This window comes from Lewinella sp. JB7 (assembly GCF_024297185.1).
Classification (GTDB): domain Bacteria; phylum Bacteroidota; class Bacteroidia; order Chitinophagales; family Saprospiraceae; genus Neolewinella.
On record NZ_JANCTD010000002.1, the window covers coordinates 288,358 to 403,700 of the forward strand.

Consider the following 115,343-nt stretch of genomic DNA (forward strand, 5'->3'; position numbering starts at 1 on the left):
CTACGACAACCGCTACCTGGCCTCCGTATCCGTGCGGCGCGACGGCGACTCCCGCTTCGGAGCCAATAACCGTTTCGAAACCTTCCCGGCGATCTCGCTCGGCTGGAACGTCCACAACGAAGCCTTCTATAATTCCGAATTCCTGACGGACCTGAAGCTGCGGTTCAGCGCGGGCTCCCTGGGTACGACCTCCTTCCTGGGCTCCTACAGCTCCCTAAGCCTGCTCAATCCCCAGGCAACGGTACTGGGCACCGGCTTCCTCATTCCGTCCGACGTGGCGAACCCCGACCTGACGTGGCAAACCAACACGGAAACCAACTACGGCATCAACCTGGGCTTCCTGGGTAGCCGCTTCACCCTGGGCGTCGATTACTACACCTCCGACATCGAGGACATCCTGATCAATCAGAGCGTATCCGAAGTGCTGGGAACCACCTCCATCGTCCTGAATTCCGGCGACGTTACCAGCTCCGGCCTGGAAGTGGAGCTTGGCGCCGCGGTGATCAACAACGAGCGGTTCCGCTGGAACATCAGCGCCAACCTGTCGACCGTCAATACGGAGATCACGGATCTGGGCGGTCTGGACGAGCTGCCCCAGGTCATCTACGGACAATCCGGCCGCGGTCCCGTCTTCCGCAACTACGTTGGCGGAGAGATCGGCGAGATGTGGGGACTGGAAACCATCGGACTGGTCGAACCGGAGTACATCGAAGACCCCACCCGGGCCATCGGCATTAACAGCTCCGAGTACTACGTGGTAGACCAGAACGGCGACGGCGTCATTGACCGGACCCGCACGGTGGCCGAAGGCGGTGACCTGGTCAAGATCGGCCAGAACACCCCCGACTTCTACTACGGCCTCAACAGCCAGATGTCTTACGGAGACTTCGACCTGTCGCTCCAGTTCCAGGGCGCCCAGGGCGGTGAAGTTTTCAACATCGACGAGATTTACTGGCGCTCGGAATTCGGTGGTCGCGTACGGGAAAGCTTCGATGCCAACAACGACGGCATCGCCGACCACAACGGCCTGCACTACACCCAGTCGCGTAACCAGTTGGATGCCCAGATTCAGGATGCCTCCTACCTGGCCCTGAGAAATGCTACCCTGGGATACACGCTTAATCCGGACTGGCTCGGCCGGGTCGGCCTGGGTTCCCTCCGGGTCTACGTAGCGTCCACCAACCTGCTTTACGTGATGGGCGACGACTACACCTCCCTCAACCCGGAAGGAGTAGAAACCACGCAGAGCGATTATTTGGGACCCACTACCTACGGAGTACAGGTCGGGGCAAGCCCGGTCGTCCGGAGCTTCACTCTGGGCGTCAATCTCAAATTCTAGGCACCCGATTGCCAATCCATAAATAAGAACTTATGAAAGCGATATATATCATTCTGGCTTCCTGTCTGTTCCTGACGGCCTGCGAAGACCTCGATCAGTTCCCGCCGAACATCGCGAGCTCGGGATCGCTGACGGACTTTGACGGCGTACTCAATGCCGCCTACTACTACCAGCACGGGTCCGTAACCCCCATGGCCGTTATGGGCGATTTCCGGGCCGACAACGCCATCATGCTCGAACCCCCCTACACGGAGTTTGATGAATTCGGGCCCAACCTGACGGCGATGGAGGATCAGTTTTTCGGTCCATTCTACACGGCACTATATAAGTCGATCCTGAGTGCCAATAACGTGATCGAAAATTCGGACAATGCCCGGGAGGTCGGTGAGGCCAAGTTCCTGCGGGCGCTGTCTTACTTCAAACTGGTCCGGGTCTTCGGCGACGTGCCGGTTAATCTCGAAGCTTCGCCGGATGTGACGGACGAATCCATCCTCGTCCGCCAACCGGTAGATGCTATCTACGATAACGTGATCATTCCCGACCTTCAGGATGCCATCGCGGCCCTGGGTACCAACATCGTCAACGGCCGTGCTTCCAAGTACGCCGCCCAGGGCATGCTCGGCAAGGTGTACGTGCAGCGGGGCGATTTCGCCAGCGCCGAACCGCACCTGGCCGCCGTCGTGAACGGGGCCGCCGAAGCGGGTATCACCCTGGAAGCTAATTACGGTGACATCTTCGGCGTGGACAATGACCTCAACTCCGAGATCATCTTCGCCACCCAGATATCCGGCTCGGTATCCGACGAATACGGCTTCTCCGAGTTCTGGTCCTGGTACGGCGGTCTGGACACGAAGTCCCTCGAACCCCTGGACCCCGACCTGATCGCGGCCTTCGACGCCAGCCCCGGCGACCTGCGCAGGGACGTTAACATCGATACGGCGCGGATGGCCTCGCCCAAGTACCCCCAGACGGGCGGCCCCGATCACGACTGGATCGAACTGCGCCTGGCGGATGTCATCCTGCTCTACGCGGAAACCCTGAACGAACTGGGCACGGACCCCGAAACCGTCCTCGACCTCCTCGACCCCATCCGCCAGCGTGCCGGACTAGATCCCCTCGACCATACGGTGCTGAACACCCAGGCCCTCGTCCGGGAAGCCATTCAGGACGAGCGGAGACTGGAACTCGCTTTTGAAGGTCAGCGGTGGTTCGATCTCGTCAGAACCGGTACGGTCGACGAGGAAATGGGTCAGTCCATTAACAGCGATTACTACCTGTTCCCCATCCCCGTTTCCGAGGTGCTGGCGAGCTTCAACGTAATCACCCAGAACCCTGGGTATTGACCATGATTGTAGTTTACAGAAGTTTGGATTTTACCAGAGGAGTAACGGTCGTTGCTCCTCTGTTTTTTTGTCCCGCGCGCTAGTTCACGATCTCTCCGCGCCAACTTAACCAGTCAGCCCGCCTTCCTCCGGCACGAAGTCCCCGGTTTTAGCACCATCCATTGATTGCTCCTTCACGGGATTTCGTCGCTCCTGCGTACCCGCCCAGAAGATGTCGCGGCGCGGACGCGGGAGCCATCCAAGTCAGAAAACCAGACTTTCAAAACGGGACCGGGCAACCCCGCGGTACCGGGCTCCATCCCTACGGGGAGAATTGCCAGACCTTCAACTATCCGAATTACCCGGATTGAATTGCTACTATACGGAACATGTGTACTTAACCTGCGATCGACGCGTACGCTCCGCTTCCGGTAAACGGAACCTACAGCCTCACAGCGGAAGCTATTCCCGATCGTGCATACCCTGAATACACATGTACAGTAGTGTTATGTCCACGCCTTTCCTGTTCTTTTTCCTTTGCTGCCTGGTCCTGGTGAGTTGCACCGAGGACGAGGAATTGTCTCTGCTCGAAGTACCCGAAGCGGATGAATCTCCGATTACCGGAGTCACCAACGGCGACCGCAACGCCACCAATTTATCCCCGGATATTGTGCGGGAATGGACCGACGTGCTGCTGCAAAACGAACGCCACGCTGTCGGTCTGCGGCCCAACGGCAGTGCCCGCGCCCTGGCCTACATCTACCTGGCCGCTTACGAAACCGCCCTGCCGGCCCTGCGGGGCTTCACCTCCAACACCCGCCGACTGGACGGACTGAACCTGGAGCGCGACTTTCGGGGCGCTGACAACGCGTCCGTCGCGCTGGCCCTCAACGCCTGTTTCGCCGACGTGATCAACCACTTCCTGATCAACGTGCCCGCCGAGCTTCAGGACGATGTGGACGACTTCGAACTCGCCATGCGGGACGAACTGACGCGGGGACTATCCGATCGGGCCATCGCCGAAGCGGAGGACTGGGGCGCCTACGTGGCCCGGCAGGTGATCGAGTACAGTCAGACCGACCGGGAAGCGGAGGAGCAGATCCTCGATCCCCAACCCCGTTCGTACGAACCTCCCGTCGGGGAGGGTTTCTGGACCTATTCCGCCGATCCGGAGCGGGCGCTGTTCCCCTACTGGGAGCGGGTACGCACCTTCGTGATCCCGGCCGAGGAAACCACTACCCTGCCCCCCCTGGCGTACAGCACCGTAGCCGGCAGTCCCTTCCGCGAGCAGATGGAGGAAGTGTACGCCGTGAACAACGCCGCCCGGGGGCGGGACGACGAGCAACTCTGGATCGCCGAATTCTGGAGCGACGACGTGGAGCGCTTGATGATCAGTCCGCCCGCCCGACAAATTTCAATCGCCAATCAGCTAGCCGATCAGTACTCCCTGAGTCTGGGCGAATCGCTGGCGCTCTTCCTGCGGGTGGGCTTCGCGATGAACGATGCCGCCGTGGCGACCTGGAAGTACAAGTACGCCCACATGGTCATGCGACCGAGCGTGTACCTGCAAGACCTGATCGATCCCGAATTCCGGACCAACCTCTTCCGGCTGATCTTCTGGCCCGACCCCGGCTTTCCCGGCTACCCCTCCGGGCATTCCTGCTTTGCCTCGGCGGCGGGCGGCGTGTTCCGTGAAACTTTCGGGAACCAGACCAACTTCACCGATCGTACCCACGAAGGCCGGACGGAGTTTCGCGGCGCGCCCCGGACCTACTCCACCTTCGACCAGTTGGCCGAGGAGAACGCATACTCCCGCATCCCCCTGGGCGTCCACGTACGCATGGACTGCGACGAGGGGCTGCGTCTGGGCTACGAGATTGCGGGAGCCGTGAATGATCTGACATTGCGGGAGGAGGATTTCTGAGAGCAGGGCACCTGGCTGAAGTTTTGCGGCGTGATCGCCGAACCCGCCCTATCGATTCGGTAACTTGGGTAGGAGATGCAGTAATCCGTATACAGGCTTCCGGAAGTGGTGCAACTAACTTTGGCGGAAACCCGGATTGATCCTTCAAATTTAGCGTCATGGCCAAATTCACCCTTCATGTCAACGGTAACGAACAGACCGTCGACGTCGACCCCGCGACCCCGGTGCTGTGGGTGCTGCGGGAGCACCTTGACCTGCCGGGCACTAAATACGGCTGCGGAATCGGTCAGTGCGGCGCCTGCACCGTTCACGTGGAGGGGGCGGCCATGCGCAGCTGCAGTTTGCCCGTCTCCTCGATCGGCGACCGGCCGATCACGACGATTGAGGGGCTTTCGGAACACGGCACTCACCCCGTGCAGCAGGCCTGGCTGGACCACGACGTTCCCCAGTGCGGATACTGTCAGGCCGGACAGATCATGAGCGCGTCCGCCTTACTGAGTCACACGCCGGATCCTTCCGACGCGGACATCGATGCCGCCCTGCAGGGCAACCTCTGCCGCTGCGGTACCTACCTGCGTATTCGCTCGGCCGTCAAATCCGCCGCCCGGTCGGCTAACTCCTGAATCCTTTGCCCATGTCTACTATACTTACCCACCGCGGTCGTCGCTCCTTTCTGAAGTCTACCGCCCTCGCGGGCGGGGGGATGTTGCTCGGATTTAACTGGTTAACCTCCTGCTCTTCTACCGAACCGGCACCACCGGGCCTGACTATGCCCGACGAATGGTTCGACATCAATGCCTACCTAAAAATCGGGGACAACGGAGTAGTGACGATCATGTCGCCCAATCCCGAATTCGGTCAGAACATAAAAACTTCCATGCCGATGATCGTCGCCGAGGAACTCGACGTCGACTGGAACAATGTCATCGTGGAACAGGCGCCCTTCGATACGACCAAGTACACCCGTCAATTCGCCGGCGGAAGCGCCTCCATCCGCAGTTCCTACGACGGCCTTCGGCTGGCCGGGGCCACCGCCCGTCACATGCTCCGTCAGGCGGCCGCGGATGCCTGGCAACTTCCCCTGGCCGAAATTACCACGGCGGCGGGCATGGTTCACCATGCGGCCAGCGGTCAGTCGGCCAGCTACGGCACGCTGGCTTCCGCCGCCGCCGGGGTCAGCGTGCCCGAAGAGGTAGAACTGAAAAACGTCCGCGATTTCGGCATCATCGGCACCTCACGTAAGAACGTGGAGGCTAAGAACATCATCACCGGTAAACCGCTGTTCGGGATAGACTACCGACGTGACGGCATGCTGATTGCCATGATTGCCCATCCCCCCGCCTTCGGCATGAAACTCAAATCGTTCGACGGGGCGGCGGCGGAGAAGATGCCCGGTATAAATAAGGTGTTCAGCATTGAGACCTTTCCGCGCGGTTTTGAGAAGGGGTTATTCGACACGGTCTCATTCACCGAACTGGTGGCCGTTGTTGGGGAGACGACCTGGCAGGTGATGCAAGCCAAGCAGGTACTGGAGGTGGAGTGGGAGCCCATAACCGACGTAGTGGAAACGATGAACATCTTCGGCAACATTCGCGAGAACCGCATCCCCGGCGGGCTGGAAAGCACGGAGGAGCACGAAAGACGGATGGAGCAGGAAAGCGGGTCCGGCACCCGGGTCAGCCGACGCGACGGGGATCCGGAAGCGGCCTTCGCGCGGGCGGCCCAAGTCATCGAGCGCACCTACACGGCGCCCTTCCTCGCCCACAACTGCATGGAGCCGATGAATTTCTTCGCTCACTTCACCGACGAAAAGCTGGAAATGGCCGGTCCGCTGCAGGCTCCGGAATTTACCGAAAGCACCCTCGCGGCCCGCTTCGACCTGCCGAAGGAGAAGATCGATATCCACCTGACCCGTATGGGCGGCGGGTTCGGGCGACGCGCCTACGGTCACTACCTGGTGGAAGCTGCCCTCATCTCCCAACAAGCTCAGGCGCCGATCAAACTCATCTACACCCGCGAAGACGATATGACCTGCGGCATTTACCGGCCCTCCTACCATGCGACTTACCGGGCGGCCCTCGATGAAGCCGGCAAACTGATCGGCCTGCACGTTAAAGCCGGTGGTGTTCCGGAAAGTCCGCTGTTCGCTAACCGCTTCCCGGCCGGGGCGGTAGATCATTATCTGGCCGAGGAGTGGTCCGTCGATTCCAACATCTCCATCGGAGCTTTCCGCGCCCCCCGCTCCAATTTCATGTCCGGCGCCGAGCAGGCCTTCCTCGACGAAGTAGCCGAAGCCGCCGGAAAGGACCCCATCGACTTTCGGCTGGAACTGCTCCAGCGGGCACGGGAGAATCCAGTCGGGGAGAACAACGATTACGACGCCGCCCGCTACGCCGGAGTTCTGGAGCTGGTCCGGGAAAAATCCGACTGGGACAATACGCCCGCCGGGGCCTCCCGGGGAGTGTCCGCTTACTTCTGCCACAATACCTACGTAGCCCAGGTGCTGGACCTTACCGTCACGGACGGGAAGCCTACGGTCGACCGGGTCAGTTGCGCGGTGGACTGCGGCATCGTCATCAACCCCGATGCCGCGACCAATATGGCCGAGGGGGCCATCGTCGACGGGGTGGGCAACGCGCTATACGGGCAGCTCACGTTCCGCGACGGCGTACCCGACCAGCAAAATTTTGACGACTACCGCATGATCCGCATCGGGGAGGCGCCCAGGTCGATCGACGTTCATTTCGTCCGGAACGAAGAGTCCCCGACGGGCATGGGTGAACCGCCCTTCCCTCCGGTATTCGGGGCGGTGGCTAATGCCCTGTACCGGGCTACGGGGGAACGACACTACCGGCAGCCCTTCTTGGGGGAGCGGGAGCTGCTTGGCTGATTCCGGCTCGCATGATCATGTCGGTCTCTGACCCCTAACCACTTCAGGGAGGAAACCGCCGCGATCGGGGGAACGGTGCGATCGACCGTTGCCCGATAGTCCACTATTTGTAGATAGCGTCTATGGCTAGCTCAGCCAGTTGCATTAACGGGTCCGCGACCTAGGATACCTAGGCTATAATGCTATCGAGTCATTGGCGGAAGCTTTACCTAACCCTCCCCATGTCCGAGTTTACGGGCATAAGAAGGGCCGGAATGATGCTCATTATCATTATTTTTTTCAATACGTAAACCACTCAGCTACATAGATATAGCACTTATACTGCAGTTTAATTGTAGGATATGTACCAGCCTTTTTTGGGCGAAGTCCGATAGTAGCAAGCTTTCGTAAGATCAGTCCGGGGTGGTAGGGTCGGTGGTGTCCAATATTTGTTGCGAACACAATAATCATGCTTACGAACGGCACGGATGTCTGTGCTAACTCGCCACGCGGTAACGGACCGTAGTCGACCACTATCACCTTTTCGTCTCTGCTGATCAGGTATCTCCCCGAGCCACCTGACGGGCCGACTTTAAATAATGAACCGGTGAAAAGTCTCTGCCTTGCCCGGGGTCGGACGACCCTGGTATGCCACGCTGCGTACCCGGTGAATTACTGCATTATCCTTCTAAATACAATCGCTATGAAAACACTATTACTCCGCACCTGCCTGCTAGCCACCCTCACCCTGCTAGCCTACGCGTTGGACCTGAGTGCCTATCCAGCCGCCGACACCGATCCACCGGAGTATTCCCAGTCCCGAATGCCGGCCGGCCCCTACCTGCCCGGCGCCCCGCTGCTGAAGGAATGGGCGGCAGCTACCGGCACCACCTTGCCGGCGGAGGAAGTAGCTGCCACGGTTGCCGGAGTGACGGTGAAATCGACGCGGAACGAAAGCGATTACTATATGAGGTTTCATATCAGAGATATTACAAACACGGTTCCCTGCAACTTAGGCCAGACGAAAATTTGGCTGGAGGGCTGGGGGGGTAAATACACCTATACCGGAATTCCTGGGGGAGTTAGTTATGGCAGTCTATTATATGAAATGCCGCTGTCGGATACCCTCATACGGAACGGCTTCAGCAACTTCGGATCTTACGATACTATAGTTGGTCCGGACATGAGTTTAAGCATATTCCCGCGCATCAAATATGTGTGCGTAGGTGGCTACTTTGAAGGACATGCGCTAGGTACAACGACTCGTCCTATATACGCCGACGCCGCCGACGCTAACATTACCATCGGCACCTCCCCGTTACGTGCCCCGATGGACCTGCAGGCTACGGATGCCATCGACGACGACACTATCCGCCTTACGTGGACCAAAGGGACCGACTTTCCCGATAACCTGCACCAGTATTACATCTACCGCGACGGACAACGGGTCGATACGCTATCGGGAACTGCCCGTTCGTACGTGGATGCGGTTGGATTAGGCCAAACACACACCTACGAGGTGTCTACCTCCGTAAGCGCGTACGGCGGTAAGGAGTCATCCAGAAGCCGGGACAAGGGCAGCACTTTTTCCATTGATCTCAAAGCCACGGACGGTACCAAGTATAACGCTACTAACCTGTCGTGGAACAATATATCCAGCGCTTCCGACGAGATCCGCATCGAGCGTAGCTTACCGGACAGCAGTGGACGGGAGGAGATTGCCATAGTGAGTTCCAGCGCGAAGGGCTACAACGTCACGGACGGCATCCCCGGGGTGCAGTACCTGTTTTACGTCACGCCCGTCGGCTCCGGGTTCCTGACCGATTCCGATCTGGGCTACAGCCGTCCCGATGGGAGGGTGAGCGGCCACGTGAAGTCGTCACTCGGGGCCGGAGTCGGGGGCGTAGAGATGACCTTGACTTTACTGGATTCCCTGCCCGCAGGTGGGCGGACGCTGCCGGCCGGATGTGCCGCGACTTACTGTACCACTACGGATATCGAGGGGTACTACGAATTCAAGGACGTCTATTACCACGAGTTGGCCGAGTTCACCGTCAAACCAAGTAAGGGCGGGACGGTCGTCCACGAGTTCTCTCCGGCCACCGCCTCGCGTACGCTGTCGATGAACAACAAGAACGCCGAGCGGGTAGACTTCACCGATCTGACGGTATTCACCGCCAAGGGCCGCATTACCTATCCCGCCGCCTTGAACGGACCGGCCTGTGGCGTTCCCGGGGTCACCGTGCTGATCGACAGCATCGATCAGGGCATCCGGACCAAACGCGACGGCAGTTGGTCGTACGCTATTCAGCAGGAGGGGACCTACACCTTCACCCCCAAGTTCATCCACCACCGCATTGAAACGGCCGCCGGCCTGCCTGAAGTTACGCTCGAGGTCGATGGCGACCGCCCGGGGCTGGACTTCATCGACCGGGAAACGGATACCCTGAAAGTATACGTACAGAACAGTTGCGGGGAGCCCCTGGGCAGTTCCGCGACCCTGCAGATTTACGCCGCAAACAACTGTTACGATATTACCCGCCAAACCGACAGCAATGGGGTACTCGAGATTATTTTACCGGCGCGCGAGTACAGCGTAAAGGTGACTGCCATCACCGATGCAGAGCTCAGCGGCAGCGAAATCATGGCACAGATCGGGAAAAAGGATCAAAAGATCGACCTGACGGTACGCGATACCAGCGAGGTGGTCAGAATACTGGAGGACACCGTCTACATCGAGGAGCAGACCGAAACCCTGGCCAACGGCTCCACCATCATTATCCAGGCGGCGGATACCATTCCGGCCGGCACCCGCGACACCATCCGCGCCGAGGTGCGTCCCGAACTGAGCTTCATCTACCGTTCCCCCCTGGATATATCGATTGATTACGACCTGTCGGGGGTCGACACCTACACCTGCGATCAGGAACCGATAGCGGTGATGGAGCAGGGCCTTGCCTATACCCTGACGATCGACATCAGAGAAGTCCTGGGAACGGATTGCGCCCTCGACACCGGCTACCTGAATATTTACGACTTTGTCTCCGACCGGGGCGATGAGGTAGCTCGGGTACCCATTCGCGACGGTATCGCGACGTACACCGTAGAAGCCGGCGAGCCGAACATCGCGGTAAGCGCAGATCACAACCACGAAAAGTTGCTCTACGTTATCCCGGATGTAGACCTCGTACCAAAAGAGGGGGTAGAGTTCTGGTTCCTGGTCACCGGGGCCAAGATTATCACACCGAGTTTTATTACCCGCTCGCCGGAAATACCTATGCTGGTGCTGCACGACCCCCCCGGCGACAACAGCTACGCCTACGTGGAAAAGGGGCAGTCGTTCTCAAATTTCAACACCCTGGAAGTGAAGACCGGCGGGAGCGCGGGTGCATTTGCCAACCTAGTTGGTGGGGCGTCGTTTAAAACTCCTTTTTCTTCGGCCAAATTTGGGCTATTTGCTGACATCAAGGTTGAAGCCGGAAAGGACAACCAGGATCGGAAGGGATTGACCACTACCCTAACATTTAACGAAAAATTCTCCACCTCACAACTGGACAACCTGACCGGCCACGCCGGAGACGTGTACATCGGCGCGGCGTTGAACCAGGAGTTTTCCGACGCCCAGCACCTGACTTTCGACAACTGCCAGATCGAGATCAAGGAATACCCTACGATCTCTGCCATTGATTTCGCTACAACCTTTGTATATACCGAGAACCACATCAAAAATTCCCTCCTGCCCACCCTGGGTCGCTTACGACAATCCATATTACATATCCAGGCCGACCGGGAATTGACGGAGGAAGAGATTTACGAGGCTAATCACCTGCTGCGCGACAGCATCTCGTGGGTGAACATCCTGGCGAAGAATAATATGTCCAGGGGAGAAGAGGCCATCCTGGTAGAAAACATTTCCTTTAGTGCCGGCGCCCCGATCTACCGCGAGGAAAGCTTCGATACCGTTGCTGAGGTGTCCTACGAATTCGCAGAATTCGTAAAAACCGATTTTGCCCTTGGGTTAGAGGTGGACAATGAGACTGGTTCGTGGCACAAAACAAAAATTGGCATCATGGGCAGCTTCCGCTGGTCCTCCACCAATAACACGGGCTCCACGGACGAGCGCACCCGCACGGTTGGCTACGTGCTTGACGACGGAGATATTGGAGATTTCTTTTCCGTGGACATCCTGCGGGACAAGAACTACAACGTGCCGGCCTTTAACCTAAAGGTGGGTACTACCAGCTGCCCGCAGGAGCCCGGCACCCAGGCCCGCGACCGGCCGGAGATGGTCATCTTTCCGCCGGAGCTTAACGACGTACCCCGCGACGGATTAGCGAACCTCGTGGCCCGCATCTCCAATCGGAGTGAAAGCCGGGAAACCCGGGAATACGCGGTACGGGTGGTGAGTACCACCAATCCGGATGGCGCGCTGATTCGCCTGGGAGGCCAAATTATCAACAACAGCCCCGCCCATTTCTTCATTCCCTACAACCAGACGATCGACCTCAACCTTTCGGTGGCCCGCGGACCCCTGGCCAGCAATTACCAGGATATCCAGCTGATGGTCTATCCGCCCTGCGAGTACGACCTGTGGCAGGACAACGGCAACCTAATGAACGCCGATACCTTCGGCTTCACGGTCAACTTCCAGACGGAATGCTCAGATATCGCCCTAAGGAATATCCACGACGGCTGGATCGTAAATAGCAACAGCAACGACCTGCTGCCCCTCACTCTCTCCGGCTACGACCTGGACAACGAAGAATTTGAGTACGTAGAGGTCCAGATCAAAAGAGACGGGGAAGGATACACTACCGCCATGCGCCTCGAAAAAGCGCAATTGGCAGCCATTGGGGCTAACTACGACCTGCTGCTGGATATGTCGAGATATTCCGACGGTGCCTTCCAGGTACGGGCCGCCGCCTTCTGCGGCGTCAACGGCCACACCTACTCCTCCGAAAAGCGCGGCATCATCGACCGCAAATCCCTGGCTCCCTACGGCATCCCCACACCCAACGACGGGTTCCTACGTCCGGGCCAGGAAATATCGGTGGCCTTCGATAAAAACATCGACTGCAATTTCGATCTGTATACCCCCGTCGTCACGCTCCGCCGCGCCGACACCGACGAGGTGATCGCCGTCACGACCCAGTGCGCCGACCGCCGCCTGATCCTCCAGACCACCCCCCACCTGACCGACCGCGACGATCTACAGGGGGTCCGCATCCACGCTACGGTGGACGGCCTGCGGGACCTCAACGGCAACGTGCAGAAGTACGCCACCGAGTGGAACTTCCTGGTAAATGTGAAGCCCGTCTTCTGGGACCCCGCCCCCATCTACGCTTCGGGTATGGAGGGCCGGTCGCACGTGGTGCAGGGCGTCCTGAAGAACAATTCGAACCTGAGCAAGGCCTTCAGTCTGAACGAAGACGACAACGCCCTGATCCACTACCCGGAGTGGCTCACGCCGCAACAGCAGCGGGGCACCCTGCTTCCCAACGGTAGCTACGTGCTGCACTTCGACGTTGATCCGGAACTGACCCCCGGTATCTACCGGGACAGCATCGTCGCCCTGGTCGACGACAAGCCCGTGACCACCGCCGTCACCTTCGAACTACTGGCCCAAATTATCAATTGGTCGTTCGATCCGACGGACTACGATAACGATATGACGGTGGTGGCGCAGTTCAGCCTCGACGGTACTAACAACTTGCTGTCCGCCGATTCCCGCGACCGCATCGGAGCCTTCGTTAACGGCCAGATACGCGGCATCGCCCAAATCGAGTACGTGGAGGAAACCCGGACCTACGCGGCCTTCCTGCGGGTGTACAGCAACGAGGACGGCTCCGGCAAAGGGGAGGAGGTCACCTTCCGGTTCTGGCGGGCGCTGACCGGCGCGGAGTACGGTGCCAAGGAAACGCTGCCCTTCACCAGTGACGCCCACCACGGCTCGGCCGTTGCACCCATAATTCTGCATCCGGAGGGCCGGTTCCAGGTCATCCCCCTACGGAAGGGATGGAACTGGATCTCGCTCAACGTAGCCGGAGACGATATGTCCCGCGAGCACCTGCTCCAAAGCCTGCTCAACAGTACCTCGGGCAACGACATCATGATCAAATCCACCGAACAAACGTCCGGCTACAGCGCCGGCTCGGGATGGAACGGTAACCTGCGCCAGTTGGAGCTGGGACAGGGCTATCTGTTGCACCTGTCCAATGCCCCCGACACCCTGAAGGTCGTCGGCCTACCCAGTCCCGACCCGCTCTCGGTAGCCGTCAAGTCGGGCTGGAACTGGATCGGATACCCGCGGCTGTTCCCCGAACCCGTGAGCCAGGTGCTGAGTAGTCTAAATGCCAGGAACCAGGATATCATCAAAAGTGAGACCGAATTCGCCATCTTCGAAGGAAGTGCCGGCAGTTGGGCGGGCAGTCTGCGGCAGTTCATGCCGGGGGAAGGCTACAAGCTGCGTGCTACCGGAAAGGGAACGATCCACCACCCAGCCCAGAAGTCGCTGGATTATACGGTGGAGCCTAGCCTCTATGAGTACAACATGAACGTTACCGGCACTTTCGACGCCGCCGCCCTCGGGGAGGATGCCGTCGACGACTTGCGGGTAGTCGCTCTAGTGAGCGGGACTCCCCGTGGGCTAACCGAGTTGATCTACTGTCCGAGTATCGGGGCGTACCGCGCCTTCCTGTTAGTTGCCGGAAACCTGGACGACGCCGGGCAGTCCATCGAGTTCCGCGTGACCAACGAGAAGACCGGTGCCGAGTATCTGGCCAACGGCGAGGAGACGACCTTTGCGCTGGACGATATAGTCGGCTCGGTCGCTGAGCCCTATCTCTTCTTCCTATCTACGACCGACGTGACGGACCTGGAAGCCCGCGGTTACGGACTGGGCCTGAACGTACCGAACCCCGCCAGTGACGCGACCGTAGTGCCGTTCTCGCTACCGGTGGCCGAGCGCGTGCGCCTGGAGCTGATTGACGTCAACGGTCGTTCCCTGCGCCTCATCACCGACGCCCACTATCCGGCGGGTGACCACCGGGTCGAAGCGGACCTCACCGATTTGCCGGCCGGCGTATACATGTACCGGATGACGGCCGGAAACTACGAGCGGTCCCGCCGCATGGTAGTACGGTAGAGAGCCTCCGGAAACAGTAGCTGTTTACGAGCGATGGGCGGGATTCATACTGAATCCCGCCCATCTTTTTGCCTCTCTTCAGCGTGGATTAATCTAACGGGTGACCTCCCGTTCCACCACCGTTTTAATGTGACCGAGTACCCGATCGTGAATGCGGTGAATGATGTAGTCCGACCACAATCGCCAGTAAAAATCCGGGTGGATGTCGTGGTAGTACCAGGTCGTACCCTCCAGTTCGGTACGGCCGTCGGGCAATTCGGTTAGTCGGAACTGGCCGCGTTGCGAGACGAAGTAGTCGTGCAGGTGGGGCGCGGCGACATCCCAGGGGCTGATTTCCCGCAGCGGCTCCGGTTGTTCCTCGACCGTAAAGGCCAGCAAACGTGGCTCATCCCAGACCGTGATGGGCTCCACGAAACTGCCGGTGTTAAAGGTGCAGTACCGAATGGCCCCGATGCCCTTGCCGGTAATCGTTGCCCGGATCGGGTAGCTGATGCCCGCCCGGAACAGCATCTCCCGCGGCGGGTCCAGTTCCGGGAAGGCTACGACCCGCTTCCATACGGCCTGAGGAGGAGCGTTAATAATGATCCTGGTGACCACCGGCTGCACGGTAGCGGACGTACCCGCTTCGACTAAGCCCAGAAGGGTGATCGAGGCGGCCACTAGCGCAATTGAGAGCAGGGTCCGGTCGGGCATCCGGTTGACGATCAGTTTTCCGGCGATTGTTCCAAAGTAGGCGCCGATTACCGCGATGGGCGCGACCATGGCGATACACACCGCCCCTTCAATAGCGAAGAGCAGGAGCAAAACGGTAAAGACCGCCAGGGCAGTAAACCCAACTCTGGCGGCCTCCCAACCGTGGATCTTTCTGCCGTAGCCATACAGTACGGTCGAGCACAGTCCGATCAGGAAAGGCGTCAGCACGAAGAGGGCAATGCCGTAAGTGCCAATTCCGTAAATCCCCCACAGCGTTAGCGGTCCGGCAATCAACTGCGTCAGCCCCGTGGCGAACCAGAATCGAGCTTTACGGGATTTTGACGAGAAGTCCAATACGTGGATAGTTTAGGGGTGCATCCGGAAGCCTCATTGCAATGATACAGCGGGAAAATTAGAGCTTCACCGACACCAGCCACCTATCCGATACTTTCAGGCGGTTTTCGGTCTTCACGCGATTTCCGGAAGTCCACGGCATGGTGTACTGAAAAGCTATAATTACCGGGCCGACCTCATCGGATCAGCGCAGCAAACGCGTAAACGACAGGGAGGCCAGCTTCCACTGCCCTTCTTCCCTGGTGTACACCTCCGTGACCTCGAAGGGGTTGGTTACCTTGTTCCCCCCGACGACCGCCAGCAATTCAATGTTACTCAGCACAATGGCGGTATTGTCGTTGATGATCTCCACCGATTCATCGCGGATGTCGGCGTGCTTATAGTGAATGCCGCCGCTGCGGATCACCTCGACTTCCCGGTCCTTCCCCCAGCTACCGCCCATGTGCACGAACTTCGCTTGGTCGTGGAAGAGATCGGCCAGGCGATCGGCGTCTTTATCCGCCATCCACTGCCATTTATCGCGGGAGAGTTGCAACATCTCGGCCGCCAGGGCCGAATGGCCGCTGGCATCGATAGCCCGGTACTCGACTTCCGGCACGGGTTCCTTCCATTCGGTGGGTGCGTTGCCGGTAATGGCCAGGTAGGTTACGCCCTCATCCGGGCTCGCCCCGTGCCAGTGTTCCACGCCCGGCGTGCAGCGTATGATGTCGCCCTTGCGCACTACCCGGACGGGCCGGTTGCGCTCCTGGTAATACCCCACCCCCTCGGTGATGATCAGTTGCTGACCCGCGGGGTGCAGGTGCCAGTCGAGTTTAGCGCCCGGAGCCGAGGTGGCCACCGCCAGGTGGTAGTCGAAGTTACCGGTAGTGTCGCTCGGAACGTAGAGCCAGATATCACCGGTGTGGTGGACGTTCTCGGCCTTCGTTCCGCGGGGGAAGAGGCTATTCGTCTGGGCGGTGAGTTGCAGGCCTAGGAAGCCGCACACGACGACTAAAGTAGTAGACCGTATGTTCATAATAGGGAATTTTGGTGCGCCGCGACGCATGCTTAGTCGAGATTTTTCTCCGCGAGCCAGTCGGCCAGCAGCCGGGCTACGGCGGTGTTGTTGAGGTCCGACATGGGGAAGTGAGTATTGCCGTGCAGACCGAGCTCCGGCAGCCGAATCAGCGTCACGTCACCCCCGTGGCGGTTGACGGTTTCGGCCCACCGCCGGGCCATGATGACCGCCGCCCGCCACTGGTCCTGGCCGGGATTTTCCACGGGCTCGTCGGGAATATAGTCGCCGTAATAGATGACGATGGGAATTTCCGTCAGGCGCCGAAAGGTGTCCATGGGGACTCCCCGCGCGTTGAGGCGACCGCCGACGTAATCGATGCTCTCGGGCACCTCCCCCTCCGGAAATACGAAATTGCTGCCGGGTTCGAAGGAGGCGATCGCCCGGATGTTGTCGTTTCGTAGGACGGCAAGCCATCCCTGTCCGCCGCTGTGTGAGTGGGTGACCAGAACGGCCGGGCCGATGGTATCGAAGAGCGCCGACACGGCCGCCACGTTCACGTCGATATCCAGCGGACCGGTATCGGGCGTCATTTGCCGGTAGAACTGGTCGAGGGCAACGGGAGCCTGGGAAAACTGGACGCCGGGATAGAATGTCGTCCCCTCCCCCAGTCGAAAAATCCCGAACCAGCGTTGATCGTCGGTAGCCGCCGCGTAGCTACCCGGCCGGGTGGTGCGGCCCGCCAGACCCCGACCGGGTTGGTCGAGGAGGTAGACCGGATACCGGCGTCGCAGGAAGAGTGTCTGGAAGCCTTCCCGCCCGTCGGGGGTGGTCTGCCACGTTTTCATTGACTGTCCGTAGCCGTGCCAGAAGACCAGGGGCAGGGGGCGCGGGTTCACCGGCACCTGGTAAAACACGAAGGCATGGTCGCCGTGCAGGGTCTGTCCGGCGGTAGATGCGTTCGCCGGATCGAACGCCCCGTGGGCGATCGGGTCGAAGCGGCCGGGGCTTGTCTTTACCGTCCCCCCCACCAGCATACTTCCCTGACGTTGGATGGTCAGAATATCGGCGCTTTCCGTGTTCCGCGACGGAACGCAAGACGACACTACGATCATAAGTACGGCAAACAGCGAGGTGCGGAACAAGGAGGGGGGCGTGACCATAGCAATCCTTTTGCGTGGTGAGAGTATTCTAAAAGTCCCGGAAGATCATATGCGTCGGGTACTCCATCCGAAGAGAACCAACGTGATCGTACGGCGCTTCATGAAGCCGGAACTTCTTCTCAGTGTTCGATCTCGTGGGTATCCCGCACGCTGCTAAACGACATGCCCAGCATCTTCCACTCATTCGCATGCCATTGGTAAATCTCGGTGACGGTGAACTCGTTGGAGACCGTATTCCCCCGCACTTCGGCCGTAAGGGTGATGCGGTTCCAGAGCATTACCGTATTGCCGGAGACTTCGACCACGACGTCGTGGATATCCGCTTTTGCGTAATGGATGCTGCCGGTCTCGATTATCTCCAGTTCCCGGTCCTTGCCCCAACTCCCGCTCATGTGCACGAAGCGGGCGCCGTCGCCGAAGAGTTGCGCCAGGGAATCGACCTGCTTATCCGCCATCCACTGCCACTTTTTCCGGGACAGTTCGGTGATTTCATGCTCGGTGACGGTGGTTTGTCCAACAACCAGGGTTGAAGTGAACAGCACTAAGACTATGGGAATGAAGACTTTCATATTCGATGATTTTATCTTTCAGTTAAGCAAACTTTGGCGTATCGGGCGGGAACGCGGGAGAAATGCATGGACTGTATAGCGATGTCCGGTTATTGCTATCGACTCATCCGCCGGAAGCCCCATTCTCCAGCACTTCGAGGGCTGCCTCCCCGGCGGCGGCACCGGCGGTAATGCCGATGATTTTAAGCACGTTCCTTAATTGAGCATCCGTCATTCCCAGATTACGGGCAATGCCCAGGTGGCCGCGCAGCATCGGCGTTACGCCGCCCAGGCTTGCCAGGATGCTAATGGTGACAATCTCCCGATCCCGGTAGCTCAGGACATCACGCTCGAACAGATCGGCGAACAGATGCTCCTTAAGAAACACATCCATCGCCGGCGCGAAATCCCCGTAGTCGGAGCGCCCCTCCAGGGGCCGGCCGATCAGTTCCTCCAGCACCCGCTTTCCGCGGGCGTACTTCGGCTGGTGTTCCGCAATGGCGCCGGCGTCCGGACCGGTAGGATCATCGATCCCGCGTTCCCGCCGTTCCTCCAGCGTGGCCATCAGAGTGCGGAGGCTCCGAATGCTGCGCGGAAAGCCCGCGTAAGCGTACAGGTGGGTGAGAGCCTCGCGGCATTCGTTGACGGTGAGTCCCGCGTCGAGAGCGTCGCCGAGGGCGGGCTGCAGGGCTTCCAGCTTCCCCTGGGCGGCCAGCGAGGCGATCGTCGCCAGATGGCGGTAACGCGCGGCGAGGTTCTGCATGCTGTCGTTCTCGGCCCGTTCGACCGGAATGCCCGCCCGGTACTCGGCATCGGTGACTGCTTCGCCCCACTGCACGCGACCTTGAGGATGCTCCGACGTCATAGCCATCTGTACGAACCAGCGATCGTTGGCCGCCCCGTGCCAGTGGGATACGTCAGGGGGGCACTGCACGGTCTGACCCTTCCGCAGTACCCGTACCGGCTCGCCCCGCTGCTGGTAGTAGCCGACCCCGTCGAGCACCACGAGCGTTTGCCCGGCCGGATGGGTGTGCCAGTTACTGCGGGACTTCGGTGGAAAGGTGACATTCCCTACCGCTACCGCCTGTTCGCCGTTTTCGATGGTTACGAGCCGTTCCACCCAGACGGTTCCCGTGAAGTTCTCACTTTCAAGACGTAAGCCGGCCGGGAATACCGTATTCACCGAGTCGGGAATAGTGACCTGCGCCCGCCCCGGTTGGGCGCATACGGTCAGGCAACAAAACATAAACAGGATGCGGAAGACACGGGTGAACATGATGGTCATTTACGTACAGTGCACAAGGTGCCATTAAAATAGCGCATCCCCCTACCCCGGTTACGGGTATACCGACCCCGATTACGGATGGCACTCCCAAGGGTGATTTAATCTTCCGGTTTGCACCTACCTTACTGATCGAAAAGCAAGCTCCATGGAAGATATCCTGCACTTCGACACCATCAAACAGTACAGCGCCTTCAACAACCAGGATACGCGTCACCCCCTGGTGGGCGTAATTGACCTGTCGTTGGCGAACCCCCGCCAGCTGCGGCGCATGCGGTTCAACTTCTACGTGGTATTCCTGAAGCAGGTTCACTGCGGCGATCTGCGCTACGGCTGCCACTCTTACGATTACGAAGAAGGGACGATGGTGTTCATTGCCCCCGGACAGGCCATCGGGGAACGGGGGACCGAGTTCTATCAGCCGAAGGGCCGTGCCCTCGTTTTTCATCCCGATCTGCTCCTCGGCTCCCCCCTCGGACAACGGATGAATGAGTACACCTTCTTCTCCTACGCGGCCAACGAAGCCCTCCACATGTCGACCCGCGAACGGGAGCTCATTACCGACTGTCTCGATAAGATCGACGCCGAGCTTAATCAGCTCATCGACAAGCACACCCAAAAACTGCTGATCTCCAACATCGAGTTGCTGCTCAATTACTGCATCCGCTTCTACGACCGCCAGTTCATTACCCGCGCCGGAGTTAACCACGGCATCCTTGCCCGCTTCGAGGCACTGCTCCATGATTACTTCCAGGATGCGGACCAGGACCGCGACGGTCTCCCCTCCGTAGCACACTTCGCCGAAGCGCTCTTCCTCTCCCCCAATTACTTCGGCGACCTCGTCAAGAAGGAAACCGGTAAATCGCCCCAGGAGCACATTCAGGCCCGGGTGATCCAACTAGCCAAGGAACGCCTCTTCGACTCCGACCGGACCATCTCCGAAATCGCCTACGGTCTCGGCTTCAAACACCCCCAGCACTTCAGCCGGATGTTCAAGAAGTCGATGGGTATGACCCCCATGGAGTACCGAAATAACTAGGATTGATCGAGATTAGGACGCTGCTATAGATTAGGTCAGTACGTCAACTTGAGGTTAGGCGAGCAGAATGGGGGAACATCCCGCCGACACCCGTGCGTGAAAGCTGAGCTCGCCACCACCAAAATAGTTTGCTCATTGACGAGTTGCCCCGCTCCCGCGCTCGCCGCCCAGGTCACCAGTTTTGTCGGCATCGAGCTTTCTACGACGTTCGACGGCGACCATACCGTTTTCGTGGCGCGGAGTCTCGCAGTGGCGTCGCAGGGCGGAAACCACCTTGTCGCCGACCGGTCGTCACGATAGCGGCGTCGGTAAAAACCGCGGTGATCACCTTTAGATTTTCCTGTGCGGACGCGGGAGCAACAAACAAACAAAAGAGCAGGCAGCAACACGCAGGGAGCAAGCGGGCGGGGAGCACCCCGGAAGTGGCTCAAACTACCGGCACCATTCGGCGCTACCTCCCCCCTTATTCAATAGCACCGCTCATCGGGCCGCTTTCACTTAGACTTTGGTGGGCGGCGGGGGCGGCGGCGTTTGCGTCGGGGGCTCCGGTGTCCGCTTTGGATCCGGTTTGGTGGGATCTCCCGAGCGGTCGACGGGTTTGTCCTCATTGAATTTATCGAGGATGCGACGCATTTGCTCGCCGGCCGCTTCCCGCCCCCCGAGGCCGAAGCTCAGGGCTACCGCTACGGCTACGGCGCCGAGGGTAAGTCCGAAGGCCAGGTTGACGATATCGTCCGCGATACCCATCGTACGCAGGGCAATGGCTAGGAAGAGGCCGAGGATGACGATGCGTGCCAGTCCGGCGAGGAAGGTATCGGTGCGCCCGCTACTCATGGTGCGGTAAGCCAGATTGGCCAGATAGTTGCCGAGTACCAGAATGACGAGGCCGAAGGCTATCTGCCCCGTAACCTCGAAGATCTCACCCAGGATGTAGCTTAACTGATCGAATTCGAGTTGCTCTACCCCCGTGAGGATGCCCAGGAACATGATGAAAAAGAAGGCAACGTTGGCCAGCAGGGTCGAGAGTTTCGTGGTGCCGATGATCTGGTCAAGTTCGAGGCGGTTAGCCAGTCGGTCGGTCCCCATACTTTCGAGAAGCCCCTGCAGCAAACCGGTCACGAATTTACCCCCTATGTAGAACAGGCCGATGATGATGGCCGCCGCGAAGATACGGGGAATGGCCTCCAGGAAGGAGCGCAACATGTCGTTGGCCGGCTCCGTGATGCTGTCCAGCCGCAGGGCGTCAAGTGCCGCGATCAAGATGGGAATAAATACCAGAATGAAGACCAGATTCTGCAGAATGCGGGTCAGATTGATCTCGTGCTTTAGTCCGGCCCGCTGGCTCACACCTTCCAGGAATCCGGCGGCCATACCCACCAGTCCGCTGGCGATCTTGGCAATCACGTAGCCGATAAAGCCGATAAGCACGGCGCCCACGATGTTGGGAATGAAGGCCAGGAAGTCTCCGACCATATCGTTGAGGGGACGCATGACCGAGTTGATGCCCAGCACGTCGAGTGCCGCGAGCAGGACCATGACCATAACGATGTAAAAGACCAGCTTCGCCAGCGCCCGTTCGGGATAGACCGTAGAACTGCCGGTCCCCCGGGCAACCCGGTTGTCCAGGTCCGTTTTCTTAAGCAGTTTTTCCGTCAGCTTTTGCAAGAGCTTGGCGACGAAATAGCCGATTACGAGGATGAGCAGGGCGGCAATGATGTCGGGTACCGCATTGCCCAGGCGGTCGAGCCAGAGCTCCATTCGGGTAGAGAAGTCCATACGCAGTCGAAGTGTTTGTTAGGGAAATATAATGCCAAACAAACGACAATCCGACAGCCTAGTTCACAAAACTTTGGTGGGCGTAATTTCTATCCACACAATAATCGACCCGGACCGACCAGCAATCCGGTCGGTTGCCCAACCCCCTTCGGTACTGATCGCCCGCTACTGTTCCTTCAGTACGTACGATTCCACTCCGAACATCGACCAGCGGTAACCCACCCCAAGTTCCAGCATCAGCCCCGAGGCCTCCGCCAGCTTATAGGCCTGGTAGTGAACGCTCAGGTGCAGATTGATGTGCCCGGCACTAACGGTCGGCGATCCGTAGAGATAGTCGAAACTGCCCGGGCCCAGGGCGAAAGTCCGGTTTACCCCTAGTCCGAGGGTTGCGCCCTCGTTCCGCAACCAATCGCGGTCGTGGTCGGACAGGCTCGGACTCAGATTTTGCTGAGCGAACCCGACCTCCCCCTGTACCAGGTAATCTCCCAGGTAGCGGCCATACAGTAGTCCGACGAGGAGAGTTGGCGGAGCCTCGTTCAATTCCCGATTCGTGGTAATGGGATAGGGTGCGCGTTGCTTGTTGCCGTATACCGACATAAACAGGCCGTACGCGCGGGCTTTCTGGTCCACGTAGGCCATATCGATGCGCATCCCGCCCCCGAACGCCAGGTAGCGCGAAGGCTTGCCGATGAACTGATTGACCGCCCCTCCGACCAGCATATCGAAGCGCTCGACGGACCGGTTCAATGATTCGAAGTCCTCCCGCTTCGGGCGGTAGTAGCTTGCCGACATAGGTTGGTAACTGCCCAGGGGCACGCTCGAGTAAGTCGGGTAAGTGAGTGACAGGATGTACAGGGTTTCGCGCGGCCGTCCCGCGGAAATCGCGGGGTCAAAACGGGGCAAGGTCAGCGTTCGCTGCCGCAGGCTGTCGATGATCGCCGGATTGGTTACGTTGTACGTTTCCTGTAGATGGGCGCGGCCGCTCGTGTCGACCGTCATGATCAGCTCTATGGGGCGACCGGCAAGGCTGTCGCGCTGTCCCCGGCTAAACTCAATACCGAAGTAGGTCGCCGCCATGCGGCTGGCGGAATAGGGCGCAATGGCCTCCCTATCATCTACGGGAGTGCCCTGTCCCCACAGCGCCGGTGAGATCAGAAAAATCAGGAACGACAGCAGTAGCAGTAGGATGCGATTCATATTTATTCCTAACGGCCACCCTGGCCCTGCCGCACCCGGTTAGCTGAATTTAATTTAGCAGGTATACCTTAATATTGATAGGAAAATTTTGGATGAGTAATTCGGATTAAATTCTTGGTTGATCATACCACTGCCAGCTGACGACCAGGCTGCTGGGTTAAGGTGCCGTAGATCGCCGATCATATGGAGGGAATCGTATCAAGTATGGTCATTCCGGAAGCGGGCATTACCTATTTCAGACCAACTAGCCTTAATATCGGGCAGGCGCCGGAAGGCCTCCGGACTCACCGACTTTTTATCGCAGCAACCTACGTACTATGCAAGACCTCACCATTTCCAGGGTAGAACTCTTCCGGGTTCCGCCCCGCTGGCTATTCGTGAAGCTCACTACGGCCGACGGGATCGTCGGCTGGGGCGAACCGGTGGTGGAGGGGCGAGCCGCTACCGTGGAGGCGTGCATCCGGGAAATAGAAACCCACTTGATCGGACACTCCGCCCACCGCATCGACGACTTCTGGCAGATGATTTACCGGGGCGGATTCTACCGCGGGGGACCGGTGCTCATGAGTGCACTCTCCGGCATCGATCAGGCGCTGTGGGACATTAAGGGCAAGGCGCTCGGAGTGCCCGTGTACGAGCTGCTGGGTGGGGCCGTGCGCGACAGGGTGCGCATCTACGGTTGGATTAATGAGGAAACACCGGAACAGTTGGCCGCCGCCGCCCGCCGCCGCGTGGCGGATGGCTTCACCGCCCTCAAGATGAACGCCTGTGAGAAAATGTACTGGATCGACAGTCCGGCGAAGGTGGAAGAAGCGGCCGCTAAGATGGCGGCCGTCCGGGAAGCCGTGGGTAACGAGGTGCTCATCGGGCTCGATCTGCACGGACGAGTGCACAAGGGACAAGCCAAGGCCATCATTCGGGCCCTGGAACCCTACCATCCCTACTTCTTCGAGGAGCTGGTGCTCTCCGAGAACAACGATGCCCTGAAGTCGCTGCGCAATTTCACCCACGTGCCCATCGCAACCGGCGAGCGCATGTATTCCCGGTGGGATTTTAAGCGGGTACTCGAGCAGCAGGCGGTCGATATTGTCCAGCCCGATCTGAGCCACGCCGGCGGCATTACCGAAGTAAAAAAGATCGCCACCATGGCCGAGGCTTACGACGTGGCCATCGCGCCCCACTGTCCGCTCGGACCGATCAGTCTGGCCGCGGCCCTCCAGATCGACTTCAACTGCATCAATGCCCTCATTCAGGAGACGAGCCTGGGCATCCACTACAACGTCGGCACCGATCTGGTCGATTACCTCGTCGACCCCGACGGCTTCGGTCTGCGGGACGGCCACGTACCAATAATGACCAAGCCCGGCCTAGGCATCGAGATCAATGAAGACAAGGTGCGGGAAGCCGCCACGGTGGGCCACGACTGGAAAAACCCCATCTGGCGGAATCCGGACGGATCGGTAACCGAGTGGTAGCATGATCTCTTCAACCACATCGACCGGAAAGCGCTACAACATACTGGCCCTCATCTTCGTAACCGTAGTGATCAACTACATGGATCGAAGTAATATCTCCGTGGCCGCCGCCGCCATCAGCGAAGAACTCGAACTCACCAAGGTGCAACTGGGCCTGATCTTCTCCGCCTTCGGACTTACCTACTCGCTGCTGCAGATCCCGGGTGGTATCCTGGCGGACTACGCCCGGCCGCGAATTCTGTACCCGGTCTTGCTGGTCCTGTGGTCGCTGGCCACCTTGCTGCAGGGACTGGTCAGTTCGCTCGCGGCACTGATCGGCCTCCGGGCCTCCATCGGCGTATTCGAGGCCCCTTCCTACCCCACCAATAATAAGATCGTCACGAGCTGGTTTCCGGAGCGGGAGCGGGCCTCCGCCATCGCGGTGTATACCTCCGGTCAGTTTATCGGACTGGCCTTTCTCACCCCGGTGCTGGTGACCATCCAGGCCTACTTCGGCTGGCGGGGACTCTTCATCATTTCCGGGTTGGTGGGCATCGTGTGGGCGGCAATATGGTGGTTGGCCTACCGGGACCCGCGGGAACACGAAAGCGTCAGTCAGGAAGAGCTCGACCTCATCGAAAGCGGTGGCGGTATTCTGGACGAGCGGCGCGACGAGGTGAGCAAGGAGAAGACATCATTCCAGCTCTCCGAGCTCCGGGAGGTGTTCGTCCACCGCAAGCTGTGGGGGATTTACCTTGGTCAGTTCTGTCTTGGCTCGCTGTTCATTTTCTTCCTGACGTGGTTCCCGACTTACCTGGTGGAATTTCGGGGGCTGGACTTCATTAAATCCGGTTTCCTGGCCTCCATCCCTTTCCTGGCGGCCTTCTTTGGGGTGCTGCTGGCGGGTTTTTTGTCTGACCTCCTCGTCCGGCGGGGGGTGAGCAAGGAAGCGTCGCGGAAGGGGCCGATCCTTATTGGCATGCTGTTGTCTACCTCGATCATCGGAGCGAATTATACGGACAGTACCGCATGGATCATTTTTTTCCTGGCGCTGGCCTTTTTCGGTAACGGGCTCGCTTCCATTTCGTGGGTATTCGTATCGCTCCTCGCGCCCCGCCGCCTGATCGGTCTGGCCGGCGGCGTCTTCAACTTCATTGGCGGATTGGCCGCCGTGGTGACGCCCACCGCCATCGGCTACCTCGTGCAGGACGGTGATTTCGCCCCCGCCCTCTTCTTCGTGGGGGGGATGGCTTTTCTCGGATTCTGCAGTTACCTCTTTCTGGTGGGGAAGATCGTCCGCGTTGGGGAAGAAGAACATTCATCGCTCCTATGATGGCGTAGCTCCCGCGCTACGCCGCCCAAAAAATCTGTTGCCTTATGTTGCGAAACGCACTATTCCCTTTCCTCCTTATTCTACTAATTGGCTGCAACGACCCACAAGCTTCCGACCCCTCGACCAACGCCGATGCAGCTACCGGCGGCTTTCCCTTCGTCCTGCCGGACACCCTCCCCGACCGCCCGCTGAGTGCCGCACTCGAACGAAACTATACGGCCTACCCGGCCCCGCGGCCCGAGGAAAACGAACTGTACTCCCAGTTCAAGTACACCGAGCTCAAAGGCTTCGATTACAACGGAGGCGACGGAACGATCTCGCGGCGGGATCCCTCGAAGGTAATCTTCGCGAACGGGAAGTACTACATCTGGTACACCCACCGGCACACGCCTACCCCACCCCAGGGAGCGGAGAAGTCGACCGAAACGATTCCCTCCAGCGACTGGGACATAGCCGACATCTGGTACGCCACCAGCGAGGACGGATTCACCTGGACCGAACAGGGGGTCGCCGTACCCCGACCACCGAAGCCGCAGGTAGGTTGGCGGTCCGTGGCCACCACCGATATCCTCGAGTGGGAGGGCAAGTACTATTTGTATTACCAGGGCTTCATGGAAGCGAGCGGGAAGCGGGGCGACGACTGTCCGATAGCCGTCTCCTACGCGGATTCTCCCGACGGTCCGTGGACGGCCCACGGCGAAGTGGTGATCCCGAACGGTGCCGCGGGCGAGTGGGACCAGTACTCCATCCACGACCCCTACCCCCTAGTTCACGACGGTAAGATCTACATCTACTACAAGTCCGACTTCGGCGGCGAGGGCAAAAAGCTAGTGCGCATGCACGGACTGGCCACCGCCGATAATCCCCTGGGGCCGTTCACCAAGCATCCACTGAATCCTGTACTCAATTCCGGGCACGAAACCACCCTCTTCCCCTGGAAGGAGGGCATCGCCGCGCTAATCACTAGGGACGGCAACGAGCACTACACGGTGCAGTACGCGGAAGACGGCGTCAACTTCGAGGTCGCCGCCATTACGGACCTTATGCCGACGGCGGCGGGGCCCTTCATCCCGGATGCCTTTACCGATACTAAGGATGGGCGCGGCATCACCTGGGGCATCGCCCACCTAACGAACGTGACCACCTGGGCGCAAAATCACGCGGTGCTGCTGCGCTTCGACTGCGACTTGAGCCAGGACGTGCACGACCCGGACATGAAGAACCACAGCTACTACTATAAGCCGGACTTCTACTACCAGCACGGGCTGACGGCCAAGGAACGGGATCGCATCGAGGAGGCTAATGCCGCCCTGCGCAGCCGGTAATTATCTACTGCTCCTCGGCAGCTGCTCAGGCCCCAGTCCGTTGGTAAGGTCGCCGCCGCACTCGTCCAGGAGGATGGCTTTTAGTTCGGCGACACGCCGCTCCTGCGTTCCCGCCAAATCGTGCTGCTCCGTGTAGTCGTCCGGGAGGTAATACAGCTGGTAGAGGTCTTGGGCACGCACATAGCGCAGCTTCCAGCCCTCGTATGTGACGATGGCCGGACCCATCATGGATGAAGTGACGGTGTATTCGCGGTGGGCGGATTCCCGACCGAAAAGGGTACCGGCATAGGAAACCCCATCCTTATTATCTACGGGCGGCTGGCCGATGATCTCCGCCAGCGTATTCAAAAAGTCGTAGTTGCTGACCATTTGCTCGCTGACGGAATTCGGTGCGATGTGCCCCTTCCAGTACCAGAAGAGGGGGACCCGCGTGCCGCCCTCCCAGTTGGAGCGCTTGTGGCCGGACATGCCGTCGTTACCGTCGAAAACGTCCCCGACCGCGGCCGTGGTGAAGCGTGTCTTCACCTGATCGAATCGGTTGCCGTCCAGGTCGGTTTTGCCCTTCGAAGTGCGCCCCTCGGCGGCGTAGTAAATTTCGTGGCCGTTGTCGGAGGTGAAGACGAGGATGGTATTGTCGAGTTCGCCCATCTCCTCTAGCTTTTGGTAGATGCGGCCGACGTCGTCGTCAAGCATTTTGACCATGCTGGCGTACTCCTTTTCCAGCTCCGTGAGCCCGGGGTGGTCGCGGAAATCGGGGTGCACCGCGGGCACCATAATCGGACCGTGGGGCAGCTGGGTAGGAAAGAAAACGAAGAAGGGCTTGCCGGTTTTTTGCGGGTGGTGCTCGTCAAGAAAGCCCAGCATCTTGTCCATGATGATGTGCTCGGAGTAGACGGCCTTGCCGGTCATATCCCAGCGGTCGCGGTAGGCTTCCGGGGAGTTGCTCTCCCTGGTCTTCGCACAGTCCACGTGGGTGTTGCCGGGAATCTCGACCTTCCTGCCGTTTTCGAAGAGGAAGGGCGGATAAAAGCCGTGGCAGCGCTCGTGGTCGTAGTAGCCGAAGTGATGATCCCAACCGTGGCGCTTCAGTCGGGTGGGGGTAGTTGCGAAGCCCCACTCCAGTTTGCCGAACTGGGCGGTCACGTAGCCCGCCCGATGAGCCACCTGGCCAAGAAACACCTCCCCGGCGGGCGCCGGCGCGACGGTGGCTTCCACCCGCTCCACGATCTGGTCCAGGGAGAGGGTTCGGTCCAGTTCCTTGTAGATGCCGGCCTTCGTGACCCGCTGCCAGGGCAGGTTGCGTACGTCGTGGCGGCCGGTGAGCAGACTCATGCGGGCGGGTGCGCAGTAGGTGGCCCCGTACGCCCGCTCGAAGCGCATGCCTTCCCGGGCCAGCCGGTCGATGTGCGGCGTGGTGATGATGCTTTGTCCGTAGGTACCGAGCAGACCGCGGCCGAGGTCATCGGCGTAGATGAGGATTACGTTGGGCTGTTGGGCGCGCACGAGCGACGGTGCGAGTACCAGGATCGCGGCGAGGAGGAGGTAGAGGGTCCGTGCAGTCATGTTTGTCGCTTGCGTAGCGGAGGGAAAGCGACCAAACTAATACATTGGAATCGGCGCATCCCCTGTATTCCGGGCGGGACAAGCTGAATGAGCCGCGCGACACCCTCTTTTGACACGTAAAGCGGCCCCGTGCGCCATCGTTGCAGCGACATTTAGTCCCGGGCGGGGGACGCGGGAGCAACGTAATTCAGACAGGAGCAATCGAAATCCCGACGGTAAGCATCCGTGAACGATGTAGCGCGGGCGTTCGGCCTACCTAGTACCCCGAAAATACGTAAAAGCCTACGCCGTACGCCGGCACTTCCACCGCGCCGGCCGCTACCGGTTTTCCGGTTATTTCGGGCAACTGATCATCAGCCGTAAGGGTCAGTTCTTTCCCATTGAGGTAGACGGTCTTACTTCTGAGGTCGTCGGAATTCAGGACGAAGGCGCGCGATGTAGCGGGCAAGTCCACGGTGATCGGAGCGTCGGTCGGATTGATCAGCAGCAAGGTTCTGCCGCCTGGATTGTCCCGGTGATCGTGGAGGTAAACCCCTAACCGGCCGCCGTCTACACCGGGATCGTACACCCGCGTGCCCATGAGCTGCCGCCACAGCAGGGCGGCCCAGTAGTTGGGGCGGGGCGTATGGGTCGCCTGGTCGAGCATTCCGTACTCGCTGGCGGTGAGGGTATTGTGCATGATGATCTTGACGTCCTCACGGGCCAGTAGTCCCATCTGGGTGAGGTAGCGGAAAACGTCGATGTACTCAGCTGCCCAGGGGTTGCCGCCGCAGGCCGCCTCGGCGGTTTCGGTGAGCCAGATCGGCGTTTCGGGCAGGTGGCGGTCGTGCTCTTTCTTGTAGAAGGCATAAGTACCGAGGGTTTTATGCAGCCAGTTAGCGGTCAGGGCACTGTCGACCGGCGAATGCATGGGGGGTGCCTGGGCGCACCGCAGCGAAACGCCGCCGTAGTGGTGGTAAGCGAAAATATCGAAGTCGGGTTTGGGCGCGGCCGACAGCAGGGCGTCGGTAGACAGCGGCATGTTCATCCCGGCGGGCATCAGGCCACCCTCTCCTACCGCGTCCGGTCCGGCGATCGGCACGTCGGGTAATGCTTCGTGGATGAAGTCGGTAAAGACGGCCACGTCCTGGGCGAAATCCTCAGCGGTGTAGCCCTTCGGGGCACCGGCGTATTCCGGCATATTGGGCTCGTTGAAAAACTGTACGGCCTCGATCGTGCCGCCGGCTTGTCTGGTGAAGTCGAGGAGGGAGCGCGCCTGTTCGGGCGTCCAGCGGCCGTCTTCGTCCCGCGTGCCGGGACTGATCGCGAAGGAGGTCATCAGGTCGGCCCCGGTAGCATCCGCGAAGTCGAGCACCCCGCGCCATTCCTCTCGCGTCAGCACGTTTTTGAAACCTTCGGGTGCTTTTGGCAGCTTGGCGGAATCGTTGTCCTGAAAGTACACGTAGTTGGCCCACGAACCGCTGACGCGCATAAAGGCTGGCGAGAGGGCCTCGGCCAGCGTGCGCAGGCGCCGGTTACTTAGGTCTACGGGTGCCCGGTAGCGGTAACGGTTTTTGTTCTCCCCAACCTCCCCCGCCGCCGTGATATCGGACGTCTGGCTAGTGTCCATCTGGTCGTAGGGGATCCAGAAATCTCCCCCGACGACCTCGGCCATCTCCACGTTGTAGGAGGAAAAGCGCTCGTCAATCTCGGCCACCTGCTCGCGGTCGTCGATGGTGATGGTGAGGGGCGACTGGCTCCACAGCGTTCCTGTAAAGATCAGAGGTAGTAGGTAGAGTATAGCGCGTAGTTGTATAGCCATGGTGTCGTGAAAGTATGCCGTTAAATCCTATGCTATAATACTACAAAATTGTAGAGTAGAGCCTCAATGACGTCTACGTACCTCCCCTGCTAAATGACACCTGGGTGAATGATTTCGGTGGCTGGTTTGTCGCAGCCGCAACCTACCTTACCCTATCCAAAGCTCTAACCCATGTCTGAAGACAAGAAAAAGCCCACGCCCGCCCGTCCCGGCCCCGTGAATAAGCCCAAACCCCGCAATACGCCTCCCGGCAGACCCAATTCCCCACCACCCTCCAGGCCCCAGCGACCGGCGGGGCCGAAGCGGTAGTCAGCGATCGCGTCGATCACCCTACGGCCTCCGGAAATCCCGGAATTGACCTTTGGTGCCGTTCGGTCGCGAAGGTGTGGTGAAGAAGGATATCCCCGCATAAACGGTTGCGTCGTCCCGGGAACGTTGGCCGAATAGGCGATTTATAGCTCTTACTGGAAGGATACCTAAAGGGGGTTAAAGCGTTATAGGGGTTCCCCGCTCATCTTGCTGTAGAGGCATTGCAAGCTGACCCTGCACTGCCCGCGTTTCAGGGTCGCCATAAAAGGGCTCATCCTTTGTTTATCTAAGTCGACCTCGACCATGAAAGGTGGAGGCTTTCCAAGCCGACCCTGTAATACCCGCGCTTCAGGGTCGCCCTGAAAGGGCTCATCCTTTGTCTGTTCAAGTCGATCGTGCTATGCAAAGGTGGAGGCTTTCTAAGCCGACCCTGTAATACCCCCCTAAACTCCAAGGTTGAGCCTTTTTAAGCCGACCCTGTAATACCCCCCTAAACTCCAAGGTTGAGCCTTTTTAAGCCGACCCTGTGCTGCCTGCGTTCCAGGGTCTCCCGGGAAGGGTTCATCCCTTGTCTATTCAAGTCGACCATCCAATGCAAAGGTTGAGGCTTTCCAAGCCGACCCTGTAATACCCCCCTACACTCCAAGGTTGAGCCTTTCTAAGCCGAACCTACACTACCCGCGCTTCAGGGTCGCCCTGAAAGGGCTCATCCTTTGTCTATTCAAGGCGACCGTGCATTGCAAAGGTTGAGGCTTTCTAAGCCGACGCTGTAATACCCCCCTACACTCCAAGGTTGAGACTTTTTAAGCCGACCCTGTGCTGCCTGCGTTCCAGGGTCTCCCGGGAAGGGTTCATCATTTATTTTCTAAATCGACCGTGCAATGCAAAGGTTGAGGCTTTCTAAGCCGACCCTGTAATACCCGCCTACACTCCAAGATTGAGGCTTTCTAAGCCGACCCTGTAATACCCGCGTTTCAGGGTCGCCCTAGAAGGGCTCGACCTTTATCCGTTCAAGTTGACCGTGCAATTTAAAGGTTGAGGCTTTCTAAGCCGACCCTGCACCGCCCGCCTACACTCCAAGGTTGAGGCTTTTTAAGCCGACCCTGCACCGCCCGCCTACACTCAAAGGTTGAGGCTTTCTAAGCCGACCCTGCACTACCCGCATTTCAGGGTCACCCCGGAAGGGCTCATCTTATTTGTACTAAGTCAGACTTGTATTGTTCGCGTCCCCGCCAAAACAGCAGCCGCGACGCGATTTCATAATGGGAGCAGGGTCGAAAGCACATCGTAACGAATCCAGATCCGGGGACATAGAACTACGGAACTAGGTGTATAAACTTACATTCCACATCTACGAGGTGCTCATTTTCTTCACCGCATTTGGATGGCTGCTTCATCATCCGAGTCGAAAAGCTCACTTCATCACCAGCTTTAAAACGAAGAAAATGCAACCTTCCGTAATCCCTAAGGCGTATTCCTGCGCTATTCGCCGACTGTTGTCCGGAAGCTTCCTGGCCCTCAGCGTGCTACTCCTTGGCACTGCGCCCGTTACCGCTCAACCCTGGGACTCCGGTCCGTACTATCTGCAGAACGTGCAGACGGGCATGGTCATCGACGTTAAGGGAGGGCTGAAGCAAAGGGGAACGACCGTATGGCCCTTTTCCCTGAACTACTCGGAGGCGCAGGTTTTCCATTTCGACCGCACGGGCGTCCCGGAGGGTTTCGGTGATAATGTCTCTTATTTGAAAGCCCACGTCCGCCTGGGCCCGGCCGTCTACCTTTCCGTGAAGATTCCCACGCCGGTGAATAGTCCGGTCGGCACGGCTCCAAGCCCAGGCCCGCTTGCCCCGGGAATTAACGTCCCGTCGGTGGCCCAGACTCCACAGGTAGCGACCGACGGAAGCAGTTCCGACCGTCGCAATTTGCTGAGGCCGTACTTGTTTACGGTGGAAGACAAAATTGAGTACACCACCCCGCGCTTCGGGAATCAACCAAGCCACGGAGCGGAAGCCCGACAAATTTGGCGCGTAACGCCCGTCCCGAACGAAGTCGAAACCTACTACCTCGAAAACGCCCACTTCAGCGGCCGATTCGCGGTCGAACCGCTGGACCTTCGATCCGGCGGCACCCTGGTACTTGGCGAATTTCGCGGTGACGACCTGCAGAAGTGGCGCATTCTCCGGGCGGGGGCAAATGAACCCACCAACCTACGGCTCACCAATTTTAAATACGAGGTAGAATTTTACTGGTCAACCATCAAAGTGTGGGAATGGGGCAACAGGTATCGCTTTACCGGAAGACTAAATTGGGACAGCAACAATGAGCCAGCCTCCCTGGCTAACCAGGAACTGGTGATACGGAATAACGACGGATTCACCAAAACGATCGACCTGTCGCCGGACCGCACCAGCCACGAATTCAATTTCGTCCTGGACGACGAGCCGGAGAATGAGGAGTACTGCTTCCGGGTCAGCTACTTCAGCCGGTGGTCGGTTGAAAACTGGGTACGCGGTGACGCACTATGCGAAGTTCCGGACGGATCCGGCAGTCCGCCGCCCTCGACCGGAGATGTCGTCTCCTTTGCCTCCTCCCTGGAAGCGAATATCCCCCCTACCGGCAATGTGATCTACCTGGGCAGGGTGGATCCGGGAAACAACTCCCGGCTGCTGAAGGTCCACGTTGCCGGTAATTCTTTCACACCCTACCTCGTCCAGTTCCTGCCGGAAGGAAAAACCCGGGAAGATTGCGGTACCCCCGTTGGGGTACGCATCGCGCCTGGCACCGACCTGACGGGCGACGATCTGAAAACGTTGTATGGAAATAATACACCCAAGACTCCGGTGTTCTTCGGTGCATGTAAACTTAATCGGTCCGGGGGGCAGTTGTCCACGTCACGCATTCCGATTCAGATTGACTACATCAAAGATTGACGCGATAGCGGGATATCTCGGAACACCATGCTGCCGACATTGCATAATGTACGACGGAAATCCGGCCGACAACGGCACTGACGCGTCTTGTGGATTCCTATTCCTGGCGGGCGGTCGACACGAAACAACCGTTAGGTCATCTCGAACGATTTCTCCTGACGATAGCCGGCTTATCCCACGTCCCCACCGCCGGGAAGGTAGCGGGCATTTTCGCGGATAGTGGTATGCGGATGGTGATTCTCACTCTACCGCTTGACGGCTAGGGCTTCTGACGCTTTGCCTGCATATACTCAAGGTCGAGGCTTTCTGAGCCGACCCGTAGAATCCAAAGGTTGAGGCTTTGTAAGCCGACCCTGTAATACCCGCGTTTCAGGGTCGCCCTGTAACGGCTCAACCTTTGTCTGTTCAAGTCAACCGTACAATGCAAAGGTTGAAACTTTCTAAGCCGACCCTACACTGTCCGCGCTTCTGGGTCGCCCTAAAAGGGCTTATCCTTTGTTTATTCAAGTTGACCGTGCATTTCAAAGGTTGAGGCTTTTCAAGCCGACCCTGTAATACCCGCGTTTCAGGGTCGCCCTGGAAGGGCTCAACCTTTGTCTGTTCAAGTCAACCGTACAATGCAAAGGTTGAAACTTTGTAAGCCGACCCTACACTGCCCGCGCTTCTGGGTCGCCCTAAAAGGGCTCATCCTTTGTTTATTCAAGTTGACCGTGCATTTCAAAGGTTGAGGCTTTTCAAGCCGACCCTGTAATACCCGCGTTTCAGGGTCGCCCTGTAACGGCTCATCCTTTATCCATCTAAGTCGACCTCTACCACCAAAGGTTGAGGCTTTGTAAGCCAACCCTACACTGCCCGCGCTTCTGGGTCGCCCTAAAAGGGCTCAACCTTTGTTTATTCAAGTCGACCGTGCATTTCGAAGGTTGAGGCTTTCCAAGCCGACCCTGTAATACCCGCGTTTCAGGGTCGCCCTGGAAGGGCTCAACCTTTGTTTATTCAAATCGACCGTGCAATGCAAAGGTTGAGGCTTTCTAAGCCAACCCTACACTGCCCGCGCTTCTGGGTCGCCCTGAGAAGGCTCATCCTTGGCATTCAAGCCGACTCGGCACTACCCGCGTCCCCACCTCAACCATCCATAAGGAGAACCCATACGCCAGTGGTCGGCTCTTATGGCACTTTCCCGGCGATCATCGTGCTACTCCTAATCGGTATGTCCGTGGCAACCCGATCTAGGGTGTCCAGCCCGTACTATCTCCGAAACACTTAGAAGGGCATATCCATGACGTCATTTACGAATGCTACCCAGGTGCAGCTGGACGAAACGCTTGAGGTCCAGTTTCTTTTCCTTCAACTTGTCTCGACGGATGAACTTCTTCATCACCACTAAAAAGTTTAGCCGGGGGTCAAGCTGAATGAGTATTTTTGGTAGTAGTGGGCTGCGCGAGTAGGATCCGTCAAACCACTGAGTGTAAGATGTTCGATGTTCCTTACTGGAAAGAATATAGCTCAGCGCCCGGGAGACATCAAACGGCGGGGCAAACATCCGGATGTTGGATTCTTCTATGTTGCCGCTGTAAAAGAGATCTCCGAGCGTGGCGGCCACTTCCGGAGTAGCATCTTCTAACATCTCGATGAGCGTGGGTGCAATAGCCGCATACGTGGTTTCCATAGCGGGATGAGCAGCCAGGGATTGACTAAGCGTACGGGAGAAGGTCTGTATACCTCGCTTATAGTCATCCAGCCCCCACTCCTCGAGGTGTACGGACGGTGCCTTTAGTACGGGTTCGATTCGTCCGGCATCAGTCTTCCGGTAATACAAGGTTGTCCCGTGGTCGCACTGCAAAAGCAATTCGAGAATAGGCCCGTTTCCGGCTCTGATGGACGGAAACATATAGGCGGGTACTTTTCTGTTGTCCGGGGAGGTATACGCGCTATAGTAGGTTACCGCTAAATAGTAGGAGGTCAGTTTAAAATCAGCCTTCTTACTCTTCAGAATCTTGAATATAGCATCCTGAAGCGTTCCTCTCCATCCTATATCGACGAAGCCGATACGCTGGTCCTGCAGAAGCCCCTCCTGCTCAAAGTAGGCAACGGCTGTTTCCCGGTAGTTCTTTGCTTCTGCTTCGATTTTAGCCTTCAGATCGGCATTCTCCAGCAGTTCGTTTTTGAGCCGGTCGATCAGCTTACTCGTGAGCCGGTTACCTAATCCGCTACTAGCAAGGGATTGTCTTAAATCCGCATTAAGATATTCAATCAGTACGCTCGGCTCGAAGTGTAAGCGTTTCGCGACCTTATTGAACGTAATGACATTATCCATTTCCTGGAAAATCCACTGGAAACTACTCGACGTAAGACAGAAGATTGACGCGAAATAAGTGGACTGTCGTGAAGTATATAAATAGTGAATTTCAATGTCGTAGTGAAACCGTGCGATAATTTCTTCCGCGATGATCTTCAAAAGGTGGCCGTCCCGGGCCAGGAAATAAAGCCGCTTGATTCCCTCGGCAATGGCTTGCTTTAAAGAATCGTGTACGAAGCCGTAAAACATGGGCCCCATGAAACTCGCCCCCAGGCGATAAGACGGTTTTAAATTATAGCCTTCCAGCCGTGTCTGCTTACTTGCCCCGGCAAAAAGTTGCAGGAAGTGATTCTGCTCTTCCCTGAAATAACTGGTTTCAATATTACTCAGAAAGGAGTCCTGATAAAATACGTATTTGATTCCTGCCCGCTTCGCCATTACACAGTCACTGGTAAAATTGTCACCAGTGTGGATGAGCGATGATGGCTGAATATTTTGGTCCTTACAGACATGACTGAATAGCGTGCCGTCCGATTTGCGTATCCTTAGTGTGGACGACAGGTACATTGGAATAGAACACAGACGAGCGTCGGCGTTTTCGAGCATCTTCATAATTACCGCCTCGCTGAGGTACATATCTGAAATCAGCAGGACCTTATGACCGGAGGCGATGAGGTCCATGACCCCGGAGACGTTTTGCGGTATGGGGTAGCAACTCTCTATTTCAATAGACTCCTCCATTTCCTGAAGTAGCTTAAGGTGCTCAATCGTCAACCGGGGGAAATCCGAACCTAAAGCTGTGTATATCTCCTGAAGGGTAATTTCGGGGTAGGGAGATCTCCCGTGAGCGACTTTTTGCGCGCGTATCCGGAGGTTTACAAATTCATTAATGAAGTAATCAGGAAAAGCCAATTGCGTTATACCCCTGAGTTGCTCCCTCAGTTCAACGAAAACACCCTTGTCATTCGCGAATTTGCGCGAAATCAATGTATCAAAAATATCAAAAGAGTAGGTGTTCATCATATTTCATATCTAAATAGACATTAAAAACTGCCGTGTACTGGGTACAAGAGTGACCTTTACCTAAACCGATAGCAGGAAGTAGCGGAGTTGTCGGTGTGGGATCAGACGGAAATTCTTCGTCAGGTCACCGAGACATTCGGTTGCCCGGGGGTTTGCAGCCCGGTCTTGTCCAGCCATTCTCTCCGCCCATCCAGCAACGATTTGCCGGCCCGAAGGAAGCGGTCGGATTGCGGATGGTGGTAGCTAAAAGCGGACAATTGTGCGAAAAAAACGCCATAAAGCGTGGCGGGCAAAACCACGATACGGCTACGTGCGCAAACATTCATTGGGGCGGCGGGTTGGCAAGGGGCTTGGAAGATAAAATTGCAAAAGCAATCGTGGCATGAACGTATAACTAGGGCGGATAAATTATGCGGCACCACCAACCTCTACCGATGCGTTAACGAACGAGCAAAAGATGGAGGCGCTCGGCGGGACGATCGCTTTCAACTTTTATACGTCCCTCAACACGCCGAGGTTCGTTACCCTACGGGAGGGCACGTGACCAGTTAGCACCTTTACCTCATGCTTGTACCGCAGTCAGCGTCAATAGACACTGCTCCTGCGTTCCCGCAATAAAGGCGATGGCGGCGGAGCGCGGGTGCTTGTAAAACGACCGACCAGCCAACATTATTGGATGGTAAGTTTTCCGGTACGCCAGCCGTGACTACCCCGTGGCCGTCACGCTCCTTGCCCCGAACAGCACCTTCGCTGAGCGTAAGCAGCCCGGTGATTTCTCGTTATAACATACAATGCTTATCGTGTAGGATTCGCGAAGATTGCCACCCGCCTGACGGGCATTACCGCGCCGTTGGTGCCCTCACCGCTTATCTTGGCGTTAGTCGTCAGCAACTTTTTTTCTCGTCCTATGAGTGTATTTCGTAACCCCTGGTGGTGGACCGTAGTGATTCTGTTCACCGCACACCAACTGACGCAACACCTCCCGGAGATAAACATCCCCCTGGCAAACAGCTACCTAACCCCCTTCTGCGTGGCGCCGATCCTGCTGGGGTTCTGGCAAGAGGAATGGCAGCCGGTGTACCGGTTCCCGCGACTGAGCTGGCCGGCGACGGCGGTGGCGACGGTACTGCTCGCGGTAGTTTTTGAGAAGATTTATCCACTCCACGGGGACGGCTTTCAGCGGGAAACGGTCGATTACGTCTTTTACGCGCTGGGGGGAGTGTACTTTTATTTTCTGGTGAATCGGCGCGATCGGCGGAGTTCTCCATCTGTGCCGCAGGCATGACCAGAAACCATGTAAAACCTGGTTCTTACCATAGCATTGCTTACTTATCATTCACCAACTCCCGCACGCTCCCCGGCACCTCACACGTAATCTTCGAGTTCTGATCCTCCACCGGCACCCCGTAGGTCGTCTCAAGCGGCACCACCCCGGCCCAGATGGGCAGATCGTAGTCCGCCGTCTCATCCACGGGACCGCCGGTCCGAATCTTCGCCGAGGCATCTTCTATGGTCAGCGCCAGTATACCGGTCACCTTGGCCTCCTTAGCATTGATCGGACGGCATTCGGCCCAGCGGCCGGGTATAATGGCGTCCGTAAACCGCTCAAAGACGGCCAACTTTTCCTCAGGATCCCCCACGGGTGCACACCGACCGAACACCACCACCGAACGGTAATTTACGGAGTGATGGAAGGCCGAGCGCGCCACGACGATCCCATCGACCAGCGTCACCCCCAACGAGCACGGAATGCCCCGCGCTAGAGTCTGATAGATCCGGCTCTTCTTCGAGCCATGCAGGTACAGCACGTTGCCCTCCCTCCCGTACAGCATGGGAATCTGGAATGGCTGCCCCTCCAGCTGAAAGGCTACCTGTCCTACGAAATTCGCGTCCAGGACGCTAAACACCGTTGCTGCATCATAGTGTGCCCGCTTCGGCACCCGGCGCACGGTACTGCGCTCGCTCTTGAAATTAGCTTGCTCTTCCATAGCCCGAAAATACCGGTCCGGCGGAGATTGGTGTAGCGGTTCGGGGCGGCGGCGCGCGGGTGCCGTGAAACGCTACTACAGCAGCACCCGTAACCCGCAATGAATGCCCGTGCTGTCGATCCGGTCAGTGATGCCTCAAAAAGGAAGAGCAAAGCTTTGGGGTAACCGGCCACAAAGCGAAGCTATTTTGTTTTGTTCAGCGAAAGCCTACTGCGGGAAAAGGCCTAGCTTACTGGCCGGAATTATCTTCATTACGCCAACTCCTAGGTAAGCATAGCGGTGGGGCTGCGTTGGTGATTCAGTTCTCCAATGACAATGGCAATAACGTGAAGTATATAATCCTGGCACTCTTATTTCTGATCCTGTATCCCCTACTGTCGTACGGACAAATTATAGATGTGCACCTGCATGCCTATACGGAGCAGGACTACTGGGTAGCTACCGCCCGCAATGGATTCCCGCCTGCGGCATCCGCCAGGGATTTACTGGAGAAAACCATCTGGAAGATGGACGAGCACAACATTGAATGGGCGGTAGTAAGCGGAAACCTGGAAAGTCTTAAATACTTCACGCAGGCGGACAATCGGTTTATTCCCAGTTATCAGGATTACGCCGAAAATCTAATTTCCGTAGATTCATTCGTTTCCCTGGTTAAAAAGGGTGATATACAGGTGTTCGGCGAGGTGATGGCGGTGTACCACGGGCAGACGTTAAACGACGAAAAATACTTGCCCTACCTCAAGGTTTGCGAGGAGTATAACATCCCGGTGGCCTACCATACCGGGGGCACTTTTCCGGGAGCAAACGCCACCATTTGGAAAAAATTCAGGCTGTCCTTCGGCAATCCGCTACTGATCGAGGATGTGCTGGTCAGGTATCCCAGGCTGAAGCTGAGCCTAATGCACGCTGGAAGTAACTTCTACGAAAACACCCTGCGAATGATGGACCAGTACCCCCAGCTGTACGCGGACCTGGGAGTTCTGCTTTGGCTTCACCCCATGGAAAAGGATTATGCGGTGAAGTTTCTGGAGTCGGCCAAAAAGTACGGGCTGCTCGATCGGGTGATGTTTGGTTCCGATCAAATGATCTGGCCGGATTCGATCACCGCGTCCATTAGATTTCTCGATTCCCTTTCCTTCCTGACGGAAGCGGAAAAGCGAGACATCCTCTACCACAACGCGAAAAGGTTTTTGAATAAAGGAGAATAAAGGGCCGCCCGACCCGGCAGAGGATCCGCCGGGAAATAGGCAGCCCATCACTCGTGGTCTACGGGCAGGTCACATTCGGGTTATAATCTTCGAACATGCCGGCCGGATTCACTTTCCAGAGCCATACGTGGCGCTCGTAGTCCGCGAAAGGTGGCAAGAAGGGAAGAAATTCTATCTCGCCCCCAAACTTCGGAGGGGAACTGCCTACGTGAAGATACTCGACGGCCCCGAGCTTATACGTGCCATTATTTCTAAGCTGATACACCAAAACCTCGGGTTCCAGGGGATTGTGCACGCCGTCTACTCGGTCGAATTTCACGAAGTGAATGCCCATTGCACCAACAGCGGGATCTGGATTTGATACGCAATCCTCGGTGTTGAAGAATCCATCGTCCAGGGCTGCCTGGGGATCGTGGTACTTGGCGGTAGCTTGCCTGACCTGCGCGAGCAGGTGGTTCATCTGGCCCTGGGCTGCCTTGGCTGCGAACTGCTCTACCCCGGGCTTGAGGGCGTTGGGCGTCGTCAGATCTTCCTCCACGGTGCAGGAGGTAAGCCCCAACAGTACTCCAATGAATAGTGTCAGGGTAATTCGTTTGTTGTTCAGCATAGCGTAAGAATGAGTGGTTCACCCTTAAGCTACTGGTATAATTTGGTCATTTGCAAGTTATGACATCTTTTTATTTTAAGCGTCTGCCTCGGTCCACGCAGACCACTTCCCCAGCTTTCCCGAGAAAGGAGCCAACCCCTTTGCCGGGAAAACCGGACCACGATCCCTAGCTTTAGCCTAAACAGTTTATGATGCACTTCGCAATAATGGCTTGGGTGGCTCTCTGCTCGCTGATCTTTTCCTCGTGCGCGACCAGCCTGGCCTCCCTACCCCATCAGACCGGTAATCAGATCGACGCATCCTATACCGTCCACAGGGACATCGCGTACGGAGCGGACCCCGAGCAGGTGATGGACATTTATCTTTCCAACGTGGCATCTTCCTACGGAAAGCACAATTACACCATCGTATTCCTGCACGGCGGAGCGTATTACCTGAGCGACAAGGCCAAGGAAGAAAAGTACATCGAGCCGTACCTGGGCAAGGGACTTAACGTCGTCAACCTAAATTACCGGCTCAAACGGGGCATCGCCGCCGCGACGAGCGACCTCCCCCACGCCCTCAACTTCCTCCGGAAAAATCCGGAGGCCTACCCCCTGGAGCTGAACAACGTCATCGTTACCGGATTTTCCGCCGGAGCCCAGATTGCCACCAACGTAGGGCTGGCCCAAAACAACCCCTCCTTCCCCGACCGGCCGGACCGGGGCATCCGAATCGTGGGAATCATCAATTTTTCCGGACCGGTGGACCAGCTCGATGTCATCGAGCGGATCTTCGTCGACCACGAGTATGCTTTGTTCAGCGAGGCCGGAAAAGCACTGTTCCCGGAGGACGATTACGCCACCCCCGAGGCGGTAGCTTTGTACGAACCGGTCCATTACTTCGACCGCAGTGACCCGCCCATTTTCCTCTGGCACGGGGGGATGGATGACCAGATTCCCCCGGATACCTTCCGGGCGTTTACGGACAAATTCCGGACCGGCAAGGATGCCCTGCGGTACGTTCCCGCAGGCAAACACAGTCCGACGAGCGAGGAACTAGCGGCCGCGTACGAAGAGATCTTCACCTTTCTGGACGATCTGGACCGGTAGGCGAGCACCAGCGGAAGGGAGAAATGCCGGCGATGCCTGACAGTAGTTCTGGGAATGGGATAGCGGACAAAAACTTTCTTTGCCCGCATATGCAGTTCGATCCGCAGACAATGTGGGTACTATCCTGCGGGCGTGTCCTCCGCCCCGTAGTCATTGGTCTGCCCGGTTAGGTCACTCGCACTACCGGATCCCGTTCAGATACTTTTCCAGCATGGTGTAGCCGTCCGTTGCTACCGTGTTCCGGTCGTCGGGGTCGTTCGGGTCCAAGCCGTTGGCGTTTTCCCAGTCGTCGGGAATGCCGTCGTGGTCGGTGTCGGCCGGCATGGGAGCCGTGAGAAGTTCGGGCCATCCGCCTACGTCGCGTTGGGTATCGATAATTCCGGTCGGGGCTTCGGTACTGATCTTCTCCTAATTACGGCAGTAGCTGTCCCCTTCGGATGTACCACGTACCGTGATCGTCCTCCCCACGCGCGGAGAGGTTAGCGATGCGGTAGGACAACTTCCCCGACAGGGTCGCCGGACCGGGCTTGTAGTAGTTGCCCACCACGTTGAAGGTCGAGAAGTTAAACTGGTCGTTACCGACATGACTCGCTTCTCCTCCGTAGCAGCTGTTGAAGCCCCAGTTATAGATCACGTTGTTGCGGTAATCGGTAAATCCCGAGCCGGAAGCCATGCGCGGGTTGCGGCTGGTGTGGTGTGCCAGCAGATTGTGGTGGTAGCTGCCGTGGTTCGAGCCCCAAATACCGCCGAAGCCGTGGGTGCCCTTCGCGTGGTTGGAGTCGTACATGCTCTCCGTGATCATTGACCACTGCACCGTAATGCTATCACAGTGGTAGACCGACATCGTCTCGTCGACACTCCAGCTCGCCGAAAGGTGATCGAGGATAATGTGCTTGTGGTAGCGGCCCGAGACGGCGTCGTAATCCTTGCCGGACACGTCTCCCGGACGGATGCGCAGGTAGCGCATGATGACGTGATCCGCGTCGATATTTAGAGGATAGTTTTTCAGGCATATCCCCTCCCCCGGCGCGGTCTGCCCGGCAATGGTCAGGTAGGGGTTGCGGATTACGAGCGGACTTTCCAATTCGATGTTGCCGCTCACCTGGAATATTACCGTCCGCGGACCGCTAGCCTCTACGGCCTGCCGCAGACTTCCGTCTCCGCCATCGTGGAGGTTCGTGACCAGGTAGACTGCTCCACCCCGGCCACCCAGGGCGTATTTTCCGTAGCCCTCCGCGGTGGGGAAGGCCAGTTGCTGAGCCGGTAGATTGAAGCTGATCAAATACGTGACCGAAAGGAGGACAATGGCGAGCCACTTAACTGTACTTGTCATCTTAGTGGAGATTTTCGTGCATGGTCGGTCTGATGACCGTGTTCTACTCCAAAATCGGTCCATTTACTCAAGAAAATGTAGCAGCATTCCACCGATTGTCTGCATTTTCCCAAAGTTAGCTACGGGTGAGCTATCCTAATCGGGTCTTCACTTCCTGGATCTGTTGTATTCACTTTCGCTTTTCCTCCAACAATCTCTGCATCCGCTTCACCCGCTCGGGATGCTCCTCACTCAGATTCAACCGCTGCCCGGGGTCATCGCGCAGGTTGAACAGCAACACCTCACTGTCGAAATCAGGAAACCCGCGCCTTTCGGCAAACTCCTCCGGCATGCGCGTCACGCCTCCGCTGGGGCCGTCGAGGTAGAGCCAGTCGCCGTCGCGCAGCCCCCAGCGCGGCGCGTAGGTATTGTGTACGGTGACTCGTCTTACCGGCGCGTCGGTTTCCGCTCCGGTCAGCAAAGAGCTTTGGTCGTAGCCGTCGGGGGCGGCGCCGGAGGGTAGGTCGATCCCGGCCACCGCGGCAACGGTAGGCATCAGGTCGATCTGGGATATGGTCTGTTCGCGTACCGCTCCCCCCTCGATCTCACCCGGCCAACGGACGATCATGGGTACCCGGTGACCGCCTTCCCACACGTCGCGCTTGAGGCCGCGCAGTTCGCCCATACTCAGGTGGTTGTAGCGTTCGGCCCGCGGGAAGGCGTAGTGTTCCGGACCATTGTCCGAACTGAAGATCACCAGGGTATTCTCCGCGAAGCCCGCCTCCTCGAGGGCGGTCAACACGCGGCCAATCATGTAGTCCGTCTCGTACATGAAGTCGCCGTAGCTGCCGGCCTCCGTCTTGCCTACGAACTCCTCGTTGGGAATGATGGGTGCATGGGGGGAAGGCAGGGCGAAGTACAGAAAGAAGGGTTTATCGGCGCTCTGCCGCCCGATGTACTCTACGGCCTTGTCGGTAACCGTAGGCAGCACCTCGTAGGGGTTCCAGCCCGCAACTTTGGGGCCGGGGCGAAACTCCCACTTCCCCTCCCCTACTTCGTAGCCGACGCTGTCGGGGTGCATCATCTCCGTGGGCATTTCGAGCAGCCGGTCGTTCTCGAACCACGCGTAAGGCGGGAAATTGATGGTCCCGTCACCGAAGTAATAGTCGAATCCCCGGGACAGGGGACCGCCCGCGATCCGGCCGCTGAAGTCGACATCCTCCGGCCGGTTTACCTTGACCGACTTATTAGCCGCCGCGAGCGAGGCCAGGCTATCGTTCCTGAACGTCCAGTCCCAGCCCAGGTGCCACTTGCCTATGCAGGCGGTGTTGTAGCCATGGTCCCGGAGCACCTGGGGCAGGGTTACATCGCTATCCGCGAAGAAGGGCGGTCCGAAGGAGTTTACGATGTTGTGCTGCCGCCGCCAGTGGTACTTACCCGCCAGCAGCGCGTACCGACTGGGCGAGCAGATGCCGGAGGAGCTGTGGGCATCCGTAAATCGCATCCCCTCCCGCGCGAGGCGGTCGAGGTTCGGGGTGGGAATTTTACTGTCGGGGTTCTGAATGGCGAGATCGCCGTAGCCCATGTCGTCGGCATATATGATGACGACGTTGGGGGGTTGCTCAATGGTGGATGCGTGGTCGCCGGAAAAGGCAAAGGTGGTCAGAAACAGACAAAAGAGGACGAGATGATTCATTGCTTCCAAATATAGACGTTGCACCCGCGTTCCCGCCAAAATCTACTCCGAAAGATTTACCCTAACCGGCCAGCCGGGGAACTGCTCTGCGTCCTCCCGGGTAAGATCGGCATCCCGCGCCCAGCATTCGAAGGTAACCTCCCGGGTGGTCGGGTGAAACCGTATGACGCCGAAGCCCCCGCCGTTCGATGCGTTGTCGGGATTGGCGTAGGCGTACATGGAGATGTGGTTGTCGAAGCCGTCGAGGTAGTCGCCCGTCCAGGGCAGCGGGGAGCCCGCAACGGGGTTCTCACCGGCCCGTTCGTCCTCGGGCCACCACCAGCGGGAGTAGTAATCGTTCACTGAAGCGGGCACGACGAAGGCCCAGGGGCCGTCCCGAAACTCGTCGATCCCGTGGTGGATCACCGTGGCCAGGTGTTGATCGCCGGCAATATGTACGGCATTGGCCGCCCTGATCGCGCGCAGCGCCTTGTTGCGACCGGTCTGCGGCCAGCCGTTGGAATCCAGATCGGCGTGGAGCCGTTCCCGCTTGCGTCCGTGGAGGTGAGCCCCGCCGCAGAAACCCGTGGCGGAGAGGACGGCCTTCATCTGTCCGGCCCTCCGGTCCCGTGCCCAGTCTTCGAGGAAGGCCACCTGACGATCGCCGAGCAGCTTCAGACCGGGCAGATCGATGCTCGCGGGGTCGTAATTAGGGTCGTTGATGTGGTCGGGACGGGGGCCCATCCGGGGAATTTTGCCGTTGGGGCCGGATTTGAACTTGCGGTCCTCGATGATCGCGAAGTCCACCGCTCCCAGCGGAAGGGAGGTATAGTACACGCCGATGCCCTGCTCCACCGGCGTGGGGTCGTAGGGATCGGGCAGGTGGGAAGTCTGGCAGCGTTCCACCATCTTCACGTACTCGTGGTGGTAAAAGTAGCCGCCATCGTTGCCCGCGCTTTCCCGGGCGATCTTGCCCCCTTCGCCCCAGAGATTGCCCTGGCCGATGTCGTGGTCGTCGGGAATGGAGATCATCGGGCGGTGGCGGAAGGTTTCACGAAACTGCCGGCCGAACTTAAGCCAGGCCGCGGTGTGCTCCGTGTGATCGTACGACTGGTCGCCGGCGAAGAACATCAGGTCGGGATCGACAACCCCCACGTTGCGGACGTAGGACGCCCGGTCGCCGCGATCCTGGTTGGAATTACAACTGAAGGCCGCCACGACGATGTCCTGGTCCGGAGCCGGCTCGGCGCGCACGCTTCCCGCGTACACTGCTCCCTTCCCGTGACGCAGGCGGTAGGGAACGGTTGCCTGGGCGTCCCAGTCCTCCACGCGGAATAGGGTCGACCAGCCCAGTTCGTTCACCGGCTGTCGTCCGACCTCGACCCACTTACCGTTGCGCTTGATCTCCAGCACCACCTCGCGACTCTCCCGGTGGTAAAGCGGGTACAGTTGGGCGGTCAGTTTGAGGGTATTGTCGGCAACGGTGTAGGCACCGAAGGCAATCACGGAATCCCGCGCGACTTTCAGGTCGATGATGGGGTTATCGGCCCGGTTCCACCAGTCGTTCGTAGCCAGGGTATCGAGGTTGGTGAAGGGGGCTTGCTGGTATTCCCCCTCAGTCAGATCCGGCACTTTGCGGCTGCAGGATACGATGGTCAGGAAGCTTAGTGCAACGAATAGATGTTTCAAGCTGGCGGATGTTTGTAAGTTGCGCCAATGACACGCGCCGCCGAATATAGCTGTAGCAGGGTAAACGATGTATTGGGCGGGTACGCAGGTGCCGTGACCGTGCTAATAGCGATGCTTTTTCTTTCGGCAACGGGGTGCGGAGGGGCCAGGGTCCCGACTTCCGGGACTAGCGCAGACGACCGACTCTCCCCCAATGTAGTGTTCATCCTAGTTGACGACCTCGGCTGGAGGGACCTCGGGTGCTACGGCAGCACGTTTTACGAAACGCCGAACATCGATCGGCTCGCCGCCCGCTCCACCCTGTTCACCGATGCCTACGCGGCACACCCCGTCTGCTCCCCCACCCGCGCCGCCCTGCTCACGGGTCGCCACCCAAGCCGCATCGGCATCACGGACTGGATACCGGGCCAGGATCCACGGGACAGGCCGCTGCTCGGCGTCACCGATCTCGACAGCCTACCCCTCCAGGAATTCACCCTCGCCGAGGCACTGAAGGAACATGGCTATACCACCTTTTTCGCCGGTAAGTGGCACCTGGGAGGCGAGGGAAATTTCCCCGAAGACCAGGGCTTCGACATCAACGTAGCAGGGCACCACAGGGGCAGTCCTCCGGGAGGCTATTACTCCCCCTACGCGAACCCTAAACTCGCCGACGGTCCTCCGGGAGAATATTTGACCGACCGGCTGACGGACGAATCCATTCGGTTTATGTCCGATCACCGGGAGGAACCCTTCCTGCTCTACCTCTCCTACTATACCGTGCATACGCCCATTCAGGCGAGCAGCCACCTTGCGCGCTTCGCGGAAAAAAAGACTGCCCTGCGGATCGGCGATCCGGATATGCGCGCTGAGGGGCGCGGTCGGACCGTCCTCGACCAGTACGATCCCGCCTATGCTTCCATGATATATGCCCTGGACGAGAACGTAGGCCGCCTCCTGGACAGCCTCGATACCCTGGGCCTCACCGACCGCACCCTCGTCATCTTCACCTCCGACAACGGCGGCCTGTCTACCATGGAAAATTCGCGGACGGCGCCGACCAGCGTAGCACCCCTCCGCGCCGGGAAGGGTTGGGCGTACGAAGGGGGAATCAGGGTTCCGCTCCTGGTGAGTACGCCCGGACAAGGGGTAGCCCGTCGTAGCGCCACGCCGGTGGTCAGTATGGATCTTTTCCCGTCCATCCTCCAGGAAACCGACCATCCGCTGATGCCCGAACGACATCTGGACGGTCTGAGCCTGTCACCGCTGCTGCACGGTGACCGGGACACCCTGCACGAAACATTGTTCTGGGACTACCCCCATTACCACGGCAGCGCGTGGACCCCCGGCTCCGCCCTGCGTAAGGGAAATTGGAAGCTGGTCCATTTCCACGAAACCGACCGCTACGAGCTTTATGATCTGGCCACCGATCTTGGGGAGGAGCGGGATTTGTCCGGGAGTCACGGTAGTAAACTGGCGGAGTTGAAGGAGGAAATGGCTCGCGTGAAGGGAAAGTACCGGGTCAAAACTCCGGCGAAGAACGAGCGAAAGCGGTTACCCCGCTGATGCGCCCGTTGGACGCCGTTGATGCGCGGTGTCCATAAACCGGTGGAGGTTCGTTATCCTAGCCTGTTGCGGGCCGTGGCTAAGTCGGCAGCGAGGTCAACGGAGAGGGGATCGTTGCGTAGGGGTTTGGTCCGGTATGCACCGGCCCGTCGGCATCATGAGAGTATAGGATTTAATCCACGCTCTCCCTAACCCCGAGTACGTCGGTACACTTCACCGTATTGCAATCGGAAAGATCCGGATTAAGCGGCGCCTTTGGTACTCCATGCACGGGGACAATGGGATTAACGTTTACTTTGCCCCATGCTATCGAGTATCATTTCCTACCTGGAGTCCATCGACCCCATTCTGGCGGCCCTCTACGCCTCGCTCTTCACCTGGATTCTCACCGCCCTTGGGGCCGCGCTGGTCTTCCCCTTCCGGGGCATGAACCGGACCCTGCTCGACGGAGCGCTCGGATTTACGGGAGGCGTGATGGTGGCCGCCTCCTTCTGGAGCCTACTGGCCCCGGGCATCGAAATGAGCCCCGGGGAGGGCTTCACGAAAGTGATACCCGCCGTTGTGGGCTTTGCCACCGGCGCGCTCTTCATTTTTGGCCTGGACAAGGTGCTTCCCCACCTGCACATCAACTTCAAGGAAAGCGAGAAGGAAGGGCTTAAATCTCCCTGGCACCGAACGACTTTGCTGGTGCTGGCGATTACCTTACATAACATCCCGGAGGGCTTAGCCGTAGGCGTGCTGTTCGGCGGAGTGGCGGCGGGCATGCCGGAAGCCACCATCGGCGGAGCGGTAGCGCTGGCGATCGGTATCGGCATTCAGAATTTTCCGGAGGGCCTGGCGGTGTCCATGCCGCTGCGTCGCCAGGGGGTAAGCCCCTTTAAGAGCTGGTGGTACGGGCAGTTGTCCGCCGCCGTGGAGCCGGTAGCCGCCGTGACGGGTGCGCTGGCCGTCACCTTCTTCACCCCCATTCTTCCCTACGCGCTGGCCTTTGCGGCGGGTGCCATGATCTTCGTGGTCATCGAGGAAGTTGTGCCGGAAACCCAGTTGGAGAGTAACACCGACATCGCGACGCTCGGTTTCGTCCTGGGCTTCATCGTCATGATGACGTTGGACGTCGGTTTAGGTTAGGCGGGAACGCGGGAGCAACGCAAAAAAAGCGCGCAATACCTATAGGTGTTGCGCGCAGAAGTGTTTGTGTAAATAGCGTCTCAATCTCAAAAAAATGCTCTTGGCGGATCGACGACCGGGGCATGGGCCCGCGGGGATGATCTGCACGAATAGGGTGACGTAAAGATGTCGCGGCCCCTCGATAAGTGGTGGCAATATCCAATCATTGTGTGGTAATATCCAACCATTTGCCCGACATACTGCGCATCTATGGTGATAAAAAGGAAAACCACTATCCGGTTTTACTCGTATAGTGGCTTTCCCCTCGTAGAAGAGTCGGAACTTCGATTCGGCTTAAGCGAGGAAGAGTCCGGCAATGTCCAGCACCTGTTCCTTGGTCAGGGGCTCGTCGTAGGCTTCGGTAAGCTGGTCGCGGCTGACGTCGGTCACCGTGGTCGCATTCACGCCGAGGTGAGTGACGTTGTCTTCTCCGGCGTACACGGCATCCGCAGCGGATGCACCCGTTGTGTTGTTGGCATTGGTGATCCAGCCCTTCGATCCGCGAATCCGGCGGATCTCCGAGGCGTGCCGCGCTTCCACGCTGTGGATCTGGAGGGCGGCGGTCAGGATATCGCCGTTGCTCATCAGATTAGTGGCCTGTCCTTTGTAGGCTCGCACGCCGGTATCCTCGAAGGCCTGGGCGAGGGCGAGGAAGACCTGCTCGTTCGTGAATACGTCGTTGAAGGTACCGCCGGCGGTGAAGTCGAAGTCGGGTTTCTCCACGGGATCGGCGCCGAGGCTGCTGATGGCCGAGCGGAGGAACTCGACGTGAGCGGACTCGTGCTGCCCGATCAGCGCGACCGTTTCGCGCGTGTCTCCGGTGAGAAGATCAGCGGCATCGAGACCCATGGCGTAAAATTCCGCTTCCAGGTACTCCAGCGTAAGGGCCAGATTAAGGACATCCGTAATGCCCGTACCGCTGGTTTGCGCAAAAGCCCGGTTGGGGGTCATGAAGGCGGCCAGGGGTAAGGTGGCCGCGGCGGCTTTGCCGAAGGTGCGACCGAAAGAGTTGAAGGCTTCGCGACGGCTGGTGGCTTTGGTCTGCAGTTCCGCGTCGGCGAGGGCCTCGAATTGATTGAATAGCTTTATGAGTTTCATTGTTGGTCTCGTTTGGGGGATGACTACTGCGGAAGACCGCTGGCGTCGATGGGAGTAGTGATGAATGCGGATGCCACGCTCAGAACCTGGGCGGGGGTACGGGCCAGATCGAGTCCGTTGCCGTCTACAACCTGGCTATTGGCGAAGGCGGTGGGAGAACCGGAGTTAATGCTGCGGATCGCGGCGGCGTGGCGGGCTTCGACCGAAACGATCTTACCGGCAACGACCAGGAAGTTCGGATTCTCGAGCAGACGACCGGCGCCGTTGTATGCCGATACGCCGAGATCCTCAAAGGCCTGGGCGGTGTTGAGTACGCTGGAGCGATCATTGAAGTTGATGGAAGAAAAGTCGACTTCCAGGGCCGGGATGGCCGTTGCGACGCTACTGATGGCCGCCTCGAAAAAGTCGGCGTGGGCGCGCTCGTGCGCTTCCAGATCCGCCAGGATCTGCTTTTCCTCGGCGCTTGCCGAAGCGTAATAACTGCCCTGCAGTACCGCGGCGTAGAAGGCGGCTTCGAGTTGCTCGAGTGCGAAAGCATAATTCAGGACGCCAACGTCTCCGCTTCCGAGATTAACGGCGTTTTCCATGACAATGGGATCGTCGTCGTCTTCACAACCGGTAAGAAACAGACCGGCGGCCGCCAGGCCGATACCGGAATTCCGTAGGAAGCGACGCCGACTCTGCGGATCGCGGTCGGCTACGACACGGGACGATGAAAATTTTGGTGTTTGCATAAGGCAGTTTGGTTTGTCACCATGTACGTAAGTCTGGTGGACAAAGATTGGTCGCCGGCGATCTAAGGACCCGCGCCGCAAGACCACCGACAAAGCGTCCTTTCACCGGAATTTCCCCGGTTTCGAGCGAACACGCCCGCCAATCGGTGGCAAAATCGTAGGTTGCGGCATGACACTAAAGGATAAAACCGCCATCATTACGGGGGGAGCTTCGGGACTCGGAGAAGCCACCGCCCGGCACTTTCACGCACTCGGCGCCCGTGTGGCCATCTTCGACGTGAACCGGGAAGCCGGGGTACGGATCGCCGAAGAACTCGGCGACGGGGCAATGTTTCACTTCGTTGACGTTACCAGCGCTTCCTCGGTAGAAACCGCCGTCGCTGCCGTGCTCACGAACTTCGGAGCCATCCACGTTTGCTGCAATTACGCCGGGATCGCCCCGGCCGTTAAAACGGTAGGCCGCGACGGCCCCGGGGACCTTGACCTGTTCCGCAAGGTGATCGAGATCAACCTCATCGGCACCTTCAACGTGTCGCGGGTAGCCGCTCATGCCATGAGCCAGAACGAGCCGCTGGACGATGACGGCAGTCGGGGCGTAATTATCCACACTGCTTCGGTGGCCGCCTTCGAGGGCCAGATCGGCCAGGCCGCCTACAGTGCCTCCAAGGGGGGCGTAGTGAGCCTGACGCTGACCATGGCCCGTGATTTGGCCCGCAACGGGATCCGGGTGAATGCGATCGCTCCGGGACTGATTCACACCCCGATGTTTGACGCCTTTTCACCGGAAGTTTACGACTCGCTCGCCAAACAGCCGCTGTACCCCGTTCGCCTCGGGAAGCCCGCGGAAGTGGCCCGACTCGCCCAGCACCTGGTCGAGAACAATTACATGAATGGGGAATGCGTACGGATGGATGCCGGAATTCGCATGCAGGCCCGCTAGCACATTTGCCAATTCAAGCGAAAACAACTAGGTTGCCCCCCATGCAAAAGTACAAGGCTATTATTGCCGACCATGACTATTCAGTTACGGATCAGCAACTTGCGGAGCTCGATATCTCCGGTCCCTTTAAGAATGAATTTCACTTGCTACACGGAAGTACCGGATATACGGCCACCGTGGTAGAGCACGATCTCAGTGGAAAATCACTTACCGTTGAGATAAATGGCCGACCGTTCACGGTCACCATCCGCGACACCTATGATCAGCTGGTGGAGGAACTCGGTTTCGCTACCGTAGCCAGCTCGAACAATACCGACGTACTGGCCCCCATGCCGGGTCTCATTCTCGACGTTCTGGTGCAAGAAGGGGATGAAGTTGCCGTCGGCGCGCCCCTCCTGATCCTGGAAGCCATGAAGATGGAAAACGTACTAAAGGCGGAGGGTACGGGTACCGTAAAGTCAATTCGGGTAAACAAGGGGCAAGCCGTCGAAAAGCGGCAGCTACTAATGGAAATGGAATGAAGAAGATACTCGTAGCCAACCGCGGCGAAATTGCCCTGCGCGTGATGCGGACCGCCCGTAAGATGGGCATCGCCACCGTCGCCGTCTACTCCGAAGCCGACCGCAATGCTCCCCACGTTCGCTTCGCCGACGAAGCGGTCCTGCTGGGCCCCGCCCCCTCCACCGAATCTTACCTGAACGTAGACAAGGTTCTACGGGCGGCGCGGGACACCGGAGCCGACGCGGTCCATCCGGGGTACGGCTTCCTGAGTGAGAATGCCGAGTTCGCCCGGCGAGTGGATACGGCGGGTCTCACCTTCATCGGTCCCCGGCCCCACGCAATCGAAGTGATGGGCAACAAGCTGGCCGCCAAGGAGACCGTGGGTGCCTATGGCATACCTATGGTCCCCGGTGTGGACGAAGCAGTGACCGACGTGGAGGAAGCGGCCAGCATTGCCCGCCGCATCGGCTTCCCGATCCTCATTAAGGCCGCCGCCGGAGGCGGGGGCAAGGGAATGCGGGTCGTAGAAGCGGAAGACGAACTCGACGAACAGATGAAGCGGGCCATCAGCGAGGCAGCCTCCGCTTTCGGGGATGGTTCGGTGTTCATCGAAAAGTACATCGCCGCGCCGCGCCACATTGAAATTCAGGTACTGGCCGATACCCACGGGAACTGCGTGCATCTTTTCGAACGGGACTGCAGCATACAGCGTAGGCATCAGAAGGTAGTGGAAGAGGCTCCGTCCGCCGTCATTGGACCCGCGCTCCGCCGCCAGATGGGCGAGGCCGCCGTACGCGTGGCCCAAAGCTGCGATTACGTGGGTGCCGGTACGGTAGAGTTTCTGCTCGACGCCGACCAGCAGTTCTACTTCCTGGAGATGAACACCCGTTTGCAGGTCGAACACCCGGTCACGGAAATGATCACCGGCATCGACCTGGTGGAACAGCAGATCCGGGTGGCCCGGGGAGAAGCACTCGCCTTCACCCAGGACGAACTGACCATCCAGGGACACGCCGTTGAACTGCGGGTGTACGCCGAAGATCCCCTCAATAACTTCCTTCCAAGTATCGGGACGTTAAGCACTTACGTCCGTCCAACGGAAGCAAGGGTTGACGACGGATTCGAGGAAGGCATGGAGGTGCCAATTTACTACGATCCCATGATCGCGAAGCTCATCACCCAAGGCGCGACCCGGGAAGAGGCCATCGCCCGTATGCTGCGGGCCATCGATGCCTACCGGATCGAGGGAATCGAGACTACCCTACCCTTCGGCCGCTTCGTCTTTTCCAGCGACGCGTTCCGGTCGGCCGATTTTGATACCAACTTTGTAAAGAAACACTACCAACCCGAAGCCATCGAGCGCGGCGATCGGCAGATCGAATCCGTGGCCGCGCTCTTCGCGGCATACATCTACGATCGGCGGGCACGGGAGCTAACCGCTCCCCACCCTGCATCCGTACAGTGGCAGCGTCGCCGGTAAGACCCCCCCCGAACCATGAATAAAACAGAAACGCTAAGCCGCAAGCTCGAACAAGCCCGCCTGGGCGGCGGTCAGGACCGCATCGACAAGCAACACGCCAAGGGCAAACTGACGGCCCGGGAACGGGTGCACCTGCTGCTCGATCCCGGTAGCTTCGAGGAGGTGGGCGCGTTGGTGATCCACCGCACCACGGACTTCAATATGGAACGGCAGGTCTTCTACGGCGACGGCGTCATCACGGGTTACGGTACCGTGGAGGGCCGGCTGGTGTACGTGTTCGCCCAGGACTTCACGGTCTTCGGCGGATCGCTGTCGGAAACCCACGCCGAAAAGATCTGCAAGATCATGGACATGGCCGTGAAAACCGGTGCTCCGCTGATCGGGCTAAACGACAGCGGGGGTGCCCGGATCCAGGAGGGCGTACGCTCGCTGGGTGGGTACGCGGATATCTTTTACCGCAACGTCCAGGCCTCGGGAGTGATCCCGCAGTTGTCGGCAATCATGGGGCCCTGCGCGGGCGGGGCGGTGTACTCTCCGGCGATGACCGATTTTACCATCATGGTCGAGAACACGAGCTACATGTTCGTTACCGGCCCGAACGTGGTAAAAACGGTGACGAACGAGGAAGTGAGCAGTGAGGATCTGGGTGGTGCCTCCGCCCACTCGACGAAGTCCGGCGTAACTCATTTGACGGCGGCTAACGACGTGCTGTGCCTGCAGCAACTGCGGCGGTTACTCAGCTACCTTCCGCAGAACTGTGAAGAAACCCCGGCGGCATTTCCCTACGAACTCGGTACGGAAATCCGGGAGCAACTCAATGACCTGGTGCCGGAGAACCCCAACCAGCCGTACGATATGCGCGAGGTAATCAAGGGGATTATCGACGAGGACAGTTTTCTGGAAATTCACGAACGCTACGCGGACAACATCGTGGTCGGTTTTGCGCGACTGGCCGGTCGGAGCATCGGCATCGTAGCTAATCAACCCTACAGCCTGGCGGGGGTGCTGGACGTGGAGAGCTCCAAAAAGGCGGCCCGTTTTACCCGGACCTGTGACTGCTTTAACGTACCGCTGCTGGTGCTGGTGGACGTGCCGGGATTCCTGCCCGGGACCGATCAGGAATGGAGCGGAATTATCACCAACGGTGCCAAACTGCTCTATGCCCTCAGCGAGGCCACCGTGCCCCGGGTGACGGTCATCACCCGCAAGGCCTACGGAGGTGCCTACGACGTGATGAACTCCAAGCACATTGGAGCCGACTTCAACTTCGCTTGGCCGGGCGCGGAGATCGCCGTGATGGGCGCCAAGGGAGCCAGCGAGATCATCTTCCGCAAGGAGATCGGCGCCGCTCAGGATCAGGCGGCCAAGCTGGCCGAGAAGGAGGCGGAATACGCCGAGACCTTCGCCAATCCCTACCGCGCGGCCCAGCGGGGCTTTATAGATGAGGTGATCTATCCGCAGGAAACCCGGCGGAAACTGATCCGCGCCTTCGCGACGCTGGAAAACAAAGTGGCTACCCGACCGAAGCGGAAGCACGGCAACATACCATTGTAGTCTTACCTACGTAAGCGACTACCTACGATACCCAGGTCCAGGAGGACGGCAACCACCAGACCTACCAGCTGCACGTTGCCGTCGAAGTAAACTTCCGAAATACCGTACCACAGGGTGGTGAGGGGCAGGAAGATAAAGCCCAGCAGAGGTAGCAGTATTCCGTCGAAGGCACCGCGGAACCAACCGGCGAAGAAGTACAGCAGTACGATGATGAGGCGGGGGAAGAAGAAGCCCAGCAGGAGGATTAGGAGAGGCATGGGAGGGTGAGTGGGTTAGTGAATGGGTGGAGAAGTGAAGGAGTGAATGGGTGAATTAGGGTATTAGTGGGAGATTGGATTTACTTCGCCGCCGAAACACGCCACACAATGCCGGCATCGTCGTCGCATACCAGGAGGGCTCCGTCGGGGGTCTGGGTAACGCCGACCGGTCGGCCGTAAACTTTGCCGGCCTCGGCATCGGCGATGAAACCGGTGAGGAAGTCGCGGGGCGGTTGGGGTTTGCCCTGGGCGTCGAAGGGAACAAACACCACTTTGTAACCGCTGAACTTGGAACGGTTCCAGCTTCCGTGCTGCCCGACGAAGGCTCCGTTGCGGTAGGTTTGCGGGAAGGCGTCTCCCGTGTAGAAGGCCAGGCCGAGGGATGCGGTGTGGGGGCCCAGGGGGACGTCGGGCACCAGGGCGCGTTGCACGAGCTCGGTGTGGGGGTTGTCCGCCCAGCGGGGGTCGGGAAGTTGGCCGTAGTAGCTGTAGGGCCAACCGTAGAAGGCACCTTCCCGTACGCTGGTGAGGTAGTCCGGTACGAGTTCGTCGCCCAGCTTATCGCGTTCGTTGACGGCCGTCCAGAGTTCTCCCGTGACGGGGTTCCAGTCCATTCCGACCGGGTTGCGCAGTCCGGTAGCATATTCCCGTAGTTCGCTGCCGTCCGGATTGGCTTCCAGGATCGTGGCTCGATTGGTTTCGGCTTCCATGCCATTCTCTCCGACGTTGCTTCCCGATCCGACGGAGACGTAGATTTTGCGACCGTCACGGCTTGCCAGGAGGTTCCGCGTCCAGTGGTTGTTGTAGCCCTGCGGCGGAGTAAGCAGTATTTCCTCTCCGGTGGATTGATCCAGGGCGGTCTGTCCGGGCTCGTAATCGTACCGCCAGGTGGCGTCGGTGTTGGCGATGTAAAAGTGGCCATCCAGTACCAACATCCCGAAGGGCTGGTTCAGGTCACGGGCGAAGATCTGCCGCTCTTCGGCAATACCGTCCCCGTCGCGGTCGACCAGTCGTAAAATGCGGTTGGCGCTATTGCGGGTGTTGCTCTCCACCACGAAAATGTCGCCATCAGGGGAGACGTAGGTCGATCGGGGGTGCTGTAAACCCTCCGCAAACCGCTGTACCCGGAACCCTTCCGGGGCCCGCGGCGCGGCATCCTCCGGCCAGTGGATCACCTCACTCAATTTTACGGCCGATTCACTGCTGTAGGGGCTGGGCAGGGTGAGAGGACCAATGGCCGTTTCGACGACGTCGGACTCTTGGGCGGCGAGGGCTTCCTTACGGTCGGGGCTGACCTGGGAAGCACAGGAAGTGACGAATAGGAGTACGAGCAGGTATAGCGGTGCGTGGTTCATACGGTAGGAACAGATACTATAGGGAGAGCGGTTCGACAACCCACTGAAATTAGGATCGTACGGGGACGGGCATGGCGGGGTAATGGTCAAAAATACACGAAGACTTAGCGGCACATAGACTGTTTGCACAACAATTATTGCGCGAATAAATATTCCACGAAATTTTTGATAGGTTGTCCGGCTGACATATCTTGGACGCAACCTATTCACCTAAAACCTTCTTCACGGCTTCTTGCCGTGACCCACCACCACCCTACTCTTCCTCTTTATCCTACCGGCTCACCCCCGGTAATCCTCATCATCGTGTTTTCTCCATTCGCTGACCGGGTTACCGGGCCGGTTCCGGACCCCGCTTGCCCGTCAGCATCACCTATAACCTTTCCAAACATGCAGTTACGTTTATTCCTACTTCCCCTAACCCTCAGCCTGCTCCTGGCCTCCTGTACCGAAGACAACGGGATCACCGCCGTTGAAGTGGAGACCGCCCCCGGCTTCCTCGTCGACGTGAACGAAGACGGACACGTTACCGTACCCGACCTGGGCCTCCAGGCACCGGTACAGGCGCACGTGGCCGGCCATTCCGCACGGTTTGCCGAGGCCGAAATGATCACGGAGGTTCGTCCCGACGGCAGTCGGGAAACCCTTTACCTCGTTGACGGCGACATCGCGCTGACCAAGGACCAGCTGCGGGAGCTCCAGGCCATGGACGCCACCCTCGAAAAGCAGTACCGAACCAACAATCTGGTGAGCGACCGGACCATCAGCGTCGTCGGCTACACCGGAAACGGCTACGCCCTCACGTCCACCATGCGCACCGCCCTGCAGTGGGCCATCAACAACTACAACGCGCTGAACATCAATACGACCTTCACGCTCTCGTTCGCGGCCAGTACGAATGCGGACATCGTCGTGTACCGGGTCGTGGACAACAACGGCGCGGGCGGCTCGGCCGGTTTCCCCAGCGGCGGGAAGCCCTACAAGTGGGTGCAGATATACAACGGCATGAATAATTACGACACGAACACCAACGAACACGTCATGACCCACGAGATCGGTCACGCGATGGGTCTTCGCCATACCGACTGGTTCAGCCGGGAGTCGTGCGGCCAGACGGGCGAGTCGGCCGGATCCGACGGAGCCGTCCACATTCCGGGTACGCCGACGGGCTACGATGCCAACTCGGTCATGCTCTCGTGCTTCAGCAGCGGAGAGGACGGAGAGTTCGGGTATTACGACCGTGTTGCGCTGGAATACCTCTACTGAGCATCGTAAATCGCTCATTCATACGGCGGCACGATTCCCGAAAGGAATCGTGCCGCTTTTGTTTGTCCGTGATAATTGTCGCATTTTTGGCTTGCTTTTCCGGAATTTTCCGTTGCTCCCGCGGCCCCGCCCCGGGTCACGCCCCAAAACGTAATCAACATATGACGCTTACGACGACCCAGAACCAGATGAAACTGAAACGCATATTCATTCAGAACCAGATTCCCGAGCCGCTGGCGGCCCTGACCCGCATGAGCCGCAACATCCTGTGGTCCTGGATGCACGAGGTGGCCGATCTGTTCATGAGTATCGACCCCGAAGAGTTCGTTGCCCTGAACTACAACCCGGTGGCCCTGCTGGAAAGCCTCTCCCCCGCCCGGCTGGAGGAGCTGGCTACGGACCGCGATTTCCTCGCCCGCGTCCACGCCGCCGAAAAATCCTTCGACGCTTACCTGGCCGAAGCCCGCAAGCCGGATCTCCCCCGCATTGCCTACTTCAGCATGGAGTACGGACTCCACATCAGCCTAAAGCTATACAGCGGCGGTCTGGGCGTGCTGGCCGGAGACTACCTCAAGGAAGCCAGCGACAGCAACGTCGATCTCTTCGGCGTAGGCCTTCTCTACCGCTACGGCTACTTCAATCAGGGCCTCAGCATGAACGGGGACCAGATTCACCACTACCCCGCCCAGAAATTTACCCAGCTGCCCATCGAGCCCGTCCGCCGCGACGACGGCAACTGGCTTAAGGTGGCGGTGACCATTCAGGGCCGAATCGTTCAGGCCAAAGTATGGAGCCTGGCCATCGGACGCATCAAGCTTTACCTGCTGGATACCGACCACGAGGACAATAACGCCGAAGATCGGGCCCTCACCCACCAACTCTACGGCGGCGACAACGAGCACCGGCTAAAACAGGAAATCCTCCTCGGCATCGGCGGTGTCCGGGCCATCAAGGAGATGGGGCTGCAGCCCGACATTTACCACCTCAACGAAGGTCATGCCGGTTTCCTTTCCCTCGAGCGCCTGAAGAACTACGTCGACGCGGGGCTAAGCTTCCCCGAGGCCCGCGAAATGGTCCGCGCCTCCAGTCTGTACACGACCCACACGCCGGTACCGGCCGGGCACGACCACTTTCCGGAGCATCTGATGCGCAACTACCTCTACAATTACGCCGCCGATCTGGGCATCGAGTGGGATGCGTTTATGGCGCTTGGCCGGCTGAACCCCGAAGATGCCGGCGAGGACTTCAACATGTCGAAGCTCTCCATCCGTCTTTCCCAACGGGTCAACGGGGTTTCCAAGCTCCACGGAGAAGTGAGCCAGCGGATGTTCACCAGCCTCTACCCCGGTTATACGGCCGAGGAGGTACACATCGGGTACGTAACCAACTCGGTCCACTACCCTACCTGGATCGCGAACAGCATTCACCAGCTTTTCTCCACCAAGTTCGGTAACGACTGGGTGCGGGATCAGAGCAACAAGGACATTTGGCGCAAGGTCCACCAGATCGACGACCGCTCACTGGCCGAAACCCGCCACGCGCTGAAGGTCCGGCTGCTGGCCTACGTCAAGCGGAAGCTGCAGGTGGACATGCGCCGCCGGGGCGAAAGTCCGCGTACGACCTTCGAAATACTTAGCAAGATCAACGAACGGGCTCTGGTACTCGGCTTCGCCCGTCGCTTCGCTACCTACAAGCGGGCCACCCTGCTGTTCACGAACCGCGACCGCCTGCGCGAACTGGTCAACCGCAAAGACCAACCGGTGATCTTCCTCTTCGCCGGAAAGGCGCACCCAGCCGACCAGGGCGGGCAGGATCTCATTCGCCAGATCGTCCAGATCAGCAAGGAACCCGATTTCGCCGGCAAGATCATCTTCCTGGAAGACTACAACATGGAGATGGCCAAGCTGCTGACCCAGGGCGTCGACATCTGGCTCAATACGCCGACCCGTCCGCTGGAAGCCTCCGGCACCTCCGGCATGAAGGCCGCCCTGAACGGTACCGTGAACTTCTCCGTGCTCGACGGTTGGTGGGCCGAAGGATACCGCCCCGACGCGGGTTGGGCCCTGCCCCTGGAACGGACCTACGACGACCAGTACCTACAGAACGAGCTCGACGCCGAAACGATGTATAGCATCCTCGAGGAGGAGATCATTCCGGTCTACTTCGACAAGGACGAGCACGGCATCAGTCAGCGTTGGATGAGCTACGTGAAGCAGATCATCGCCGAAGTCGCCCCCGTATTCACGATGAAGCGGATGATGGACGATTACTACGAGCGTTTCTACCTCCCCCTGGGTAAGAGTGCCGCCACCGTGCGGGAGCAGGACCTGCAAACCGGCAAGGCGTACGCCGCCTGGAAGGAAGCTACCGAGAGCAAGTGGTCGGGCATCGAAACCGTGGAAAATAACAGCTTCGACACCGTCAACCACGCCCTGCCCGTCGGCGAACCCTTCTCCGCCGAGGTGGTGATCGCCACCAACGGCATCGACCCCCGGCACCTGGCCCTGGAAGCCCTGTTCTACCAGCGCATCGACGAGGAAACGATCACCCTGCGCCGCACGCAGCCCTTCAAACTGGTAGCCCAGACCGAAGGCACCGCTACCTACCGCATCGCCGTAGACCCCCACCTGGCGGGCGTGTACGAGTACGGCTTCCGCCTACGGCCCACCCACGAGCTCATGCCCCACGCCCAGGACCTTAACCTCGTATACTGGGTATAAGCCTCCCCCATGAATACCCCAACGGTACAAATGCTGAACCTCCGTCTACCCACCGATCCCCGGTGGGTAGACCTGGCGGAAATGGATCTCGGCGAGATCCTGACCGACCATGCCTACTGCGAGCAGAAAGCGGCCACCAGCTGCATCTCACTCATTCAGGGCTATCCGGACCGGGAGGAACTCGTCCGCGAGCTAGCCCCCATCGTCACCGAAGAGTGGGGCCACTTCCGGGCCGTACTCGCGGAAATGGACAAGCGCGGCCTGAAACTCGGCCGTCAGCGGAAGGATGAGTACGTCAACGGCCTCCTGGACTTCTCGATCCGGGGGCAGGGTCGCGACGTAGCCCTGCTGGAAAAGCTGCTAATCTTCGCGCTGATCGAGGCGCGGAGTTGCGAGCGGTTCCGGCTGATGAGCCTGTACATCAGCGATCCGGAGCTAAGAACGTGGTACCATAAGTTCATGGTAGCCGAAGCCGGTCACTATGTCCTGTTCATCGAGTTGGCGCGGAAGTACTTCCCCCGGGAAACCGTGGATCGCCGCTGGAAGGAGTACCTCGCCTTCGAGGCGGAGCTGCTCCGGACGCTCGAGGTGCGGGGCGACCGGATGCACTGATCACTCCCGGCTTAGGTAGCGCAACAGACCCGTGACGCTCATGTAGGCGGGATTGGCCGCGGCGTAGGCGGGAAGCTCGTCTTTACTCACCCCGTTGTCCAGCAAATCCTCCCGGACGAATGCCTCGAATTTCGAGACGATCTCCGCCGCCGGCGTCTCGCGCTGGGCGTAGGGCATCATCCAGGCTACGTACTCGTCGAGCCGGGATTCCAGATCGTCCAGATGATCCTCCGTATCGGTCACCCGGCCGTAGTGCGTCAGGTAAAAGGTAGTGGCGTCAATTTCCCGCAGCCGCTCGATCGACTCGTGCCATAGTTCGGCGTCAATGTCGGGCGGCGGGCAGGGCGGAATGGCCGGTCCGCCCGCGATCCGGCACCCGCCCACGTCTCCGGTGAACACCGTTTTCTCGAGTTGCCAGGCAATGTGGTGGCTTGCGTGACCGGGCGTGTGGTGGGCGATCCACTCCCGGCCGCCGATACGCAAACGAGCCCGGTCCTCCACCGCCTCGATACGGTCCGGCTCGATTCCCCGCATTTCCCCCCAGAGTTCCTCCATCCGGTCCCCGTAGATCTGCCGGGCCGATTGGTACAGCCGGGCGGGATCGATCATGTGCCGCAGTCCGCGGGGGTGTACGTACACTTTGGTTCCCCGTTCGGCCCACCACCAGGCCGCTCCGGCGTGGTCGAAGTGGATGTGGGACAACAGCAGGGTGTGCACTTTTCCGGGATCTATGCCGGCGGCGTTCAGGCCGCTCAGCATGCGCTCGTGGGTGGAATACGGTCCGCATTCCACCAGCGTGTACCCGGCGTCGTCCGCTACGGCAAAGGCGGCAATGGACTGCGGCGTTCCGAGAAAGTGAAGGTCGATGGTGTGGATCATGGGTCGTTCGGTTTGGCGTAAATACTACAACATATCAACGAGACGCGCAATGTCGTCGGCCACGGCCACCGGGGGGCGGGAGGCGTCTACCGTGACGATGTTTTCCCCCTCGCCGAAGACGTCAAACGCCTGGAGAAAACTTTCGCGTACGTGCGTCAGCTTTTCTACCGTCTCGAATAGTTCCGTGTCCTCCGTTCTGGAAGTGATGCGGTCCATACTCGTTTGCGGATCGAGGTCCAGAAAGATCGTCAGATCTGCGGGCAGGGTATGCTTGGCTTGCCGGTTCAGTGCCGCGATCCAGCCGGGGTCAACGTGTTCACTCTGGTAAGCCAGGCTGCTAAAGTAGTAGCGGCTGGCGATGACGTGGTAGCCCGCGGCAAGTTGGGCGAGCAGGCCCTCGGCGGGATGAAAAATGTGCTCCACCCGGTCCGCGGCGAAGAGGGCGGCCAGCGTACGCGGGTCGACGGTCTGCTCGTGGCGGAGAATGCTCCGGATCATGCGGCCGGTGATGAGCTCCGTCGGTTCGGCCGTGAGATAACAGGCCTCCCCCCGGGCCTGGAGGTGATCGCGGAGCATCTCGATCTGAGTGGTCTTACCACTGCCGTCGAGGCCTTCGATCACGATGAAAAGCGGTCGGTGATCCGTCATTCTTCTTCCTTGGGGGCGAACTTGTCCCGCCCGCTGCGATCGACGACCGTAGAACTGGCCTGCTGGGTACCCTGCAGCACCAGATCAAGCACGTTTACGTGGGGCGGTTGGGTGACCATGAAGTGAATGGCCTCGGCCACGTCCTGCGCGCGCAGGGGCTGAAAATCCTCGTAGATCTTGGCGCGTTCGGCATCTCCGTCGAAGCGGACCAGGGCGAACTCCGTTTCCTCCACGTGGGCCGGGCAGATTTGGCCCACCCGTACGCCGTGTTTGACCAGGTCGAGTCGCATGGCGTAGGTCAGGGCATCCACCGCGTGCTTGGTGGCGCAATAGACATTTCCGTTCGGATAAACCTCCTTGCCGGCGGTGCTCGCTACGTTGATGACCATTCCGCGGCCGCGCCGTACCATGCCCGGCGTCACGGCCCGGGTGAGGTAGAGCAGGCCTCGCAGATTCACGTCGATCATCTCGTCCCAGTGATCCAGGGAGCCGGCGTGTATGGGGTCGAAACCCTTGGCTTTACCGGCGTTGTTGATGAGTACGTCGATCGTTCGCCAGGCTTCCGGTAGTGCCGCGATGGCCTGGCCGACGCTCTGCCGGTCCCGTACGTCTAACCGCAAGTGATGGACCTCTACCCCGTGCCGCTCCCGCAGATTGCGGCCGATCTGCTGCAAACGTTCTTCCCGCCGTCCGATCAGCGCCAAACGGTATCCGTCGGCGGCCAACCGGTGGGCGGTGGCCAGACCGATGCCACTCGTAGCTCCGCTGATCAGCACAGTTTTTCCGGCACCCGGTTTGGGCGGGGGCGCGGGAGCGGGCGTTTCCCGGGCCACCAGCATGGCTTCCAACTGCGCGATGTTCTGTTTGAGCGCGGCCAGCGGACCGGCGTCGGGTTCGGGCTGTTCGGGGGTGGCCGCCCCGTAGAAGGCACGTTGGTTAGCGGGGGTATCGTAGGCGGGTTCGAGCGAGGTCGCTACCAGATAATTCTTGCGGGCTTCTTCCCGCTTTCCGGAATCGTACAGTGCCACCGCGAGGCGGTAATGAGCCGGAGCGTGACCGGGGTCCGCGCGGATGGCGCGGCGCAGCATCTTGATGGCTTTGTTCCGTTTCCCGAGCCGGCCCCCGAGGAGTTCAGCGTAACGGTAGAGGGTATCCGCACTTGCCTCGCCGGACTTCACCGCCCGGCGGAGGTAGGCGGCCGCTTCAACGTAATGATCGGGAAAGCGCTCGTCGAGCAGAATGCCCAGGCGTTCGTTCAGCCCGGGGAAAGTAGGTACCACGTCGCTGAGTTGCTCCCAGTCGCTGCGGGCCCTCCGGAAAGCTCCGGCTGCCTCGTGGAGTTCGCCACTGAGAAAGAGGCCGGCCGGATGGTGGGGGTCCCGGTTCAGTAAGGTGTCCACTTCCGCCCGGGCGTCGGTCAGGCGCTCCGCGGACAGGGCGAGCATGAGGGCGTAATTGTACTGTAGGTCCGGGTCCTCGGGTTGGGCATCGCGACTGGTCACCAAAAGGTTCAGCGCGGCCTCTGTCCTTCCCTCATCCGCCAGTTTCCAGGCCTCGCCAATAGGATCGTCGGAGGATTCGACCGGGGCGTTGGGGGGTGGCGCCATGGGAGTATTATCGTTTTGCCGGACGAAGTCGATCAACGGTCCGAAGTTATTCTCAAGAAGTTCGCGGTAGGCGTACCACCCTTCCCGGGCCAGTTTATCCACCACCGCGGGGGCCGTTACGCTGGTTTCCCGAATCTTGCGCAGGTACCGCTCGAACGACGCCCGGTCGGCCTCGGCGTAGGTTTCCGTGTCCCGCCGCAACTCGATGTACCGATCGTGCCAGTGATTGATGTAATGCATCTGTTCGGCCCGGCTGCTGAGTTGGGTCTTCACGACTTCGACGTGGCCTTCTTCCCCGTACTCCACGTCTTCCAGCACCGTACGGAACACCCGACGATCCGCCGTCAGTAGGGCATCGGCGCCGAGCATGCAATTGGGGTTCGTGAGGAAGCGGTCGCTAATCAATAGTACGAGGTCACCGGCAATGTCGTCCAGCCGATCCCGCAGGGGCTCGGCCTCGTTCTCCCGGCCCACCGACAGGTGCGTACAGTTGGCAATCCCCGTCAGGGCCTCCTCCAGCCGGCGGGCCGTGGGTTCGTCGTCGAGGGAATAGGCGAGGGCTACGGAGATCATGAAACGAAATTATGGGGCCGCAAAATAGGCCGCAATCCCCGAAGCGGACGGAAGCGGGAACAGCGTAGATAGCAGGACAAATGCCGCGAACGGACGAAAGTAATGGCGGCTGCCATAAACTAAGCCGTACCTTTGACCTTTCATGTCGGATATGGAAAAACGCAGCTTTACGATCTGGACGCCGCTCGTCTACAGCCTACTATTGGCCATCGGCCTCCTTACGGGCTTCCTGCTAAAAACCGATTCGCCTCTGCTGTCCGTCGGCGGTGGCGGTACCGCCGGGGGAAGCGGCCGCGTCGAACAGTTGATGGGGTACATCGAAGCCCGTTACGTAGACCAACCCAACGAAGACGAACTGTACGAGGCCGCCATCACCGCGGTGCTCGATCACCTCGATCCCCACAGCAGCTACATTCCCCGCGACGAGCTGCAGGCCCTGACCGAAAGCATGGAGGGCAACTTCGAGGGCATCGGTATCGAGTACCTCGTGGTGAACGACACCATTACGGTGGTCAGCGCCCTCCCCGACGGACCGTCCGATAAGGCCGGTATTCTCAGCGGCGATCAGATCATTTACGTCGGTGACAGCCTGGTCGTGAACGTCGAAGAACAGGACATCGATCCCGCCAGTCTGATGCGGGGAACCGGGGGCAGCGAGGTAGGTCTCCGCATTCGCCGCGCCGGACAGGATAAACTGTTGTCGTTCGTAGTCACGCGCGGTCCGATCCCCGTAAACAGCGTGGACGCCGCCTACACCATCGACGACCGGACGGCCTACGTGAAGATCAATCGCTTCAGCCAGAATACTTACGCGGAGTTCATGGCCGCCCTGAAGGAACACCTCGAGCAGGCCGGGGCCCGCGATCTGATCATCGACCTGCGGGGCAACCCCGGAGGATATCTGCAGGAAGCGACCAAACTGCTCAGCGAATTATTTGTCCAGCGCGGCGTACTGCTGGTCTACACCGAAGGGCGCAGCTCCAGTCGGCAGCCGTACAAGTCGTCCGGGCGCGCCCAGTACAACATCCAGAACGTCGCCATTCTGGTGGACGGCGGGTCGGCCAGCGCCAGTGAGATCGTAGCCGGTGCGGTGCAGGATCACGACCGCGGGATCGTCGTCGGCCGCCGTACCTTCGGCAAGGGCCTGGTGCAGGAACAGTACCCACTTTCCGACGGCTCCGCGCTGCGCCTTACGGTAGCCCGCTACTACACCCCGAGCGACCGCAGCATCCAGCGCAATTACGAGGGCGATGAAGACTACCGCGACGACCTGAGCCGTCGCTTCGAAAGTGGGGAACTCACCGGTCGCACGGCCGTACAGGTTGACAGCTCCATGATCTACTATACCGATAACGGACATCCCGTATTCGGAGGCGGGGGCATCACGCCCGATCACTACGTACCGCTGGACAGCAGCCTTAACGACCCGGATTTCCTACGGCTCCGCCAGCAGGTTGCGCCTTACATGTTCACCTACCTGCGCGAACATCCGGAACTGAATGAGCTGACGACGGTTGAAGCCTTCGTACGGAGTTACCGTCCGCAGATGAGCGTAATCACCGGAGAGCTGGCGGAACTCGCCCGCCGCGACTATCCGGACCTGAACCCGGAACTGCCCCCCCACCTGGCTAACGAACTTGAACTTTACTTCCGCTCCCGCCTGGCCCGCCAGTTGTTCGGCCCGACCGCCTTTTACGAGGTGTACAATCGCGAAGACGAGACCGTGCAGGAGGCGCTGCGGCTACTCAACGACAAGGATCCCCTCGCCGCGGCCCGGGGAATCAGCAAGTAGGTCTACTCGGCAATGCCGTCGAAGAGCTGCCAGAGCTGATCGTGACGGGGGGGCTCGGCTACGATTTTCACCTGCTCCTTCTTCACCGGGTGCAAAAACTCCAGACTGCGACTGTGCAGATTGATGTTGCCATCCTCATTAGCCTGGCGAAAACCGTACTTCAGGTCACCCCGGATGGGCGATTCCAGTTGCTGCGCCAGTTGAACGCGGATCTGGTGGGGACGGCCGGTCAGCGGAGTCACTTCCAGGAGGACGTTGGTCCCTACCCGACCGAGTAGCCGGTAGTCCAGGATGGCTTCTTTCGCGCCTTGGTGCCGGTTACTGTTAGCTTTAGGCAGCAACTTACTGATGTTCTTTTTGGCATCTTTATAGATGAACCCCCGCAGCCGGCCCTCGATGGGGGAAGGCTGTTCGGCGACAATGGCCCAGTATTTCTTGGTAACCTTGCGGTCCCGGAAAATCTCCGTCATGCGGGAAAGCGCCTTCGACGTCCGCGCGAACAGGATCACCCCGGAAACCGGCCGGTCCAGGCGGTGAACACTCCCCAGGAAAACCTCCCCGGGCTTGTTGTACCGCAACTTGATGTACTCCTTGGCCAGATCCATCACGGTCACGTCTCCCGTCTCGTCTCCCTGGCTCAGGTACCCGGCCGGCTTGTTGACGGCAATAAGGTGATTGTCTTCGTATAGAACCTGTAAGTGCATGGCTTTGTCTTTATGTCCCCCGGAGGGGGTGGGCAAATAACGCCCCTTCCGCCGGAACGTTAGCCCAAGTTGTTAATTATTATGCCCCCCCCACCCCGTACGCTGACCCTGGGTTTTAGCCCCTGCCCCAACGATACTTTCATTTTCCACGCCCTGCTCCACGGAAAAGTCGATACCGAAGGCCTGTCTTTCTCGCCCACCCTGACCGACGTCGAGGAACTCAACCGACGGGCCTTCCGGGAAGAACTCGACGTGACGAAGCTGAGTTACCACGCCTTCGGCCACCTGACCGGGCAGTACACCCTGCTCAATGCGGGAAGCGCCCTCGGGCGGGGAGTCGGTCCGTTACTGGTAACAAAAAAGGAAAATGTCGGAGGAGTACTTTCACCCACATCGACGATTGCCATCCCGGGGCGGTACACTACCGCCAATTACTTACTAGGATTGGCCTATCCGACCCTGCTCCGGCGGCGGGAGATGATTTTCAGCGATATCGAGGACGCGGTCCTGGAGGGCACGGTGGACGCCGGCGTGTTGATCCACGAAAACCGCTTCACCTACCACGAGCGTGGACTGGAAAAGATCGCCGATCTCGGGGAGTACTGGGAACGTACGACCGGGTACCCCATTCCCCTCGGCGGTATCGCGGTACGTCGTAGTTTCAGCCCGGAACTACGCGCGCGCATCGATCGCGTACTCGCCCGCTCCGTACGCTACGCCTTCGACCACCCCGCCGACAGCCGGGAATACGTAGCCACCCACGCCCAGTCCATGGACCCCGACGTGCGACAGCGTCATATCGAGCTGTACGTGAACGACTACAGCATGAACCTCGGAACCGAGGGCCGGGCCGCCGTCCGTCACTTTCTTGAGGACGGCCGGGGCAAGGGCATCATACCCGCCGGAGCGGACGACTACATTGTATAGTTTTACGTTTCTTTGCGGGCACCAAACTAAAATTACCTTTCCCTATGGCAAAGCAATCTTTCCGGGCCGGCGTGCTCCACGGCGACGAAGTAACCGAAGTCTTTAACTACGCCCAGGCCAATAACTTTGCCCTTCCGGCGGTCAACGTCACGAGCAGCAGCACGGTCAACGCCGCGCTCGAAGCCGCCAAGGCCGTCAACAGCCCCATCATTATCCAGTTCAGCAACGGCGGTGCGCAGTTTTTCGCCGGCAAGAGCCTGGACAACAGCAAGCAGCAGGCCTCCATCGCCGGCGGACTCAGCGGTGCCATGCACGTTCACACCATGGCCGAGGCCTACGGAGTGCCCGTCATCCTGCACACCGACCACTGCGCCAAGAAACTCCTGCCCTGGATCGACGGTCTGCTCGATGCCGGCGAGAAATTCTACGCCAAGCGGGGTATTCCCCTGTACTCCAGCCACATGCTCGACCTGAGTGAGGAACCCCTGGAAGAGAACCTCGAGATCAGCAAGCGCTACTTTGAACGCATGGCCAAGATCGGCATGACCATCGAAATCGAACTCGGCGTCACCGGCGGCGAGGAGGACGGCGTGGACAATACCGACGTCGACAGCAGCCGCCTATACACCCAACCCGAGGAAGTATTCGAAAGCTACCAGACGCTCAGCCAGGTCAGCAATCGCTTTACCATCGCAGCGGCCTTCGGCAACGTGCACGGCGTGTACAAGCCCGGCAACGTGGAGCTCCGCCCCGTCATTCTGAAAAACAGCCAGGAGTACGTGCGCAAAAAACTCAATCTCCAGGAAGATCCCATTCACTTCGTATTCCACGGCGGCTCCGGCTCCAGCCAGGAGGAGATCCGCGAGGCGATCGGATACGGGGCCATCAAGATGAACATCGATACCGACCTGCAGTGGGCCTACTGGGACGGTGTTCGGACCTACGAAGCCGGTAAGCGCGACTTCCTCCAGGCGCAGATCGGCAACCCCGAGGGTGAGGAGAAGCCCAACAAGAAATTCTACGACCCCCGGGTATGGGTCCGCAAGGGTGAGGAAGCTTTCGTCGCCCGCCTCAAGCAGGCCTTCGAAGACCTTAACTGCGTAGATGTCTTAGGAAGCTGATCAGCTGCCCGAGACGAAGCACCTTCGGAAATTTCTCCGGCTTCCAGTACAGCAGGGGGGAACCATTCACCAGAATGTGTACCTCCTGCCGTAATGGGTTGCGCCAGCGGCGCAGGTTACGGTAGTTGATACCCACGTTCAGCGCATTCAGTGCTTTGGTCGCCTCCGCCAGCGCGCTCACCGTCGAACCGTCGATGCGCAGCCGCCCCTTTGCGTCCGTCATCAACCGCAGGGTTTCCCCGGCCGGGGTACGCCATTCGAGATCCGCGTCGATCTCGAGTCGTCCGATTCGGTCGTATACCGCATCGATCATCTCAGCTGTCCGAACGGTCCCGCCGGCTTTCCTTGTCCGCGGTACGGATGCGAATGACGCCGTTCATCTTCCACCGGGCGCGGGTGGCCCCGTCTTCCGTACTGCTGGGTACTTCAACTTCGAAGTTATCGAAGTCGTAGGTGATTTCCGCACCGCGGCCGGTCAGTTTGTCGTACAGCCCGATGGCCAGTTCGGGCCAGGTGTTGGTTTGTTGTTCGTTTGCCATCACTGGATTTTTATTGATTTCAGGGGTGCAACAGCAACTTCCCGCAACTGTTGCGGCAATTACCTTTGGGGCGTGCTCTGGTTCTGTCTTTTTTTGCTCACGATCTGCGTCGCCGGCGTGCTGCACACTTACCTTTTCTACCCGCTGTACGTACGGTGGGCGGCGGCGCGCAGGTGCCCGGCCTCATCCGGAGAAGAGCAATCCACGGACTGGCCCGCCGTTTACGTGGTCATGGCCGTACATAACGAGGCGGCGGTCCTGCCCGAAAAGCTGCGTTCCCTGGCGGACACCGACTATGCGGGTCCCCTCCAGTTTCATTTCCGCAGCGATCAGAGCACGGACGCCACCGACGATCTTCTCCGGCAATTCGCCCGTAGTTTTCCCGACCAGACCTTCGTCACCCGCAATGATCTTCGCACGGGAAAACCGGCCAGCGTGAACCAAATAATCGCCAGCCTTCCCCCCACCGGGGTATACGTACTTACCGACGCCAGCGTGTTCCTCACGCCCACCGCGGTGACCGAACTGGTGAGGCCCATGCTGGCGGACGAGAACATCGGCGTCGTCGATTCCCGCATGGTGCATACGGGTCTGCGCGACAGCGGCGTCAGTCGGCTGGAGGATCGGTACATCGGTCGGGAGGTGGGTATAAAGCAGGCCGAAAGCTGCCTGTGGCAGACGATGATCGGGCCCTTCGGCGGTTGCTGGGCGATCCGCGCCGAAGCCTACCGTCCGGTGCCGCCCGCATTCCTAGTGGATGACTTTTATCTCTGTATGGCCGCTTACGAGGCGGGTTGGCTGGGCGTGGCCAGCGACCGGGCGGTGGTGTACGAAGGCGTCGGACAGCGATTGTCCGATGAATTCCGGCGCAAGCGGCGGATCGGGGCGGGCAACTGGCAGAATTTGCTGCGCTTCCGTCGGCTGTGGTGGCCGCCCCTGCGGGACCCCCTTGCTTTCGCTTTCTTTAGTCACAAGGTGCTGCGTTGGCTCACGCCCCAGTTGCTCCTGGTGGGGGCGGTAGCCTGGCTCGGCGTGATCTTGCTGACGGGCAACTATTGGGCTACCGCCTTGTTTGTGGTGGTGTGCGCTGCCTGCGTGCTGGCGGTGATCGTCGATCCCCTGCTGCACGTCCTGGGTATTCATAGCTCCCGCGTCCGCGCCCTACGCTACTTTTTAGCGATGAACCTGGCGCTGCTCCTCGGATTTTTTCGCTTCTTAAATGGAATTCACAGTAATGTCTGGCAACCTTCTCACCGAAACCAAGACCCCGGAGGCCGCTGAAATACGCGCCAAACTCAATACCATCGAGGAAGCCATTCTCGACATCCGGGCCGGCAAGGTGGTCATCGTTGTCGACGACGAAGACCGGGAAAACGAGGGCGATTTCATCTGCGCCGCCGAGCGCGTCACGCCGGACATCATCACCTTCATGGCTACCCACGGACGGGGCCTCATCTGCACGCCCATCGAGGAACAACGCGCCGATGAGCTCGACCTGCCCATGATGGTCAATACCAACACGGATATTCACGAAACCGCTTTCTCGGTAAGCATCGACCTCATCGGCCACGGATGCACCACCGGCATCAGCAGCTACGACCGGGCCACCTGCATCCGCCGCCTCACCGAACGCAGCGCCCGCCCCACCGACTTTGCCCGCCCCGGCCACGTCTTCCCCCTACGGGCCGTGAAGGGCGGCGTGCTGCGGCGCACCGGCCACACGGAAGCGGCCGTCGATCTGGCCCGTATGGCCAACCTCTTTCCCGCGGGCGTTGTCGTCGAAATCCTCAAGCCCGACGGGACCATGGCCCGTCTACCCGACTTAATCACGTTAGCCGAGCAACACGACCTCAAGATCGTCACGATCGAGGATCTTGTTGCTTACCGCCTGCGTACCGAACGACTCGTGGACGCCGAGTTCAGCATGGAGCTCGAAACTCGCTACGGTCCCTTCCGCCTCACCGCCTACCGGCAAACGACGAACGAGGATGTGCACCTGGCCCTCACCCACGGGGAGTGGCTGCCCGACGAACCGGTACTGACCCGGGTCCATAGTTCCACCAGTAGCCGGGACCTGATGCACAGTCTGCTCAGCGGCTACAGCACCGGACTGCGCGGCCCCCTCGAAAAGATCGCCGAAGCCGGTAAGGGCATTCTGTTGTTCATGCGCCCCCACCAGGATGCGAACGACATCATTGCCGGCCTGCGCCTGCTGAAGTCCCGGATGCAGGACGGAAAATCCGTCCGCCCCCCGGAACCCCGTAGTGAGGAACAACGCGATTTCGGCATCGGCGCGCAGATCCTCCGCGACCTCGGCGTGTCGAAGCTGCGGGTGCTCAGCAACGCGCCCAAGCACCGCATCGGACTGGAGGGTTACGGCCTGGAAATCGTTGAATTCGTAAGTCTGTAAGCGGTTGCCCGCTACCCGGGGCGGTGTATATTTGCGGCAAATTACAGTCGTATGGGACGTGCATTCGAATACCGCAAAGCCCGCAAAATGAAGCGGTGGGCCGGTATGGCCAAGGCCTTCACCAAGGTGGGGCGGGAGATTAACATCGCCATTAAGGAAGGTGGGCCCGACCCCGACTACAACCCCCGGCTGCGCCTGGCAATCGCCAACGCCAAGGCCGTCAATATGCCGAAGGCGAACGTGGATGCGGCCATCAAACGCGCCACGGACAAGGATTCCGCCAACTACGATGAGGTAACCTTCGAGGGCTACGGTCCGCACGGCATCGCCATTCTGGTCGAGGCCACCTCCGACAACAATAACCGGACGGTAGCCAATATCCGTCACGTATTTTCCAAGTACGGTGGCAGCATGGGCGTCAATGGATCGGTCGACTACATGTTCTCCCGCAAGGGTCAGTTTAAGGTGAAAGCCGCGAACCTCAAGGGCGACCTCGAAGAGATCGAACTTGAACTGATCGACGCCGGTCTCGACAGCATCGAGCAGGACGAGGATGAGATCACCTTCTACACCGCCTTCGAAGACTTCGGGAAGTTCCAGCACGAGCTGGAGGAACGGGGCATCGTGGTGGACAATGCCGAACTGGTGCGGATCCCCAGCCACACCAAGGAACTCTCCGACGCGGAAGCGGACGCCGTCATCAAGCTCATCGATATGCTCGAGGAGGACGACGACGTAGCGAACGTATTCCACACGATGGACGAGAGCGAGGATTAAGGCCAGGATGCACGGTACTCTGAAAGACTATATCCAACAACTGGAGAGTCCCGCGCCGGCGGACTGGCCCTACGTCGTCCGCTCACCCGGGCGCATCAACCTGATCGGCGAGCATACGGACTATACCGGCGGACTGGTCATGCCGGCATCCATCAACTACAGCATTCACTTCGTCGCCCGACCGCTGGAGCAGCCGGAGTGGCGATTACACGCGGTCGACATTGGCGAAACCTATACCCTGCCCCTGCCCATCAACGGCCGTACGGATCGGTTGTGGGTGGATTACCTGGCGGGCATCGGAACCCAGTTTCAGGACCAGGGCCACTTCCTGCCCGGCCTGGAGATCGTGTTCGGCGGCGACCTGCCCCGCGGATCCGGGATGAGCAGCTCGGCGGCCCTGGAGGGCGGACTGGCATTTCTGCTTAACGAACTACTCTCCGCCGGGCTCAGTCGCCCGAAACTCGCCCGGCTTTGTCAGCGCTCGAGCAACACCTTCCTCGGCATCCCTTCGGGGATTATGGACCAGTACGCCAGCCTCAACGGGCGCGCGGAAGGTCCCATCGTGCTTAACTGCCATACCCTGGAATCGGAGCCCGTCAAGAACGCCCATTCCGGCTACCAACTCGTACTGGTCAATTCCATGGTTTCCCACGACCTGAGCGACGGTGCTTACGGCCGGCGGGTGGCGGAATGCGACGAAGCACTACGGGTCGTACGCGAAAAGTATCCCGAAGTTAGCCATCTGAGTGCCGCCAGCGAGGACCAACTGAACGTCGTGGCGGACAACATGACGCCCACCGTGGAGAAACGGGCCCGCTACGTGATCCAAGAAAACGAAAGGGTCCGGCGGGCAATTACCGCCATGGAGGCCGGCAACGCTACCGAATTCGGCCGCTTGCTCAATGAGAGTCATCGGGGGCTCAGCGAGGATTATGCTGTGAGTTGTCTGGAACTAGATTTTTTGCAACAAACGGCGATCTCGGTCGTCGGAGTAGCCGGCGCCCGCATGATGGGGGGCGGATTTGGCGGTTGCACCATAAATTTAGTCAAAACGGAAGCGTTGTCGGACTTTCGGACCGAAATCACCCGGGCGTACCGTCAGGAATTCGGTACCGAACCGGAGGTTTATCCGGTGGAGCTCACCGCGGGTACCTCCTTCATTTAGAGCACCTTTTGCAGCGCGCGTTCAATCGACGCGGCACCCCGCAAACCTACCTCGGCGATCTTGCCTTCCCGATCGATAAGGAAGGTAGCCGGGATACCCCGGACGCCGTACTTGGCGGAGGCTTCTCCGCTCCACCGCTTGAGTTCACTGCCGTGATTCTCCCACACCAGTCCGTCCTGTTCGATGGCCTGGATCCACTTTTGCCGCTCGTTACGCTTGGCGATCTCCACCTGCTCGGGCGTCAGCCGCGCGGCCTGGGAGTTGTCGATACCGTCAAGCGAGACGCTGTAGATGGTGAAACCTTCATCCTTGTAGCGGTTATACACCTTCACGACATTAGGATTTTCCCGGCGACAGGGGCCGCACCAGGCGGCCCAGAAGTCGAGCAGTACCACCTGACCGCGCAGGTCGGATAGAGCATAGGTGTTCCCGTCGGGACCCTGAAGTTCGATGTCGGGGGCCGGCTGGCCGGGTTGAATAAGTCGCTGGCTCTTTTCGAAGGCGATCTGCTGCTTCACCTGCTCCACGTACTCGCCGTAGGCACTCCGACTGGCATCACCCTCCGGTAGGCGGGCGAGTACTTCCTCGTGTACGGGCAGCGCGTCCTCACCGGCCCGGAGCAATGCGCTAAAGGTGATGAAGGCGGCAGTAAACGGATTATCGACCTCACTCACCAGTTTACGAAACTCGTCGATACTCTCCACCTCCCGGGCGTCCTTCATCACCTTAGCCGTTTCGGCGGCGGAGGGTGACCCCTCGATCTCGAAGTCGTAGGTTCCGAAGGTGCCGACGTCTCCGTCGATCTTGATGTGGCCGTCACGGTCATCCAGCGCCAGGGTAGCTTTCTGTGCCCCCACCCGTATTTGGTAGAGACCGTCGCGGAGGGGTTCCGCGAAGGCGAAGGTGAACTTACCGTCGGCACCGATGGTGGCGTTTTTCAGCATTTCCTTTTCGCCGCCGATGGTGATCCGGTCGAGGTTGGCCGTCAGACCGTTGGCGTTGTCCAGTTCCACGTCGATCGTGGTGCCGTCGGTACGCGCGTCCCGATCGCAGCCGTAGAAGATCGTCAGGGCGGTGAACAGCAAAAGTTGGAGGTGGCGCATCGCTACGGTTTTACTAGGAAAAAGGATTTAGCCGGGCCTTTAGTTGAATCAGGATTCCAGAATGCCGGCCAGCGTGTCGTTGTACAGGGCCTCCCACTCCAGCAGATTCCCCCAGTCCTCGCCGTCGACCGTAATATCGTCGCCCTCGACGCGGCCAAGGACGGTGAATCCTATGCCATGTTCCCGGAGCAAATCCTCCAGATCGCCCGTCCGCGACTCGTCGGCGGTGACGACTACCCTACCCTGCGCTTCGCCGAAGAGGAAGGCGTCCTTGCGCATACCGGGATCGGTATCCAGCGTAAATCCGTGGCCGCCTTCGATGGCCGACTCACACAGCGACTGGAACAGGCCGCCGTCACTGACATCGTGCGCACTTTTGACGTGCTGACCACGGATAGCCGACAGAATGGCACCGTGCAGTTTTATTTCCTTCTCCAGGTCGAAGTGCGGCACCTTACTGTGCTCGACGCCGTGAATCGTCCGTAGATATTCCGATGAGCCCAGGTCTTCGACGTTATCGCCGACCAGGTAGATCACGTCGTCCTGTTCCTTGAATCCCAGCGTCATGGTACGCTTCACGTTATCCACTACGCCGAGCATCCCGATGGTGGGGGTCGGGTACACCGGTTCGATGCGTCCGCCCTCGTACTGCGACTGATTGTAGAAACTGACGTTGCCGCCGGTCACCGGGGTATTGAAGGCCCGGCAGGCCTCACCCATGCCCTTAATGGCGTTGACGAACTGGTAGAAAGCTTCCGGATTGTAGGGGTTCCCGAAGTTCAGGCAGTTGGTGATCGCGACCGGCTCTCCCCCCGAACAGGCAATGTTCCGGGCGGCTTCCGCCACGGCGATCATGGCACCTACGTAAGGGTCCGCGTACACGTAAGCGGAGTTGCAATCGGTAGTGACCGCCAGGGCTTTATCCGTTCCCTTCACCCGCACCAGCGCGGCGTCGGACGGGCGGTTCTCGCTCATGCTGTTGGTTCGTACCGTACCGTCGTACTGCTCCGTGACCCAGTTTTTGGATACGAGGCTGGGCGCTTTGAATAGCTTGACGGCGGCGGCGCGCAGGTTCTGTGGAACGTCCACGGAAGCAGGATCGAATTGGTCGATCTTATCCAGGTAGGCCGGTCGCCGGGTTTCCCGTTCGTAGACCGGGGCACCTCCACCCAGTACGAGGGGCTCAGCGGGTACCTCCGCGACCAGTTCTCCACCGGCGAAAAATTCCAGTCGACCCGTATCGGTTACTTCACCGATTTGCTCACACTCCAGATCCCACTTGTCGAAAACGGCCAGCAGTTCTTCCTCCCGTCCCTTGTGGCAGACGATGAGCATACGCTCCTGACTCTCGCTCAGCAGGATCTCCCAGGGCTTCATATCGGATTGACGCGTCGGGACCTTGTCCAAGTCGATACGCATACCGGTGCCGGACTTGGCGCTCATTTCCGAGGTAGAGCAGGTAATACCCGCGGCACCCATATCCTGCATACCGACTACGGCTCCGGTCGCGATGACCTCCAGGCTGGCCTCTAGCAGAAGCTTCTCCTGGAAAGGGTCGCCCACCTGTACGGCGGGCAGGTCTTCGGCGCTGTCTTCCGTCAGGTCGGCCGAGGCGAAGGTGGCGCCGTGGATACCGTCCTTACCGGTGGCGGAACCGACGATGAACACGGGGTTGCCCGGTCCGTCGGCGGCGGCGGAGACGGTCTCTCCTACCCGCACGATGCCTACCGACATGGCGTTTACGAGGATATTCTGATTGTAGCTGGGGTGGAAATACACCTCGCCGCCGACGACGGGAACGCCGAAGCAGTTACCGTAATCGCCGATTCCCTTGACCACTCCCGCCACGAGGTGCTTCGTGTGGGCCAGATTAGGATCGCCGAACCGCAGACTGTTGAGGGATGCGATCGGGCGGGCCCCCATGGTAAAGATGTCGCGGTGAATACCGCCTACGCCGGTGGCCGCGCCCTGGTAGGGTTCGATGGCCGAGGGGTGATTGTGACTTTCGATCTTGAAGGCACAGGCCAGACCGCCCCCGATGTCAACCAGGCCGGCGTTCTCTTCGCCAGCCTCGACGAGCAGTCGCTCTCCTTCCCGGGGAAGGGTCTTGAGCCACATGATGGAGTTCTTATACGAGCAGTGCTCCGACCACATGACCGAAAAAATGCTGAGCTCGTTAAAGTTGGGGGTGCGCCCCATGATTTCTTCGATCCGGTTGAATTCTTCCGCGGTGAGTCCGAGGTTCTTGGCGACCTCTACGTCTACTACCTGCACGCTGCTTGCCGTGGCCATGGGCTGAGATTTGTTGAAGGGGCAAAAGTAGTCAATATGTGCTTGCGGAGCCCCCCCCGTCCTGCGGCTGACATTTTGACCGCCGCCCCCCGGTGGCACGGTCTTCGTACCGCCCCAGCGGTGTCGAGCCCGACTCGACACCGGAATTAACCTAATTGTCAACTAAACCATTCCATACATGAAGCCGATCAACGATCGCGTAGTGGTAAAGCCCGCACCCGCAGAAGAGAAAACCAGTGGAGGTATCATCGTTCCCGATACCGCAAAAGAAAAGCCCCAACGGGGTGAAGTCATTGCCGTCGGCCCCGGAAAGGAGGGCAACGCCATGACGGTTAGCGTCGGTGACGTGGTCCTTTACGGTAAGTATGCCGGACAGGAGCTGAAGCACGAAGGGCAGGATCTGCTCATCATGCGCGAAGATGATATTCTCATCATCCTCTAGTGACAGGTATTGTCATATCCCATTAAAACTCTAAAATCATAATCAATTATGGCTAAGGAAATTAGCTTTGACCGCGTCGCACGAGAAAAACTGCGCAGCGGTGTAGACGCCCTCGCGAATGCCGTGAAGGTCACACTCGGCCCCAAGGGTCGGAACGTAGTTATCCAGAAATCTTTCGGTGCCCCCCAGATCACTAAGGACGGAGTAACGGTCGCCAAGGAAGTCGAACTCGAAGACTCGGTCGCCAACATGGGCGCCCAGATGGTCAAGGAGGTCGCCAGCAAGACCGCCGATATCGCCGGTGACGGTACCACGACCGCCACGGTCCTGGCACAGGCCATGATCCAGGCAGGCCTCAAGAACGTAACCGCCGGTGCCAACCCCATGGACCTCAAGCGGGGCATCGACCTGGCTACCAAGAAGGTGATCGAGCACTTGAAGTCCCAGAGCGAGGTCGTCGGTGACGATTTCGGTAAGATCCAGCAGGTCGCCGCCATTTCGGCCAACAACGACAACGAGATCGGAAGCCTGATCGCCGACGCCATGCGTCGCGTGAGCAAGGATGGCGTGATCACCGTCGAGGAAGCCAAGGGTACCGACACTTACGTGGAGGAAGTCATGGGTATGCAGTTTGACCGCGGCTACCTGAGCCCCTACTTCGTGACCGACACGGAGAGCATGACCACCGAATACGAGAACCCCTACGTACTGATCCACGACAAGAAGATCAGTAACATGCAGGACATCGTTCCCATCCTCGAGCAGGTCATCCAGAGCGGCCGTCCGCTGCTCATCATCGCCGAAGACATCGAAAGCCAGGCGCTGGGAGTCCTCGTCGTAAACCGCCTCCGCGCTCAGCTGAAGGTCGTGGCCGTGAAAGCTCCCGGCTTCGGTGACCGTCGCAAGGCCATGCTCGAAGACATCGCCGTCCTGACCGGCGGTACCGTCATCAGCGAGGAGAAGGGCTACAAGCTCGACCAGACCAGCCTCGACCTGCTCGGCAGCGCCGAGAAGATCACCGTCGATAAGGACAACACCACCATCGTCAATGGTGCCGGCGACGAAGGTCAGATCAACGGTCGCGTCAACCAGATCAAGCAGCAGATTGAAACCACCACCTCGGACTACGACCGCGAAAAGCTCCAGGAGCGCCTCGCCAAGTTGGCCGGTGGAGTCGCCGTCCTCTACGTCGGTGCCGCTACCGAAGTCGAGATGAAGGAGAAGAAGGATCGCGTCGACGATGCGCTCCACGCTACCCGTGCCGCCGTCGAGGAAGGCATCGTAGCCGGAGGCGGAGTCGCCCTGGTACGCGCCATCGACAGCCTGGAAGGGCTCGAAGGTGAGAACGAGGACCAGAAGATCGGCATCCAGATCGTCCGTAAGGCACTGGAGGCTCCCCTGCGTACCATCGTCGACAACGCCGGCGTGGAAGGTAGCGTCGTGCTGCAGAGCGTCCGGACCAATACCGGAAGCTACGGCTACAACGCCCGCACCGGAGAATACGAAGACCTGAAGAAGGCGGGCGTCATCGACCCCACCAAGGTTACCCGTATTGCACTGGAGAATGCCTCTTCGATCGCCGGTATGGTACTGACGACCGAGTGTGTCATCAACGACATGCCCGAGCCGGAAGGTGCTGGTGGCGGCGGCCATTCCCACGGAGGAATGGGTGGCGGCATGGGCGGCATGATGTAATCAGCCCCCCGCAACCTACAGAGAACCCCGGTTGGCTTCGGCCGACCGGGGTTTTTTCATTCACTATTTGTCCCGCGCGCTCAACACTATGCGCCGCCCGTGATTTACTTGCCTATGGAACTTCAAGAGGGAAAGGAAAAATTCATCGAGGCCTGGGGAACGCTCGGCAGCTCCTGGGGCGTCACCCGCACCATGGCGCAGATCCACGCGCTTCTCCTGATCGCGAACGAACCCCTCAGTTCCGACGACATCATGGAGGAGCTGCAGATCAGCCGCGGTAACGTGAATACCACGACCCGCATGCTGCTGGAGTGGGGCCTGGCGCATAAGAAGCTTATTCCCGGCGAACGCAAGGAATTTTTTGTCGCCGAAAAGGATATGTCCAAAGTGGTGAAGAACATCATCATCGCCCGCAAGAAGCGTGAGCTCGAACCCATGCTACGCCTGCTCGACGATCTCACGGGAGTTAAGGGAGAAGAAGCGGAAGCCGAGGAGTTTCGCAGCGTGGTCCGAGATCTGAAACTGTACAGCCACAAGGCAGACTCGGCCCTGGCCGCGCTGGTTAAGGTCGACAGCAACTGGTTCTTCTCCACCTTCCTGACCATGATCAAGTAAGGGCGGTGCTCAGGGTTCGCGCTTGATCACCATCCACCCTCCCCGCGCGTCGTTGGAAAGTAAGGAGAACTCCCGGTCGTAGGGTGGTCGGAGGATCTCCGAGCGCTGGGTTCCCAGGTGCCCGATGACCGTGACCCGCCGCGGTACCTGGTCGCGCTCCGGCAACCTAACCGTTACCTTCCCGGACCGTGGGATATAGATCAGGTAATTGCCCAGGGAATCCGCGGCGGCAACGGCGCCGGAAGGATTTGCCCGTCCCAGCAACCGGTCATCGCGCCGCAGTCGCGTGAAATCATAGTAGCGTTCCACCGTCCGCACCGCCCGGATGCTGTTTAGCCTGGCCTGTGACAGCTCTCCGTAAATTCCGCCGCTCCCGCTTTCGAGCATCCTGCGGTTGAACTCGGGGATATTACTCACCAGCAACTTCCGGGTCAATTCGTCGGTAGTATCCAGGAACACGCCCGCCCGATCCGCGGCGACCCGCAGCGTTTGCCGTTCTTTCCCGGTAAAGGATTCGGATAGACGCAGGTAGTTTCCGCCGTTCGCGCGAATGCGCTTCACGATCTCGAGCCCCGTCGGAAGATCGATGGTGTCTTTCCGTAAATCGAAGCCCATAACGGGACCTTCCGGCGACCGGCTGAGGTAGGTCGAGCCGGCGGGGTCGCAGGAGCAAAAACAAAACATAGCGCAGAGAAGCGCGGTAACAAGAGTCGAAGTAGGCACCGCCCGAAGATAGTGAGCCACCCAGATTAGCTTTGCCCGCCCTAACCCCCAAAACGTATGAACACCACCTCCGTTTCTCTTAACAAATTCGTAGCCGGTACGGGTATCTGCTCCCGCCGGGAGGCCGATCGCTGGATAGAGGCGGGCCGTCTGGCCATCAACGGCCTTACGGCCGTCAAGGGTAATCGCGTCGCGGAGGGGGATGTCGTTACCCTGGACGGAAAACGGCTTTCCTCCAAGCCCCCGCCCGTGTACCTCGCGCTGCATAAACCGGCGGGGGTCACCAGCACCACCGACCGCAAGGACCGGGACAACATCATTGACTTCATCGGTTTTCCGGAACGCATATTTCCCGTAGGCAGGCTCGATAAGGCCTCCACCGGCCTCATTCTACTGACCAACGACGGGGACATCGTCAATCAGATCCTGCGGGCCGAGAACGACCACGATAAGGAATACATCGTGACCGTAGATAAACCGATCACCGAATCCTTCCTGCGACGGATGGCCGGGGGTCTGCCCATCCTGGGCCGTCGTACGAAACGGTGTACCGTGGAACAACTGGACGTGCGGGTCTTTCGGATCATACTGACCCAGGGGCTGAACCGCCAGATCCGGCGCATGTGTGAGTTCCTGGGTTACCGGGTCCGGACCCTTAAGCGCATTCGCATTATGAACGTAGAGCTGGGAGACCTTCCGGTCGGACACTGGCGCAAGCTCTCCCCCGATGAGATGAGCGAGCTCGACCGAATGCTCCGTCCCTGACGTCGGAATACGACACAACTCCCCCCGGGGGAGGGTGTTAACCGGGTAACTTACTTTTGCACCCCAAATACACGAAACCAATGGGTAAAGAACCCCTGAAAACCATCATCATCGGCTCCGGTCCCGCCGGATACACCGCCGCCATCTACGCCGCTCGCGCCAACCTCAGCCCCGTCCTCTACACGGGTCGGGAACCCGGCGGACAGCTGATGATTACGACGGACGTCGAGAATTTTCCCGGCTACCCCGATGGCGTTATGGGTCCCCAGATGATGGAAGACCTGAAGAAGCAAGCCGAGCGCTTCGGTACGGAGATCAAGTACGAACTCATCGACCGGGTCGACTTCGACGGCGACGTGAAGAAGGTATACACCGAAGGGGGCGAAGAAATTCAGGCGCACTCCGTCATCATCTCTACCGGAGCAAGTGCCCGCTGGCTCGGCCTCGAAAGTGAACAGCGCCTGGCTAACCAGGGCGTTAGTGCCTGCGCCGTATGTGACGGATTTTTTTACCGCGGCAAGGAGGTAGCCATCGTCGGTGCCGGCGACTCCGCCTGTGAGGAGGCGCTCTACCTGAGCAACCTTTGTCCGACGGTCCACATGCTCGTGCGCCGCGATGAGATGCGGGCCTCCAAGATCATGCAGGAGCGGGTCAAGAAGCAGAAGAACATCAAAATCTACTGGAACACCGAAACGGAGGAAATTCTCGGTGAAACCGAAGTGACCGGCGTGCGGGTACGCAACAACGTGACCGACGAGGTCCAGGAGATTCCCATCGCGGGCTTCTTCGTGGCCATCGGTCACATCCCGAACACCAAGCTCTTCAAAGGCGTGCTGGAAATGGAAGATACGGGTTACCTGGTGCATAAGCCGGATTCCACCCACACGAACGTTCCGGGAGTTTTCGTCAGCGGCGACGCGGCGGATCACGTATACCGCCAGGCGATCACCGCCGCCGGCACCGGGTGTATGGCGGCGCTGGACGCGGAGCGCTACCTCGGCCAGCAGGGCATCATATAATTACTTACGCTGACTCGCCTTCAGGGTATTCATCAGCAGACTGACCACCGTCATCGGGCCTACCCCGCCCGGGACGGGGGTCATGGCGCTCACCTTATCCTTTAGTCCGACGTAGTCAACGTCCCCCGCTAAGCGGTAGCCCCGGGGGCGACTGCTGTCGTCGACCCGGTTAATGCCGACGTCGATGATGACCGCCCCATCCTTCACCATGTCCGCCGTGACCATTTCCGGAATTCCGATGGCCGCGACAATGATATCCGCCCGGCGGGTGTGCTCCGCCAGGTCTTTGGTGCGACTGTGGCAGAGGGTGACCGTGGCGTTGCCGGGATTGTTCTTCCGGCTCAGGAGGACCGTCATCGGGGTACCGACGATGTTCGAACGACCTAGTACGACGACCTCCTTACCGCTGGTCTCAATACCGTAGCGCTCCAGCATGACCATGATCCCGTTGGGCGTGGCGGGCAGATAGGACTCCAGTCCGAGGGTCATGCGACCGATATTGACCGGCGTGAAGCCATCTACGTCCTTACGTGGGTCGATGGCCAGATTGATGGCGTCCTCGTCGAGGTGATCGGGCAGGGGAAGCTGGACGATGAAACCGTCGACGTCGGGATCCTCGTTGAGTTCCCGTACGATGGACAGCAGTTCCTCCTGGGTGACGCTGGCGGGTCGCCGGATAAGACTGCTCCGAAAACCCACCTCTTCACAACTGCGTACTTTATTGCGAACGTAGACCTGACTGGCGGGGTCCTCCCCCACCAGCACCGCCGCTAAGTGGGGTACCTTGCCCGCGGCAAGCCGAATGGCATCGACGTCGGCCTTTAGTTCCTCCTTAATTGTCTTAGCCAGGGCTTTTCCGTCCAATACTTGCATTCCTTTTCGCGTTTTGCGCCAAAGATAGCCCCGGCTTTTCCTTACTTGCAGCGTATGTCGCAGAATTACCTCCGTGGTCTTTACCTAATGATCTGTTGCGTGTTCGGAGCGCCGTCCTTCGGACAGGAGGTACTGATCACCCAGGGGGGTACCGTCCGCCAGTGTGGAGGGACCTTCATCGACGGCGGCGGGATCGACGGGGATCACGCCTTCGCCGGCACCCGGGAGACCATAACCATCTGCTCCGACAACCGCGACCCGGAAAATTCACACGTGGAACTCAATTTCACGGTTATTGATTTACGGGGCACGCTCACCATACATAACGGAAGCAACGATCAGGCGCCGGTCCTGACCGAAATTACCGCCGACAACAACTCCGACCGGATCCGGGTGGCGGCTACCGCCGCCAACGTAAGCGGTTGCCTGACCGTGGTCTTCACGAGCGCCGGTCGGAAGGCGGGTTGGGAGGCGGACATCGGCTGCGTGGCGGCCTGCCAACCGATAACCGCCCGCCTCGAGTCATCCTCCCCGGCGGTTCAGCCGGGACCGGGCGGATACATCGACGTTTGCGTAGGTGATGAGATCCTCCTCACCGGAACCGGTACCTATCCCGAAAACAACGCCCGTTACCCCCAGAGCGATTCCCGGTCGACCTTCCGCTGGGATTTTCAGGACGGAACCACCGCGACCGGGCGGCAGGTTTCAAAGATTTTCACCGAACCGGGGGGATACACCGTCGGATTGAGTATCATCGACGAGAAGGGGTGTACGAGTCAAAACAGCATCGCCCAGCGGGTACGGGTGTCCGCCCCCCCGGACTGGAACCCCAGTCGCGACGTGCCCCTTCTGATCTGCCCGGGGGAAGCAGTTACCCTCGGCATCGGGAATGAAGCACGTACGGAGGTCAATTTCCAGCCCACGCCCGTCACCCTGAACTTCACCGAACCCCAGCCCTTTTCGGAGCGTATCGACATTCCCGAACAACCAGGCACCCTACTGTCTTCCGACCTATTGCTCCGGGATTTCCCCGCCGGCCAGTTGCTGACTTCCGGCGACGGAATCGTGGAAATATGCGTCACCATCGAGCACAGTTACATCGGTGATCTGTCCATGTGGGTAGAGTGCCCCGACGGTAGCCGGGTGGACCTCCTGCAGTACGATCCCCGCGGCCTGGGTGCTACCAACCAAAAATTTGGCGAGGCCACGGAGGATTGCTCCACCGCCGACGAACCCTTTACTTACTGCTGGTCGAGCAAGGGCTTATACACCGTGCCGACCTACGCCCGAACCCTGCCGCCGGGGGGAGCAACAATCCCTCCGGAAATAACCTACCTGCCTCTGGATGGCTCCTTCGACAACCTGGCCGGTTGTTCGCTCAACGGCGACTGGTCGCTCAATGTCATCGATAACCAGAGCGGAGACTGCGGCACGGTGTATTCCTGGGCAATAACTTTCGCCGACAATCTCGTGACCCCCTCGGAAAGCTTCACCGTTCCGCAGGTGTCCGCGGAGTGGTCAGATTCCGGGATTCATTCCGATTACCGTCCGCAACGGATTACCTATACCGGCAACAACCCCGGCTTCGCAAATCAGCGTCTAATCGCTCAGGACAGTTTTGGGTGCCGCTACGATACGCTTGTTCCCGTCCGCGTTCGGTCGCCCTACAGCGCCGCCTGCTTCTCTTGTCCCGAGCCCCTCACTCCGCCGCGCGACACCTCGGTCTGTGAGGGTACCCCCTTCCGCCCGGGTCTGTCCACTAATCTTCCGCCGGCCGAGGAAACCATCCGGTGGGAGGCCTTTACGGACATGCAATTACCCCGTCCCGGACAGGTATCGGGGGGAGTGTATAGTTCCACGCTCTCGGTAACGGACCAGCGTCCGGCCACGGTGACCAATCCCGCAACCGATATGGGTGACGTGTGTCTCGACCTGACGGGAACCAACGATCTGGCTACCGTGGAAGTGCTGCTGCGTTCCCCCGGAGGTTCGGAGGTAGTCCTGGCTCCCTTCGGCACGCTGAGTGGGACCCGGACGCAGCAGTGTTTCACCCCCGATAACACCACCGCCTGGGCCGCGCTGCGGGGAGCGCGGATCAACGGAGACTGGACACTCGTTCTGCGGGACCGGGCTGCCGGTCAGCGCATTCATCTGACGTCCTGGTCCATTGGCTTTGTCCGCCGTTCGGACGTAACCTACAGCTGGCTGCCGGCCACCTCCGACCTCAGCTGTACCGACTGCCCCGATCCGGTCATCACCCCTTCTCGGTCGGAGCGGTACGTCCTGACCGCACGCAACGCGGACGGGTGTACTTCATTCGCGACCATTGACGTGAACGTGCTTCCCTTCTCCCCAACCTTTACCGCGGACTACCAAATTGCCTGTCGGGGAGATTCCACCGGAGGAATTGACTTGACTCCCAATCAGCCGCTCACCGGAGAAACCTACCGTTGGAGCAATGGCGCGGTTTCCCAGGATCTGGTTGATGTTCCCGAAGGAATCTATTCGCTTACGGTCACGGGAGCGAACGGCTGCACGGAGACCTTTACCTACGAACTGGATTTTCCTCCCCCCCTGACGCTGAACCTCGACCTGCGACAAGACATTGCCTGCGCGGGAGATGCCAGCGGATCGATTCGGACGGATACCGAAGGGGGCTCCCCACCCTACCGGTATGCGTGGAGCGATCCCACGATCGGCGATACCGGTGCGGCAGAGCGCCTTACCGCCGGTACCTACACCGTGACCGTTACCGACCGCCTGAATTGTACGGCCACACTTACGACTACCCTAGCGGAGCCTCCTCCCCTTGGATCCAGGACTACGGCCAGTGCCGTTAGCTGCCGGGGAGGAGCGGATGGCACCGCAGAAACCGTGGCCACCGGCGGTAGCGAACCGTACTTCTACCGTTGGAGCAACGGAGAGAGCGGGGCGCGACTGAGCAGCCTGCCCGCGGGGGAATACTCCGTCACCGTAACGGATGATAACGGGTGTACGGTGATCGATTCGGCAACGGTGGGTCAGCCGGAGGAGGCACTAACCGTAACCCTCGTCGATCCGGTGGCCGCGTGCAACGGGGCGTCCCTGAACGGACTGACCGCGCGGGCCACGGGCGGACTTCCCCCCTACCGCTTCGCCTGGAGTAGCGGCGAATCCGATTCCGTGGCCGTGCGCCTGATGGCCGGGGAGAATTCCGTGGCCGTAACCGACGCCGCCGGTTGTACGGTGGAGCGGACGTTCATCACCGAGGCACGCCCCCCGCTAACGCCGGTCATCGCCGTGGATAGTGAAAACGCCTGCGACCCTTCCCGCCAACACTACCTGGCCGTAGCGGGAGAATACTTCACCTACCGCTGGTCGACCGGTGATACCACCCGCCGCATCCCCGTGGTCGACGGCGTCGTATCCTATGCCGTAACGGTGACGGACGGGGCGGGATGCACCGGAGAATCGACGTATTCCTATACACCCCCGCAGGCCGTCACCTTCACGGTTATACCCACCTCCGTTTCCTGCTTCGGAGCCCGGGACGGGGGACTGAGGATCGAGGATCTGCGGGGACCGGCGGGCAACTCCTCCGATTACGACCTGGTCTGGGGTCCGGGGGCCGACTTTACCGTCGGAGCAACCATAACGGACCGGCCTGCCGGGACCTATTTGCTTACGATTACCGATTCTACGGGCTGCCGCATCGACACTAACCTGACCATTCCTACTCCGGAATTACTCGTCATCAGCGGGCAGCGGACCGAGGTTGATTGTTCCGGGGAGGCGAACGGGGCGATAACGACAATGGTGACGGGGGGAACCGGAAACTACACCTACCGGTGGGAAGACGGCAGTCAGGTGGCGGACCGTCGCGGACTCACCGCCGGCACTTACGCGGTAACGGTCACGGATGAGGGGAACTGCTCGGCGAATGCGCGCTTCACGCTCCGGGAATCCAGCCCGATCACGGTGGAAGCCACCACCGAGCCCGCTACCTGCGGCGGGGAGGCCAGCGGTAGAATTGACATCAACGCCACCGGGGGGCGGGAACCTCTTTCGTACAGTCTAGACAGCATATCCTACGCCAACACACCGAGTCTGGTTGGTATCGGTGCCGGTACCTACGTCGTGTACGTGCGGGACGCGGTCGGTTGTACCGGCCGGGATACGCTTACCGTGGAAGAGCGACCCTCCCTGCTGGTCGACCTGGGTGAGGACCGTGAAATTATTTTCGGCGATAGTCTACTGCTGAACCCCACGGTCACCGGTGCCAGCGGACAGGTTGACTATCAGTGGTCCGCCAGTTATCCCGGTACCCTAAGCTGCGTCGATTGCCCGGCACCGGTAGCTACCCCCCCCTACGAGATCAGTTATAGCTTATCGGCCATGGACGAACTCGGCTGCGAGAGCACGGACGATCTCCAGGTACGCGTCCGCAAGATCCGGGAAGTAGCCGTGCCGACGGGATTCAGTCCTAATGAAGACGGCCGCAACGACCGCCTCCTCGTACACGGTCGTCCCGGGACGCGAGTGCTGCAGTTTACCGTCTACGATCGGTGGGGCGGGGTGATCTTTGAAGACGGCGACTTCGAGGTTAACGATCCTGACCGGGGCTGGGATGGCCAATCCCGGGGCGGCGAACCCGTGAACGGCGGCGTATACCTCTATAAATTACGCGTCGCGTACGAAGACGGCAGCCAGGAAACGCTTGCCGGACAGACCACCCTTATCCGCTAACATGAGGAAGAGAACGTACCACGGCCGAATCCTAAAAGCATTGCTCTTCGTAGTAATTGCTTGCTCCTGCGTCCGCGCCCAGGATGCGCGCTTCAGTCAGCTGTCCACGACCCCCATGCTGAACAACCCGGCACTCACGGGCGTGATGAACGGGACACTGCGACTGAGTGTGAACTACCAGTCCCTGTACACCTCCGTGCAGAATGCCGAAGGGTACCAGAGCGTGGCCGCCGCGGTGGAGTTGCGCAGACCGGTAGGACGCGTGAACTACGTAGGTATTGGCGTGCAGCTGCAGCACGACCGGGCGGGATCGACGGACTTCGTGCGGAGCGTGGGTGCCCTGAGTGCCAGTTATCAGCAGCAGTTGCACTCGGGCGGGCGCGGCGGGCGGTACAGTCACTACCTCAGCGGCGGGGTTCAGGTGGGCGTAGGTCAGCGAGGCTTCGATATTAATAAGCTCTGGTTTTCGGAGCAGTATTTCGTCGATCCGGGTACGCGGGCGGCCTACGTGGACCGCAATCTGGCGACGGGGGAAGCCTTCAGCGGCATCGGGGGGCAACTGTATCCGGACGTCAGTACCGGATTAACCTGGTTTGCTACCTTCGGCGACCGGGCGGGGGCCTACTTCGGGGGCGCGGTGTATCACCTCACCCGCCCCAATGTATCCCCCCTGCCGGAGTATACCGACTTACTTGCGCGGCGCTACGTGGCGTACGGTGGCGGGGAATTGCCCCTGGGACGCGGCTACCTGAGCCTGCTCCCCGCCGCTCGGGTCATGCTGCAGGGGCCGAGCCGTAGCGCGATGGCCGGCGGAAGTCTGCGCTACACCGAGCGGGCATGGCGGGAAGTCGCCCTGCGGGTGGGCACTTACACCCAGATCACGAATGTGCACGAGTCTACCACCGGCCTGGGAGCGTTGGTGGTACTGGTGGGACTGGAGACGGAAGACCTGCAACTGGGTCTGAGTTACGACATCACGACCAGCGGCTTGCGGGAGGTCAACAGTCGGCGGGGTGGCTTCGAACTCAGTATAATCTATACACGCGGAGAGGCCGTCGGTCAGAAAGTACGTTGCCCCACATTTTAGTATAACGAACGAATAATTGGATTGACCACCTAAATTTTGCCAAATTTCGTATTAATTGTCACAACGCCAAAATATTATTCTATTTCTTATATTTCAGATGTGAACGTTTTTAACGTTTCGGCTGTTTACGGTATACGCCTAAACAGACACAACATGAAACATCACAATTTTGGAAAACGAAGTGAGATGGTTTCCTTCGCCGGTTACGACGCGGAAAACCGAACGCTCTATCTGACTTTTCTCAGCGGCGGGACGACGATCGCTTACTTCAACGTGAGTGCCGAATTGTACGATGAACTTGTCCGGTCGCCCTACCCCGATGTCTGTTTACGCTTCAAAATTCAGGCCAAACACCCCTTCCGCCGGGTTGAACCGGCCTTTGAATCCATCGATTACGGCTTTATCAAGTGACCCTTACCTTCGTCCCCCTAAATCGAACGGGATGAAGAGAGCGGATTTAATCAAGCGAATTGGCGAGCGCCGCAGCTTCCTTTGTGTAGGCCTCGATCCGGATTCGGACCGGATACCAAAACGCTTCGCGGGAGATGTACTCGCCTTTAATCGGTGGATCATCGACCAGACCCGCGACCACTGCGTCGCCTACAAACCCAACACCGCCTTCTACGAAGCGATCGGACTGGAAGGCACCCAACTTCTGAAGGATACCATTGACTACATCGGCTCCGATCATCTCATCATCGCCGACGCCAAGCGGGGAGATATCGGAAACACCTCCCGGTATTACGCCCGTTTTGCCTTCGATACCCTGGGCGCGGACGCCATTACCGTAGCTCCCTACATGGGGGCGGACTCCGTGCAGCCCTTTCTGGAATCCCCGGACAAATGGACCATTCTGCTGGCCCTGACCAGTAACCCCGGCGGAGACGATTTTCAGCACACTACGCAGGGCAATACCGACCAGCCTCTCTACGAGCGGGTGATGCGCCGGGCCATGGAATGGGGAACTCCCGACAACCTCATGTTCGTCTGTGGCGCGACGCGCGCCGAACGCTTCGAACACCTGCGCCGCATCGCTCCCGCTCACTTCTTTCTGGTGCCGGGTATCGGCGCGCAGGGGGGTGATCTTGCCGCCGTATGCCGGTACGGGATGAACGAAGACTGCGGTCTGCTGGTAAACAGCAGCCGGGGCATTCTTTACGCGGACGACCCCGCCGCGGCGGCGCAAAAATTGCAGCGGCAAATGGAAGAAGCATTGAATAATTATGCCCCTAAAGTTTTTCAATAAGCGGGAACTATTTACCTTTGCGGGGCTTTCCTAAGGAGGCTGTTACCTGGTGGTTGTAGCTCAGTTGGTTAGAGCGCTGGATTGTGATTCCAGAGGTCGCCGGTTCGAACCCGGTCTTCCACCCGCCCATCGGGGTGTCTTGCTTGCAGGGCACCCCGATTTCTTTTCCCCCACGCTACTGTTTCGGGCTGATTCCCAGGCGGAGGCTCACGATGTGGCTGTAGGTCGAGCGCCCCTCGTTGTCCCCCAGATCGGTGTAGGCGTAGTCGACGAATAGTTGTCCTACCTTCAGGCCGAGCCCTAGGGAAGGACGGGAATTGAGGGCCTCCTGGTTGTCGAAGTCGCGGATCCGCTGCAACTGACTGACGCCCGCGCGCAGAAATACGAAGTCGCCGTAATCGGCCTCCAGCCCGACCGCCGGATCGAGGCTGATGGGGTCCGCGCTGAGCAGGGTGTTGCGCTTGCCGTCGGTGGTGGCGATAAGGTCTACTTCGGCGGTGAGGCCGATCTGCTCCGTGATGTCGAAGGCGCGGGCTACGCCGAGTTCGAAAGTCGGGTTGGTCGTTTCCACGCTATTGATCGGCACCGCGTTGTCGGTGAGTTCCAGGACGTCGCGCTCCGCGTCGGTAAAGGAGAAGCTCCAGGCGTTAAAGGTGGTAGTCACGTCGCGGGCGAGCAGGGCGACCGTCCACCGGTTACGCTGGTACTGGGCACCGAGATCGAGCCCGAATCCCCAGCTACTGGCGAAGGTTCCGATGTTCCGGTGGATCACCTTTACGTTGCCCCCTACCCGCAGTACGCCGGCACCCCGGATGAAGGCCCGTGCATAGGACCCTAGGAAGGCGTAGTCGGCGGCGGAAAACTCCGTTACGTTATCGAAATTGATGGTACCGTCGGCTTCGTACAGCGACAGGGTATTCGGGATTTGATCGATCCCGAAGCGAATCAGGCTCACCCCGATGCGTTGGTTGTTGCTGGACAGGGGCATGGTCACCCCCAGATAATCGTAGTTGCCGACTCCGCCGAACCACTCGGCGTGCATGGCCCCGATCTCGAGTCCGCGCTCCGCCGGCAGGGCGGCTAATCCGGCGGGGTTCCAGGCCGCGGCGTAGACGTCGTTCTGGCTGGCCACCACGGCGGTACCCATGCCGTGGGCCCGCGCCCCCACCCCGATGGATAAAAATTCGTTGCTATACTTCTGCGCGATAGCGGGGAGAGAGAGCAGACAAAGAACGGTCGGGAAGACCAAACAGCGGAAAGATCGGGTCATAGCAAGTGCAAGGTAAACACCGACTTAACGAAAATCCGGTCGTTACCGTCTCTGAGTCGGGAATTATCTCGGGCCGGGCAAAAGTTATTCCCGCGGCCCGGCCCCGGAATCGAACACCAGCAACCGGCCGTGGTACTAGTGAGGCGGACCCGGTTCGGGATTTCCGCCTTACTTTATACATCTATGCATCCCGAAAATGAGCGATTGGCTGCCCGGAAGGTCAGGAAGAATATTTTCTTCATTCTGGTGGCCGTAGTTACGATCGGATTCTTCGAGTTGATCGGCCCTTTTCTGCTGACGTGCTTCTGGGGGGCCGTCCTGGCGGTCATCTTTTTCAACGTCTACCGTCGCCTGCGGGTGCGTTTCCGGCGACACGATAGTCTCGCGGCCGGCGTCACTACCCTACTGGTCGTGCTGTTCGTCATCGTACCCTTCGGCTTACTCACCCTGGCCCTCGTGGAACAGGCGATCGGTCTTTACGGTCAGATCGAATCGGGGAGCTTCAATTCTTCCGTCGTACTGGACTACATCGACACCAGCCTGCCCCAGGTGGCGGACGCCCTGTCCGAGTTTGGCGTCAGTACTGATGACCTCCGCGCCCGTCTAAACACCACCGTCGGTCAGGCCGGACAGTACGTCGCCAACTGGGCCATCGGCTTCGGCGGCAGCCTGCTGAACACCATCATTCAGTTCACTTTGGTGATCTACTTGCTCTATTTTTTCCTCGTGGACGGCTGGGTGATCGAACGCGCCCTCGTCCGTACCATCCCCATGGGCGACGCGCGGGAACGCACGCTGTTCCGCCGGTTTGCCCAGGTGGCCCGGGCGACGCTGAAGGGGACTCTGATCGTCGCCTTCGTACAGGGAGCCATCGGTGGAATACTGTTCGCGATCGTCGGTATTCCCGCCGCCCTCCTCTGGGGGGTTGCCATGATGCTTCTCGCCCTGCTTCCCGTGGGGGGCAGCGCGATCGTTTGGGTGCCGGCGGCCATCATCATGTTTATTCAGGGTGACGTGACGGCGGGCATCATCATCGTCGTCGTCGGCGCTCTCATCATCGGTCTGGTCGATAACCTCCTCCGTCCCCTCCTGGTCGGGCGGGACACGCAGATGCCCGATTACGTCGTGCTGATCTCCACGCTCGGCGGCATCGCGATGTTCGGCCTGAGCGGATTCGTGATTGGTCCCACCGTAGCGGCGCTTTTCATCACCGTTTGGGAGATGATGGGGCAGGATTACGGGGGCAAGGGATAAGGGAGGTTTACAGTCCGCGCCGCCGGACTTCCTGGTCGAGCATGCTAAGTTCGCGGCCGCTTTCTCCCGTGACCGAGGTGTTCTCCTGAGCGCGTCGCAGCAAGTAGGGAAAGACATCCTTAACGGGGCCGTACACCATATACTTGCTCACGTTGTAACCGGCCTCCGCCAGATTGAAGGTCAGGTTCCCGCTCATTCCCAGGAGCTGGGAGAAGCGCAGGTTGGGATGATCGCACCGTATCCCCTTCTCCTGCATGGCCCGGATCAGCTTCACGGTACTGGCTTCGTTGTGACTGGCCAGGCAGCACGCAATTTCGTCGTGGTGCTCCACGCAGTACGCGATCGCGGCGTCGTAATCCCGGTGGGTGGCTTCGATCGTGGGCTGGATGGGCGAAGGTTTACCGGTGGCTTCGGCACGCTTGCGTTCCTTGACCATGTAGGCTCCGCGTACCACTTTAAGGGCCAGTTTGTAGCCATCTTGGCGCGCGCGCAGGTGCGATGTTTTCAGGAAGTCCAAGCGGTCGTGGCGGTACATCTGACAGGTCGTGAATACCGTGTGCTTTTCGCAATTGTAGCGGGACATCATCCGCTCGCAGATCTGGTCGATGCTGTGCTGGATCCAGCTTTCTTCGGCGTCAATGTATACTTCGCTCCCGCGTTCCCGCCCGAGACGGCAAATGCGGTCTAGACGTTCTAAACCTTTTTTTAGCTTGTCGTCCGTAATATTCTCAAAGTCAATGGTCGTATCGTTGAGCTGCTCAAGCAGTTCAAAGGGAATGATACTGGTCAGTTTTACGACGGCGCCGATGACGGAGTCGGTCGATGCGGCGAACTCCACGGCCCGCAGGCTTTCTTCCAGGGCATCGTCACGTCCCCGTTCCGTCGCTTTCCCCTCGGCCCCGAAATCGAGGATACTATCCACTCCCCGCTCGGCCAGAATTTCGATCACCGGTATAGCTTCCTCCAGGGATACGCCACCGACGAACTGTTGGTAAACCGTGTTCTTGACCATCCACTCCGCTCCGGGCAGATTATACTCCACGGCTCGCAGGCCCAGGGAGCCCATGATGCGAGTCAGCCATCGGTTACCCATCAGGCGGAAGAGTCGGCGGGTACCCAGCAGCCGGGCGTCCGAAAGGTGGCGAAAGGTGCTCACCGTATCCCGGAAATCCGGAACCTCAGTGGGTCGAGCGGTGCGAAAATCCTCCAGTGCCTGCTCGGCCAGCGGGAATTGCCGTACCGGCCCGCTCGAATTTTTCATAGATCTCAACTTTGCGGCGCGACTGTTGCGCTGACAACCATTAAACGCAATTGGGCCGCCGAAGTTAGCTGACTTAACATTATGGTCGTAAAACCAAGCCGAACACCGGACTCGTCCCGAGTCTGAGGTGGCTTGCCGTTCCTACGCTTACCTCCCACCGCTTCAGTAGCCGGTACGCCACCCCCAGGCTTACTTCCTCGGTGCGGCTGCGCACTCCGGCGCGTAGAGTTATGGTCGACACCGGCAGGTACTCTACCCCACACCGCAGAGCGGTTTTACTCATGGCCCGTTCCACATCCAGAAACATGGCCACGTTCGGCCCTGGTCGGTAGCTTCCCCCGACCGCTATCCAGCCCGGAACACCGTCCGACGGTAAGGACTGAAACAGTGCGCACGCTAAGGTCAGGGATTTGCTCCAGTGGAATTGCAGCCCCGCCCCGGTCGCCACGGCAAGGTCACCGCCGTATCCGTCTACCGATCGGTAAAGCAGGTCAAAGGCCGCGCCAACGGTCCACCGGTCCGCTACTTTCCGTCCGTAAAGAACCCCTACCCGATTTACCGCGTAACCCGGTGCCGTAAGCGCGGCCATACGCAAGCCGAAGCCTTGCGGTGTCCTCAAACCGACGGAAGTCAGATGAAGTCCCCTTACCCCGAAACGTTGCTCGGTGGTCGCCGCGGCGGTCAGGCGCTCGGTGGTGGCCAGGCCCGCGGGGTTGAGCCACAGGGCATCGGTGCCGGTTGCCGCCAGCCCGGTCCCGCCAAGTTGGCGGCTGCGGGCATCGACGTGGTAACGCAAAGCGGGTTGGGAAAGAAGTGAGCTACTGGCAATAATCAGTAGCAGAAATAGCCGGTACAAACCACGATAATTTACCCTTAAACATAAGGCCTGTGTCCAAAAAGCCGGACCTTCGCCGCATGAATCCGAAACTGACCGCCTTTCAACGGCTGCTGACCATCATGGATGAGCTGCGGGAGCAGTGCCCGTGGGACCGCAAACAGACCTTTCAGAGCCTGCGTAAACTCACCATTGAAGAAACATACGAGCTGGCCGATGAATTACTGAACGAGGACCTGGACGGGATTAAGGAGGAGGTCGGCGATCTCCTCCTGCACATGGTTTTCTACGCCCGGATCGCCTCCGAACGCGGAGCCTGGGATATCGCCGATGCCCTCCATACCGTTTGTGATAAGCTCGTCAAGCGGCACCCGCACATTTACGGCGACGTGGTTGCCGAGGACGAAGCGGCCGTGAAGCGCAACTGGGAACAGATCAAACTCGCGGAGGGGAAGGGGAAGAAGACGGTATTGTCCGGCGTACCCGTCGCGCTCCCCGCCGTGGTCAAAGCCATGCGCATGCAGGAAAAGACGGCGCAATTCGGCTTCGACTGGGACAACGCCGATCAGGTGTGGGACAAGGTGGAGGAAGAGATGCGGGAGTTTCGGGAGGCGGACACCACCGCCGACCGCGAGGCGGAGTTCGGAGATCTTCTCTTCAGCCTGATTAACTACGCCCGGTGGCGGGGCATCGACCCGGAAACGGCCCTCGAGAGGACGAACCGGAAGTTTCGCCAGCGGTTCGAGTACGTCGAGTCAAGGGCCGGCGAGGGGGGGCTGTCCGGCATGACGCTTCCGGAGATGGAGAAGTTATGGCAAGCGGCCAAGGCGGAGGACTGACGGCAAAACCTTACCTTTGCCCGCCCTTAAGCGGACCCTGGGACGGATAAACCATCCATCCGGGTCAGTGGTTAAAAATACTTTACAGGATTTACCGTAGTAGCATGGATAAGATTGAGCTCAAAGTGATGGCCATCAGCCGCAGCGTAACCCAGTCGCTGAACTACGCCGTGGTACTGGGAGAGACCAACGGCCCGCGTCGTTTGCCCGTCATTATCGGGAGTGCGGAGGCCCAGGCGATCGCGATCGCCATCGAGGGCATGACCGGCCCGCGCCCCATGACGCACGATCTCTTTAAGAATACGCTCGAGACCCTGCGGACCGATTTGCGGGAGATCATCATCAGCGACATCAAGGAAGGCATCTTCTACGCCCGCCTCGTGCTGGACCGTGAGGGCGAGATCATTGAGGTCGACAGCCGTACCAGCGATGCCCTGGCGTTGGCTACCCGCTTCGACTGCCCGATCTACACCTACGAGATGATTCTGCAGAACGCGGGTATCGTCCTGGAAGGCGAGGGTGAGGAAGACATGCACGTGCAGGATCTTTCCGACGGCGGCAACCGACAGTCCGACAACCTATCCAGTTATACCGTAGGTGAGCTGAATACGATGTTGGAAGACGTGCTCAGCGAGGAAAACTACGAACGCGCCGCGCAGATCCGGGACGAGATCAAGCAACGTAAATCGAGCTAGCCCCCCAGCTGCGTTACATCTATTTTCCGGTCTACCTTACGGATTAATCCGGCAAGGATCCCCCCCTTGCCACCGACCTCCACGAAGCGGTCCGCTCCGGCCGCCCGCATATTTTCGATGGTCTGCGTCCACCGCACGGGACCGGTCAACTGAGCGATCAATTTGCGGCGGATATCCACCGGATCCACGCTTGCCCCCGCATCGATGTTCTGATAGATTTCGCAGCGCGGCGGACTGAAGGTTGTTTGCGCGATGGCCTCCTCCAACCGTTCCCGCGCGGGCTCCATGAGCGGGCTGTGGAAGGCGCCACCGACCGGTAGCGGAACCACCCGTCGGGCACCGAGGTCCGTCAGGATCTTACCGGCCCGTTCGACGCCGGCAACCGACCCCGAAATGACCAGCTGCCCGGGACTGTTATAATTTGCCGGTACGACGATGTCTTCCAACTCGGCGCAGGCCGTTTCGATCAGGGCATCGTCGAGCCCCAGTACGGCAGCCATCGTTCCCGGTTGGGCATCGGCGGCGTCCTGCATGGCCAGTGCCCGCTCGCTCACCAGTCGTAACGCATCGGGGAAGGTGAGCGCGCCGGCGGCTACGAGTGCCGAAAATTCCCCCAGGCTATGACCGGCCACCGCGTCGGGCGCCGGTGCTTCTTCCGCCGTGAGGTAAGACACGCAGGAGTGCACGAATATGGCCGGTTGCGTAATGCGGGTTTGACGTAATTCCTCCTCATCTCCCTCGAACATGACACGGGAAAGGGAAAATCCCAGCACCTCATCGGCCTGCTGGAAGAGCGATTTGCCCAGTCCGCTGAGGTCATACAGATCTTTGCCCATACCGGTGAATTGGGCGCCCTGGCCGGGGAAAACGTAAGCGGTCATATTCTGCAAATTTATCGCGGTCAATCAAAGCGGCCAATCTACAGTAAACAGTGCCATAATCCGGTCAGATTGCCCAAATAGTCTCACTGACCATCGCCGGATCGATAGCTTTGCGGCATGCAAATACGAAGCATCGGACGAATCGCCGCCCTGAGCGGGGCACTCAGCGTAGCCCTCGGAGCCTTCGCCGCTCACGGCCTGCGGGACCTCGTGGACCCGGCGCAACTGGCCATTTTCGAAACCGGAGTACGCTACCAATTTTATCACACCTTCGCGCTGGCGTGCGCGGCCGCCCTGAGCGGACGCACGGGAGTCGATGCCGGTCGTCTGCGACTGGCCGTGTACCTCTGGGTCACCGGCATGCTGCTTTTTTCCGGATCGCTCTACTTACTCAGCTTACGGGAGCTTCACCACTTACCCGTGGGCATTCTGGGACCGATCACCCCGGTTGGCGGTCTTTTACTCATCGGCGGTTGGGCGGCTCTCTTTTTCTCCTTCAAACGTACTACCGTATGACTCCCTTTTTTCGTGCATTGCTTCCGATGCTGGTTGTCGTCGTGGTTGCTGTCGGCTGTCATCGCAAGCTCGGCTCTCCGGAGGTGGCCCCCGAACTGTATTCGATAACCGATTCCGTCGGTGTGGACACGTCTACCACGCTTATCCGTAGCATGCAGGCAACGATCCGGCCCTACGCCAGTCAGCTTGACACGCTCATGAATCGCGTACTGGCCGAGGTGAGACTTCCCCTGCTGAAGGGCCAGCCGGAAAGTAGTCTGGGCAACTGGACCGCGGACCTGATCGCCCGGGCGGCGGAGGAGCTGTTTCCCGACCATACGGTGGCCTTCGCCGTACAAAACCAGGGGGGACTCCGGGTGACGGAAATCGGGACGGGCCCCCTCCTGGTCTCCGAACTGTACGCCCTGATGCCCTTCGATAACGAACTGGTGTTGGTCGCCCTCACGGGCACCGAGCTCCGCGAATTCATGAAGCATACCCTCAACGACGGGGGATGGCCGGTCAGCGATAGGCTGCGGGCGGAACGCCGCGGCAGTGAAATCAACCTATGGGTGGACGGACAGCCGGTAGCGGATAACGAAGTCTATTACGTGGCCATGCCCGATTATGTCGCCAACGGAGGCAGCGATGCCGCCATGCTGGTCGGTAAACCGCAAATCGGGAGCGGCCGGCTGATTCGAGACCTACTCATTGAATACGCGGCCAGGAGTGCCGGACCGATAGCGGTCGTACCCGACGGTAGCCGCACCAAAATTTCCGATTAGTGAACAGACGCATTTTTCTTCGCCAGGCAGCCGTCGGTGGTGGACTGTTGCTACTACCCGCCCTCGCCAACGCCTTGCCCGGAACGCGGGGTCGGCGGCTGACCATACTGCACACCAACGACTGGCACAGCCAGATCGACCCCTTTCCCGACGATGGGGGTCGCAACGCGAACCGCGGAGGCGTGCTGCGGCGGGCGGCCCTCATCCGGCAGATCCGACGGGCGGAAACCAACGTCTTGTTATTCGATAGCGGCGACATTTTCCAGGGAACCCCCTACTTCAATTTCTTTCTCGGCGAACCGGAGATCAAGTTGATGAGCCAGATGGGCTACGATGCCGCCACCATCGGAAATCACGATTTTGACGGGGGCATCGAAAACCTGGCGATGCAGCTCCGGCACGCGAACTTCGCGATGGTCAGCGCTAACTACGATGTCTCCGCCACTCCCCTACGCGACCGGGTGGAGCCGTATAGCATTTTTGATCGCGGGGGCATCCGGGTAGGCGTTTTCGGCCTGGGTATCGAGTTGGCCGGACTGGTACCGGAAAAGCTGTACGGGAATACGGACTACGCGGATCCCATTGAAAGGGGCAACGAAACGGCCCGCCGACTGCGGGAGCGGGAAAAGTGCGATCTGGTGGTCTGCCTGAGCCATCTGGGTTACCGGTACCGCGACGATAAAGTGAGCGACGTGGTCCTGGCGCGGGCCTCCAAAGACATCGACCTCATCCTCGGTGGCCATACCCACACCTTCCTGGACGAGCCCGTTACGGTAGACAATGCGGAGGGTGTGCCCGTGATCATCAACCAGGTGGGTTTCGCCGGTCTGCGGCTGGGACGGCTAGACATCGCGTTTCCGGGCGGCGGCGCGCGCAGCTGCGTCGCTTGTAACAATTTGCGGGTATAGACGGCCCGGTCACGCAGGCTGCTTATGTCAAAATTGCCGTTCCGGCGGAGAATCCACGCCAAACAAGATTTTGTGATAAAAGTCGGTCGATCGTTTGCCATAGTGGACGGCGAAGCCTCATATTTGCTACCCGCCCGGATGGCTACGGGCACCCCTTTAGGACTCAAGATTAGGGTTAAATCGTCCCTTTGCTGAATGCCCCGAGCACTCACCGGTCTGGCTTCCGGCACCTTGTTTCCGTCGGTAACTTACTGATATATACACGTTTTTCTTCACCACCTGCGGCCGTAGTGCCTGCCGTCGGGAACGACTTTTACTGTGCAACTGGGAATACAAATGGATCACGCCACCGTCTGGGAAAAATGCCTGCTCATCATACGCCAAAGCGTTGATCCGCAGAGTTATCAGACGTGGTTTGCCCCCATCCGACCGGTTGCCCTCAATACTAACGAGCTGACCATTCAGGTCCCCCACCGGCTGTTCTACGAATTTCTGGAGGAGCACTACATCGACGTTCTGAAGCGCGCGCTGAACCACGCCCTCGGCACCGCGGGCCGTCTGCAGTACCGCATCAAACCCACCAAGCAGGAGCCTACGAGCTTCCCTTCGCCAGCGGGCAACGATCGGGGGCAGCGGGCGCCTACGCCCAGTAATCCGTTTGTCATCCCGGGCATGACGCGTCCCCGCATCGACAGCAACCTGGACGGCAAGTACACCTTTTCCAACTTCATCGAAGGGGATTGCAACAGCCTGGCCCGTAACGCGGCGAAGGCCGTGGCCGATAACCCGTCGAACACGGCCTTTAACCCCCTGGTCATTCACGGTCCGGTGGGCCTCGGCAAGACCCACCTCCTCAAGGCGGTGGGCAATCACATTACGGCTAAGTTCCCGCAGAAATCGGTTCTGTACGTGACGACCGACGAGTTTACAAATCAGTTGGTGACCAGTATCGGTAATAACAGCACCAACGACCTGGTCAACTGGTACCAGAACGTGGATGTCCTCCTGGTCGACGATATTCAGCAACTCATCAAACGCAAAAAAACGCAGGACGTCTTTTTCAATCTGTTCAACGTGCTGCGCCACAACAACAAGGCCATCGTAATGACCTGCGATCGGCCCATCATTGAACTAGACATCGAGGAACGGCTCCGCTCCCGTTTCCAGTGGGGCCTGACGGCCGATCTGAGCGCTCCCGCCCTGGAGACGCGCATGGCGATTCTGGCCTCTAAAGCAAGCGCGAACGAGGTCAGTATCGCACCGCCGGTCATGGAGTTCATCTGCTACCACATCCAGAATAACATCCGGCAACTCGAGGGGGTGCTTAATAACCTCGTGCTGCACAGCGGCGTCAACAACGGCAAGGAGATCGATCTGGACCTGGCCAAACAGGTACTCAAGAACTTCGTCACGGAAATCAATAAGGAAGTGACCCCGGAGGTCATTCAGCGCACGGTCGCGGAATACTATGACCTGGAAGTCGACAAACTCTCCAGTTCTACCCGTCGGCGCCACGTGGTGATGGCCCGGCAAATCAGCATGTTCCTGGTCAAACAGTTCACCGACCAAAGCCTGAAAGCCATCGGTCGGCTCTTTGGGGGCCGGGACCACAGTACCGTGCTCTACTCCATCAAAACCGTCCGCGACCTGATGGAAACCAACGACGAGATCAAAAAGGACCTGGCGGATCTCGAACGACGTATTCGCGCGGGGCAGGGAGACGGCCCGGGGCCTCTCTAGTCAACCCCGTCGTCCGCGCCGCAACCATGTCCCGTACCGCCGGTTAGTGTGAGAAACTACCATGCGTCGATTCGCTCTCCTGTCCCTGACGGCTTGCGTCATTCTGCTCCTCGGTTTCGCTTGCGGACAAACCGAGCACCTACAGGGAAAAGCACTCTACGCCACCCACTGCAGCAACTGCCACCTGGATGAGGGCCAGGGGCTCCGGCAACTCATTCCCCCCCTGGCCGGATCCGATTATCTGCGGGAGCGGCCCGCTGACGTCGTGCGGGGAATACGTCACGGTATGGCGGGCCCCATGCTGGTCAACGGAGTGACCTACGACCACCCGATGCCGGCGAACGTCGACCTTACTGATTTCCAGATCGTCAACATCGTCAACTACATCAATACGGCCTGGGGCAACCAGTACGATCTGGTCACGGTCAGTGAGGTAAGAAGCTGGTTATCCACGGAATAGCCGGTGGCGGACCGACACGGGGATAGTAGCCCAAACCACGTTACTAAAATTCGTACTTTGGCAGCCGACAAACCACTGGCGCCGCGTTATGAATGAACGTCTACTCCTCGCTTTTTTATTCGCTTTGCTTTCTTCCTTTACTTGGGGACAGGGCGGTCCCTGCGGCAGCGTATCAATCTCCAACGCCGACACGCTCCAGATCTGCGAGGGTGACATCGTCGAACTTCGGCAGACCAATACCCTGTCGAATCCCACGTTTCGCTGGGCGCCGGCGGAAGGCTTTCTGGACCCCGTCACCGATGCGAGCCCCCGGGTGCAGCCTGCATTCAGCGGGTACTACCGCGTAACGGCAAGTGACCTGAGTGGCTGCTCCGTGAGCGACAGCATTTACATAGACGTAGACCGGCTGGTAGTCCCCTCCCTCATCGGCCCCACCACGGTATGCCAGGGCACACCTACCGACCTACTTACTCAAGCGGTCGATGATGTCGGCGACTCCCGCTATATCCTCCTCCGGGGTCAGGACACCCTATCCCAATCCCGCGACCCCAACTTTACCGTTCGCCCCGACCGCCGGTCCACCTACACCCTCATCTCCCTCTCCGATAACGGCAGTTGTGAGAACCGGCAATCGGTGACCATCAACGTTACGCCGGGTTTTCTCGACATTCCGCAAGACACCGTGTTCGCGTGCCGCGGACTGGACAGCATCGTACTGACCGTCATCGACACCCCCAGTATGGAGCGGACGATCACCTGGTCGCCGAGTCGCTTCAATCTCAGCCCGCCCACCGGCAACACCTATACCGTCCGCCCCGTGGCCGATATCACCTACTTCGTAGAAGCTACGATCAACGGCTGTCAACTCATCGACTCCGTGGCGATTCGCCTGGACAGTCTGCCGGAAGATCTGAGCCTGACCGTGGACCCGGAGAAAGATCCTTATTGCCAGGGGGATACGATTATCGTGCGCTCGCCCGTGTACGACGCCGGCGACTTTCCCCTCATTACGCACGACTGGGCGGGGTCTCTGGGGCTTCAGAGTCCGCGCGACCTGTACAACGCCGTCTTTACCGCCCAGGATACGACCGTCCTGCGCCGAATCACCGTCAATGGAGGCTGCCGCGACACCGCCGAAGTCGCAATCAACGTCATCACGCCACCGGTGATCACCTTCGAGCCTGCCGATCCGATCGTGTGTGCCGGCGAACCGGTCCAGATCACCGCTACCTTCACTTCCGGTTCGGGATCGCTGACCTGGACCGATCCGGGCGGTACCCTGAGTTGTACGGAATGCCTCGATCCGGTAGCTACGGTCAATACGACCACCGAATACGCGATCAAGGTTCAAACGGGGGACTCTCAGTGCAGCAGTGACCTGACCTATACCGTCCGGGTACAGCCCGTGATCGAACCGACACTGACTGAGGAGATCACGCTTTGTCCGGGAGAATCGCGCCAACTCATTGTCGGTAACACCGTGGCGGGTTACACTTACCGCATTACCGGCGGGGGCGTCGACCTTAACGACCCCACCGCTAGCGTAACCCCTACCGAAACCACCACCTATACCATTACATCCACCGGAGATTGCGGTACGGCGTCTCAGACGATCACCCTGATCGTCGCCAACAACTACAGCGTAGAAGCTACGGCACCGTCTACGGTTTGCGCCGGAGAAAATCTGACGCTATCCGCGGCGCCGACCCCGGCGGGGATTACGGGCACTTACGTATGGCTGCTCCCCAACGGTACGAGTCGCTCCGGTCAGGAGATCAGTGTTCAGGATCCCCAAACGGGCACCTATACCGTGACCTTCACCGACGCCCGCGGTTGTTCCACCGCAACGGATGCCGTAGAGGTAGAAGTGCTGGGACAGACCGTAATACCCGTCATCACCGCCACCCTTGTCGACGGCACGACCGTGACCTCCGGCGCCGGACTCTTCGCGGGGAATGACGTGATCCTGCGCGTGACCAACGTGCCGGCCGGCCTCAACTTCACCTACGAATGGTCGGGCAATTACACCCCGGCCACCGCTACCGGGGAAGAGATCTTCGTCTCGGTACCGCGAAGCTCCGGTCAGCCGCAACCCCTGAGCTACACCGTCACCCTGACGAGCGATCAGGGCAGTTGTACCTTTCAGGCAACGATCGTACTTCCCGTCGAACAATCCCGGGTGGAAGCGCCCGACTTTTTTACGCCGGACAACGACGGACGGAACGATCTTTTCCGTCTGTTCTTCAACGGACAGATTACGGATTACACCATGATCGTCTATAATCGCTGGGGGCAAAAGGTATTTACGAGTGACGATCCGCTCGAAGGCTGGGACGGTACCAAGGACGGTACTCCCCAAACCGCGGACGTTTACCTTTACCTCGCTAAGTTTCGGCAGGACGGCGTTGAACTGCAGAAAGACGGCCAGGTAAGCCTGGTACGCTAACCTAAATGTTTGCTTGATGCCCGAAGGCGGAGTAGAAGACAGAAAACCGAAGTGGCTCCGGAGACTGGAGCGGGAGAGTTGGCAACCCGAGCTCATCATTTCCGGTGCCGCGATACTCGGTAGTCTGCAATTGCCCGGCCTGATCGAACACGCCGAACAGTACTTTCTCCTCAACTACGATCGCGACACCCTTTTCATAGGATACGTCGCCGCGATCTACTGGCGCCTCCTGGCTAGTGGATTGATCGTGACCTTCATACTTCACTTCGTCGTACGGGCCCTATGGATCGGACTGGCCGGCCTGAACTCCGTTTTCCCGGGTGGATTCAAAACGAATGAGCGCTTCAGTCTTCACTACCAGGAAAACATGAAGGCGGAGTACGGCGACGTAGACGGGCTCATCAGTCGGCTGGACCGCTTCGGAAGCGGCATCTTCGGTGTAGCCTTCGCCACGGCCGGCGTTTTTCTGAACTTCGGCTTCATCGGATTGATTTTCATTGTGCTACACAGTTGGTTGATCGAGTATGGATTCGCGCCCCGGCAGGTATTGTACCTGATCGGTGCTCTCCTGTTGCCGCTCCTGATCATTTCGGTCATTACGATGATCAGCCATACCAAGAAATTTCGGGATACCGCCTTCGTGCGTCGCTGGCAGTGGCCCATATCCCTGTTTGTTTCCCGTTTTACTTATCCCCTGGCCCGCCGCTATATCGTTACGGCCAGTAACCTCGTAACGTCGTACTACGCCGACCGGAAGGACTTTCTGGGTTACTTCGTACTGGGAATACTGGCGATTTCGGGTCTGGGAATGGCAGCTTCGGTGAATAACCCCAACACGCTGTACTTCGTGGATCCCGTGTACCACCGGCTTGCCGCCGACAGTTTGCTGCTGCCGTCAGCTTCTGTGGGGGATGAAACCTACGAGGGCATCTACGTCCGCCCCCTGCTCGATCGTACCCTACCCATATCGGAACGGGGGATGGCCGTCTGGATCCCCCTGCCGGAACGGGAGATGTTCTATCTCGAAGGCAACTGTAGCCTGCCGGAAGTCGACGAAGACCTGCCGCGGGAAGATCGCCGGGGGCTGCGGCGGGAGTGGCTCGTGGCCTGCGGCAAGGAGTACATTGAAATCGAACTGAACGGTCGTCCCTGTAGGGAATTTCAGCTCGAACGACAGTACCTGAAGAACGAGGCGGGGGATCAATACGGGATGCGCGCCTTTATCCCGGACCCGCCCCTGCGCCCGGGAAAAAATCTGCTCCGCATCGTCACGCAGTACCCTCACGAAGAAACCGGAGACCCGCGGGTTGCGTACGTTCCGTTTTACCACTATTAATGGCCCCAACCTTTTGTTTTATTCAGGACGTAGCCTTACCTTTGCGCCCACTTTGAAACGTCCCCTGGGCACCAATGGGTGTCATTCCGGTTCAAAACGATACTCCTATGTCTACTCCCGCTGCTTTTATCTTACCCCTGAAGGGGCTCGGAAAGGGGTTTTACGAGTATGACCTGGAAGTCAACGACGCGTTTTTCGCCTCGTTCCCCGAGTCTCCCATCCAGCGTGCCGCCGTCGACCTTCACCTGATCGTCGACAAGCAGTCGCGGGAAATGGTCGTCGACTTTGATTTTTCGGGGACGATCGCTACGGACTGCGACCGCTGTCTGGCGCCCATCGATCTACCGATCGCCGATCGCCGGCAACTGATCGTGAAGTTCACGGCCGAGGCGGAGGATCAACGCGACGAAGGCGAGATCGTCTACCTGCATCCGGATACCAACGATTTTAACCTCGCGCCTTTCGTGTACGAAATGGTGGTGTTAGCCGTCCCGATGATTCGTACCTACGACTGCCGGGAAGGTGAGCCCCCCTACCCCTGTGACGAGGATCTGCTGGCCCGCATCGAGGCGTCGTACGAAACTCCCGACGACGCACCGACGGCTCCGACCGGCGACGAAGAAAAACCCAGTCCCTGGGACGTACTCAAGGACCTGAATAATAATTAAAGCTAAAATTAGACATACGCCATGGCACATCCTAAGTCCCGGGTTTCCAAACAACGCAAACGCAAGCGTCGTACTCACTACAAGGCCTCCGCTCCTGCGCTGACGACCTGTCAGACCACCGGAGAGCTGCACCAGCCGCACCGGGCTTACAAAGACGCTGACGGCAACCTGTACTACAACGGTAACCTGCTGGTACAGGCGCCCGAAATCGTGGAAGACACGATCGAAGACACCGACGACGAGGCTTAGACCCTCGTCCCGAGGCTTAGTCAACTACTACCTTAGCCCGCCGGCCCCGCCGGCGGGCTATTTCCGTTTGGCGCCGGTCGTCTATCTTGCGGCAAAAATCTTACATGCCCAAAAAGATCATCCAGACCGACCAGGCTCCGGCCCCCGTCGGAGCCTATAACCAAGCCACCCTCGCCCACGGCATCCTGTACGTAAGCGGACAGATCGCACTCGACCCCGCCACCGGTGACTTGCTGACTTCCGACATCGAGACCGAAACGCGCCGCGTCATGGACAACCTCCGGGCCATCGTAGAAGCCGGCGGGAGCAGCATGGACCAGATTCTGAAGTGTGAGGTGTTCGTGAGCGATATGGAAAACTTCGGCCGCATCAATACGGTCTACGCTACCTACTTCGACGAAGCAACCGCGCCGGCCCGCGCCCTGGTACAAGTGGCCAACTTGCCGAAATACGTTAACGTCGAAATCAGCTGCATCGCGCTGGTTGAATAGCCTAAGTCCGCCCCATGGTCACCTTTCTGCGCTTCGCCCGGGCCCACACCATCGTAGGCACCACCATTTCCCTGCTGGCGCTCTACCTGATGGCCTGTCGGCACTTACGTACATCGGACTGGGGCATGTTTGGCCTTACCCTGTTCAGCTGTCTGTGCGCGAACGTTTACATCACCGGACTGAATCAGTTGACCGATGTTGAGATCGACCGCATCAATAAGCCTTATCTGCCGCTAGCGAGTGGCGCCTACACCGTCACGACGGGTTACGCCATCGTCGGTTTGTGCCTCGTGCTCTCCCTGGTCACGTGTTTCGTCTACCCGCCCTTCCTGCCGGCTACGGTGATCGCCAGTTTGCTCATCGGCACCGCCTACAGCGTCCCGCCGATCCGACTGAAGCGTTTCCACTTCTGGGCAGCCTTTTGCATCATCGTCGTGCGGGGGCTGATCGTCAACCTATTGCTCTACCTCCACTTCCGGTGGTGGTTGGGGGAGAATCCGGTGATTCCAACGACGGTCTGGTTACTGACGGCGGCGGTCTTTACCTTCGGCGTCGTCATTGCCTGGTTCAAGGACCTACCGGATACGGAGGGGGACGCGGCCTACGGCATCCGCACCCTTTCGTTGGTCAAAGACCAAAAGTGGGTGTATCGTATCGGTGCCTCACTCCTGCGCGCAACGCTGGTCGGGGTGGCGTTCTTCGCCTTCCGGGAAGGGTATACGGGCATCTGGATCGGTCAGCTGGCCATCCTCGTCGCCTTTGAACTCATCGGCCGGCGGTTGGACCTCGATGCGCAAGCGTCCATCGCTCGATTCTACCAGAACGTCTGGCTGCTCTTCTTCGCGGAATACGCCGTCTTCGCCGTCTTCGGCTAGTCCACTGCTACCTCCGGCGACAGTACAAAGCCGCCTCCGGTAGCGAAAGGAAAATGCTGCCTCCGGCAGCACCCCCCCGACAAGCAGCTTGCTCCTTTCCGTTTACCTTGCACCCGCGTACCCGCCAAAACCAAACAAATGACCCCACCTACCCCGAAAAAAGTTCGCCACGAGCTCACCCTCCACGGCGATACCCGCTACGACGACTACTACTGGATGAACCAGCGGGAAGACCCCGAAGTGATCGCTCACCTGGAAGCCGAAAACGCCTACTTCGAAGCCAAGATGGCTCACCTGAAGGACTTTCGCGAACAACTGTTCCAGGAGATCAAGGGCCGGATCAAGGAGGACGACAGCAGCGTTCCCTACACCAACCGGGGCTATATCTACCGCACCAGCTACGAATTAGGCGATCAGTACCCCCGCTACTTTCGCAAGCCGGTCGACGGTGAGAATGAGGAACTGATGTTCAACGTCAACGAAATGGCGGAACCCTACGATTTCTACGACATAGGCGGTATGAGCGTCAGTGACGACAACCGCTACGTAAGCTACGGAGAGGATACCCTGAGCCGCCGCATCTATACCATTCACATTAAGGACATGCTGACGGGGCAGCACCTGCCGGACCAGATCCCCAACACCACCGGGGGCAGCGTGTGGAGCGCCGACGGTCAGTACCTGTTCTATTCGGTCAAGGACGAAGCGCTCCGCCCCTACAAGATCATGCGCCACCAACTGGGCACCGCCCCCCAGGACGACGTGGTGGTGTACGAGGAAAAAGATGAAACATTCCGCGCCTACGTATACCGCAGCAAGTCCCGTAAGTACATCATCATCGGTTCGGCACAGACGGTCAGCACCGAATACCGCCTGCTGGAAGCCAGCGATCCACTCGGCACGCCCCGTTTGTTCCAGCAACGGGAACGGAACCTGGAGTACGGCATCGAGCACATCGACGACCGCTTCTACGTCCTGACGAATTACCGGGCTAAAAATTTCCAACTCATGGTCACCCCCGAGGATGCCACCACCAAGGAGCACTGGGAGACGGTGATCCCGAACCGGCCGGATGTACTGCTGGAGGGGGTCGAGCTGTTCCGGAAGTATCTGGTGCTGAGCGAACGCAAGAACGGCCTGACGCAGTTGCGCGTACGCCCCTTCGAGGGGGAAGAATATTATCTGGAGTTCCGGGACGCGGCCTACATGGCCTACACCAGCACGAATCCGGACATCGAGTCGGAGGTACTCCGGTACGGCTACCAGAGCATGACGACTCCTCCCAGCACCTACGATTTTAACATGCGGACGCACGAGCGCACCCTGCTCAAACAGCAGCCGGTACTGGGTGACTTCGACCCGGCGCACTACGTCAGCGAGCGGGCGTTCTCCGAATCGCGGGACGGCACCCGAGTTCCCCTGAGCATCGTGTACCGGAAGGGTACGCCCCGCGACGGCAGCGCGCCCCTCCTACTGTACGCCTACGGCAGCTACGGGCACAGCATGGATCCGAGCTTCAGCATTACCCGACTGAGTTTACTGGACCGGGGAATGATTTTCGTCATCGCCCACATCCGGGGGGGCGAGGAGATGGGCCGCCACTGGTACGAGGAGGGGAAGCTGCTGAATAAGAAGAACACCTTCCACGACTTCATCGACGCCGCGGAGTGGCTGATCAAACACGACTACACCCGAGCCGACCGCCTGTACGCCATGGGGGGAAGCGCCGGAGGCCTGCTGATGGGCGCGGTGGCCAACCTGCGTCCGGACCTCTTCGCCGGCATCGTATCTCAGGTCCCCTTCGTGGACGTGGTGACCACCATGCTCGACGATTCCATTCCGCTGACCACCGGGGAATACGATGAGTGGGGCAACCCCAACGAGGAGGAATACTACCACTACATCAAGAGCTACAGCCCCGTGGACCAGGTCGCGGCCAAAAATTACCCGAAGATGCTGGTGACTACCGGATTCCACGACAGCCAGGTCCAGTACTGGGAACCCGCCAAGTGGGTGGCCAAGCTACGGGAGATGAAGACCGACGATAACGACATCCTGTTCCACACCAACATGGAGGCCGGGCACGGCGGCGCTTCCGGACGTTTCGAGCGCATTCGGGAAGTGGCCCGCGACTACGCCTGGGTGCTCGATCAGGCCGGCCTAGTATAGTCCCGTAAAAAAGCTCCCGACGCCGGATCAGCCGGCGCGGGAGTACTTCAAATACGGGAAATGACGAAATGGTAAGCGGGATTATATCAGTCGGTGACTTTCCGCCAGTCGGTGTTGCAGGCGGGGCTTCAGTACCGCCACCGCATCGAGAATGAGTTGCTCGTCGGACGGAAACTGACGGGGCTGACTGCCGATGCGGCGGCGACTATCCGCGCTGAGCGCCCGGGGGTCGCCGCGGTAGGTGCTGGCGTAGTGTTCGAAGTTGGCTTCCGCGGTAAGCTCTTCCTGGTCCACCACCCGTTGCCGGCGCAGGTCGTAGAGTTCCATACTACCGCTGACGACGGCGGTTTTCCGCTGGAGCACTTCCAGGATATCCGCGCGGACGATGACGGTTCGCGGGCGGGTAATATCGTTGCCTAGGCTATCCTTAGCTACGTTTCCCCGTTCGTCCAGGACGTATTCCTCTCCGTCCACGATGCTCTTTTCCTCCCGGTAACTGCGTTCGGAAACGCGGTCCGGGCTAACCGCGATATCGTCGATCACGATACGTGCCCGGTAGTCGTAGGCGCGGTCCGGGCGTGGCCGTACGTCAAAGACCCGCCAGCGGTCGTCCATTTCCTCGGTGCTGATCCGCAGCAGCTCGTCTTCGAAGCCGGCCGGCAGGTAAGCACCGCTGCGGTTTACGACGTCTACGGTCACGTATACCCGACCCAGTTCCTCGGCCTCCCGGCGGAGGCGGTCGCTGTCGTGGAAGTCGCGGTCGTAGCGCTCCATACGTTCGAAATTCGCGAAGGCGTTGCGGGCGGCCGCTTTATCGCCCCGACGCCCGGCCTCCAGTTCCCGGCGGGCGATCTGGTACAATTGCTCCGCGGCCTGAGTACCGGCTTCGACCAGGGGACCCTCGACGCGTACGAAGCGGAAGTTGGCCTTCCGGCCGTCGCGGTCCACGAGGGGAAGCAAGGGGCGCAGCGCATCCTGACGGCGCTTGAGATCGTCGTAGATCGCGTGGATGCGTACCCAGTCCGGGTCGCTACCCCGCTTGAGGTATTCGGCCCGCTGAACGTCGCGTTCGTTGGCCCGGTTAACGGCCGCCTCGAGGGCGGCGACGTACTTCGGGTTTTTTCGCTGCTTGCCGGTCACCCGACGTTGGGCCACGGCAATAGCCCGCTCGTAATCACCGGCCTCCACGAGGGACTGTACGGAGGTACACGCCGGCGTAGCCAGGACAACCAGGCCCAGTAGCAGGAGCAATGGATGGATAGCGGAGCGTAACATGTCGGTGATCGTTTCCGACAAAACTAGGCCCACGGCCGCGCCCACCGCGATACGGAACGGTTAAAGAGAATTAAGATGTGTTAACGCGGTTCGAGGTACACCTCCCCGAGCATACAGCGCGCGCTGCCGCCGCCGTAGCGTTCGATGGTCGACAGGTCAGCGTGTACGATACGGGTACCGGGGGGCGCCACGAGGGTTTGTCGCTGTTCCTCGGTCAGCGCGCCGAAGGCGGCGGAGGACATGATCCAGACTGGCCCCTCTTCCGTGCTCACCTCCAGGGCGTTACCGGCAAATTGGTCGACCTGATCCAGCGAAAGTTCGACGATGCGTTTGCCCGTCAGGATGAGGCTCTCGGTCAGTTTACTCCGCTCGGCCTCATCGCGCAATGCGTCCAGGCACACGATGGCGTGGGTAGTCCCCAGGGCCATCATGACGTTGGTGTGGTAGATCACTTCCCCCCGCGCGTCGTGGGCGTGAAACGTGATCGGCTTGTAACCCATGATCTCGCACCAGTCGTGCACGGCGACCCGCGTGCAGCGTTGGGAGAGACAGGCGTAGGCGATGAGCCGGTCACGGTCGAGCAGCAGCGATCCGGTGCTCTCGAGGTAGCGCTCGTCTTCTTCCCAGGCCGAGAGGTCGACGTGACGCGCTACGCGAAAGGTGTTTTTCAAAAAATCCACCACGTCGTCGCGGCGTTCCAGCCGCCGCTGGGGCCAGTAGGTTGGATAGGTCACCAGGGTACCGTCGGGGTGGGTGGAGAACCAGTTATTCGGAAAGACCGCATCGGGCTTTACGGGTGCGGGGGTGTCTTCGATGACCGTGACTTCCACGCCGATTCGGCGCAACAGCTCTACGAAGTGATCGAATTCCTGTACCGCCCGCTCTCCGATGGCGCGGAAGCTTTCGTTCGATACCGGTTCCTGAAAGGAATTGTCGGCGACGGTTTCGCTGGCCCGCGCGAAATTGGCGGGGCGAACCATGAGGAGGTGGCGGGTGGTTTGCATGCGGGGAAGGGCTTACTTCGCCGGTGAAGTTGCGAAGATTTAGCCATATTGTTCGCTCTAATCAACGCCCCCCTATGCGTTATCTCATTCCGCTTCTCCTTCTCCTCGTATTTGGCTGCCGTGAGACTCCACGCGTCGACTACGCGGCGCAAAAATCGGCCACCTTCCCCACCGCGGCGATCGCCGGACCCCACCCACTGGCGACGGAAGTAGGTCTGGACGTTCTTCGCAAGGGGGGAAATGCCATCGATGCGGCGGTAGCGATGCAGTTCGCCATGGCCGTCGTGTACCCCCGGGCCGGCAACATCGGGGGCGGCGGTTTCCTGGTATACCGGCCGGTCGCGGGAGAGCCCGTCACCCTGGATTACCGGGAAACGGCGCCGGCGGCGGCCGGTCGCGATATGTACCTCGACGCCGCAGGCAACGTAATTCCAGATCTCAGTACCCGGGGCCACCTGGCCGTCGGAGTACCGGGCACCGTGGCCGGAATCGCGGCCATGCACGAGCGCTTCGGCAGTCTGCCCTGGGGGGAGCTCGTGCAGCCCGCCGTCGAGCTGGCGGAGTCCGGCTACCGCCTGAGCGAGTCCGAAGTAGCCCGTCTGCGCCGGTACCACGATGACTTTACCGAATTCAACGACGACACCCCCTTTTCCGACAGTAGCGTGGTGGCGGGTACGCGGGTGCAACAGCCGGACCTGGGAGCAACGATGTCCAGGATACGCGACCTGGGCCGGGCGGGCTTTTACGAAGGGGAAACCGCGCGCCTGATCGTCGCGGAAATGGAGAGCGGCGGCGGAATTATCACCGCCGACGACCTGCGATCATACACGCCCCGATGGAAGGACCCGATCACGAAAAACTACAAGGACTTCCGCCTCATTTCCATGCCGCCGAGCAGCAGCGGCGGCGTTGCCCTAGCGCAGATGACCGAAATGCTCGAAGCATTCCCCCTGGCGGACTACGGATTTCATTCGCCCCGCGCCGTGCAGGTCACCGTGGAGGCCATGCGGCGGGCGTACGCCGACCGCGCGGAGTATCTGGGGGACGCCGAATTCTACCCCGTGCCCGTCGATTCTTTACTCGACGACGCGTACCTCCGTGCCCGCATGGCGGATTTCCGCGCGGATACGGCCGGCACCAGCGAGGCCATCCATGCCGGACCGATGCCTACGAGGGAAACTTACGAGACGACCCACATCAGCATCG

General features: G+C 59.4%; 91 protein-coding genes and 1 tRNA gene (2 of these 92 only partly in view). 56 read left to right on the forward strand and 36 right to left on the reverse strand.

The window, feature by feature from the left end:
* From NMA52_RS04745 to NMA52_RS04770, 6 genes are all read left to right on the forward strand, one after another.
* Positions 1-1,339, forward strand: partial view of a TonB-dependent receptor gene (locus NMA52_RS04745; RefSeq protein ID WP_254826499.1) — the end only. The gene continues 1,841 nt to the left of window position 1, outside the view; only the last 1,339 of its 3,180 coding nucleotides appear in the window; the start codon falls outside the window, past its left edge; the stop codon is at positions 1,337-1,339.
* 32 nt (positions 1,340-1,371) lie between these two features.
* Positions 1,372-2,682, forward strand: a complete 1,311-nt coding sequence (locus NMA52_RS04750; RefSeq protein ID WP_254826500.1) for a RagB/SusD family nutrient uptake outer membrane protein — start codon at positions 1,372-1,374, stop codon at positions 2,680-2,682.
* 487 nt (positions 2,683-3,169) lie between these two features.
* Positions 3,170-4,585: a vanadium-dependent haloperoxidase gene (locus tag NMA52_RS04755; protein WP_254826501.1), complete on the forward strand. Its 1,416-nt coding sequence runs from the start codon at positions 3,170-3,172 to the stop codon at positions 4,583-4,585.
* Positions 4,586-4,743: 158 nt separating this feature from the next.
* Positions 4,744-5,208 (forward strand): (2Fe-2S)-binding protein, encoded by a 465-nt coding sequence (locus NMA52_RS04760; RefSeq protein WP_254826502.1) that lies wholly within the window; start codon positions 4,744-4,746, stop codon positions 5,206-5,208.
* Between the two features lie 11 nt (positions 5,209-5,219).
* Positions 5,220-7,475: a molybdopterin cofactor-binding domain-containing protein gene (locus NMA52_RS04765; RefSeq protein WP_254826503.1), complete on the forward strand. Its 2,256-nt coding sequence runs from the start codon at positions 5,220-5,222 to the stop codon at positions 7,473-7,475.
* 682 nt (positions 7,476-8,157) lie between these two features.
* Positions 8,158-14,598, forward strand: a complete 6,441-nt coding sequence (locus tag NMA52_RS04770; RefSeq protein ID WP_254826504.1) for a T9SS type A sorting domain-containing protein — start codon at positions 8,158-8,160, stop codon at positions 14,596-14,598.
* 93 nt (positions 14,599-14,691) lie between these two features.
* Here NMA52_RS04770 and NMA52_RS04775 read toward each other — a convergent pair whose 3' ends face one another.
* The 5 genes from NMA52_RS04775 to NMA52_RS04795 form a co-directional block, all read right to left on the reverse strand.
* Positions 14,692-15,645, reverse strand: a complete 954-nt coding sequence (locus NMA52_RS04775; RefSeq protein WP_254826505.1) for a hypothetical protein — start codon at positions 15,643-15,645, stop codon at positions 14,692-14,694.
* A gap of 184 nt (positions 15,646-15,829) precedes the next feature.
* Complete coding sequence (locus NMA52_RS04780) at positions 15,830-16,660, reverse strand: DUF4440 domain-containing protein (protein ID WP_254826506.1); 831 nt, start codon at positions 16,658-16,660, stop codon at positions 15,830-15,832.
* 32 nt (positions 16,661-16,692) lie between these two features.
* Positions 16,693-17,802 (reverse strand): alpha/beta fold hydrolase, encoded by a 1,110-nt coding sequence (locus NMA52_RS04785; protein WP_254826507.1) that lies wholly within the window; start codon positions 17,800-17,802, stop codon positions 16,693-16,695.
* A 119-nt stretch (positions 17,803-17,921) separates the two neighbouring features.
* Positions 17,922-18,371 carry a nuclear transport factor 2 family protein gene (locus NMA52_RS04790; RefSeq protein WP_254826508.1) on the reverse strand — a complete coding sequence of 150 codons (450 nt, stop codon included), beginning with the start codon at positions 18,369-18,371 and terminating at the stop codon, positions 17,922-17,924.
* Between the two features lie 103 nt (positions 18,372-18,474).
* Positions 18,475-19,626, reverse strand: a complete 1,152-nt coding sequence (locus NMA52_RS04795; RefSeq protein WP_254826509.1) for a carboxymuconolactone decarboxylase family protein — start codon at positions 19,624-19,626, stop codon at positions 18,475-18,477.
* A gap of 154 nt (positions 19,627-19,780) precedes the next feature.
* On the opposite strand from NMA52_RS04795, the gene NMA52_RS04800 reads away from it, so the two are divergent.
* Positions 19,781-20,671: an AraC family transcriptional regulator gene (locus tag NMA52_RS04800; protein WP_254826510.1), complete on the forward strand. Its 891-nt coding sequence runs from the start codon at positions 19,781-19,783 to the stop codon at positions 20,669-20,671.
* 498 nt (positions 20,672-21,169) lie between these two features.
* Here the strand turns inward: NMA52_RS04800 and NMA52_RS04805 are convergent, their stop codons facing one another.
* Both NMA52_RS04805 and NMA52_RS04810 read right to left on the reverse strand, forming a co-directional pair.
* Positions 21,170-22,447: a mechanosensitive ion channel gene (locus NMA52_RS04805; protein ID WP_254826511.1), complete on the reverse strand. Its 1,278-nt coding sequence runs from the start codon at positions 22,445-22,447 to the stop codon at positions 21,170-21,172.
* Positions 22,448-22,612: 165 nt separating this feature from the next.
* Positions 22,613-23,644 carry a hypothetical protein gene (locus NMA52_RS04810; RefSeq protein ID WP_254826512.1) on the reverse strand — a complete coding sequence of 344 codons (1,032 nt, stop codon included), beginning with the start codon at positions 23,642-23,644 and terminating at the stop codon, positions 22,613-22,615.
* 317 nt (positions 23,645-23,961) lie between these two features.
* On the opposite strand from NMA52_RS04810, the gene dgoD reads away from it, so the two are divergent.
* From dgoD to NMA52_RS04825, 3 genes are read left to right on the forward strand one after another with little or no spacing between them, the layout of a single operon-like run.
* Positions 23,962-25,119, forward strand: a complete 1,158-nt coding sequence (gene dgoD / locus NMA52_RS04815; protein ID WP_254826513.1) for a galactonate dehydratase — start codon at positions 23,962-23,964, stop codon at positions 25,117-25,119.
* 1 nt (position 25,120) lies between these two features.
* Positions 25,121-26,431, forward strand: a complete 1,311-nt coding sequence (locus NMA52_RS04820; RefSeq protein ID WP_254826514.1) for an MFS transporter — start codon at positions 25,121-25,123, stop codon at positions 26,429-26,431.
* 44 nt (positions 26,432-26,475) lie between these two features.
* The gene (locus tag NMA52_RS04825) at positions 26,476-27,756 is read left to right on the forward strand and encodes a family 43 glycosylhydrolase (protein WP_254826515.1); all 1,281 of its coding nucleotides are present in this window, start codon (positions 26,476-26,478) and stop codon (positions 27,754-27,756) included.
* Here NMA52_RS04825 and NMA52_RS04830 read toward each other — a convergent pair whose 3' ends face one another.
* Together NMA52_RS04830 and NMA52_RS04835 are read right to left on the reverse strand one after the other, a co-directional pair.
* A complete protein-coding gene (locus NMA52_RS04830) occupies positions 27,757-29,319 on the reverse strand; it encodes a sulfatase-like hydrolase/transferase (RefSeq protein WP_254826516.1) in 1,563 nt (520 codons plus the stop codon).
* Positions 29,320-29,575: 256 nt separating this feature from the next.
* Positions 29,576-31,120, reverse strand: coding sequence for a hypothetical protein (locus NMA52_RS04835; RefSeq protein ID WP_254826517.1), 1,545 nt, complete (start codon positions 31,118-31,120; stop codon positions 29,576-29,578).
* Between the two features lie 1,754 nt (positions 31,121-32,874).
* On the opposite strand from NMA52_RS04835, the gene NMA52_RS04840 reads away from it, so the two are divergent.
* The gene (locus NMA52_RS04840; RefSeq protein ID WP_254826518.1) at positions 32,875-34,359 is read left to right on the forward strand and encodes an RICIN domain-containing protein; all 1,485 of its coding nucleotides are present in this window, start codon (positions 32,875-32,877) and stop codon (positions 34,357-34,359) included.
* Between the two features lie 1,282 nt (positions 34,360-35,641).
* On the opposite strand, the gene NMA52_RS04845 is transcribed toward NMA52_RS04840, so the two are convergent.
* Positions 35,642-37,678: a hypothetical protein gene (locus NMA52_RS04845; RefSeq protein ID WP_254826519.1), complete on the reverse strand. Its 2,037-nt coding sequence runs from the start codon at positions 37,676-37,678 to the stop codon at positions 35,642-35,644.
* A 907-nt stretch (positions 37,679-38,585) separates the two neighbouring features.
* Here NMA52_RS04845 and NMA52_RS04850 point away from each other — a divergent pair.
* The gene (locus tag NMA52_RS04850) at positions 38,586-38,963 is read left to right on the forward strand and encodes a hypothetical protein (RefSeq protein WP_254826520.1); all 378 of its coding nucleotides are present in this window, start codon (positions 38,586-38,588) and stop codon (positions 38,961-38,963) included.
* Positions 38,964-39,003: 40 nt separating this feature from the next.
* Here NMA52_RS04850 and NMA52_RS04855 read toward each other — a convergent pair whose 3' ends face one another.
* The gene (locus NMA52_RS04855) at positions 39,004-39,666 is read right to left on the reverse strand and encodes a pyridoxamine 5'-phosphate oxidase family protein (RefSeq protein ID WP_254826521.1); all 663 of its coding nucleotides are present in this window, start codon (positions 39,664-39,666) and stop codon (positions 39,004-39,006) included.
* A 326-nt stretch (positions 39,667-39,992) separates the two neighbouring features.
* On the opposite strand from NMA52_RS04855, the gene NMA52_RS19085 reads away from it, so the two are divergent.
* Positions 39,993-40,874: an amidohydrolase family protein gene (locus NMA52_RS19085; RefSeq protein ID WP_254826522.1), complete on the forward strand. Its 882-nt coding sequence runs from the start codon at positions 39,993-39,995 to the stop codon at positions 40,872-40,874.
* Between the two features lie 58 nt (positions 40,875-40,932).
* Here the strand turns inward: NMA52_RS19085 and NMA52_RS04865 are convergent, their stop codons facing one another.
* A complete protein-coding gene (locus NMA52_RS04865) occupies positions 40,933-41,481 on the reverse strand; it encodes a hypothetical protein (protein WP_254826523.1) in 549 nt (182 codons plus the stop codon).
* 191 nt (positions 41,482-41,672) lie between these two features.
* On the opposite strand from NMA52_RS04865, the gene NMA52_RS04870 reads away from it, so the two are divergent.
* Positions 41,673-42,572 carry an alpha/beta hydrolase gene (locus NMA52_RS04870; RefSeq protein WP_254826524.1) on the forward strand — a complete coding sequence of 300 codons (900 nt, stop codon included), beginning with the start codon at positions 41,673-41,675 and terminating at the stop codon, positions 42,570-42,572.
* A gap of 180 nt (positions 42,573-42,752) precedes the next feature.
* On the opposite strand, the gene NMA52_RS04875 is transcribed toward NMA52_RS04870, so the two are convergent.
* The 4 genes from NMA52_RS04875 to NMA52_RS04890 all read right to left on the reverse strand — a co-directional run bounded on the left by NMA52_RS04875 (position 42,753) and on the right by NMA52_RS04890 (position 47,248).
* Complete coding sequence (locus NMA52_RS04875) at positions 42,753-42,896, reverse strand: hypothetical protein (protein ID WP_254826525.1); 144 nt, start codon at positions 42,894-42,896, stop codon at positions 42,753-42,755.
* Between the two features lie 88 nt (positions 42,897-42,984).
* Positions 42,985-43,905 carry a polysaccharide lyase family 1 protein gene (locus NMA52_RS04880; protein ID WP_254826526.1) on the reverse strand — a complete coding sequence of 307 codons (921 nt, stop codon included), beginning with the start codon at positions 43,903-43,905 and terminating at the stop codon, positions 42,985-42,987.
* A gap of 169 nt (positions 43,906-44,074) precedes the next feature.
* The gene (locus tag NMA52_RS04885) at positions 44,075-45,580 is read right to left on the reverse strand and encodes a sulfatase-like hydrolase/transferase (RefSeq protein ID WP_254826527.1); all 1,506 of its coding nucleotides are present in this window, start codon (positions 45,578-45,580) and stop codon (positions 44,075-44,077) included.
* A 42-nt stretch (positions 45,581-45,622) separates the two neighbouring features.
* Positions 45,623-47,248, reverse strand: coding sequence for a hypothetical protein (locus NMA52_RS04890; RefSeq protein ID WP_254826528.1), 1,626 nt, complete (start codon positions 47,246-47,248; stop codon positions 45,623-45,625).
* Positions 47,249-47,446: 198 nt separating this feature from the next.
* On the opposite strand from NMA52_RS04890, the gene NMA52_RS04895 reads away from it, so the two are divergent.
* Positions 47,447-48,793 carry a sulfatase-like hydrolase/transferase gene (locus tag NMA52_RS04895; protein ID WP_254826529.1) on the forward strand — a complete coding sequence of 449 codons (1,347 nt, stop codon included), beginning with the start codon at positions 47,447-47,449 and terminating at the stop codon, positions 48,791-48,793.
* 303 nt (positions 48,794-49,096) lie between these two features.
* A complete protein-coding gene (locus NMA52_RS04900) occupies positions 49,097-49,921 on the forward strand; it encodes a ZIP family metal transporter (RefSeq protein ID WP_254826530.1) in 825 nt (274 codons plus the stop codon).
* Between the two features lie 333 nt (positions 49,922-50,254).
* On the opposite strand, the gene NMA52_RS04905 is transcribed toward NMA52_RS04900, so the two are convergent.
* On the reverse strand, positions 50,255-51,058 hold the full coding sequence (locus tag NMA52_RS04905; protein ID WP_254826531.1) for a ferritin-like domain-containing protein: 804 nt from the start codon (positions 51,056-51,058) through the stop codon (positions 50,255-50,257).
* 23 nt (positions 51,059-51,081) lie between these two features.
* On the reverse strand, positions 51,082-51,792 hold the full coding sequence (locus NMA52_RS04910) for a ferritin-like domain-containing protein (RefSeq protein ID WP_254826532.1): 711 nt from the start codon (positions 51,790-51,792) through the stop codon (positions 51,082-51,084).
* A 169-nt stretch (positions 51,793-51,961) separates the two neighbouring features.
* Between NMA52_RS04910 and NMA52_RS04915 the strand changes: the two genes are divergently transcribed.
* From NMA52_RS04915 to NMA52_RS04930, 4 genes are read left to right on the forward strand one after another with little or no spacing between them, the layout of a single operon-like run.
* Positions 51,962-52,732: an SDR family NAD(P)-dependent oxidoreductase gene (locus NMA52_RS04915; protein ID WP_254826533.1), complete on the forward strand. Its 771-nt coding sequence runs from the start codon at positions 51,962-51,964 to the stop codon at positions 52,730-52,732.
* A 41-nt stretch (positions 52,733-52,773) separates the two neighbouring features.
* On the forward strand, positions 52,774-53,253 hold the full coding sequence (locus NMA52_RS04920; RefSeq protein WP_254826534.1) for an acetyl-CoA carboxylase biotin carboxyl carrier protein subunit: 480 nt from the start codon (positions 52,774-52,776) through the stop codon (positions 53,251-53,253).
* On the forward strand, positions 53,250-54,713 hold the full coding sequence (gene accC / locus NMA52_RS04925) for an acetyl-CoA carboxylase biotin carboxylase subunit (RefSeq protein ID WP_254826535.1): 1,464 nt from the start codon (positions 53,250-53,252) through the stop codon (positions 54,711-54,713). The genes NMA52_RS04920 and accC overlap by 4 nt, the downstream gene beginning before the upstream one ends.
* 15 nt (positions 54,714-54,728) lie before the next feature.
* Positions 54,729-56,267, forward strand: coding sequence for an acyl-CoA carboxylase subunit beta (locus NMA52_RS04930; protein ID WP_254826536.1), 1,539 nt, complete (start codon positions 54,729-54,731; stop codon positions 56,265-56,267).
* Between the two features lie 2 nt (positions 56,268-56,269).
* Here the strand turns inward: NMA52_RS04930 and NMA52_RS04935 are convergent, their stop codons facing one another.
* Together NMA52_RS04935 and NMA52_RS04940 are read right to left on the reverse strand one after the other, a co-directional pair.
* Positions 56,270-56,524, reverse strand: coding sequence for a hypothetical protein (locus NMA52_RS04935; protein ID WP_254826537.1), 255 nt, complete (start codon positions 56,522-56,524; stop codon positions 56,270-56,272).
* Between the two features lie 80 nt (positions 56,525-56,604).
* Positions 56,605-57,879, reverse strand: a complete 1,275-nt coding sequence (locus NMA52_RS04940) for a sorbosone dehydrogenase family protein (RefSeq protein ID WP_254826538.1) — start codon at positions 57,877-57,879, stop codon at positions 56,605-56,607.
* Between the two features lie 387 nt (positions 57,880-58,266).
* Between NMA52_RS04940 and NMA52_RS04945 the strand changes: the two genes are divergently transcribed.
* The 3 genes from NMA52_RS04945 (at position 58,267) to NMA52_RS04955 (ending at position 62,474) form a co-directional block, all read left to right on the forward strand.
* On the forward strand, positions 58,267-59,142 hold the full coding sequence (locus tag NMA52_RS04945) for a M57 family metalloprotease (protein WP_254826539.1): 876 nt from the start codon (positions 58,267-58,269) through the stop codon (positions 59,140-59,142).
* Positions 59,143-59,303: 161 nt separating this feature from the next.
* The gene (gene glgP, locus NMA52_RS04950) at positions 59,304-61,862 is read left to right on the forward strand and encodes an alpha-glucan family phosphorylase (protein WP_254826540.1); all 2,559 of its coding nucleotides are present in this window, start codon (positions 59,304-59,306) and stop codon (positions 61,860-61,862) included.
* A gap of 9 nt (positions 61,863-61,871) precedes the next feature.
* A complete protein-coding gene (locus NMA52_RS04955) occupies positions 61,872-62,474 on the forward strand; it encodes a tRNA-(ms[2]io[6]A)-hydroxylase (protein WP_254826541.1) in 603 nt (200 codons plus the stop codon).
* Here the strand turns inward: NMA52_RS04955 and NMA52_RS04960 are convergent, their stop codons facing one another.
* The 3 genes from NMA52_RS04960 to NMA52_RS04970 are packed head-to-tail and all read right to left on the reverse strand — an operon-like array spanning position 62,475 to position 66,181.
* Positions 62,475-63,353: an MBL fold metallo-hydrolase gene (locus tag NMA52_RS04960; protein WP_254826542.1), complete on the reverse strand. Its 879-nt coding sequence runs from the start codon at positions 63,351-63,353 to the stop codon at positions 62,475-62,477. It abuts the gene before it with no gap.
* Positions 63,354-63,377: 24 nt separating this feature from the next.
* The gene (gene tmk, locus NMA52_RS04965) at positions 63,378-64,001 is read right to left on the reverse strand and encodes a dTMP kinase (RefSeq protein ID WP_254826543.1); all 624 of its coding nucleotides are present in this window, start codon (positions 63,999-64,001) and stop codon (positions 63,378-63,380) included.
* The gene (locus NMA52_RS04970; protein ID WP_254826544.1) at positions 63,998-66,181 is read right to left on the reverse strand and encodes an SDR family NAD(P)-dependent oxidoreductase; all 2,184 of its coding nucleotides are present in this window, start codon (positions 66,179-66,181) and stop codon (positions 63,998-64,000) included. The genes tmk and NMA52_RS04970 overlap by 4 nt, the downstream gene beginning before the upstream one ends.
* Positions 66,182-66,323: 142 nt before the next feature.
* Here NMA52_RS04970 and NMA52_RS04975 point away from each other — a divergent pair, with 142 nt between their 5' ends.
* Positions 66,324-67,973, forward strand: a complete 1,650-nt coding sequence (locus NMA52_RS04975) for a S41 family peptidase (protein WP_254826545.1) — start codon at positions 66,324-66,326, stop codon at positions 67,971-67,973.
* A gap of 2 nt (positions 67,974-67,975) precedes the next feature.
* Here NMA52_RS04975 and NMA52_RS04980 read toward each other — a convergent pair whose 3' ends face one another.
* Positions 67,976-68,677, reverse strand: a complete 702-nt coding sequence (locus NMA52_RS04980; RefSeq protein ID WP_254826546.1) for an RluA family pseudouridine synthase — start codon at positions 68,675-68,677, stop codon at positions 67,976-67,978.
* A gap of 81 nt (positions 68,678-68,758) precedes the next feature.
* Here NMA52_RS04980 and NMA52_RS04985 point away from each other — a divergent pair, with 81 nt between their 5' ends.
* Entirely contained in the window at positions 68,759-69,604 is an 846-nt protein-coding gene (locus tag NMA52_RS04985) for a 1,4-dihydroxy-6-naphthoate synthase (RefSeq protein ID WP_254826547.1), read from the forward strand.
* A gap of 44 nt (positions 69,605-69,648) precedes the next feature.
* Positions 69,649-70,725, forward strand: coding sequence for a class II fructose-bisphosphate aldolase (gene fbaA, locus NMA52_RS04990; protein ID WP_254826548.1), 1,077 nt, complete (start codon positions 69,649-69,651; stop codon positions 70,723-70,725).
* Here fbaA and NMA52_RS04995 read toward each other — a convergent pair.
* Positions 70,697-71,038: a hypothetical protein gene (locus tag NMA52_RS04995; protein ID WP_254826549.1), complete on the reverse strand. Its 342-nt coding sequence runs from the start codon at positions 71,036-71,038 to the stop codon at positions 70,697-70,699. The two genes, fbaA and NMA52_RS04995, sit on opposite strands and share 29 nt — an antisense overlap.
* A 1-nt stretch (position 71,039) precedes the next feature.
* Positions 71,040-71,264 (reverse strand): hypothetical protein, encoded by a 225-nt coding sequence (locus NMA52_RS05000; RefSeq protein WP_254826550.1) that lies wholly within the window; start codon positions 71,262-71,264, stop codon positions 71,040-71,042.
* 72 nt (positions 71,265-71,336) lie between these two features.
* On the opposite strand from NMA52_RS05000, the gene NMA52_RS05005 reads away from it, so the two are divergent.
* The 4 genes from NMA52_RS05005 to galK are packed head-to-tail and all read left to right on the forward strand — an operon-like array spanning position 71,337 to position 75,616.
* Positions 71,337-72,545: a glycosyltransferase gene (locus NMA52_RS05005; protein WP_254826551.1), complete on the forward strand. Its 1,209-nt coding sequence runs from the start codon at positions 71,337-71,339 to the stop codon at positions 72,543-72,545.
* A complete protein-coding gene (gene ribB / locus NMA52_RS05010; RefSeq protein WP_254826552.1) occupies positions 72,499-73,674 on the forward strand; it encodes a 3,4-dihydroxy-2-butanone-4-phosphate synthase in 1,176 nt (391 codons plus the stop codon). Before NMA52_RS05005 ends, ribB begins: the two co-directional genes overlap by 47 nt.
* Before the next feature lie 51 nt (positions 73,675-73,725).
* A complete protein-coding gene (locus NMA52_RS05015) occupies positions 73,726-74,451 on the forward strand; it encodes a YebC/PmpR family DNA-binding transcriptional regulator (RefSeq protein WP_254826553.1) in 726 nt (241 codons plus the stop codon).
* Between the two features lie 7 nt (positions 74,452-74,458).
* A complete protein-coding gene (galK, locus tag NMA52_RS05020) occupies positions 74,459-75,616 on the forward strand; it encodes a galactokinase (protein WP_254826554.1) in 1,158 nt (385 codons plus the stop codon).
* On the opposite strand, the gene NMA52_RS05025 is transcribed toward galK, so the two are convergent.
* Positions 75,613-76,719: a TlpA disulfide reductase family protein gene (locus NMA52_RS05025; protein WP_254826555.1), complete on the reverse strand. Its 1,107-nt coding sequence runs from the start codon at positions 76,717-76,719 to the stop codon at positions 75,613-75,615. The two genes, galK and NMA52_RS05025, sit on opposite strands and share 4 nt — an antisense overlap.
* 48 nt (positions 76,720-76,767) lie before the next feature.
* Positions 76,768-79,011, reverse strand: coding sequence for a phosphoribosylformylglycinamidine synthase subunit PurL (gene purL, locus NMA52_RS05030; protein WP_254826556.1), 2,244 nt, complete (start codon positions 79,009-79,011; stop codon positions 76,768-76,770).
* 178 nt (positions 79,012-79,189) lie between these two features.
* On the opposite strand from purL, the gene groES reads away from it, so the two are divergent.
* The 3 genes from groES (at position 79,190) to NMA52_RS05045 (ending at position 81,763) form a co-directional block, all read left to right on the forward strand.
* Positions 79,190-79,453, forward strand: coding sequence for a co-chaperone GroES (groES, locus tag NMA52_RS05035; RefSeq protein ID WP_254826557.1), 264 nt, complete (start codon positions 79,190-79,192; stop codon positions 79,451-79,453).
* Positions 79,454-79,501: 48 nt separating this feature from the next.
* Positions 79,502-81,148, forward strand: coding sequence for a chaperonin GroEL (groL, locus tag NMA52_RS05040; RefSeq protein WP_256534137.1), 1,647 nt, complete (start codon positions 79,502-79,504; stop codon positions 81,146-81,148).
* Positions 81,149-81,262: 114 nt separating this feature from the next.
* Positions 81,263-81,763 (forward strand): GbsR/MarR family transcriptional regulator, encoded by a 501-nt coding sequence (locus NMA52_RS05045; RefSeq protein ID WP_254826558.1) that lies wholly within the window; start codon positions 81,263-81,265, stop codon positions 81,761-81,763.
* Positions 81,764-81,772: 9 nt separating this feature from the next.
* Here the strand turns inward: NMA52_RS05045 and NMA52_RS05050 are convergent, their stop codons facing one another.
* The gene (locus tag NMA52_RS05050) at positions 81,773-82,447 is read right to left on the reverse strand and encodes a hypothetical protein (protein WP_254826559.1); all 675 of its coding nucleotides are present in this window, start codon (positions 82,445-82,447) and stop codon (positions 81,773-81,775) included.
* A gap of 96 nt (positions 82,448-82,543) precedes the next feature.
* On the opposite strand from NMA52_RS05050, the gene rluF reads away from it, so the two are divergent.
* Together rluF and trxB are read left to right on the forward strand one after the other, a co-directional pair.
* Positions 82,544-83,251, forward strand: coding sequence for a 23S rRNA pseudouridine(2604) synthase RluF (gene rluF / locus NMA52_RS05055; RefSeq protein WP_254826560.1), 708 nt, complete (start codon positions 82,544-82,546; stop codon positions 83,249-83,251).
* 80 nt (positions 83,252-83,331) lie between these two features.
* Positions 83,332-84,270, forward strand: a complete 939-nt coding sequence (gene trxB, locus NMA52_RS05060) for a thioredoxin-disulfide reductase (protein ID WP_254826561.1) — start codon at positions 83,332-83,334, stop codon at positions 84,268-84,270.
* Here the strand turns inward: trxB and folD are convergent, their stop codons facing one another.
* Positions 84,271-85,143: a bifunctional methylenetetrahydrofolate dehydrogenase/methenyltetrahydrofolate cyclohydrolase FolD gene (folD, locus tag NMA52_RS05065; RefSeq protein WP_254826562.1), complete on the reverse strand. Its 873-nt coding sequence runs from the start codon at positions 85,141-85,143 to the stop codon at positions 84,271-84,273.
* A 54-nt stretch (positions 85,144-85,197) separates the two neighbouring features.
* Between folD and NMA52_RS05070 the strand changes: the two genes are divergently transcribed.
* The 5 genes from NMA52_RS05070 to NMA52_RS05090 all read left to right on the forward strand — a co-directional run bounded on the left by NMA52_RS05070 (position 85,198) and on the right by NMA52_RS05090 (position 92,325).
* Entirely contained in the window at positions 85,198-89,868 is a 4,671-nt protein-coding gene (locus NMA52_RS05070) for a proprotein convertase P-domain-containing protein (RefSeq protein ID WP_254826563.1), read from the forward strand.
* A gap of 40 nt (positions 89,869-89,908) precedes the next feature.
* A complete protein-coding gene (locus NMA52_RS05075; protein WP_254826564.1) occupies positions 89,909-90,955 on the forward strand; it encodes a PorP/SprF family type IX secretion system membrane protein in 1,047 nt (348 codons plus the stop codon).
* A 153-nt stretch (positions 90,956-91,108) separates the two neighbouring features.
* The gene (locus NMA52_RS05080) at positions 91,109-91,366 is read left to right on the forward strand and encodes a KTSC domain-containing protein (RefSeq protein WP_254826565.1); all 258 of its coding nucleotides are present in this window, start codon (positions 91,109-91,111) and stop codon (positions 91,364-91,366) included.
* Positions 91,367-91,397: 31 nt separating this feature from the next.
* Positions 91,398-92,201, forward strand: a complete 804-nt coding sequence (gene pyrF / locus NMA52_RS05085; protein ID WP_254826566.1) for an orotidine-5'-phosphate decarboxylase — start codon at positions 91,398-91,400, stop codon at positions 92,199-92,201.
* Between the two features lie 48 nt (positions 92,202-92,249).
* Positions 92,250-92,325, forward strand: a tRNA-His gene (locus tag NMA52_RS05090).
* Positions 92,326-92,376: 51 nt separating this feature from the next.
* Here NMA52_RS05090 and NMA52_RS05095 read toward each other — a convergent pair.
* Complete coding sequence (locus NMA52_RS05095) at positions 92,377-93,471, reverse strand: PorV/PorQ family protein (protein WP_254826567.1); 1,095 nt, start codon at positions 93,469-93,471, stop codon at positions 92,377-92,379.
* Between the two features lie 183 nt (positions 93,472-93,654).
* On the opposite strand from NMA52_RS05095, the gene NMA52_RS05100 reads away from it, so the two are divergent.
* On the forward strand, positions 93,655-94,725 hold the full coding sequence (locus tag NMA52_RS05100) for an AI-2E family transporter (protein WP_254826568.1): 1,071 nt from the start codon (positions 93,655-93,657) through the stop codon (positions 94,723-94,725).
* 7 nt (positions 94,726-94,732) lie between these two features.
* On the opposite strand, the gene NMA52_RS05105 is transcribed toward NMA52_RS05100, so the two are convergent.
* Together NMA52_RS05105 and NMA52_RS05110 are read right to left on the reverse strand one after the other, a co-directional pair.
* Entirely contained in the window at positions 94,733-95,986 is a 1,254-nt protein-coding gene (locus tag NMA52_RS05105) for a proline dehydrogenase family protein (RefSeq protein WP_254826569.1), read from the reverse strand.
* A 79-nt stretch (positions 95,987-96,065) separates the two neighbouring features.
* Positions 96,066-96,782: a hypothetical protein gene (locus NMA52_RS05110; protein WP_254826570.1), complete on the reverse strand. Its 717-nt coding sequence runs from the start codon at positions 96,780-96,782 to the stop codon at positions 96,066-96,068.
* Positions 96,783-96,901: 119 nt separating this feature from the next.
* Here NMA52_RS05110 and mazG point away from each other — a divergent pair, with 119 nt between their 5' ends.
* Together mazG and NMA52_RS05120 are read left to right on the forward strand one after the other, a co-directional pair.
* Complete coding sequence (gene mazG / locus NMA52_RS05115; protein WP_254826571.1) at positions 96,902-97,660, forward strand: nucleoside triphosphate pyrophosphohydrolase; 759 nt, start codon at positions 96,902-96,904, stop codon at positions 97,658-97,660.
* 104 nt (positions 97,661-97,764) lie between these two features.
* A complete protein-coding gene (locus tag NMA52_RS05120) occupies positions 97,765-98,355 on the forward strand; it encodes a bifunctional nuclease family protein (RefSeq protein WP_254826572.1) in 591 nt (196 codons plus the stop codon).
* On the opposite strand, the gene fabD is transcribed toward NMA52_RS05120, so the two are convergent.
* Positions 98,352-99,236, reverse strand: coding sequence for an ACP S-malonyltransferase (gene fabD, locus NMA52_RS05125; RefSeq protein WP_254826573.1), 885 nt, complete (start codon positions 99,234-99,236; stop codon positions 98,352-98,354). The two genes, NMA52_RS05120 and fabD, sit on opposite strands and share 4 nt — an antisense overlap.
* Positions 99,237-99,353: 117 nt before the next feature.
* Here fabD and NMA52_RS05130 point away from each other — a divergent pair, with 117 nt between their 5' ends.
* The 12 genes from NMA52_RS05130 (at position 99,354) to NMA52_RS05185 (ending at position 111,858) form a co-directional block, all read left to right on the forward strand.
* The gene (locus NMA52_RS05130) at positions 99,354-99,752 is read left to right on the forward strand and encodes a DUF423 domain-containing protein (RefSeq protein ID WP_254826574.1); all 399 of its coding nucleotides are present in this window, start codon (positions 99,354-99,356) and stop codon (positions 99,750-99,752) included.
* Positions 99,749-100,516: a 5'-nucleotidase C-terminal domain-containing protein gene (locus NMA52_RS05135; protein WP_254826575.1), complete on the forward strand. Its 768-nt coding sequence runs from the start codon at positions 99,749-99,751 to the stop codon at positions 100,514-100,516. The genes NMA52_RS05130 and NMA52_RS05135 overlap by 4 nt, the downstream gene beginning before the upstream one ends.
* On the forward strand, positions 100,516-101,424 hold the full coding sequence (locus NMA52_RS05140) for a metallophosphoesterase (RefSeq protein ID WP_254826576.1): 909 nt from the start codon (positions 100,516-100,518) through the stop codon (positions 101,422-101,424). Before NMA52_RS05135 ends, NMA52_RS05140 begins: the two co-directional genes overlap by 1 nt.
* Positions 101,425-101,760: 336 nt before the next feature.
* A complete protein-coding gene (dnaA, locus tag NMA52_RS05145; protein ID WP_254826577.1) occupies positions 101,761-103,164 on the forward strand; it encodes a chromosomal replication initiator protein DnaA in 1,404 nt (467 codons plus the stop codon).
* A gap of 61 nt (positions 103,165-103,225) precedes the next feature.
* Positions 103,226-103,624: a cytochrome c gene (locus NMA52_RS05150; protein WP_254826578.1), complete on the forward strand. Its 399-nt coding sequence runs from the start codon at positions 103,226-103,228 to the stop codon at positions 103,622-103,624.
* An 88-nt stretch (positions 103,625-103,712) separates the two neighbouring features.
* Entirely contained in the window at positions 103,713-106,070 is a 2,358-nt protein-coding gene (locus NMA52_RS05155; RefSeq protein WP_254826579.1) for a gliding motility-associated C-terminal domain-containing protein, read from the forward strand.
* Positions 106,071-106,086: 16 nt separating this feature from the next.
* A complete protein-coding gene (locus NMA52_RS05160; RefSeq protein ID WP_254826580.1) occupies positions 106,087-107,406 on the forward strand; it encodes a hypothetical protein in 1,320 nt (439 codons plus the stop codon).
* 107 nt (positions 107,407-107,513) lie between these two features.
* Positions 107,514-108,074 carry a DUF177 domain-containing protein gene (locus NMA52_RS05165; RefSeq protein WP_254826581.1) on the forward strand — a complete coding sequence of 187 codons (561 nt, stop codon included), beginning with the start codon at positions 107,514-107,516 and terminating at the stop codon, positions 108,072-108,074.
* A gap of 21 nt (positions 108,075-108,095) precedes the next feature.
* Positions 108,096-108,323: a 50S ribosomal protein L32 gene (gene rpmF, locus NMA52_RS05170; RefSeq protein ID WP_254826582.1), complete on the forward strand. Its 228-nt coding sequence runs from the start codon at positions 108,096-108,098 to the stop codon at positions 108,321-108,323.
* A gap of 104 nt (positions 108,324-108,427) precedes the next feature.
* A complete protein-coding gene (locus NMA52_RS05175; RefSeq protein WP_254826583.1) occupies positions 108,428-108,814 on the forward strand; it encodes a Rid family detoxifying hydrolase in 387 nt (128 codons plus the stop codon).
* A gap of 14 nt (positions 108,815-108,828) precedes the next feature.
* On the forward strand, positions 108,829-109,689 hold the full coding sequence (locus tag NMA52_RS05180) for a homogentisate phytyltransferase (RefSeq protein WP_254826584.1): 861 nt from the start codon (positions 108,829-108,831) through the stop codon (positions 109,687-109,689).
* A gap of 138 nt (positions 109,690-109,827) precedes the next feature.
* Positions 109,828-111,858, forward strand: a complete 2,031-nt coding sequence (locus NMA52_RS05185; protein WP_254826585.1) for a S9 family peptidase — start codon at positions 109,828-109,830, stop codon at positions 111,856-111,858.
* 81 nt (positions 111,859-111,939) lie between these two features.
* On the opposite strand, the gene NMA52_RS05190 is transcribed toward NMA52_RS05185, so the two are convergent.
* Both NMA52_RS05190 and ctlX read right to left on the reverse strand, forming a co-directional pair.
* Positions 111,940-113,133, reverse strand: a complete 1,194-nt coding sequence (locus NMA52_RS05190; protein WP_254826586.1) for a hypothetical protein — start codon at positions 113,131-113,133, stop codon at positions 111,940-111,942.
* Between the two features lie 80 nt (positions 113,134-113,213).
* Positions 113,214-114,137: a citrulline utilization hydrolase CtlX gene (gene ctlX, locus NMA52_RS05195; RefSeq protein ID WP_254826587.1), complete on the reverse strand. Its 924-nt coding sequence runs from the start codon at positions 114,135-114,137 to the stop codon at positions 113,214-113,216.
* 74 nt (positions 114,138-114,211) lie between these two features.
* Here ctlX and ggt point away from each other — a divergent pair, with 74 nt between their 5' ends.
* Positions 114,212-115,343 carry the 5' portion of a gamma-glutamyltransferase gene (ggt, locus tag NMA52_RS05200; protein ID WP_254826588.1) on the forward strand. 557 nt of this gene lie beyond the right edge of the window, so the window shows 1,132 of its 1,689 coding nt (coding positions 1-1,132); it begins with the start codon at positions 114,212-114,214; its stop codon lies beyond the right edge, outside the window.

Bases quoted from the DNA above. Each gene is read 5' to 3' on its own strand.
- NMA52_RS04750 (WP_254826500.1), top strand. From the start codon at position 1,372: ATGAAAGCGATATATATCATTCTGGCTTCCTGTCTGTTCCTGACGGCC.
- NMA52_RS04755 (WP_254826501.1), top strand. From the start codon at position 3,170: ATGTCCACGCCTTTCCTGTTCTTTTTCCTTTGCTGCCTGGTCCTGGTG.
- NMA52_RS04760 (WP_254826502.1), top strand. From the start codon at position 4,744: ATGGCCAAATTCACCCTTCATGTCAACGGTAACGAACAGACCGTCGAC.
- NMA52_RS04765 (WP_254826503.1), top strand. From the start codon at position 5,220: ATGTCTACTATACTTACCCACCGCGGTCGTCGCTCCTTTCTGAAGTCT.
- NMA52_RS04770 (WP_254826504.1), top strand. From the start codon at position 8,158: ATGAAAACACTATTACTCCGCACCTGCCTGCTAGCCACCCTCACCCTG.
- NMA52_RS04780 (WP_254826506.1), bottom strand. From the start codon at position 16,660: ATGAACATACGGTCTACTACTTTAGTCGTCGTGTGCGGCTTCCTAGGC.
- NMA52_RS04785 (WP_254826507.1), bottom strand. From the start codon at position 17,802: ATGGTCACGCCCCCCTCCTTGTTCCGCACCTCGCTGTTTGCCGTACTT.
- NMA52_RS04790 (WP_254826508.1), bottom strand. From the start codon at position 18,371: ATGAAAGTCTTCATTCCCATAGTCTTAGTGCTGTTCACTTCAACCCTG.
- NMA52_RS04795 (WP_254826509.1), bottom strand. From the start codon at position 19,626: ATGTTCACCCGTGTCTTCCGCATCCTGTTTATGTTTTGTTGCCTGACC.
- NMA52_RS04800 (WP_254826510.1), top strand. From the start codon at position 19,781: ATGGAAGATATCCTGCACTTCGACACCATCAAACAGTACAGCGCCTTC.
- NMA52_RS04805 (WP_254826511.1), bottom strand. From the start codon at position 22,447: ATGGACTTCTCTACCCGAATGGAGCTCTGGCTCGACCGCCTGGGCAAT.
- NMA52_RS04810 (WP_254826512.1), bottom strand. From the start codon at position 23,644: ATGAATCGCATCCTACTGCTACTGCTGTCGTTCCTGATTTTTCTGATC.
- dgoD (WP_254826513.1), top strand. From the start codon at position 23,962: ATGCAAGACCTCACCATTTCCAGGGTAGAACTCTTCCGGGTTCCGCCC.
- NMA52_RS04820 (WP_254826514.1), top strand. From the start codon at position 25,121: ATGATCTCTTCAACCACATCGACCGGAAAGCGCTACAACATACTGGCC.
- NMA52_RS04825 (WP_254826515.1), top strand. From the start codon at position 26,476: ATGTTGCGAAACGCACTATTCCCTTTCCTCCTTATTCTACTAATTGGC.
- NMA52_RS04830 (WP_254826516.1), bottom strand. From the start codon at position 29,319: ATGACTGCACGGACCCTCTACCTCCTCCTCGCCGCGATCCTGGTACTC.
- NMA52_RS04835 (WP_254826517.1), bottom strand. From the start codon at position 31,120: ATGGCTATACAACTACGCGCTATACTCTACCTACTACCTCTGATCTTT.
- NMA52_RS04840 (WP_254826518.1), top strand. From the start codon at position 32,875: ATGCAACCTTCCGTAATCCCTAAGGCGTATTCCTGCGCTATTCGCCGA.
- NMA52_RS04845 (WP_254826519.1), bottom strand. From the start codon at position 37,678: ATGATGAACACCTACTCTTTTGATATTTTTGATACATTGATTTCGCGC.
- NMA52_RS04850 (WP_254826520.1), top strand. From the start codon at position 38,586: ATGAGTGTATTTCGTAACCCCTGGTGGTGGACCGTAGTGATTCTGTTC.
- NMA52_RS04855 (WP_254826521.1), bottom strand. From the start codon at position 39,666: ATGGAAGAGCAAGCTAATTTCAAGAGCGAGCGCAGTACCGTGCGCCGG.
- NMA52_RS04865 (WP_254826523.1), bottom strand. From the start codon at position 41,481: ATGCTGAACAACAAACGAATTACCCTGACACTATTCATTGGAGTACTG.
- NMA52_RS04870 (WP_254826524.1), top strand. From the start codon at position 41,673: ATGCACTTCGCAATAATGGCTTGGGTGGCTCTCTGCTCGCTGATCTTT.
- NMA52_RS04875 (WP_254826525.1), bottom strand. From the start codon at position 42,896: ATGCCGGCCGACACCGACCACGACGGCATTCCCGACGACTGGGAAAAC.
- NMA52_RS04880 (WP_254826526.1), bottom strand. From the start codon at position 43,905: ATGACAAGTACAGTTAAGTGGCTCGCCATTGTCCTCCTTTCGGTCACG.
- NMA52_RS04885 (WP_254826527.1), bottom strand. From the start codon at position 45,580: ATGAATCATCTCGTCCTCTTTTGTCTGTTTCTGACCACCTTTGCCTTT.
- NMA52_RS04900 (WP_254826530.1), top strand. From the start codon at position 49,097: ATGCTATCGAGTATCATTTCCTACCTGGAGTCCATCGACCCCATTCTG.
- NMA52_RS04905 (WP_254826531.1), bottom strand. From the start codon at position 51,058: ATGAAACTCATAAAGCTATTCAATCAATTCGAGGCCCTCGCCGACGCG.
- NMA52_RS04910 (WP_254826532.1), bottom strand. From the start codon at position 51,792: ATGCAAACACCAAAATTTTCATCGTCCCGTGTCGTAGCCGACCGCGAT.
- NMA52_RS04915 (WP_254826533.1), top strand. From the start codon at position 51,962: ATGACACTAAAGGATAAAACCGCCATCATTACGGGGGGAGCTTCGGGA.
- NMA52_RS04920 (WP_254826534.1), top strand. From the start codon at position 52,774: ATGCAAAAGTACAAGGCTATTATTGCCGACCATGACTATTCAGTTACG.
- accC (WP_254826535.1), top strand. From the start codon at position 53,250: ATGAAGAAGATACTCGTAGCCAACCGCGGCGAAATTGCCCTGCGCGTG.
- NMA52_RS04930 (WP_254826536.1), top strand. From the start codon at position 54,729: ATGAATAAAACAGAAACGCTAAGCCGCAAGCTCGAACAAGCCCGCCTG.
- NMA52_RS04935 (WP_254826537.1), bottom strand. From the start codon at position 56,524: ATGCCTCTCCTAATCCTCCTGCTGGGCTTCTTCTTCCCCCGCCTCATC.
- NMA52_RS04940 (WP_254826538.1), bottom strand. From the start codon at position 57,879: ATGAACCACGCACCGCTATACCTGCTCGTACTCCTATTCGTCACTTCC.
- NMA52_RS04945 (WP_254826539.1), top strand. From the start codon at position 58,267: ATGCAGTTACGTTTATTCCTACTTCCCCTAACCCTCAGCCTGCTCCTG.
- glgP (WP_254826540.1), top strand. From the start codon at position 59,304: ATGACGCTTACGACGACCCAGAACCAGATGAAACTGAAACGCATATTC.
- NMA52_RS04955 (WP_254826541.1), top strand. From the start codon at position 61,872: ATGAATACCCCAACGGTACAAATGCTGAACCTCCGTCTACCCACCGAT.
- NMA52_RS04960 (WP_254826542.1), bottom strand. From the start codon at position 63,353: ATGATCCACACCATCGACCTTCACTTTCTCGGAACGCCGCAGTCCATT.
- tmk (WP_254826543.1), bottom strand. From the start codon at position 64,001: ATGACGGATCACCGACCGCTTTTCATCGTGATCGAAGGCCTCGACGGC.
- NMA52_RS04970 (WP_254826544.1), bottom strand. From the start codon at position 66,181: ATGATCTCCGTAGCCCTCGCCTATTCCCTCGACGACGAACCCACGGCC.
- NMA52_RS04975 (WP_254826545.1), top strand. From the start codon at position 66,324: ATGTCGGATATGGAAAAACGCAGCTTTACGATCTGGACGCCGCTCGTC.
- NMA52_RS04980 (WP_254826546.1), bottom strand. From the start codon at position 68,677: ATGCACTTACAGGTTCTATACGAAGACAATCACCTTATTGCCGTCAAC.
- NMA52_RS04985 (WP_254826547.1), top strand. From the start codon at position 68,759: ATGCCCCCCCCACCCCGTACGCTGACCCTGGGTTTTAGCCCCTGCCCC.
- fbaA (WP_254826548.1), top strand. From the start codon at position 69,649: ATGGCAAAGCAATCTTTCCGGGCCGGCGTGCTCCACGGCGACGAAGTA.
- NMA52_RS04995 (WP_254826549.1), bottom strand. From the start codon at position 71,038: ATGATCGATGCGGTATACGACCGAATCGGACGACTCGAGATCGACGCG.
- NMA52_RS05000 (WP_254826550.1), bottom strand. From the start codon at position 71,264: ATGGCAAACGAACAACAAACCAACACCTGGCCCGAACTGGCCATCGGG.
- ribB (WP_254826552.1), top strand. From the start codon at position 72,499: ATGTCTGGCAACCTTCTCACCGAAACCAAGACCCCGGAGGCCGCTGAA.
- NMA52_RS05015 (WP_254826553.1), top strand. From the start codon at position 73,726: ATGGGACGTGCATTCGAATACCGCAAAGCCCGCAAAATGAAGCGGTGG.
- galK (WP_254826554.1), top strand. From the start codon at position 74,459: ATGCACGGTACTCTGAAAGACTATATCCAACAACTGGAGAGTCCCGCG.
- NMA52_RS05025 (WP_254826555.1), bottom strand. From the start codon at position 76,719: ATGCGCCACCTCCAACTTTTGCTGTTCACCGCCCTGACGATCTTCTAC.
- purL (WP_254826556.1), bottom strand. From the start codon at position 79,011: ATGGCCACGGCAAGCAGCGTGCAGGTAGTAGACGTAGAGGTCGCCAAG.
- groES (WP_254826557.1), top strand. From the start codon at position 79,190: ATGAAGCCGATCAACGATCGCGTAGTGGTAAAGCCCGCACCCGCAGAA.
- groL (WP_256534137.1), top strand. From the start codon at position 79,502: ATGGCTAAGGAAATTAGCTTTGACCGCGTCGCACGAGAAAAACTGCGC.
- NMA52_RS05045 (WP_254826558.1), top strand. From the start codon at position 81,263: ATGGAACTTCAAGAGGGAAAGGAAAAATTCATCGAGGCCTGGGGAACG.
- NMA52_RS05050 (WP_254826559.1), bottom strand. From the start codon at position 82,447: ATGTTTTGTTTTTGCTCCTGCGACCCCGCCGGCTCGACCTACCTCAGC.
- rluF (WP_254826560.1), top strand. From the start codon at position 82,544: ATGAACACCACCTCCGTTTCTCTTAACAAATTCGTAGCCGGTACGGGT.
- trxB (WP_254826561.1), top strand. From the start codon at position 83,332: ATGGGTAAAGAACCCCTGAAAACCATCATCATCGGCTCCGGTCCCGCC.
- folD (WP_254826562.1), bottom strand. From the start codon at position 85,143: ATGCAAGTATTGGACGGAAAAGCCCTGGCTAAGACAATTAAGGAGGAA.
- NMA52_RS05070 (WP_254826563.1), top strand. From the start codon at position 85,198: ATGTCGCAGAATTACCTCCGTGGTCTTTACCTAATGATCTGTTGCGTG.
- NMA52_RS05080 (WP_254826565.1), top strand. From the start codon at position 91,109: ATGAAACATCACAATTTTGGAAAACGAAGTGAGATGGTTTCCTTCGCC.
- pyrF (WP_254826566.1), top strand. From the start codon at position 91,398: ATGAAGAGAGCGGATTTAATCAAGCGAATTGGCGAGCGCCGCAGCTTC.
- NMA52_RS05095 (WP_254826567.1), bottom strand. From the start codon at position 93,471: ATGACCCGATCTTTCCGCTGTTTGGTCTTCCCGACCGTTCTTTGTCTG.
- NMA52_RS05100 (WP_254826568.1), top strand. From the start codon at position 93,655: ATGCATCCCGAAAATGAGCGATTGGCTGCCCGGAAGGTCAGGAAGAAT.
- NMA52_RS05105 (WP_254826569.1), bottom strand. From the start codon at position 95,986: ATGAAAAATTCGAGCGGGCCGGTACGGCAATTCCCGCTGGCCGAGCAG.
- mazG (WP_254826571.1), top strand. From the start codon at position 96,902: ATGAATCCGAAACTGACCGCCTTTCAACGGCTGCTGACCATCATGGAT.
- NMA52_RS05120 (WP_254826572.1), top strand. From the start codon at position 97,765: ATGGATAAGATTGAGCTCAAAGTGATGGCCATCAGCCGCAGCGTAACC.
- fabD (WP_254826573.1), bottom strand. From the start codon at position 99,236: ATGACCGCTTACGTTTTCCCCGGCCAGGGCGCCCAATTCACCGGTATG.
- NMA52_RS05130 (WP_254826574.1), top strand. From the start codon at position 99,354: ATGCAAATACGAAGCATCGGACGAATCGCCGCCCTGAGCGGGGCACTC.
- NMA52_RS05135 (WP_254826575.1), top strand. From the start codon at position 99,749: ATGACTCCCTTTTTTCGTGCATTGCTTCCGATGCTGGTTGTCGTCGTG.
- dnaA (WP_254826577.1), top strand. From the start codon at position 101,761: ATGGATCACGCCACCGTCTGGGAAAAATGCCTGCTCATCATACGCCAA.
- NMA52_RS05150 (WP_254826578.1), top strand. From the start codon at position 103,226: ATGCGTCGATTCGCTCTCCTGTCCCTGACGGCTTGCGTCATTCTGCTC.
- NMA52_RS05155 (WP_254826579.1), top strand. From the start codon at position 103,713: ATGAATGAACGTCTACTCCTCGCTTTTTTATTCGCTTTGCTTTCTTCC.
- NMA52_RS05160 (WP_254826580.1), top strand. From the start codon at position 106,087: ATGCCCGAAGGCGGAGTAGAAGACAGAAAACCGAAGTGGCTCCGGAGA.
- NMA52_RS05165 (WP_254826581.1), top strand. From the start codon at position 107,514: ATGTCTACTCCCGCTGCTTTTATCTTACCCCTGAAGGGGCTCGGAAAG.
- rpmF (WP_254826582.1), top strand. From the start codon at position 108,096: ATGGCACATCCTAAGTCCCGGGTTTCCAAACAACGCAAACGCAAGCGT.
- NMA52_RS05175 (WP_254826583.1), top strand. From the start codon at position 108,428: ATGCCCAAAAAGATCATCCAGACCGACCAGGCTCCGGCCCCCGTCGGA.
- NMA52_RS05180 (WP_254826584.1), top strand. From the start codon at position 108,829: ATGGTCACCTTTCTGCGCTTCGCCCGGGCCCACACCATCGTAGGCACC.
- NMA52_RS05185 (WP_254826585.1), top strand. From the start codon at position 109,828: ATGACCCCACCTACCCCGAAAAAAGTTCGCCACGAGCTCACCCTCCAC.
- NMA52_RS05190 (WP_254826586.1), bottom strand. From the start codon at position 113,133: ATGTTACGCTCCGCTATCCATCCATTGCTCCTGCTACTGGGCCTGGTT.
- ctlX (WP_254826587.1), bottom strand. From the start codon at position 114,137: ATGCAAACCACCCGCCACCTCCTCATGGTTCGCCCCGCCAATTTCGCG.